The sequence below is a fragment of the Gimesia sp. genome (genome assembly GCF_048262075.1).
Lineage (GTDB): Bacteria > Planctomycetota > Planctomycetia > Planctomycetales > Planctomycetaceae > Gimesia.
This window is the reverse complement of sequence record NZ_JBLXFK010000010.1, coordinates 1-115343: the sequence shown is the minus strand read 5'-3', so window position 1 is coordinate 115343 and position 115343 is coordinate 1. Positions and strand designations below refer to the sequence as shown.

102 protein-coding genes and 1 tRNA gene (1 of these 103 running past the window's edge) are annotated in these 115343 nt (G+C 50.6%); 51 read left to right on the top strand and 52 right to left on the bottom strand.

The annotated features are described in order from the left end of the window. Nucleotides 1-166, bottom strand: partial view of a Gfo/Idh/MocA family oxidoreductase gene (locus ACN0YH_RS19190; protein WP_417381200.1) — the 5' portion only. It extends 1133 nt beyond the left edge of the window; the window shows 166 of its 1299 coding nt (coding positions 1-166); it begins with the start codon at nt 164-166; the stop codon falls past the left edge of the window. Nucleotides 167-743: 577 nt separating this feature from the next. Between ACN0YH_RS19190 and ACN0YH_RS19185 the strand changes: the two genes are divergently transcribed. The 3 genes from ACN0YH_RS19185 to ACN0YH_RS19175 all read left to right on the top strand — a co-directional run bounded on the left by ACN0YH_RS19185 (nt 744) and on the right by ACN0YH_RS19175 (nt 2796). Next, nucleotides 744-1343, top strand: coding sequence for a response regulator (locus ACN0YH_RS19185; RefSeq protein ID WP_417381199.1), 600 nt, complete (start codon nt 744-746; stop codon nt 1341-1343). Nucleotides 1344-1557: 214 nt separating this feature from the next. Then, nucleotides 1558-2253: a PIG-L deacetylase family protein gene (locus ACN0YH_RS19180; RefSeq protein ID WP_417381198.1), complete on the top strand. Its 696-nt coding sequence runs from the start codon at nt 1558-1560 to the stop codon at nt 2251-2253. Nucleotides 2254-2304: 51 nt separating this feature from the next. Further along, nucleotides 2305-2796 (top strand): DinB family protein, encoded by a 492-nt coding sequence (locus ACN0YH_RS19175; protein WP_417381197.1) that lies wholly within the window; start codon nt 2305-2307, stop codon nt 2794-2796. Nucleotides 2797-2807: 11 nt separating this feature from the next. On the opposite strand, the gene ACN0YH_RS19170 is transcribed toward ACN0YH_RS19175, so the two are convergent. Next, a complete protein-coding gene (locus tag ACN0YH_RS19170) occupies nt 2808-3845 on the bottom strand; it encodes a hypothetical protein (protein WP_417381196.1) in 1038 nt (345 codons plus the stop codon). A 177-nt stretch (nt 3846-4022) separates the two neighbouring features. Here ACN0YH_RS19170 and ACN0YH_RS19165 point away from each other — a divergent pair, with 177 nt between their 5' ends. The 9 genes from ACN0YH_RS19165 (at nt 4023) to ACN0YH_RS19125 (ending at nt 12201) form a co-directional block, all read left to right on the top strand. Further along, nucleotides 4023-4403 (top strand): globin, encoded by a 381-nt coding sequence (locus ACN0YH_RS19165; RefSeq protein WP_417381195.1) that lies wholly within the window; start codon nt 4023-4025, stop codon nt 4401-4403. Between the two features lie 28 nt (nt 4404-4431). Beyond that, nucleotides 4432-4848, top strand: a complete 417-nt coding sequence (locus ACN0YH_RS19160; RefSeq protein ID WP_417381194.1) for an HIT family protein — start codon at nt 4432-4434, stop codon at nt 4846-4848. A gap of 45 nt (nt 4849-4893) precedes the next feature. Next, nucleotides 4894-5901 (top strand): Gfo/Idh/MocA family protein, encoded by a 1008-nt coding sequence (locus ACN0YH_RS19155; RefSeq protein ID WP_417381193.1) that lies wholly within the window; start codon nt 4894-4896, stop codon nt 5899-5901. 176 nt (nt 5902-6077) lie between these two features. Further along, complete coding sequence (locus tag ACN0YH_RS19150) at nt 6078-6500, top strand: cupin domain-containing protein (protein ID WP_417381192.1); 423 nt, start codon at nt 6078-6080, stop codon at nt 6498-6500. A gap of 259 nt (nt 6501-6759) precedes the next feature. Further along, entirely contained in the window at nt 6760-7191 is a 432-nt protein-coding gene (locus ACN0YH_RS19145) for a hypothetical protein (protein ID WP_417381191.1), read from the top strand. A gap of 1 nt (nt 7192) precedes the next feature. Then, nucleotides 7193-8536: a glutamine synthetase family protein gene (locus tag ACN0YH_RS19140; protein ID WP_417381190.1), complete on the top strand. Its 1344-nt coding sequence runs from the start codon at nt 7193-7195 to the stop codon at nt 8534-8536. Between the two features lie 179 nt (nt 8537-8715). Further along, nucleotides 8716-9453 (top strand): FadR/GntR family transcriptional regulator, encoded by a 738-nt coding sequence (locus ACN0YH_RS19135; RefSeq protein WP_417381189.1) that lies wholly within the window; start codon nt 8716-8718, stop codon nt 9451-9453. Between the two features lie 73 nt (nt 9454-9526). Then, nucleotides 9527-10939, top strand: coding sequence for a hypothetical protein (locus ACN0YH_RS19130; protein ID WP_417381188.1), 1413 nt, complete (start codon nt 9527-9529; stop codon nt 10937-10939). Nucleotides 10940-11073: 134 nt separating this feature from the next. Then, nucleotides 11074-12201 carry a leucine-rich repeat domain-containing protein gene (locus ACN0YH_RS19125; protein ID WP_417381187.1) on the top strand — a complete coding sequence of 376 codons (1128 nt, stop codon included), beginning with the start codon at nt 11074-11076 and terminating at the stop codon, nt 12199-12201. A 51-nt stretch (nt 12202-12252) separates the two neighbouring features. On the opposite strand, the gene ACN0YH_RS19120 is transcribed toward ACN0YH_RS19125, so the two are convergent. Then, complete coding sequence (locus tag ACN0YH_RS19120) at nt 12253-13560, bottom strand: Gfo/Idh/MocA family protein (RefSeq protein ID WP_417381186.1); 1308 nt, start codon at nt 13558-13560, stop codon at nt 12253-12255. A 326-nt stretch (nt 13561-13886) separates the two neighbouring features. After that, nucleotides 13887-15665: a sulfatase-like hydrolase/transferase gene (locus ACN0YH_RS19115; RefSeq protein WP_417381185.1), complete on the bottom strand. Its 1779-nt coding sequence runs from the start codon at nt 15663-15665 to the stop codon at nt 13887-13889. 22 nt (nt 15666-15687) lie between these two features. On the opposite strand from ACN0YH_RS19115, the gene ACN0YH_RS19110 reads away from it, so the two are divergent. Next, the gene (locus tag ACN0YH_RS19110; RefSeq protein WP_417381184.1) at nt 15688-17520 is read left to right on the top strand and encodes a sulfatase; all 1833 of its coding nucleotides are present in this window, start codon (nt 15688-15690) and stop codon (nt 17518-17520) included. Nucleotides 17521-17528: 8 nt separating this feature from the next. On the opposite strand, the gene ACN0YH_RS19105 is transcribed toward ACN0YH_RS19110, so the two are convergent. The 10 genes from ACN0YH_RS19105 to ACN0YH_RS19060 form a co-directional block, all read right to left on the bottom strand. After that, on the bottom strand, nt 17529-18140 hold the full coding sequence (locus tag ACN0YH_RS19105; protein ID WP_417381183.1) for a TlpA family protein disulfide reductase: 612 nt from the start codon (nt 18138-18140) through the stop codon (nt 17529-17531). Nucleotides 18141-18211: 71 nt separating this feature from the next. Continuing rightward, nucleotides 18212-19891 carry a tetratricopeptide repeat protein gene (locus ACN0YH_RS19100; RefSeq protein ID WP_417381182.1) on the bottom strand — a complete coding sequence of 560 codons (1680 nt, stop codon included), beginning with the start codon at nt 19889-19891 and terminating at the stop codon, nt 18212-18214. Between the two features lie 218 nt (nt 19892-20109). After that, the gene (locus ACN0YH_RS19095) at nt 20110-21069 is read right to left on the bottom strand and encodes a DUF1559 domain-containing protein (RefSeq protein ID WP_417381181.1); all 960 of its coding nucleotides are present in this window, start codon (nt 21067-21069) and stop codon (nt 20110-20112) included. A gap of 492 nt (nt 21070-21561) precedes the next feature. Further along, on the bottom strand, nt 21562-22539 hold the full coding sequence (locus ACN0YH_RS19090; RefSeq protein ID WP_417381180.1) for a DUF1559 domain-containing protein: 978 nt from the start codon (nt 22537-22539) through the stop codon (nt 21562-21564). Nucleotides 22540-22841: 302 nt separating this feature from the next. Beyond that, a complete protein-coding gene (locus ACN0YH_RS19085) occupies nt 22842-23825 on the bottom strand; it encodes a DUF1559 domain-containing protein (protein WP_417381179.1) in 984 nt (327 codons plus the stop codon). A gap of 281 nt (nt 23826-24106) precedes the next feature. Next, the gene (locus ACN0YH_RS19080; RefSeq protein WP_417381178.1) at nt 24107-24523 is read right to left on the bottom strand and encodes a hypothetical protein; all 417 of its coding nucleotides are present in this window, start codon (nt 24521-24523) and stop codon (nt 24107-24109) included. Between the two features lie 379 nt (nt 24524-24902). Then, the gene (locus tag ACN0YH_RS19075; RefSeq protein ID WP_417381177.1) at nt 24903-25127 is read right to left on the bottom strand and encodes a DUF5989 family protein; all 225 of its coding nucleotides are present in this window, start codon (nt 25125-25127) and stop codon (nt 24903-24905) included. Nucleotides 25128-25175: 48 nt separating this feature from the next. After that, a complete protein-coding gene (locus ACN0YH_RS19070; RefSeq protein WP_417381176.1) occupies nt 25176-25592 on the bottom strand; it encodes an SxtJ family membrane protein in 417 nt (138 codons plus the stop codon). 37 nt (nt 25593-25629) lie between these two features. Beyond that, nucleotides 25630-27468, bottom strand: a complete 1839-nt coding sequence (locus ACN0YH_RS19065; protein WP_417381175.1) for a carbamoyltransferase — start codon at nt 27466-27468, stop codon at nt 25630-25632. Nucleotides 27469-27557: 89 nt separating this feature from the next. Beyond that, nucleotides 27558-29318 (bottom strand): CRTAC1 family protein, encoded by a 1761-nt coding sequence (locus tag ACN0YH_RS19060; RefSeq protein ID WP_417381174.1) that lies wholly within the window; start codon nt 29316-29318, stop codon nt 27558-27560. Nucleotides 29319-29622: 304 nt separating this feature from the next. Between ACN0YH_RS19060 and ACN0YH_RS19055 the strand changes: the two genes are divergently transcribed. The 3 genes from ACN0YH_RS19055 to ACN0YH_RS19045 all read left to right on the top strand — a co-directional run bounded on the left by ACN0YH_RS19055 (nt 29623) and on the right by ACN0YH_RS19045 (nt 34074). After that, nucleotides 29623-31851, top strand: coding sequence for a tetratricopeptide repeat protein (locus ACN0YH_RS19055; RefSeq protein WP_417381173.1), 2229 nt, complete (start codon nt 29623-29625; stop codon nt 31849-31851). Between the two features lie 73 nt (nt 31852-31924). Next, nucleotides 31925-33133, top strand: a complete 1209-nt coding sequence (locus ACN0YH_RS19050; RefSeq protein WP_417381172.1) for an SGNH/GDSL hydrolase family protein — start codon at nt 31925-31927, stop codon at nt 33131-33133. Between the two features lie 83 nt (nt 33134-33216). After that, entirely contained in the window at nt 33217-34074 is an 858-nt protein-coding gene (locus ACN0YH_RS19045) for an alpha/beta hydrolase (protein WP_417381171.1), read from the top strand. Between the two features lie 9 nt (nt 34075-34083). On the opposite strand, the gene ACN0YH_RS19040 is transcribed toward ACN0YH_RS19045, so the two are convergent. The 8 genes from ACN0YH_RS19040 to ACN0YH_RS19005 form a co-directional block, all read right to left on the bottom strand. After that, on the bottom strand, nt 34084-36444 hold the full coding sequence (locus tag ACN0YH_RS19040; protein WP_417381170.1) for a heavy metal translocating P-type ATPase: 2361 nt from the start codon (nt 36442-36444) through the stop codon (nt 34084-34086). 27 nt (nt 36445-36471) lie between these two features. After that, on the bottom strand, nt 36472-36744 hold the full coding sequence (locus tag ACN0YH_RS19035; protein WP_417381169.1) for a 2TM domain-containing protein: 273 nt from the start codon (nt 36742-36744) through the stop codon (nt 36472-36474). 271 nt (nt 36745-37015) lie between these two features. Beyond that, entirely contained in the window at nt 37016-39067 is a 2052-nt protein-coding gene (locus tag ACN0YH_RS19030; protein WP_417381168.1) for a thioredoxin-like domain-containing protein, read from the bottom strand. Between the two features lie 199 nt (nt 39068-39266). Continuing rightward, nucleotides 39267-40607, bottom strand: coding sequence for an ABC transporter permease (locus ACN0YH_RS19025; RefSeq protein WP_417381167.1), 1341 nt, complete (start codon nt 40605-40607; stop codon nt 39267-39269). Between the two features lie 57 nt (nt 40608-40664). Further along, nucleotides 40665-41378: an ABC transporter ATP-binding protein gene (locus ACN0YH_RS19020; protein ID WP_417381166.1), complete on the bottom strand. Its 714-nt coding sequence runs from the start codon at nt 41376-41378 to the stop codon at nt 40665-40667. Next, on the bottom strand, nt 41375-42982 hold the full coding sequence (locus ACN0YH_RS19015) for an HlyD family efflux transporter periplasmic adaptor subunit (protein WP_417381303.1): 1608 nt from the start codon (nt 42980-42982) through the stop codon (nt 41375-41377). The genes ACN0YH_RS19020 and ACN0YH_RS19015 overlap by 4 nt, the downstream gene beginning before the upstream one ends. A 259-nt stretch (nt 42983-43241) precedes the next feature. Continuing rightward, a complete protein-coding gene (locus tag ACN0YH_RS19010; RefSeq protein ID WP_417381165.1) occupies nt 43242-46016 on the bottom strand; it encodes a TolC family protein in 2775 nt (924 codons plus the stop codon). A 63-nt stretch (nt 46017-46079) separates the two neighbouring features. Then, a complete protein-coding gene (locus ACN0YH_RS19005; protein ID WP_417381164.1) occupies nt 46080-46652 on the bottom strand; it encodes a MarR family winged helix-turn-helix transcriptional regulator in 573 nt (190 codons plus the stop codon). Nucleotides 46653-46902: 250 nt separating this feature from the next. Between ACN0YH_RS19005 and ACN0YH_RS19000 the strand changes: the two genes are divergently transcribed. Beyond that, nucleotides 46903-48327: a sulfatase gene (locus ACN0YH_RS19000; protein ID WP_417381163.1), complete on the top strand. Its 1425-nt coding sequence runs from the start codon at nt 46903-46905 to the stop codon at nt 48325-48327. Nucleotides 48328-48404: 77 nt separating this feature from the next. Here the strand turns inward: ACN0YH_RS19000 and ACN0YH_RS18995 are convergent, their stop codons facing one another. Both ACN0YH_RS18995 and ACN0YH_RS18990 read right to left on the bottom strand, forming a co-directional pair. Then, nucleotides 48405-48902, bottom strand: a complete 498-nt coding sequence (locus ACN0YH_RS18995; protein WP_417381162.1) for a hypothetical protein — start codon at nt 48900-48902, stop codon at nt 48405-48407. 271 nt (nt 48903-49173) lie between these two features. Beyond that, the gene (locus ACN0YH_RS18990; protein ID WP_417381161.1) at nt 49174-49614 is read right to left on the bottom strand and encodes a hypothetical protein; all 441 of its coding nucleotides are present in this window, start codon (nt 49612-49614) and stop codon (nt 49174-49176) included. Nucleotides 49615-50009: 395 nt separating this feature from the next. Here ACN0YH_RS18990 and ACN0YH_RS18985 point away from each other — a divergent pair, with 395 nt between their 5' ends. Continuing rightward, a complete protein-coding gene (locus tag ACN0YH_RS18985) occupies nt 50010-50756 on the top strand; it encodes a sugar phosphate isomerase/epimerase family protein (protein ID WP_417381160.1) in 747 nt (248 codons plus the stop codon). Between the two features lie 91 nt (nt 50757-50847). Here ACN0YH_RS18985 and ACN0YH_RS18980 read toward each other — a convergent pair whose 3' ends face one another. Both ACN0YH_RS18980 and ACN0YH_RS18975 read right to left on the bottom strand, forming a co-directional pair. Beyond that, nucleotides 50848-52551 carry a S1 RNA-binding domain-containing protein gene (locus ACN0YH_RS18980; RefSeq protein ID WP_417381159.1) on the bottom strand — a complete coding sequence of 568 codons (1704 nt, stop codon included), beginning with the start codon at nt 52549-52551 and terminating at the stop codon, nt 50848-50850. A gap of 181 nt (nt 52552-52732) precedes the next feature. Further along, nucleotides 52733-53647, bottom strand: a complete 915-nt coding sequence (locus ACN0YH_RS18975; protein WP_417381158.1) for a formylglycine-generating enzyme family protein — start codon at nt 53645-53647, stop codon at nt 52733-52735. 181 nt (nt 53648-53828) lie between these two features. Here ACN0YH_RS18975 and ACN0YH_RS18970 point away from each other — a divergent pair, with 181 nt between their 5' ends. The 9 genes from ACN0YH_RS18970 (at nt 53829) to ACN0YH_RS18930 (ending at nt 61508) form a co-directional block, all read left to right on the top strand. Next, nucleotides 53829-54413 (top strand): isochorismatase family protein, encoded by a 585-nt coding sequence (locus ACN0YH_RS18970; protein WP_417381157.1) that lies wholly within the window; start codon nt 53829-53831, stop codon nt 54411-54413. A gap of 58 nt (nt 54414-54471) precedes the next feature. Further along, on the top strand, nt 54472-55671 hold the full coding sequence (locus ACN0YH_RS18965) for a pyridoxal-phosphate-dependent aminotransferase family protein (protein WP_417381156.1): 1200 nt from the start codon (nt 54472-54474) through the stop codon (nt 55669-55671). 256 nt (nt 55672-55927) lie between these two features. After that, nucleotides 55928-56001, top strand: a tRNA-Asp gene (locus tag ACN0YH_RS18960). Nucleotides 56002-56224: 223 nt separating this feature from the next. Then, the gene (locus ACN0YH_RS18955; RefSeq protein WP_417381155.1) at nt 56225-56689 is read left to right on the top strand and encodes a hypothetical protein; all 465 of its coding nucleotides are present in this window, start codon (nt 56225-56227) and stop codon (nt 56687-56689) included. Between the two features lie 326 nt (nt 56690-57015). After that, nucleotides 57016-58053: a hypothetical protein gene (locus ACN0YH_RS18950; protein WP_417381154.1), complete on the top strand. Its 1038-nt coding sequence runs from the start codon at nt 57016-57018 to the stop codon at nt 58051-58053. Nucleotides 58054-58249: 196 nt separating this feature from the next. Then, the gene (locus ACN0YH_RS18945) at nt 58250-58624 is read left to right on the top strand and encodes a hypothetical protein (protein ID WP_417381153.1); all 375 of its coding nucleotides are present in this window, start codon (nt 58250-58252) and stop codon (nt 58622-58624) included. A 97-nt stretch (nt 58625-58721) separates the two neighbouring features. Beyond that, nucleotides 58722-59531, top strand: coding sequence for an oxidoreductase (locus tag ACN0YH_RS18940; RefSeq protein ID WP_417381152.1), 810 nt, complete (start codon nt 58722-58724; stop codon nt 59529-59531). Between the two features lie 93 nt (nt 59532-59624). Further along, nucleotides 59625-60107: a DUF6368 family protein gene (locus tag ACN0YH_RS18935; RefSeq protein WP_417381151.1), complete on the top strand. Its 483-nt coding sequence runs from the start codon at nt 59625-59627 to the stop codon at nt 60105-60107. A 354-nt stretch (nt 60108-60461) separates the two neighbouring features. Next, nucleotides 60462-61508: a hypothetical protein gene (locus ACN0YH_RS18930; protein ID WP_417381150.1), complete on the top strand. Its 1047-nt coding sequence runs from the start codon at nt 60462-60464 to the stop codon at nt 61506-61508. A 163-nt stretch (nt 61509-61671) separates the two neighbouring features. On the opposite strand, the gene ACN0YH_RS18925 is transcribed toward ACN0YH_RS18930, so the two are convergent. The 3 genes from ACN0YH_RS18925 to ACN0YH_RS18915 all read right to left on the bottom strand — a co-directional run bounded on the left by ACN0YH_RS18925 (nt 61672) and on the right by ACN0YH_RS18915 (nt 63957). Beyond that, the gene (locus ACN0YH_RS18925) at nt 61672-62118 is read right to left on the bottom strand and encodes a hypothetical protein (RefSeq protein ID WP_417381149.1); all 447 of its coding nucleotides are present in this window, start codon (nt 62116-62118) and stop codon (nt 61672-61674) included. Nucleotides 62119-62162: 44 nt separating this feature from the next. After that, complete coding sequence (locus tag ACN0YH_RS18920; RefSeq protein ID WP_417381148.1) at nt 62163-63038, bottom strand: hypothetical protein; 876 nt, start codon at nt 63036-63038, stop codon at nt 62163-62165. A 169-nt stretch (nt 63039-63207) separates the two neighbouring features. Then, nucleotides 63208-63957 (bottom strand): LamG domain-containing protein, encoded by a 750-nt coding sequence (locus tag ACN0YH_RS18915; protein ID WP_417381147.1) that lies wholly within the window; start codon nt 63955-63957, stop codon nt 63208-63210. 170 nt (nt 63958-64127) lie between these two features. Between ACN0YH_RS18915 and ACN0YH_RS18910 the strand changes: the two genes are divergently transcribed. Continuing rightward, the gene (locus tag ACN0YH_RS18910; protein ID WP_417381146.1) at nt 64128-64682 is read left to right on the top strand and encodes a hypothetical protein; all 555 of its coding nucleotides are present in this window, start codon (nt 64128-64130) and stop codon (nt 64680-64682) included. On the opposite strand, the gene ACN0YH_RS18905 is transcribed toward ACN0YH_RS18910, so the two are convergent. The 4 genes from ACN0YH_RS18905 to ACN0YH_RS18890 form a co-directional block, all read right to left on the bottom strand. Further along, on the bottom strand, nt 64622-64828 hold the full coding sequence (locus ACN0YH_RS18905; protein WP_417381145.1) for a hypothetical protein: 207 nt from the start codon (nt 64826-64828) through the stop codon (nt 64622-64624). The two genes, ACN0YH_RS18910 and ACN0YH_RS18905, sit on opposite strands and share 61 nt — an antisense overlap. A 50-nt stretch (nt 64829-64878) precedes the next feature. Continuing rightward, on the bottom strand, nt 64879-65181 hold the full coding sequence (locus ACN0YH_RS18900; protein WP_417381144.1) for a hypothetical protein: 303 nt from the start codon (nt 65179-65181) through the stop codon (nt 64879-64881). 24 nt (nt 65182-65205) lie between these two features. Beyond that, nucleotides 65206-66561, bottom strand: coding sequence for an NAD(P)/FAD-dependent oxidoreductase (locus ACN0YH_RS18895; protein ID WP_417381143.1), 1356 nt, complete (start codon nt 66559-66561; stop codon nt 65206-65208). Between the two features lie 65 nt (nt 66562-66626). After that, complete coding sequence (locus ACN0YH_RS18890; protein ID WP_417381302.1) at nt 66627-67859, bottom strand: hypothetical protein; 1233 nt, start codon at nt 67857-67859, stop codon at nt 66627-66629. Between the two features lie 343 nt (nt 67860-68202). Between ACN0YH_RS18890 and ACN0YH_RS18885 the strand changes: the two genes are divergently transcribed. After that, complete coding sequence (locus tag ACN0YH_RS18885) at nt 68203-69663, top strand: sulfatase-like hydrolase/transferase (protein WP_417381142.1); 1461 nt, start codon at nt 68203-68205, stop codon at nt 69661-69663. 9 nt (nt 69664-69672) lie between these two features. Here the strand turns inward: ACN0YH_RS18885 and ACN0YH_RS18880 are convergent, their stop codons facing one another. Continuing rightward, entirely contained in the window at nt 69673-70341 is a 669-nt protein-coding gene (locus tag ACN0YH_RS18880) for an RraA family protein (RefSeq protein ID WP_417381141.1), read from the bottom strand. A gap of 7 nt (nt 70342-70348) precedes the next feature. Continuing rightward, nucleotides 70349-71119, bottom strand: coding sequence for an IclR family transcriptional regulator (locus tag ACN0YH_RS18875; protein WP_417381140.1), 771 nt, complete (start codon nt 71117-71119; stop codon nt 70349-70351). 157 nt (nt 71120-71276) lie between these two features. Here ACN0YH_RS18875 and ACN0YH_RS18870 point away from each other — a divergent pair, with 157 nt between their 5' ends. Together ACN0YH_RS18870 and ACN0YH_RS18865 are read left to right on the top strand one after the other, a co-directional pair. Continuing rightward, entirely contained in the window at nt 71277-72749 is a 1473-nt protein-coding gene (locus ACN0YH_RS18870) for a M81 family metallopeptidase (RefSeq protein ID WP_417381139.1), read from the top strand. 44 nt (nt 72750-72793) lie between these two features. Further along, nucleotides 72794-74011, top strand: a complete 1218-nt coding sequence (locus ACN0YH_RS18865; RefSeq protein WP_417381138.1) for a mandelate racemase/muconate lactonizing enzyme family protein — start codon at nt 72794-72796, stop codon at nt 74009-74011. Between the two features lie 195 nt (nt 74012-74206). Here ACN0YH_RS18865 and ACN0YH_RS18860 read toward each other — a convergent pair whose 3' ends face one another. Beyond that, nucleotides 74207-75904: a formate--tetrahydrofolate ligase gene (locus ACN0YH_RS18860; RefSeq protein ID WP_417381137.1), complete on the bottom strand. Its 1698-nt coding sequence runs from the start codon at nt 75902-75904 to the stop codon at nt 74207-74209. Nucleotides 75905-76123: 219 nt separating this feature from the next. Here ACN0YH_RS18860 and ACN0YH_RS18855 point away from each other — a divergent pair, with 219 nt between their 5' ends. After that, nucleotides 76124-77080 (top strand): mannonate dehydratase, encoded by a 957-nt coding sequence (locus ACN0YH_RS18855; protein WP_417381136.1) that lies wholly within the window; start codon nt 76124-76126, stop codon nt 77078-77080. A gap of 285 nt (nt 77081-77365) precedes the next feature. Continuing rightward, on the top strand, nt 77366-77752 hold the full coding sequence (locus tag ACN0YH_RS18850; protein ID WP_417381135.1) for a hypothetical protein: 387 nt from the start codon (nt 77366-77368) through the stop codon (nt 77750-77752). Between the two features lie 107 nt (nt 77753-77859). On the opposite strand, the gene ACN0YH_RS18845 is transcribed toward ACN0YH_RS18850, so the two are convergent. Both ACN0YH_RS18845 and ACN0YH_RS18840 read right to left on the bottom strand, forming a co-directional pair. Then, nucleotides 77860-79167, bottom strand: coding sequence for a Gfo/Idh/MocA family protein (locus ACN0YH_RS18845; protein WP_417381134.1), 1308 nt, complete (start codon nt 79165-79167; stop codon nt 77860-77862). A gap of 224 nt (nt 79168-79391) precedes the next feature. After that, entirely contained in the window at nt 79392-81116 is a 1725-nt protein-coding gene (locus tag ACN0YH_RS18840; protein ID WP_417381133.1) for a response regulator, read from the bottom strand. A 411-nt stretch (nt 81117-81527) separates the two neighbouring features. Between ACN0YH_RS18840 and ACN0YH_RS18835 the strand changes: the two genes are divergently transcribed. The 4 genes from ACN0YH_RS18835 (at nt 81528) to ACN0YH_RS18820 (ending at nt 86244) form a co-directional block, all read left to right on the top strand. Beyond that, nucleotides 81528-82403 (top strand): diacylglycerol/lipid kinase family protein, encoded by an 876-nt coding sequence (locus ACN0YH_RS18835; RefSeq protein WP_417381132.1) that lies wholly within the window; start codon nt 81528-81530, stop codon nt 82401-82403. Between the two features lie 67 nt (nt 82404-82470). Further along, nucleotides 82471-83331 (top strand): 3-deoxy-8-phosphooctulonate synthase, encoded by an 861-nt coding sequence (kdsA, locus tag ACN0YH_RS18830; protein ID WP_417381131.1) that lies wholly within the window; start codon nt 82471-82473, stop codon nt 83329-83331. A 141-nt stretch (nt 83332-83472) separates the two neighbouring features. Beyond that, complete coding sequence (locus ACN0YH_RS18825; protein ID WP_417381130.1) at nt 83473-85164, top strand: hypothetical protein; 1692 nt, start codon at nt 83473-83475, stop codon at nt 85162-85164. 39 nt (nt 85165-85203) lie between these two features. Then, entirely contained in the window at nt 85204-86244 is a 1041-nt protein-coding gene (locus ACN0YH_RS18820; protein WP_417381129.1) for a bile acid:sodium symporter family protein, read from the top strand. Nucleotides 86245-86254: 10 nt separating this feature from the next. Here ACN0YH_RS18820 and ACN0YH_RS18815 read toward each other — a convergent pair whose 3' ends face one another. Next, nucleotides 86255-86872, bottom strand: coding sequence for a helix-turn-helix domain-containing protein (locus tag ACN0YH_RS18815; RefSeq protein ID WP_417381128.1), 618 nt, complete (start codon nt 86870-86872; stop codon nt 86255-86257). Between the two features lie 135 nt (nt 86873-87007). On the opposite strand from ACN0YH_RS18815, the gene tdh reads away from it, so the two are divergent. After that, nucleotides 87008-88039: an L-threonine 3-dehydrogenase gene (tdh, locus tag ACN0YH_RS18810; RefSeq protein ID WP_417381127.1), complete on the top strand. Its 1032-nt coding sequence runs from the start codon at nt 87008-87010 to the stop codon at nt 88037-88039. A gap of 58 nt (nt 88040-88097) precedes the next feature. Then, nucleotides 88098-89282, top strand: a complete 1185-nt coding sequence (locus ACN0YH_RS18805; RefSeq protein WP_417381126.1) for a glycine C-acetyltransferase — start codon at nt 88098-88100, stop codon at nt 89280-89282. Between the two features lie 5 nt (nt 89283-89287). On the opposite strand, the gene ACN0YH_RS18800 is transcribed toward ACN0YH_RS18805, so the two are convergent. The 5 genes from ACN0YH_RS18800 to ACN0YH_RS18780 form a co-directional block, all read right to left on the bottom strand. Then, nucleotides 89288-90172 (bottom strand): hypothetical protein, encoded by an 885-nt coding sequence (locus tag ACN0YH_RS18800; RefSeq protein ID WP_417381125.1) that lies wholly within the window; start codon nt 90170-90172, stop codon nt 89288-89290. After that, nucleotides 90169-90825, bottom strand: coding sequence for a MotA/TolQ/ExbB proton channel family protein (locus ACN0YH_RS18795; protein WP_417381124.1), 657 nt, complete (start codon nt 90823-90825; stop codon nt 90169-90171). The genes ACN0YH_RS18800 and ACN0YH_RS18795 overlap by 4 nt, the downstream gene beginning before the upstream one ends. Before the next feature lie 246 nt (nt 90826-91071). Then, the gene (locus ACN0YH_RS18790) at nt 91072-92280 is read right to left on the bottom strand and encodes a 2,3-bisphosphoglycerate-independent phosphoglycerate mutase (RefSeq protein ID WP_417381123.1); all 1209 of its coding nucleotides are present in this window, start codon (nt 92278-92280) and stop codon (nt 91072-91074) included. Nucleotides 92281-92408: 128 nt separating this feature from the next. Continuing rightward, the gene (locus ACN0YH_RS18785) at nt 92409-93758 is read right to left on the bottom strand and encodes a glycosyltransferase family 4 protein (RefSeq protein WP_417381122.1); all 1350 of its coding nucleotides are present in this window, start codon (nt 93756-93758) and stop codon (nt 92409-92411) included. 34 nt (nt 93759-93792) lie between these two features. Then, nucleotides 93793-94536, bottom strand: coding sequence for a type 1 glutamine amidotransferase (locus tag ACN0YH_RS18780; protein ID WP_417381121.1), 744 nt, complete (start codon nt 94534-94536; stop codon nt 93793-93795). A gap of 654 nt (nt 94537-95190) precedes the next feature. On the opposite strand from ACN0YH_RS18780, the gene ACN0YH_RS18775 reads away from it, so the two are divergent. Then, nucleotides 95191-95748: a fused DSP-PTPase phosphatase/NAD kinase-like protein gene (locus ACN0YH_RS18775; RefSeq protein ID WP_417381120.1), complete on the top strand. Its 558-nt coding sequence runs from the start codon at nt 95191-95193 to the stop codon at nt 95746-95748. Between the two features lie 38 nt (nt 95749-95786). Here the strand turns inward: ACN0YH_RS18775 and ACN0YH_RS18770 are convergent, their stop codons facing one another. The 5 genes from ACN0YH_RS18770 to ACN0YH_RS18750 all read right to left on the bottom strand — a co-directional run bounded on the left by ACN0YH_RS18770 (nt 95787) and on the right by ACN0YH_RS18750 (nt 100432). Next, nucleotides 95787-96437, bottom strand: a complete 651-nt coding sequence (locus tag ACN0YH_RS18770) for a class I SAM-dependent methyltransferase (protein ID WP_417381119.1) — start codon at nt 96435-96437, stop codon at nt 95787-95789. Between the two features lie 214 nt (nt 96438-96651). Continuing rightward, the gene (locus ACN0YH_RS18765) at nt 96652-96951 is read right to left on the bottom strand and encodes a Rho termination factor N-terminal domain-containing protein (RefSeq protein ID WP_417381118.1); all 300 of its coding nucleotides are present in this window, start codon (nt 96949-96951) and stop codon (nt 96652-96654) included. A gap of 241 nt (nt 96952-97192) precedes the next feature. Further along, nucleotides 97193-98506: an APC family permease gene (locus ACN0YH_RS18760; RefSeq protein ID WP_417381117.1), complete on the bottom strand. Its 1314-nt coding sequence runs from the start codon at nt 98504-98506 to the stop codon at nt 97193-97195. A gap of 27 nt (nt 98507-98533) precedes the next feature. Continuing rightward, a complete protein-coding gene (locus ACN0YH_RS18755; RefSeq protein ID WP_417381116.1) occupies nt 98534-99949 on the bottom strand; it encodes an MBL fold metallo-hydrolase in 1416 nt (471 codons plus the stop codon). A gap of 33 nt (nt 99950-99982) precedes the next feature. Next, a complete protein-coding gene (locus ACN0YH_RS18750) occupies nt 99983-100432 on the bottom strand; it encodes a beta-lactamase hydrolase domain-containing protein (protein WP_417381115.1) in 450 nt (149 codons plus the stop codon). A gap of 337 nt (nt 100433-100769) precedes the next feature. Here ACN0YH_RS18750 and ACN0YH_RS18745 point away from each other — a divergent pair, with 337 nt between their 5' ends. Further along, the gene (locus tag ACN0YH_RS18745) at nt 100770-102011 is read left to right on the top strand and encodes a hypothetical protein (protein ID WP_417381114.1); all 1242 of its coding nucleotides are present in this window, start codon (nt 100770-100772) and stop codon (nt 102009-102011) included. Here ACN0YH_RS18745 and ACN0YH_RS18740 read toward each other — a convergent pair. Both ACN0YH_RS18740 and gntH read right to left on the bottom strand, forming a co-directional pair. After that, nucleotides 102008-103063, bottom strand: coding sequence for a CobW family GTP-binding protein (locus ACN0YH_RS18740; protein ID WP_417381113.1), 1056 nt, complete (start codon nt 103061-103063; stop codon nt 102008-102010). The genes ACN0YH_RS18745 and ACN0YH_RS18740 overlap by 4 nt on opposite strands. A gap of 72 nt (nt 103064-103135) precedes the next feature. Further along, the gene (gntH, locus tag ACN0YH_RS18735; protein ID WP_417381112.1) at nt 103136-104584 is read right to left on the bottom strand and encodes a guanitoxin biosynthesis MBL fold metallo-hydrolase GntH; all 1449 of its coding nucleotides are present in this window, start codon (nt 104582-104584) and stop codon (nt 103136-103138) included. Nucleotides 104585-104648: 64 nt separating this feature from the next. On the opposite strand from gntH, the gene ACN0YH_RS18730 reads away from it, so the two are divergent. From ACN0YH_RS18730 to ACN0YH_RS18705, 6 genes are all read left to right on the top strand, one after another. After that, complete coding sequence (locus ACN0YH_RS18730; protein ID WP_417381111.1) at nt 104649-104822, top strand: DUF995 domain-containing protein; 174 nt, start codon at nt 104649-104651, stop codon at nt 104820-104822. Nucleotides 104823-105062: 240 nt separating this feature from the next. After that, nucleotides 105063-105617, top strand: coding sequence for a DUF3239 domain-containing protein (locus tag ACN0YH_RS18725; protein WP_417381110.1), 555 nt, complete (start codon nt 105063-105065; stop codon nt 105615-105617). Nucleotides 105618-105662: 45 nt separating this feature from the next. Further along, nucleotides 105663-106046, top strand: a complete 384-nt coding sequence (locus tag ACN0YH_RS18720) for a VOC family protein (RefSeq protein ID WP_417381109.1) — start codon at nt 105663-105665, stop codon at nt 106044-106046. 57 nt (nt 106047-106103) lie between these two features. Continuing rightward, entirely contained in the window at nt 106104-106778 is a 675-nt protein-coding gene (locus ACN0YH_RS18715; RefSeq protein ID WP_417381108.1) for a DUF4253 domain-containing protein, read from the top strand. A 114-nt stretch (nt 106779-106892) separates the two neighbouring features. Continuing rightward, nucleotides 106893-107657 (top strand): DUF3050 domain-containing protein, encoded by a 765-nt coding sequence (locus tag ACN0YH_RS18710; RefSeq protein WP_417381107.1) that lies wholly within the window; start codon nt 106893-106895, stop codon nt 107655-107657. Between the two features lie 93 nt (nt 107658-107750). Next, nucleotides 107751-108782: a carbon-nitrogen hydrolase family protein gene (locus ACN0YH_RS18705; RefSeq protein WP_417381106.1), complete on the top strand. Its 1032-nt coding sequence runs from the start codon at nt 107751-107753 to the stop codon at nt 108780-108782. A gap of 22 nt (nt 108783-108804) precedes the next feature. Here ACN0YH_RS18705 and ACN0YH_RS18700 read toward each other — a convergent pair whose 3' ends face one another. Continuing rightward, nucleotides 108805-110433, bottom strand: a complete 1629-nt coding sequence (locus tag ACN0YH_RS18700; RefSeq protein ID WP_417381105.1) for a mechanosensitive ion channel domain-containing protein — start codon at nt 110431-110433, stop codon at nt 108805-108807. 268 nt (nt 110434-110701) lie between these two features. Between ACN0YH_RS18700 and ACN0YH_RS18695 the strand changes: the two genes are divergently transcribed. The 4 genes from ACN0YH_RS18695 (at nt 110702) to ACN0YH_RS18680 (ending at nt 115137) form a co-directional block, all read left to right on the top strand. Continuing rightward, the gene (locus tag ACN0YH_RS18695; RefSeq protein WP_417381104.1) at nt 110702-111439 is read left to right on the top strand and encodes a class I SAM-dependent methyltransferase; all 738 of its coding nucleotides are present in this window, start codon (nt 110702-110704) and stop codon (nt 111437-111439) included. A gap of 114 nt (nt 111440-111553) precedes the next feature. After that, nucleotides 111554-112054 carry a MarR family winged helix-turn-helix transcriptional regulator gene (locus ACN0YH_RS18690; protein WP_417381103.1) on the top strand — a complete coding sequence of 167 codons (501 nt, stop codon included), beginning with the start codon at nt 111554-111556 and terminating at the stop codon, nt 112052-112054. A gap of 57 nt (nt 112055-112111) precedes the next feature. Then, nucleotides 112112-113191, top strand: a complete 1080-nt coding sequence (locus ACN0YH_RS18685) for a sulfite exporter TauE/SafE family protein (RefSeq protein ID WP_417381102.1) — start codon at nt 112112-112114, stop codon at nt 113189-113191. Nucleotides 113192-113346: 155 nt separating this feature from the next. Next, the gene (locus ACN0YH_RS18680) at nt 113347-115137 is read left to right on the top strand and encodes an AAA family ATPase (protein ID WP_417381101.1); all 1791 of its coding nucleotides are present in this window, start codon (nt 113347-113349) and stop codon (nt 115135-115137) included. Nucleotides 115138-115343 lie beyond the last annotated feature (206 nt).

Below are 115343 nucleotides of genomic sequence, written 5' to 3'. Positions count from 1 at the left end.
TTTCCCCAATCGCTTTAATATGTGTGCGACCGCGGCCATTGACTCCCAGAACAGCGACTCTGATTTTACTGTTGACATCTGCTCGCGCTGTTCCAGTCAGTAATGAGGTGGCTGCGACAGCCCCTGCACTGGTCTGGAGAAAGCTGCGTCGTGTGACCTCACTCATAATTCACCCTTTGTCTTTTGAATAATAAAAACGTCAACCCGTAACAGGCTGAACGAAGATAACCCCCTGAATCAATACATTATCGTAAGCAGCACACCCGCCAAAGTCCAGACTTTCAGCAGCAGAACCTGAGTGAACGGAACTGGATTTTTTCTGAAATAGTTTCTCGCTTGAAGTCTTAATGTTGTTTACTTTTGGCAACAACGGCCTGCCAGTAGAGGCAAACTGGATTTTCAGGGTTTTCAAAGCTTTCGGCAGACCCGAATCTGAATGCTCGTTGATTTGCCGAAACATCACGGAATAATCTGTTCAGGAAATGATGGCTTTCATCAGAGTATCCCCATGCGGATCACAATCAAATTCCATCTGCTTCAAATCATTTGTGTGTTATAGTTTTAAAGGATCAACTATGAATGAAAAACAAAACACTTACTGTCTCTTATTTCAAACCCGTGATCGAATCAGCACTGCAGACATAATCCATCTGAAATAAACACATTTCAAAAAGTTTTCCCATTCGCTGGGGAGAGCGTTTTGCTATCACAAATCACAATCACTGCTCAGAAAGAAACCGCCTATGAAAGTACTTGTCGTCGATGAAGTGGGCTATACCTGTTACGTGCATACCAGACTGCTTGAGGAACTGGGGTATGAAGTCATCTGTGCCTCTTCCGGATTTGAAGCACTCTCGATTCTGGAAATGGACAGCGAAATTAAAATCATGTTTTCAGAACTCGTGATGCGCGAACTGGACGGACTGGATCTGTTTCTCAAGGTTCAAAAGCAGGAACGGTATAACGACGATGGACAATTGGATTCTCCCATGTTCTTCCTGCTCACTTCACTTCAACCTGGTAATCAGTCCCACAGCCGTCAACTGGAGCGACTGGAACTAGCCAAGAAACTGGGTATCACAGGTGTCATTTACAAAACACGCGACCGGGAAGAATTGAAACAGGCCTTTGGCCACAATTTGAAAAGCGCTCTGGGTGAACTCTCCGAGTCCGCTCCGCTTGATATCCATACACCTGCTCAACACCTCTGTGAAATCATCACAGACATCATTGAATCAAAAAATCTGGAAGCAGCAGAAGAATTTTTTGATTTGATCAAATCGCAGACAGAATACCTGGAATACTTTATCGAGAGCGCTCAGAAAAAAGTGGAAACCGCTTGACATCTGCATGCTGCAGCAACTTCTCCGCCGAAAGTTCGTCTGTACTCTCTCACATTCCTGATTCACCTCCCTGCCTGCACATCGCTAGTGCTTCAAGCCTATGAAAATAATGGCAACGGAATTGCCAACAGTGTAAGATTGAGCATAGAGACGGGAGTCTCCCTGTTCCCTATGAACTTCCACTGGACCGCACTTTTTCACGAAACCTGAAATCATGGCTGATCAGAAAACACTGCTGGCAATTGGTGCCCACTTTGATGACTGCGTTTATGGTGTGCCCGGCATCATGCTGCAGGCCGTTGCCAAAAATTACCGCGTGGTACAGCTCATTCTGATCGGAGACTACAGGAACTGGCCTCCTACTAAGGGACGCGAAAAAGAATTCCGTCAATCGGTCACACAGATTGCCAGCGAGTATGGCGTCGAAACCCGGTTCCTCGACTTCGCCTCGCATCAGTATGATACGAACGCAGAAACCAAACAGAAAGTTGCCGCCGCCGTTTACGAGATCAAGCCGGACATCGCACTTCAGTTGTGGGAGTATGATCATCACCAAGATCACACGGTCGCATCGCAGCTGAGCAAAATTGCATTAAATCATGGCGGACGCGTATTGAATGAAGATCGTTTCCGGGGACCGCGCACCATTTATCATTACGATAATGGTCCAGGTCACACCATTGGCTTCGAACCGGACACGTTTGTGGATGTCACAGAATACTGGAAGAAATCCATGGAATGGCTGGGGCGCTATATGGCATTACAGAGAAATATCAAATACGATCCTTCTCAGACAAACGGTGCCCTCCAGGGAAAAGAAACACTGGCCCGCTATCGCGGACAGACGTGTCGCGTTAAATACGCCGAAGCACTCTGGGCGCCCCGCAAGCAACCGGTCAACATACTTTAGTAACAGACATCCAGTTTAACTTTTAACTCTTCGAACAGAAAACGCATTTCCATGAGCATCGCTGAACATATCAAGTCCTCTCTCCAACTCCCTACCTTTGTGGTAAACGGGTATCTCGAAGATCTGACGGACGCCGACCTGCTGGTGCGTCCCGCAGAAAAATCCAACCACATCAACTGGCAGCTAGGACATCTGATTCAAAGCGAACAGTTCCATACCTCACAGGTCTGCCCTGACGTGGTACCAGAGCTTCCCGCCGGTTTCAAAGAGCGTTACACAAAAGAGACTGTGTCCAGTGACAATCCTGCCGACTTCCTCAGTAAAGCAGAACTGGTGGAACTGATGCACAAACAACGTGAAGCCACTCTCAACGCACTGTCGAAGTTCAGTGATGAAGAACTGATGCAGCCCGCTCCCGAATCGGTAAGCTACCTTGGCCCCACAGTGGGATGTGTTTTCGCGGGAGAAGCTTCCCACTGGATGATGCACGCCGGTCAATGGGCGGTCATCAGACGCATTATCGGAAAGCAACCGCTGTTTTAATCAGACGTTTCTCAGGGAGACGCCCCCTGCTCTGCCATGGTAAACGGCTCGGGTTGAATCCAGCCTGCATAACTGCGAGGCGAAACAGGCAGTTTCTCCTGTGCTTCCACAGTATTCACCATGACGGCGTAAAGATATCCGTTCATTTCTCCCACCAGCCGCGTATGCAGGATCTGATTTCGGGGATTCTGATGGACCAGTAACCGGATGCGCCCCTCAAAGGCGGTCGCCAGCTTAAAATCACCGGCTCCGGATTCTTGGAATGCGAATGTTTTTTCAAACTCATCCCGCATGCGCTGTGTCGCCCGAAACGTGCCTCCGGTCGGACTGACCACTTTTTTACCACGGAACAGAACATTCCGATCATCGTAGGCCATCACGATCAGATTGCGACCTTTGTCACTCTGCAGCCAGTCGGAAAACTTTTTCCCATGCCCGTCGGCGGTGCTGAAGGAATAGTTCGCATCGAGAAAGACAAAGCGGTCCACCTCAGGCGGGATCGTATCAGAGCCATTCAGAAATCCCCATAAAAAACTTCCCCCGCCACTGTGACAGGCCAGTGTGAGTCGTGGTTCCTTGAGCGGAATCTGTTTAAGAATCGCAGCGATGACATCGCGAATCAACTGAGGATTATCCGGATGGCGGGCTCTCCACCCCGGCCAGCTTAAGCCTTTCGCTTCCAGGCAGACCAGGATCAGATTCTCACGCTCATTCAACGACTGCCACTGACGATGCTGGGCTGCAATGTGCTGGATATCAAAACGCCAGTCTCGACCAGCCTTCTGCTCACACCCCAATGTCTGTTCAATCGTGTTACCGTTCGGCGTGGTAAACAGCACCACCCGATTGAGACACTCCGGTTTTATTTTTTCAGGACGAGGCGCCATGATCATCGCCCGAACATCCGGTCCCGGTTGCAGATACTGATACTGTTCTTCAAACCAGGGGCTTTTTGCAAAGCCCGACCAGAGTGGTTCTGCAGCGAATAGATTTTCACTGCAGACAACAATCACAGATATGATGATGATCTGAAGCAGATAGCGCCGCATATTGAATCCCTCAGAGTAGACCATGTAGAAATACGAAAGGTGACACATCCGTTGAGTAGGAATCTTTCCCATCAGCATCTAAGATACCATACGCAACTAAAAACACAGCCACTCAATTGAGGGCTTTCTAAAACAATCCATCCATTTTCCTTATGAGCACAGGACACTCAGAAACACATGAGCCCGCTTTCGGTAGAAGAACTGTTTGATCACCTGGGAGAAACACAGTTGGAACAACTGGTGGCCGCATTTTATCGTGGTGTCCGCACCGACGAGATACTCAGTCCGATGTATCCTGCTGACGATCTGGATGGTGCAGAATATCGGTTGAAGGAATTTCTGGTGTATCGCCTGGGCGGGCCGCAAAGATACCTGACAGAACGAGGACACCCGGCTTTGCGAATGCGGCACGCCCCGTTCGCCATCAATCAGAGTGCCCGTGACCGCTGGATGGAACTGATGACTGCCGCCATGCAGGAAGTGGAACTGTCAGACGAAATCAGACAGACTCTCGAACCGTTCTTTGATCAGATGGCAACCTTTCTGATCAATCGATAATTTGCCCCTCAAAATAAGAACTGGAACAATGAAACTGGATGAACGACTGCAAGCGGACTGCCACATTGTATGTGAACTGGAACAATCGACTCTGCTACTGTTGAACAACTCACTCGTCGACTGGTTCATTCTGGTTCCGCATTGTGAAGAAATGGAATTGACCAACCTCCCTTTCCAACAACAGACCGCAATCCTCAGCGAAGTGAATCAGGTAGCCCGCTTCATTCAGCAAAACGGTGAGCCAGACAAACTGAATATTGCCACGCTGGGAAACGTCGTCAGTCAGTTGCACATTCATGTGATCGGACGAAAGCATAGTGATCCGTACTGGCCCGCTCCGGTCTGGGGAAAATCACCCAGTGAGCCTTACACTGAAGAACAGGTGCAGCAGATCAAAGATCGATTTACAGCATTTCTCAATTCAGCAAATCACCAGATAAGTTAATTCATACTGCAGATCCAGTCACCCCATTTTTTATAGAGTACAACCATGACCACTCAACCACTGCGAATTGGAATTCTGGGATTGATCCACGATCACGTCTGGGACCATCTGCCTCAACTGCAACATTCAGACAACGCGGAACTGGTTGCCGCGTTTGATACGAATCAGCCACTTCGGGAACGAATCCAGGGTGAATACGGCTGTCCTGCATATTCATCAGAGGATGAACTGTTCGACAATCATGAACTGGATGGCGTCTATATCTTCAGCAGTAATCAGCAGGGAGCAGAACTGGCATTAAAGGCTCTGAATCGCGGCCTGCCGGTCATGATCGAAAAACCGATGGCCGCCAACTTCGCGCAGGCAGAGCAGATGCTGGAAACCGCCCGTGCGCAGGGAGTCTGCCTGATGGTGAACTGGCCTTTTGCCTGGTGGCCTCAGATGCAGCATGCTGTCAATTCCGCCCTGACAGGTGAAATTGGTGATCTCTGGCAGGTCAAGTATCGCGCCGCACACGCAGGACCGAAAGAACTGGGCTGCAGCGATTATTTTTGTGAATGGTTATTCGACCCAGAGCGGAATGGTGGCGGCGCGATGATGGATTACTGCTGTTATGGCTGTGTTCTGGCCAGTTGTCTGATGGGGACTCCCGCATCCATTCTGGCAAGCGGAGGAGCATACCGCCCCGAACCCCTGGGAGTCGAGGACAATGCCATCATCGTCATGAATTATCCGCAAGGCATCGCCACTGCCGAAGGTTCGTGGTCACAGGTCGGCAAATTGACTGCTTACGCCACCGCCATTTATGGCACCCAGGGAACCTATATTGTGGAACCGCAGAAAAAGGGGCGTCTGATGCTGGCGAACGCAGACCAGCCGGAAGGGGCAGAAGTCAAAGTTCAATGCCCGGTTTTGTCATTACAGACAGCGACCGAACACTTCGCTCATTGCGTCAGGACTGGAGAAACTCCCTGGGGTCTGTGTGCACCAGAGACAAGCCTGCAGGCACAACGGATTCTGGAAGCAGGAATGCAACAGCTTAAACAGAGATAACCTCAATTGAGCCCTGTTTTTAGAAACAGGGACTTTTATTGATCCCGCCAGAGTCCTAGAATGGAAGCAGACAATAAGCCTGAATCCGGTTGAGTGCCGCGTTTTCAAAAGCCGTCCAACCTCAACCGCTAAGGTTCCATGGAATACGCACCAGACTCTTACTTAAGGATTTTATCATGTCACCGTCGCATGCAAAAGCAGGAGAAGTACTTACTGTTGCCCCTCTCGGATCTGCTCTGGAATCGACGAAAACAACGACTTTGATCAAGACCGAAGATCTGGAAGTCATTCGCCTGATTATCAAAGCAGGGAAGTCCCTGCCCAGTCATTCTGCACCAGGTGTATTAACAGTCCAATGCCTGGAAGGCCATGTCCGTTTTAAATGCAGGGGAGAAGAACAGGACCTGAAAGCCGGCCAGCTGCTTTATCTGCCCCAGGCAGAAACACACGCTGTCGAATGTATCGAATCAGCAGCGTTACTGTTGACCATTATTCCTTCCCATTCGCGTAAACCGCCACTTAATAGAGTTGACGAAGCCTCTGATGAATCGTTCCCCGCAAGCGATCCTCCCGCCTGGACCGGAGCAAAAGGTTCCTGAAAACAGATTTCAGACCAGTATCAACCAGTAGTTTTCATCAGCGTTTTTCCGGAAGTAGCCAGCGTATCTTCCCAGAACACGCCGGTTTCTTTAAAATTGAGAGAGGCCTGTGATTATCTGGTGTCTGAGACATCGTCTTCACAGGATTCCTGTCACCCGGTTACTGGACGAGGAGTGCGCTATGAGAACCATTCTACTGATCATCATACTAGGGCTAATTTTCACAGGTTCGGAGTACCAGAGCAGGGCGCTCCCACTCTTGTCGTCTCAAGTATCTGAATTGCATGCGGCAAAGCCACCAGCTAAAAAGAATCCAACCCAGGAACAGATTTCGCTGTTCATGCGAACCAAGCTGGACAGTTCAAAAGAGGTTCTGGAAGGTCTGGTTGTGGAAGACTTTGAGTTGATCCAAAAAGGTACGCAGAAAATGATTGAGATGAGTAATGCCACGGAATGGCAACTTGTCGAAGGCCCGGTTTTTGCCCAGCAAAGTGCCGCGTTTCGTAATGCAGCCAAAGATGTCTTAAATTATGCCAAAAAAGAAAATCTTGATGGTGCATCTCTCAGTTATCTGCATTTGACCATGACCTGCATCGCCTGTCATAAACAGATTAAAAAATCCGCCGTCGTCATGAATGAAGCGCTCGTCCCGGAACAGGTTCTGGTAAAACTCAAGTCAGAAAAAAAATAAGATGCAGCGTGAACTTCTGGAAAAGCAGTTACGCGAACAGAAAATCGAGTTGGTGCGTGCCATTTATGTGGGCCCGGATGGGATCACCCGTGGAAAAGCCTTCCGCCCCGGTGACCTGGATGCGATCCTGGAAAGCGGGATTGGTCTGACCCAGGCCCAGATGTCGGTAACCGTGTTCGATCATCTCTCGCCACTAAGTCAATATCAACCAGTGGGGGAAGTCCGCATCCGCCCGGATGTAGAAACCTTTCAGGTACTACCATATCTGCCCGGCCATGCTCAAATGCTGGCGGATGTGGAAACGCTGCAGGGCGTCGCCTGGGAACTCTGCCCGCGCAACCTGCTCAAAGAATTCATCCACAAGCTTTCGGAACAAGGCATTCAGATTCAGGCTGCTTTTGAGAATGAATTTACGCTGCTAGAAAAAACAGAAGCAGGCTGGGAACCAGTCGACCAGTTGAATTGTTTCAGTTCTGCTGCCATGGACCTGGCCAGTCCGTTTATTCTGCCTCTGATTTCTGCGTTGGAACAACAGGGCATCAAAGTGGAAAAATACTACCCAGAAGCGGGTCCTGGCCAGCAGGAAATTCCGGTAGGACATCAAGCCGGGCTACTGGCCGCCGACCAGCAGGTTGTCTTCAAAGAGACCGTTCGTGGTGTCGCGCAGGCGAACGGTTATCGCGTCTCATTTATGCCTAAATTTTCACCCGCCTTTGCCGGCAATGGCTGTCACATACATTTCAGTCTATGGGATGAAAACCAGAATCTGTTCTATGATCCAGCGGGAGAATTCAATCTCTCCAGAACAGCGCGGGAATTTATGGGGGGTATTCTCAAACACCTGCCCGCATTAATGGCGTTTACAGCGCCCACTACTAATTCTTACAGGCGGTTCGTGGAACGCTGCTGGAGTTCAAGCTATGCATGCTGGGGCCCAGACAACCGTGAAGCGACTGTCCGCGCTGCATCTGGATTCCAGGGGCAGGAGGCAGCTACCTTGAATCTGGAATACCGTCCATGCGACCCTGCCTGCAATCCTTACCTGGCGCTTTCTGCTCTGATCTGTGCAGGCCTGGATGGTATCGAGAATCACCTTGATCCCGGTGAGCCCATGCTGACCGACCCGGCGCTTCTGAGCTCAGAAGAACGACATTCACTGAGTTTAAACGCTTACCCGCTCGATCTGGAATCTGCCCTGGCTGCACTGGAGCAAAATCCCGTGCTGCTGTCGGGATTCGGAGAAAGCAGAATCACTGATTATCTGACTATGAAACGGGCAGAAATCAGTATGATCAAATCGCTGGGAGACGACGGCGAACGTCAGGCCTATGAGTTTCGATTTTAAAAGACATAAAAAAAGAACCTCTATTCCTGCTCTCTCAGGGAACTGCTTCATTTTTCCCGATCAGGCAATCTGATGATTTTACTTCACATCAATATTCGTTTATCATTTAATTCAGCCTGATCAATGCCTCAAGTAAAGCCCTCGAGCCTAACCAATACGTTTACCGAACGCAGGTAACTATGCCAGAACTTTCTACCATAGCCACAAATGCCGTGGTTTCGACATCCTCTCCCCAGAGTTCTAAAATCGCCGAACAGATCTGCAATCGAATTCAGAAGGAAAAACTTACTCCAGGATCATTTCTGGGAACGGTCGAAAGCCTGACAGATCAATATAGTGTATCACGGTCAGTCATCAGGGAGGCAGTCGGAACACTGCGTGGATTGGGAATTGTCACGGGACGCCCCAAAGTAGGGATATCGGTGGCCCAGGGAGATATTGGTTCCATCCTGCAGAAAGTTCTGATCCCCCAGGTGTCGCAACAGAAAGGCTGGATGGAAATTGCCCGTTTTCGCGTTGTGATTGAAATCGGATCGATGCCACTGGTTGTGGAAAACATTCAACCACATCAACTGGAACATCTGCAAAAACTTGTTTCTGAACAGTCAGAACTATTGGAGGATCAGAAACTGAATCCAGAATTTCTACTGCAGGAATTTGCTAAGAAAGATATGCTGTTTCACGAAATCCTCCTGACTGTTGCCGATCAAAACCTGATCTCACAGTTCCATCAGGTCGTGGTAAAATATTTTCAACAGGGAATTCAACATTTCCCTCCCCCGACCAATCTGTTTGTGGAAGATCACCAGCAAATTGTTGATGCCATCAAAGCCCGCGATCCCATTCTTGCAGTCGAACGGATGACCCGACACCTGCAACCGGTTCTGACAATGATCAGTTCCCTGAGAGAGTACTAAGGAAGGTCTTCCCCAGAAACTGCCCGGCATCAGAAACCAGAATACCGACTTCCACAGAAGCAAGGTCTATTCCATGAAACCAATCCTGCCTGTTCTGATTCTGTTCTGTATGTTGTCTATGCAATGCCTGGCAGAGGAAACCATTCTGGATATCGGTTCACGACGTGAACTCTTTGTCGATCGTTTCCTGGTTGCTGAACTTGATCATGCTGAACTGAAGTTGCATCCACCGCAACTCATGCCTGCTGTGACTCCGCCGCGACCTCACGGTCATTACGCGACTGTCCTTAAGTCAGACAGGGGATATCAGTTTTACTACCGCGGAGATACCAAACCGGGTAATCACTGGAAAAAAGGCTGGGAGCAGTATCACGATGGAGAAGTAACCCTGTACGCAGAAAGTCCTGATGCGATCCACTGGACAATGCCTCATCTCGGCATTTATCCGGATCATCCTACTTTTCCTGCAGGTAATGTCGTACTGATGAATGAGTTTCTGGTCAATCATAATTTCACTCCCTTTATCGATACCCGACCTGGTGTCCCTGACTCTGAAAAATACAAAGCGCTGGGAGGACTGGCCTATCAGCCCAATCAACACCTGGAAGTTAAACAGCGCCGTGGACCGGGGGGACTCAAAGCCTTTATCTCTCCTGATGGAATCCACTGGAAACCGCTCCAGCAAGAACCAGTCATTCCTGAAGAGTGGGGAAAATACTTCGACTCTCAAAACTATGCGTTCTGGTCTGAAAGCGAGCAGGCCTACGTCTGTTATTTTCGTCGCTTTATCAAAGGCTATCGAGGCATCGCCCGCACGACCTCTCAAGACTTCATTCACTGGACACCGCTTGTCGAAATGCAGGCGAATTTACCGAACGAACATCTTTATACCGCCTGCACCCAACCCTATTTCCGCGCCCCGCATATTTACTTTGCACTGCCTACCCGCTTCATGGCGAAACGGGGTGCTGCCACCGATATTCTGTTTATGAGTGCCCGTGGCAGTGCGCAGTTTGACCGGGAATTTACTCAGTCCTATATCCGTCCTGGAATCGGTCAGGATGGCTGGGCTAACCGGGCCAATTATGCCGCGATCGGCATTCACCAGACCGGCCCTGCTGAGATGTCTTTCTTTCTCACTGGAGGTCGCCGTTATGTGACCCGACTGGACGGAATCGTTTCTGTCAATACCCCTCTCGCTGGAGGAACACTGCTCACGAAACCATTGATGTTTGCTGGTGACGAGTTGGAGATCAACTATTCCAGCAGCGCTGCTGGTCAGATTCTGGTCGAACTGCAAGACTCAGCAGGAAATCCAATACCCGGATTTTCACTGGCAGATTGCGAGCCGATTTATGGTGATCACATCGCCCGCATCGTGAAATGGAAACAGGGTTCAGATGTTTCCAGCTTATCAGGTACACCAGTCCGGCTTCGCTTTGATATGCAGGACGCTGACCTGTATGCATTGAAATTCAACCGTTGAAAATAATGTCTTAAACCGTATCAATTCGGCAAAAAGCAGAATTGCAGCCCCACATTCGGTTTTGAGCAATATCCTGAATCGGTATGCTTTAGACGTGACAGGAATTTTCGCTTTTACGTATTAAGGATACTGCTATGAAACCGTTTCGGGACATGTCCCTTTTCGTTTTATCACTACTTATATTTTCAGGTTGCGCGGACAAGCCAGCCCCAAACAAACCGGCAGCCAGCCAGGCTGAAAAAACAGAAAAACCAACGGAAGCCCCTAAAGCAACGGTACCTGAAAGTGAAGTGAAACTGGCGGAATCCCTGAAAGCGCTGGGAGCGAAACTGAAACAGGACAAAGCCGGTTATGTAATTGAGGTCGATTTTCGTGGTACAGAAATCAATGATGCAGCCCTGAAAGAGATTGCTGGTCTCTCGCATCTCCGTTCCCTGCTGTTAAACGAAACTCCTATCACTGATGCGGCACTGGAACCAGTGGGAAAAGTCACAACACTGGAAAACCTGGATCTGCGAAACTGCTCATTAAATAACAAAGCCATCTCTTATCTCACGGGGCTTTCAAAACTCAAAGCGTTACGCTTGTCCGGTAACTCTGATATTGATGATGACGCCATGGCGGATATCAATCAGTTAACCAACCTCAAAGCGTTGATGCTTGATTTCCTCTGGGTCAGCGGTGATGGTCTCGCCCAGATGAAAGACCTGAAAAAGCTCGAAGAACTCTATCTGGCTAAAACACTGGTTGACGATGATGGGTTGGCAACACTCCCTCAGTTCCCCAAACTGAAGAAAACACGCCTCTCACAAAATCAGATCTCGAATGATGGGTTGGCGGTTTTAGCAAAGATTCCACAACTCGAAGAGCTGGACCTGAGTGAAAACAGCCTGCTTTCGGATGCTGGCATGAAACACCTGTCCGGACTGGGAGAACTGAAAAAGCTGAATCTCTGGCGGGTCGGCCTGACGGATGCCGGTGTCGAACCCCTGCAGGGTCTGACCAGCCTGGAATGGCTCAACCTGGATAATACCCGCCTGACCAATTCCGGTCTCAAATACCTCAAAGATATGCAGAAACTGGAATTCCTGCACCTCGGCTCGACAGCAGTCTCCGATGAAGGATTGAAAGACCTGGAAGGGCTCAACAGTCTCAAAGATCTGAAACTGACGAGAACGGCGGTCACCGAAAAAGGAGTTGCCGAACTGAAAAAGAAACTGCCGAATACGGAAATTCAGCTGAAGTACATTGAAGGCCAGTAGCCCGGCTCACTCACGATTGAGGAGCCGGACAGTACTGGATGGCATTCAATATTAAACCACTTCCCAGCCGGCACGGTACTCTTTCGTGATGTACTGGTCGGCTTCGGGGCAGTTGGTGGCTTTCAGGCTGGCAGCATCCCAATCCAGTGCTTTCTTGGCACGGTAGGAAACATTACCCAGCAGAACCGATTCGGTCAGAGCGCCAGAATAGTCAAAGTTGCAGGTCGTGGGTGAACCATCTTTGCAGGCTTTGATCCATTCGGCGTGATGACCGATCGAATTCGGAATGGTCTGTTCGGGGGGCATGAAATCAGCAAATTTTTCCTTGGGAAATAATTTGTAGCTGCCGTAGTTGGCAAACATACTGCCTTCCGATCCCACAAACATCACCCCGCTGCCGGGAACCCGTTCGCCGGCGACTTTTTTCGGAATCATGTTTCCGTCGTACCAGGTCAGGTTGACCGGAACCAGATCGCCCCGCTTGGGGAATTTGTAGCGAACCGTCAGTCCATGAGGACAGGCTTCCGGATGAACTTCCGGACCTTCTGCTTCACAATGGGTGGGATGACGCAGCTTCAATGCCCAGAAAGGCAGGTCCATGTAATGACAGGCCATGTCGCCCAGGGTTCCCTGGCCGAACTGCCACCAGCGACGCCATTGCGCGGGATGATAGCGTCCTGCAGCGTAAGGACGCTCAGGCGCGGGTCCCAGCCACAGATCCCAGTTCAGATTTTTGGGAGGGGCCTGAGTTTCCGTCGGCAGATCTCCGCCTCCCCAGCCTTTACCAACCCAGACGTGAACTTCACCGATGTCTCCCAGGACACCGGAATTCACGATTTCTACAACACGACGATAATTGTCGCCAGCGTGAATCTGTGTTCCCAGTTGAGTGGCGACGCCCTGCTTCTTGGCTTCTTCTGCAATGATGCGTGCTTCCTGAACCGTATGCGTCAGAGGTTTTTCACAATAAACGTGCAGCCCTTTGCGAATGGCACGAATCGTGGCGGGAGCATGATGATGATCGGTCGTACCAATCACAACCGCATCAATTTTTCCTTCTTCGCTTTCCAGCATCTCCCGATAGTCGGCATACAGACGCGCATTGGGAAAACTGGCAGACGCACGATCGAGATAATTACTGTCCACGTCAACCAGTGCGACAATATTCTCGCCTTTCACGCCATCCACATCTGCGGCTGCCCGGTTAGCGGTTCCGATACAGGCGATGTTCAACTTACCGTTGGCAGACTTTGAAGCAGCGGGAGCAACTCCCGTCCAGACACCGGCGGAGATCGCAGCGGCACCGGCAGTAGTGGTCTTCAGAAATTCGCGACGGCTGAAATTTGAATTCTTTTGCATTAATCAATCCCATTAAAGAGGCCAGCCAACTGATTTTAACTGGCAGTTGCGAGTATTGATTGACTGTCAATAGTCAATTCATCATGGTTCGGTGAGCAGCTGCAGTGTACTTTCTACGTAACAGCATTGGATTTGCTGGAGGTTTCTCAAGTGATACCGGCAGAAAACGGCTACAGAGCCCATCTCTTAATTTAATATTCCTTATTTATGGTAATTTGAATCACAGCCTGTGACCATTCCAGATTGAGCCTGTTTTTCACATTCTTTCAGAAAGAACCGTTTAAGATTATACGATCCCTGATCTCAAACCCCTTTCATTTCAAGGTTTAAGGAGCAGATGACTTCTGAGTGATATAGACCATTTTCGGTCCGCGCTCGATTTTGCCTTCCCTTATTTTGATATCAATCGTCTGTTCGCCTGCGTGTAAGGTCACATTCTGAAAAACATGTTCGCTTTTGCCGGCTGGCACCTCTGCATGAAACAGATCGTGCCCGACCTGCACCGTCATTTCGGCTGTGGCCTGATCCCGCTCTTTGCCAAACAGCACTTTGATATCATAAGACCCTGTCTGTTCAATAGTGACCAGCCACTGACCACGTGCATCACTGGTCCACCCCTTGCCTTTGGGACCGGCATAACGCCAGTCCTGCCGGGTAAGAACAGTCGTCTCCTCTTTCGGATTCCCGATATGAATTCGAGGCGGAGCGTAATTATCAGGACGTGTCGAACTTACATCTTGAAACCAGTTGTTGTATTGCTCTGTCAGGTTTGACGCCAGTTTTGTTTTTGCTCCTGCCAGATTCTGACGTTCTGCCGGATCGTTCTGCAGATGAAACAGCTTGCCCGGTTCATCCGGTTTGGAAAACGTCATTTTGTAATCTTGTGTGACCACCGCAGCGTTCGTGCGGGGCTGAGGTTCATCTCCCCGATGCCACTGCAGAAACAGAGACCGTTCGGGCCACTGCTCGGCATTATTTTTAAGGAGGGGTAACACATTGACGCCGTCCAGTTTCAACCCTGCTGGTTTTTCAACACCGGTTGCTGCCAGAATGGTGGGAAACAGATCGTAATGGGCGGCGATCGTTGGATTCACCGTGCCCGCCTTCAGTTGAGCTGGCCAGTGCGCTACCAGGACAGAACGGATTCCCCCTTCATTAACGCTCCCCTTCATCCCGCGATGTTCGCCTACATAACGGGGACCGTTCGGTCCATTGTCGTTAAGAAACAGGACCAGTGTATTATCCAACGCGTCAATCTTTTTAAGATGCTGAAACAGCTTGCCGATATTCTGGTCGATATTTTCGATCATGGAAAAGACACGCGACGTTTTATCAAACTGTTTTTTATTTTTGCGTTTCGGGTTCATATCAAAGCCGTAGGCGTCTGTCAGATCCATCGCCTGATATTTTTTGCGGAGATCTTCCGGCACATCATCAAACGGACCATGCGGTGCATTGGTCGCGATATACATGAATGTCGGCTTGTCCTGCGATTCGTTCTGCTCGAGGAATTTCAGCGCGTGATCGAAATAGATATCCGTGCAATACCCCTGCATCTGTTTCTTTTCACCATTATGGAATAATACCGGATCGGTATATTTTCCTGCTCCTTCAGGCGGATCGCTGGGCTGACCGATGCCTCCTCCCCGGTGCACGAGAACTTCCTGAAAGCCCTGATCCTGCGGCCTGAGTGGATACGAATCTCCCAGGTGCCATTTCCCAAAGATTCCCGTGCGGTAACCAGCAGGTGCCAGCGCTTCGGCGATGGTGACTTCAGTCGGTTCCAACATGGCGCGACCGATGTAAGTATCGATGGCCCGGGTGCGATAGTTGTAACGTCCCGTCATCAGGTTGGCCCGGGTCGGCGTACAGACCGGACTGACATAAAATCGACTGAGTCGCGCCCCCCTCGCAGCCATCGCATCCAGGTTTGGCGTATTCAGATGTTTGTTACCCTTGAAACCATAGTCCCAGCCCCCCTGGTCATCGGTCATGATCAGAATCACATTGGTATGTTTGTCCGCGTGAACTTTCGTTGTCAGCAGAGAGACAGACAGTACGATCAGCAAAGCATAGACAATTCGACAGTTTTTCAAGTAAGGCATGGTAACGGATCCGGAGGCAAGGATGGAACGGACGTATGAAGGTCTTCTGGAGTGGAACGGTCAATCCCACACCGCCAGAAATATCAACCTGGATATCAACCTGGATATCAACCTGGATATCAACCTGGATATCAACCTGGATATCAACCTGGATATCAGCCTGGATATCAGCCTGGATTTTTACCCAAGAATTTCAATCAGTGAAACAGCATGGTATAATCTCAAGTCTATGCATTTCATCGAGGCTCTGCAAACAGATTCTCTGCTGCCTCTCAAAAAAGTAGTTTACCTTTCTCTTTTCGAAAGACGGGAACCCATGCAAGCGAAGCGCTTCTGCTGCCTGATTCTGTGTCTGACCACAATCTTGAGCACTGCTACTGCTCTGGCTGACGAAAGACGTCCCAATATCCTCTATATCATGTCCGATGACCATGCCGCCCATGCCATCGGTGCTTATCAGAGCAGGCTGGCGGTCCTCAACCCGACACCGACACTGGATCGACTTGCCAGTGAAGGCGTACTGCTGAAAAACGTATTCTGTACGAATTCGATCTGCACTCCCAGTCGGGCCACTCTGATGACCGGGCAATACTCGCACGTCAATGGCGTGACCACACTGAATGGTGCGATTGGACCGGAACAGCAGCACCTGGCGAAACTCATCAAATCAGCCGGTTATGAAACCGCGATGATCGGCAAGTGGCATCTGAAAAAAGAACCGGCGGCGTTCGACTTCTACACGGTACTGCCGGGACAGGGTAGTTATTTTAATCCCATCTTTCGTGTCCGTGGCCCTCTGCCCTGGCCGAAAAATGAGTTCCGCGCTGGCGGATACGATTCGAAACACTCTTCCGATGTGATTACAGACATCTCTTTGAAATGGCTGAAGAACCGCAAACAGAAAGACAAACCGTTCTTCCTGATGCATCACTTCAAAGCACCGCATGACAATTTTGAAAATGCGGAACGCTACGACTGGCTGTACCAGGATGTTGTCATTCCCGAACCAGACTCACTCTGGCAGCGCGGTCAACATGGCCCGTTACATCAGGCACTTTATGGCACCTCAGTCGGACCTCGCAATCAACGGCGCAATATGGGGCATCATATGTTTGTCGACGAGCATCTCCCCCCCGAGAAATATACACGGGAAGCGTATCAGCGTTATCTGAAGAAGTTTCTCAGATGTGTGCGCGGCTTAGATGATAACATTCAACGACTGGTGGAACATTTGAAACAGACCGGCGAGCTGGATAACACGATCATTATTTATACCGCAGACCAGGGTTTCATGCTGGGGGAACACGACTATATCGACAAACGCTGGATGTATGAAGAATCATTACGAATGCCGTTCATCGCTCGCTATCCCAAGTGGATTAAAGCGAATTCGAAAAACGAGAACATCATCAACAACGTTGATTTCGCACCGACGTTACTGGAAATGGCAGGTATTGAGAAACCTGAATTTATGCAGGGACGCTCATTCCTCCCCATCCTGAAGGGAGAGGACGCTCCCGCGGACTGGCCTGAGGCTACCTATTATCGCTACTGGATGCACATGACTCATCATGATAACCCGGCTCATTATGGGATCCGCACGAAAGACTATAAGCTGATTTTCTTTTACGGCCTGCCTCTGGATGCCCCTGGTGCGTTAAAAACTCCGACAACACCACACTGGGAACTTTATGACCTACGCAAAGACCCACACGAAATGAAAAACGTGTTTGCAGACCCTGCTTATAAAGAGGTGCTCGGTAAATTGAAAGTTCAGTTAAAGCAGCTAAAAGAACAGACGGGGGATACCGACGAACGCTATCCTGAACTGAAAGCACTCCAGGATGCTTCCTGATACAACATCTATTTGCTGTCGTTCTCTGTCGGCTCCGTTTCAGGAATCAATTTTTTTAATGCGGCAGAAATCGTTCGTTCGTCGCAGAGTCGATCTGGATTGACATTCCCCAGCGTGACAGCCAGTTCTCCTTCACGATTATAAATTTGACAGAAGGGAAGTGTCCCCCCCTCGATGCCAAATTTCTCAACACGTTTTGTATCTGGCGCAGTGGTACAGATATAGTTCTCAAAAGGGGCACGCTGTTCGGTAAGGTATTCATTCACCATCTTGCGATTACTCTCATTATCTTCATCCAGGTTGATTGCCAGAATCACCAGACCTTTGTCAGCATACTCCTGATGCCATTCACTTAAGTGATGAAACGAATCCAGGCAGATCGGGCACCAGGTCGCCCAGTAATCCACAATCACCACTTTCCCGTGATGTTTCTCAATTTCTGTCGGCAGGGTTTCGGGGGTAATTTCCTTCAGCTGAATTTCGACCGGAGGCAATGACTGAATCACAGCCTCACGCGCGGTCAACGGTTGCGTTTCCGTCTCTTGCTCTTGTGGCTCACCTGAACTGCAGGCAGACAGTAGACAGAACAATGTTGAGCAGAGTATCACATTTCGATTCATCAGAGTTATCATTGTGCCCCATCCAGATCAGTAAAAATCAGTCAGTGAGTTACTTTGAATAGATAAAATAATTATTCCAGTTGAAAACGCTGCATGACGTTATGAATTTCCCGTCGTTTCTGTTTCGTAGTGGAATCCAGCTTGAGAGCCGCATTTAAATAACGGGCGGCATGCGCGGGTTGATTCTGTTGCAGATAAATATCCGCCAGCGCAAGATAGGAAGGCAGATGCTCGCGGGAAAGTTCAATCGCTCGCTCGTAAGACTGAATTGCCCGCTCTGCATCCCGTTTACCCCACCAGGCGTTTCCCAGGTTATGATATACTCCCACCTGGAGATGCTGTAACTTTCCATCCAGCAGATCCAGTGACTGCTGATACAGTTGAATCGCCGGATCATATTGCTGCATTGTCACCAGTGCATTGGCCTGGTTAATCAGTGCTCCCGTAAATTCAGGATCAATTGCCAGGGCCCGTTCGTAACAGGCGATCGCTTCCGAAAACTGTCCATGGCCGGCATATACCAGCCCCAGGTGCACATGAGCGGTCGGCGACCTGGAATTCGTATTGACCCACTGCCGGAAAAAGGTCTCTTCCTTCTCAAAATAGATACCGCGAATACCACTGATACATGCCAGACACACGCCTATCATCAGACCAACGATCACACACAGTTTCTTCACCAGAAAATGATCCCAGTACTGGCTGACGATTGCGGCTGACAGAGCCAGTGGCGCCAGCATCGCCAGGAATACGTAACGTTCTGAAAAAGCGCATTCCTGTTCCAGAATATTGGATGTCGGCAGAATCAGCAGCATAAACCAGATGCCCCAGAAACAGGCAGTCTGCCCCAGCTCATCTGATTTTCTTCGAACAAAATAGACGAGCATTCCCGTCAATAGAATGGCAATGATGATGCGGAGTAGATCGAACCAGACATCAAAGGGTGGCTCATACACCAGTTCTACAAATGGAACAAAACTGGTCTGCAGCGAATACAGTAATGAGTAAAATGGTCCCAGTGGCTGCTCTGCCAACATGAGTTTCACTTCCGTACCGCTGAAGAGTAACCAGCGTAACAGCAGATAACCCACTATGAGTAACAGAAAGGGGGCATAACGCCGAAGCCAGTCTACTTTCTGTTTCTGATCAGGGAGGCCCGTGAGCTTCAACCGGTCAGCGATCACAAATAACACAGGCAGCACAATTGCCTGCTCTTTGGCAAGCAATGCGAGACCACAGGTCACCACGGCCCACCAGTAATGTTTCCGCGTCCCTTTCAGGAAACACCAGGTCGAGAGCAGAATCAATGTGGCAGGCAGTAATGATTCACGACCCGACGCGACAGGATAGACGCAGGAAGCAGCAGCAGGATGCAAACCAAACAGAGCTACAGTAAACAGAGCAGGAACCGGCTGAATCTTAAACACGGGCAAGCGTATTAACAACCAGGCGATGCCGACGGTAACGCCTGCCAGCAGCGCATTGAACAGATGAAACCAGCGGGGATCATCGCCGTGCAATGTTTTCTGAAACACGATCGATGCCCGGGTTAGAGGCCGATAGTAAGGCAGTGTTGGAAAACTGGGTTCCGTGAACATCAATACAAGGTCGTCGAATGACTCCAGTGGCTGCTGTGCCAGTACCTGTTCGGAATCGTCATACAGAAATGAGTTGGAATAAAAGGAGCCGTACAAAGCGGAGATAAATAAAACGACTGCAAGTAAAATCAGAGTTTCCGCTTTACGAGTCATAACAGCCTGTTTGGATAAGAAGTCTTCTGAGTTGTCTCCTGAACCAGTATTTTCGATACAGGACCTTGAACAGATAAGATACCTGATCCAAGTGTATGGATACAACTAAAAATGAAGACCGCCCGCTCCCCTGTCAGAAAAACGGAAACGGGCGGTCTCGCTTGAGTCTGAATCTGTCAGCACTGGCCTTTCAAAGTCAGACCACTGGTTGTTCAGAATTACTGATTGATACTGACAACATTCCCATCACTGAAGGTGTGCAGGTTCTGCCAGGTAAGACCATCAATGCTGTCACCAACAAAGTGCACCGACCCGTCTACCATCAATACATGGACCCCACCGATGTGCCAGCTACGGGCAATTCCCGAATTGGAACCACCCGAACTGGTTCCATTACAACCATTGGGAGTCGATAGTGAAAGAATCGTATAGGCAGTCCCACCAAGTGCAGGTTGTGCCCAACCATACTTGGCCTGATTTCCTGCCCCCGTAAAACCACATCCGGCTATTTTAGTGCGGTTCTGTGCGAATTCAGAAAATGAGATCGTATTGGACGTCCCATCTGTGATCAAACGCAGCTTCATCGCGGGATGGGTCAGTGCAGTACCCGCTTCATTTAACAGACCGTTTCGTTCCGCAAACACACCTGATGTTCCATGCTGACCACAGAATCCGGAAGGATGCGTTGAGCCGGCACCCGGATAATTGTGGGTCGCCAAACCATTATTACTGACAGATGAGTCACTGGTACGATTGTCACTCGGACAGATGTAAACAGGAATCTGGGTGGCTCCTGCAGGTAAGTTAACGGCATCATCATAACGTAAACTCATGTTGATCTGATTATAAACATTCGCCTGATCAATATAAGGCAGCAGCATGGTATGCAGCGTATGAAAACTGTGGGGAACCCCTGTCGTATTATGTGCGGCAGAAGTATAAGTACCGCAGCAACAGCCTCTCCCGTTCGGTGAAATTGTGGATCGGGGAAAGACTCCCATCGTCGTATCGGTATAATTTGCGAGCGCCAGACCAATTTGTTTCAGGTTATTTTTGCAGGTGCTGCGGCGGGCCGCCTCCCTGGCCTGTTGCACCGCTGGTAAGAGCAGCGCAATTAAGATGGCTATGATGGCAATCACAACCAGCAGTTCAATTAACGTAAATGCCTTGCGTTTCATCAAAGGGTCTCTCCTTCTTGAAAATAAATAAGTTTTAATTAGTAATTAATGACGAAACAATTTATGACACCTTGGCAGAAAATGCTGTCTTACAAGTCATTGAGCGGCGAATGAAACTGACTTGATAGAGATATACTGTGGGAGGGCTTTTTTCTTCTGTTGTTGTGGCAAAAATTAATGGTTTCGTGGTCGAGTCAGTTTGACAGTAAATAAACGATACAGCTTATCTGTCTAAAAGGGTCTAACCTCTAAGCGGGAAACAGTCCTCCATTTTACATGTATTAGTAATACCTGTGAGCAACTGACCTGATTACCTGAAACTTATCATTCGCAGAAATAAGTTACTGCCCTGACTGGAAATGGCATATCAAGCTTGCCCCAGCCGAGACAGAAAAAACGGTCAGAGACGGTGGCTGCCATCTCTGACCTGCATTTTTCACTTCGAAAAGATCACTTCAACAATAAACACCATAACTTCAGACAGGTTTCGTATTATTTGTTAATACTGACAACCTGATTGTCGCTGAAATTATTCAACCAGTACCAGGTGTTGGCGTCAATACTATCTGACACAAAATGCACAGAACCATCGACCATTAACACGTGAACACCGCCTGCATGCCAGCTACGGGCAATCCCTGAATTGGAACCATTCGTACTCGTTCCATTACACCCGTTGGGAGTCGAACCCGACCGAATCGTATAGGCAGTGCCTCCTACCGCGGGTCGTGCCCACCCATACTTGCCCTGACTTGTTGTACTGGTAAAACCACAGCCGGCAGTCTTAGTCTTGTTCTGCGCAAACTCCGAAAAGCAGATTGTATTCGAGGTTCCGTCAGTAATCAGCCGCAGCTTCATTGTTGGATGTGTGAGCCTTGTTCCCGCTTCATTCAGCTGACCATTTCGTTCAGCAAATACTCCAGAGGTGCCGTGCAAGCCACAAAAACCATAGGGATGTGTCGACCCCGCTCCCGGATAGTTGTGGGTCGCCATGCTAATCGAATCACCGGCCCCATTCGTTACCACATTAGAATCAGAAGTCCGATTATCACTCGGACAGATGTAAACAGGAATCTGAGTTTTCACAGCCTCTGCATTGGACGTGTCATCATATCGCAGGCTCATATTCATTTTGTTATAAACATTCGCCTGATCGATATATGGAAGCAGCATCGTATGCATTGTATGAAAACTATGCGGAATGCCCGTCGTGTTATGAGCCGACGCACTATAACTGCCGCAACAGCATCCACGACCGTTGGCTGATATAACGGAACGCGGAAATACCCCCATCGTTGTATCGATATAATTTGCCAGCGCCAGGCCAATCTGCTTCAGGTTATTTTTACAACTACTACGACGGGCGGCTTCACGCGCCTGTTGAACTGCCGGCAGAAGTAATGCAATCAAAATGGCTATGATGGCAATCACCACCAGAAGCTCGATTAACGTAAATGCCTTGCGTTTCATGAAATAATTTCTCCTTCAACCGCTCAATTAGTAAGTTTTAAAGAAAATATCTAGAGCACCTCACAGTTTACAATAGGGTCTCTCGTACTATGATACCCGGTCCCAATGCCCCTGGAGACGCGACAGAAAAACGGGACACAGTCTAGTCGTCAGAAAACAGGTCTCTATCGTTGTTGAGTAAATCCTTCTACGGAATAGAAGCGATTCGAGATAGTACAGGGAGACTAATAAAGAACCTGAAGACAGAACATTTCCATCTTCAGGCTCATCAATTCATTCAGTAAAGAATTATTGAGGTCAAATTATTTATTGATACTGACAACCTGATTATCACTGATTGCTCCCAGGTATCTCCAGGTAAAGCCATCAATACTGTCTGAGACAAAATGGACAGAGCCATCGACCATCAGCACATGCACACCACCTGCATGCCAGCTGCGAGCGATCCCAATATTTGAGCCGCCTGTACTGGTTCCATTACAACCATTCGGTGTTGAAACTTCGCGAATGGTAAATGAGGTTCCACCGACAGCGGGGCGTGCCCAGCCATATTTGGCCTGACTGGTTCCACCGATATTACAATCGATCTTGGTCTTGTTTTGAGCGAACTCAGAGAAAGCGATGGTATTGGAGGTTCCATCTGTGATCAGTCGCAACTTCATCACCGGGTGCACCAATGCTGTTCCCGCTTCGTTCAACTGCCCGGCCCGTTCTGCAAAGACCCCCGTTCCGGATCCCGTCGTACCGTGTAAACCGCACAGCCCGTAAGGATGATTGGATCCCGTCCCTGGATAACTGTGAGTTGCCATTGAGATCGAATCCCCGGCCCCATTTGTCACAACGTTCGAATCAGAAGTTCGATTATCACTGGGACAGATATAGACAGGGATTTGCGTTTTCACTGCGGGGCCATTGACAGTATCATCATACCGCAAGCTCATATTGATCTGGTTATAAACGTTTGCCTGATCAATATAAGGTAACAACATCGTGTGAACTGTGTGAAAACTGTGAGGAATTCCTGTTGAGTTGAATGCGGTCGAGCCATAGCTTCCACAACAACAGCCACGTCCATTCGGTGAGATGGTTGCCCTGGGAAATACTCCCATCGTGGTGTCGATGTAATTAGCCAGCGCCAGACCAATCTGCTTCAGATTGTTTTTACATGTACTGCGACGTGCTGCTTCGCGTGCCTGTTGCACCGCGGGCAAGAGTAATGCAATTAGAATGGCGATGATGGCAATCACCACCAGAAGCTCGATTAACGTAAATGCCTTGCGTTTCATGAATAAACTCCTTTACGAAAACAAAATAAATAAAAACGCATCATCAGCGGCAACGATTTGGAACACAAAATCGCTTCGCAACAGAGATAAGATTGATGATCAACTTCTCAAGCGGTAGAACCCCGCCGGAGAAAATGCCTTCATCTACATACTGTGTTAAACTCAATCACTGCTCTGTCGATTCAGACCAGTATTGTGCTTTTTATTATTTTTATTCAGCACAGAGCCCTGAGTTCGTGCTTTGAATCAGGGACACTCCGGCTTTTTTGAAAGGAATTTACTTATTTCGAAGTTAACTCAAAATCAAACGTTTTATTGGCTTCCGTAACATCTGCGGTTAATTCACTGTTAACGCCATATTTTTTATAAGGGCCCGTTTCAAAGGCGGCTGCCCCTCCCTCTTCTTCAGCTTTTTCATCTTTTTTCTCATTGACCATCACTGCGTATTTCGCCGCGTAGACATTTTCGAGACTGTACTTTCCGGCTGCATCAGTGTTTGCTACATATTGCCGAAATTCTGCAGGGGCACCCGCATCAAGTCTCTTAAAGATGACTTCCACACCATCAGAGGGTTTGCCATCCAGGGTGATGGTTCCAGTAACCGTAACAGCGGTTCCAAGATCTGCCGTGGGGTCTTTGCTACAAGCGGAAAGAGTAATAAGAGAAAACAACAGGACTGAATACAGAGCTGGTCGCACTTGGTGTCTCCTGAATCTTAAGAAGTAGTAAATTCGAATGAATTATTCACAAGAGAAGCTTAACTGTGTTTTGATGTGCTTCTTTTAGGCTACCAATAAACACTCATAAAGGAAAGATTTTTTTATAATAGATATAAAGAAAATGTTATTTTTAAAATTTCATAACAATCGATTTCCGCCTGTACAGTAAGCAGGAACTCGCTGTTCGAAAACAGGTGTGTCCGTTTATCAGCTTTTAGACTGTGTCCAGTTTTACCGTAGCGTCTACAGGGCTGTTTGGCCCGAGTATATTAGATTGAGAGACGCGATAGCCAAACACGACACAGTTGAAGAATCATTGATGACCAGGATTGCCGAACTGCCAGAGCAATACGCCTGATTAAATCGGATAGATAAACGGGGCGATCGCGCTACCACTGATGAGTATCAGCAAGCCAATCAACAGCAGCGCGATAATGATCGGCGCTAACCACCATTTCTTGTTATGCTTCAAAAAATCCCAGAACTCGGCCAGGATTCCGGGTGCCTTCGATTCAGATTGCGACAGGAAATCAGACGTCTGTGCTTCAGATGCATTCGATTGCGAATCGGACTGTTCTGACATTTTCTTACCTCTGATATTATTCTTCCGTAACCTGAAATCTCAACCACATCAAAACTGACGAAAATAATCCTGCTCCTGCCTGACGCGGCGTTCTGTCTTCCAGTAGGAAGTCGCCCGCGAATCAAAGCGTCTGCCAACCAGATCATGTCCCAGCAATCGTAAGATGAGTCCGATCGGCGTGATCAGCAGGTAATATACCACAGCAATCAACAGACAGGAAACAATCCAGCGAATGGGATACAGCAGGATCATCCACCCCAGATAAAGGGGCTTGATCATCGCTGGTGCAATCAATCCCACCAGTACGATCAGCGCGCCAATCGCCGAGAGCGTAACCGCCAGTGGAACCGAAGCCGACGCGCGAAAGCTGACAAATGCGATCAGTGCCAACAGACAGCCCAACGCCACTGAGAAAATTCGCAACTCGCGTGGTGAAGGTTTCCAGTTGATTTCTGCTAATGCCATCTTCAGGGTACTACTTTCTTATCCCATGTTCGAACGTTTAATCCAGAGCGTATTGATCCAGATGCAGGTCATCTTCAAAGGCGCGTGCATCAGGCTGTTCTGACTTAAGAATCACAAACTGCTCCAGCACAAGTACGTCCATATTCGTTGCCATAAAACACCGATACGCGTCTTCCGGACTGCAGACAATTGGTTCGCCACGCACATTAAAACTGGTATTAATCATGACCGGTGAATCGGTCAACTTTTCAAAAGCGGTGATCAATTTGAAATACCGTCCATGACGACTGGCATCGACAGTCTGCAAACGGGAAGAAAAATCGACGTGTGTAATCGCCGGCACACTCGAACGAATCAACTGCAGCTGCTGCAGGCCTGTGAGCTGTTCGCTGTCTGCGGGCAGCGTATTTCGTTGATGAAGTTGCACGTCAGCCACTTGCAGCATGTAAGGGCTGTCTATACCGGGAGGAAAATCAAAATAGTCAGCGACCCTGCTTTGTAAAACTGAAGGAGCAAAAGGGCGAAATGATTCTCGAAACTTGATCTTCCGATTCATGATCGACTGCATCGTTGTACTGCGCGCATCGCCGAGAATGCTTCTCCCTCCCAATGCTCGCGGCCCATATTCCATTCGTCCCTGCATCCAACCGACCACTTTTTCATCCGCGATAAAACCGGCAACCTCGTTACACAATTCCTCTTCATCAGGGCGGTAGTGGTACACGACTCCCCTGGTATCCAGAAATTCTCGAATCTGCGTCTCAGAAAAACGGGGGCCCAGAAAACTTCCCTGCTGCTGGTCTTCGGCTTGAATCGGTCGGGGCTTCTTGAGTAACTGATTCCAGATAAACAACGCCACACCCAATGCGCCCCCTGCGTCTCCCGCTGCGGGCTGAATCCAGATTTCTTCAAAGGGACCTTCCCGCAGGATCTTACCATTGGCGACGCAGTTTAAAGCAACGCCTCCTGCCATACAGAGCCGCGACAGCCCGGTCTGTGCATGCACGTGCTGCACCATTTTCATCAGAATCTCTTCGGTCACCACCTGGATGGAAGCAGCCAGATCCATATCACGCTGTGTAAGTTGCGATTCAGGCTGGCGGGGTTCGCCCCCCATCAACTGATGAAATTTCTTCGAGGTCATGGTCTGACCATGACAATAATCGAAATAGGATAAATCGAGACGAATTGATCCATCGGGCTTGATATCCACCAGATTTTCGCGAATCAGATTGGCATAACGGGGCTCCCCATAAGGAGCCAGCCCCATCAGTTTATATTCGCCTGAGTTCACCTTGAACCCGCAATAATAGGTAAAAGCCGAATACAACAACCCGACTGAGTGAGGAAAGTAGAGTTCACTCTGAATTTCGATCTGATTTCCTCGCCCGATCCCATAACTGGCGGTCGCCCATTCTCCGACGCCATCCACGGTCAGAAAAGCCGCCTCTTCGAAGGGAGAGGGAAAGAAGGCGCTGGCCGCGTGTGACTCATGATGTTCAACGAACACGATCCGCTTCTTGTACTGCTGATTTAATCCATCATGGATCACGCGGGGAAGATGCAGCTTGGTTTTAAGCCAGCTGGGAATGGTATTCAGAAACGCTTTGAACCCCCACGGCGCGAAAGCCAGTGTTGTTTCCAACAGGCGTTCAAATTTTAAAAATGGTTTTTCATAGAAACCCACCAGGTCGATCTGGTCGGGGGTCAGGCCTGCTTCTTCCAGACAGTACGCGATTGCCTGTTCCGGAAAGGCCGCGTCATGTTTGATTCGGGTAAACCGCTCTTCCTGGGCAGCAGCGATAATCTCACCATCTACAATGATGGCAGCTGCTGAATCATGATAGAATGCGGAGATCCCCAGAATCGCGGTCATGCAGTACTCAGTCCGAATATTGAAAAGTCAAAGAGGGTTGAACCGTCAACACCTTAGTACCACAAACAAAAGTGGATCTGCAAGAGCGGTTACTGCCCTGTCCCCTGAATCAGCGTCAGTTCCCCCTGGTTTGGCAAATCGTTCCACTCTTCGCGACTTCCATCAGGCCAGGTGAGAACCAGGCTTTGAATTGAAGCCGCATTGCCTGTGGGTACGATTACACGAGGGTCGCTGGACGCCTGATAGCTGCCACCCGCCGGGATCACCAGAATCTGCTCCACATCGTCGGTCACGACTTTCAGAGTGCAGCCCAAAGGTGTCCGCGGGCCCTTCACGCCGATGAATCGTAGTCGCACACTCTTGCCTTGCATTGAACTCTCATTCTGCAGGAGGGCCGCCGGTTTGATTTCATGCGTCGCCAGCAAGTCGGCATCACCATCGTTATCGATATCCCCGACGGCAGTTGCCCGCCCCAGGAACTTGGATTGAAAATACGGCCCCGACTGTAATGAAACATCCTGAAACCGTTTTCCCTGCTGATTATAAAACAGCTGTTGAGTCATTTCGTATTCATGCTCGGTTCCCAGTGTGCTCAAATCCCAGATATGCCCGTTCGCGATGAACAGATCTGGCCACTGGTCCAGATTGAAATCGGCAAAAATGGTTCCGAATGCCAGCATGGGTCGTGATGTCGTATCCAGTCCCAGACGAGAATTGGTTGTCAGATAACCGCCGACCTCCAGCTGTTCATAAAAATCGTTGGCTGCATTTTCAAAATTGGTGACGAACAGATCCAGCAGACCGTTGCGATTGAAGTCGGCACAGGCAATCCCCATGGACGACTGCGGTTCCCCCTGATCGCCGACCGCGACCCCCAATACCAGTGCCTGTTCCTCGAATTTCAGGTTTCCCTGATTGATAAACAGAAAATTATCCGTTGTGTCATTCGCCACGAAAATATCGAGCAGGCCATCCCGATTCAAATCTACAATCTGTACTGCCAGCCCCTTACCACCGATGGGTTGAATGATACCTGCCGACTCTGAGCGATCAACAAACTGACCATTCCCCCGATTCTCAAACAGCAGATCCTGCTGCGCAATTCTGCCAATTGGTCCGCAGGAAATCTTCACCCGCTGAGAGCCGATGGTCGTATAGCAGGGTGGATCATCGCGGGAATACTCGACATAGTTGACCACATAGAGATCCAGGTCACCATCCCCGTCCAAATCACCAAAGGCGGCACTCGCGCCCCAGTGTTCATCTCCGGTCAGTGTTGTCTCCGTGATATCGGAAAAGGTGCCATCTCCGTTATTTTCCCAGAAATAGTTTTTGCCATACGTGCATAAATAAAGGTCAACAAACCCGTCATTGTTATAATCCCCGCAGGCAACACCCATGCCGAAGTCGGAGCGTTCTACACCAGCTGCCGCAGCGACGTTTTCAAATAGCAATGTTTGAGGAAGTGAACCCCGGGAACGATACAAGCGATGCACTTCGCCTGCGTCCTCAGCCGGGCGATCAAAATGGGAGCCATTGGAAAGAAACACGTCCAGACACTGGTCGCCATCATAATCAAATAACGCGACCCCACCCCCGTTCTGCTCCACCATGTAATGCTGCGGACTGGGATTTCCATAATAGGTAAATCCGAGACCACTCTGGTGAGCGATGTCCACAAACTGAAACGGGGATGACTTCGCAGTAGTTTTCGGAGACGACCTGTCAAGTTTGATGTCGGGTGCTACCTGACTGACAGTCGTTTGTTCTGGTTCTGGTTTAGTCTGATCACAACCGCTGCCAAGTGAAACATAGAACAGGAACAGGATAACGGGAAGTCGGTGATACATCTTGAACGGAATCAATTTCACTTCACCCCTGAAACAGTAAGAAATTTGAATTCGACTGCCTGCCGGTTCATTATTTGTAAGCGTCCACTCAGATTCAATCGAATTATCTGATTCTTCCGCGAGAGCAACGATGAAGAATACGGGACAGGCTTCTCTCACCCCGAATCAGGATTGATTTGCTTTCCCTCAATAAACATTGTTAAATAGGATCATACAACGGTTGCAGTACCGAAGCGAGTCAATCCTCGGCGGAATTCCCATAACAGATTCCCCGGACAGGTTTGACATATTAAGATCACCATCGATGAATGACACAGCTCCAATTGAATCAGATGAAGCCTCACTGTCATCCGACGAAAAAGTTAACCAACAATCATTGTTTAAGGTTTCGTTACTCTATCTGATTGTGCTTCTCCTGGTGTTCTCCCGCTGCCTGGCGTATCCACTGCTGGACTGGGACGATGAGATGCATCTCACGCAGAACCCCAATCTGAATCCCGTATCATTCAGCAGCCTGGGAACCATCTGGACCGAGCCTTACGAAGGACTGTATATCCCCCTCAGTTACACTTTTTTTGCGGGTGAAACGGCGATCACCCGACTGCTGGGGGGACAGAATAAGGACGCGCTCTCACCATACCTGTTTCACACAGGCAGCCTGTGCCTGCACCTCATCAATTCGCTGCTGATCTACCGGATTCTGTTACTGCTGGTCAAGGAGGAACGGGCAGCCTGCCTGGGAGGCCTGTTGTTTCTGCTGCATCCACTGCAAGTAGAATCAGTGGTCTGGATCAGCGAAACGCGAGGACTGCTCAGTAACTGTTTTTCGATTGCCGCGATCTATTATTCGCTCAAATTCGCATCTATCACTCCTGCTCACGAGCAACCCGTTTCTTCCGCCCCGCCCCAGCCCGCTCTTGTCTCACGTGGCCCTCTGATTGCCGCCAGCCTCTGTTTTCTGCTCTCCCTGCTGGCCAAACCCAGTTCTGTAACGACCCCTTTGATCATTGGGATTCTTGTGATCGGCTTTTTCCCCGCACAGTTAAAGTCGCTTCGCTCCTGGATCGCTGGCTGGCTGATTCTGGCTGTCGCCTTCATTCTGCTGAATCGTGGAGAACAGGCGGAACTGCTGTTTGAAAGTCCCCTGTGGGCTCGCCCGTTGATCGCCGGTGATTCACTGACCTTCTATTTATGGAAACTGGTCGTCCCTTACCCACTGGCGATGCAGTACGATAAAAGTATCCGGCTGATTCTGGAGACCGAAACAATTTACTGGTTCTGGATCATTCCCGGCGTACTCTTACTGACCTCCTGTTTTGTCAAGCAACGGCGGATCTGGTTGACGATCGCCGGAATCTTCATCGCCGGGTTGCTGCCTGTACTGGGACTGATTCCCTTCGCCTATCAGTTTGTATCCAATGTCGCAGACCGCTATGTCTATCTTTCCCTGCTGGCCCCTGCGCTGGCGTTAGCCTGGCTGATGCGTGGCGTTTCCAGTCCTGCACCGCGGATCGTGGTCATGGTACTTCTGATGGTCTGTGCCAGCTTGAGTTTTTTCCAGACAGCCAACTGGGCCAGCAATCAAAGCCTGTATCAGCATTGCCTGGCAGTCAACCCACGTGCTTTTATCGCGTTGAGCAACCTGGGGCATCTTGCCTTTCAGTCAGGGAAATATGACACCGCCCTGCATTACTTTGAAAAATCACTGGCCGTGATCCCCGATGATGCAGGCACCCATCAGAATCTAGGCGCTACGCTGATGAAACTCGGCAAGGAAACAGAGGCGATCAAACACCACCAAAGTGTGCTGAAAATCGATCCACGGCATCCGGGAGCTCACCTGGCATTGGGTGTCTATTCTGAATCACAGGGTGAGCTCAAAGACGCTTTCGATCATTATCTGCAGACCTTGCAGGCGGATCCCCAAAACGGTGCTGCGCTGCAGGGACTGGGAAATCTCGCGCGCAAACAGCAAAACTTTAAGGACGCATTGAAGTACTATCAAAGAGCATTACGCTTTCAACCTGATGACGTTTCCCTGAATCAAAATCTGGGCATGCTTTACCTGGAACTGGGGGATGAGCAGAAAGCACAGCAACAGTTTGAACGTGCGCGGAAACTGGGTGGATTTAATCCGGCGAGCGAATTTAACCTGGGCCTGATCGCTGCAAAAAATCAAAACTTGCCTCAGGCGATTCAGCATTATGAAACGGCTCTGAACAATCTCGACCCACAGGCTGCTGCTGATCTTTATCAAAAGGTACGTCAGGAACTGGCGCTGACCTGCAACCTGCTGGGAACCATTCTGCAACAACAGGGACAACACTCGCAGGCAATAACCCGGTTTGAAACCGCAATCAAATATGCAGATGACTTTGCCCCTGCTTACTATAACCTGGCAGAATCGTTACAGCAGCTGCAACAGACCACCGCAGCGCTCTCCGCGCTCAAAACCGCATTGAAATTGGTGCCTGCCGGATCTGAACCCGCCCGGGATATCCAAAAACGAATTGATTTGTACCAAAAACAATAGAAACGACGTGCTCACAAAACCTATAATCAGAAACTCACACTACTGAAACCTTTTCAGACAGATCGAAACCCCTTTGAATCAGACTACAGAGATTCCATCCAGTCAGAACACAACCGAACGCAGCAGGAACAAAACCATTCTGTTTCGACTCGCCGCCCTGGGCGTGGGACTGCTGCTCAGTCTGGTTGTCGTAGAAACACTCGTACGTGTATTTCACGTCGAGCCCCCACGATTGATTTCCAAACGACAGCTCGCTGATCTGACAAAGCAGGACCAGATTACCTACTATCAATGCTATCCTGACAATCCTCACGAAGAATTCTCGGCCGTCCCAGATACCTCGCATGGGAAATGGGAACTCCTGACTTATACGCTCAATCCGAAACCCCTGCCACTCGACCGCCTCACAGAGACACCCTGGTGTGTGAAATACACGCATTCATCCAAAGGGATTCGGGACCGCGAATATTCAAACGAGGCGCCAGATGATGTAATGCGCATTGCCTGTATAGGAGACTCTTTCGTCTTCGGCGAAGGGGTTCCCATTGAAAAAACCATCTCCCGCCAACTGGAATTTCAACTGGGGAAAAAATATGAGGTCATCAATGGCGGTCAAGTGGGTGCAAACACCATGGATGAGCTGCAGATACTGGCAGCCATCACACGGGAAGCGGACTGCCATCGGGCAATTTTTGTCTTTATTCCGAATGACATCCCGTTGCATCCGCGACTCGCGGAACGTCAGAAGTACATCAACGATCTCGTTCAGATCCGGGATCAGTACCTCGATGATTACAAAAAGAACAGCTGGCATGGAGGCTACTTAAAATCTGTTGGACTGTTGACCGCTCCTTTCGAAATGGAGAAAATTAAACGGGAAACCGTGCAATGGTATCTCGACTCGTACGACCCTGAGTTCAACAGGGAAAACCTGCGTGTTTTCAAAGAAACAATTCAAACAATTCCTAAAATCCCAGGCTGCCGCTCCGTATTTGTAATCTATCCACTGATGGAAGGGTTTGAATCGGAGTACCCGCTGAAACCCATTCATACCCAGGTCGCAGCGATCGCAGAAGAGGCTGGACTGCCCGTGCTGGACCTGACCAGTGCTTTTGCAGGACAGAACACCTCAGACCTTTGGGTGCACGCCACAGACCATCACCCCAACGGGAAAGCCAATGCGATTGCGAGTGACGCAATCATTGACTGGTTGAAAAAAGATGTCCCCTGGTTTCTCAAACCAGACCCACCACAAGAGACAAAACCTGACACAGAGTTTTAATCGCTGACAGGTTAACTTCTCGTCAGGAAAGTACATCACACGTAAAACGTTTCATTTTAATATTGATATTACAAGGTAGAGCGATGCGACAGCGAACAATTGGATTCACCCTGGTTTTACTGATGTTGTTTCCCGCGATGTTACAGGTCTCCCAGGCAGAGGAAACCGACGCCGGTTACAAAACGCTGAACGAGATCCCGTATTACACGGCAGAACAGTCACAACAGAACGAATACATGCAGGAACGCTGCAAGCTGGACCTGTATTATCCAACAAACATCAAGGATTTCCCTACAGTCGTCTGGTTTCATGGTGGCGGCTTGAAGGGGGGCAGGAAATCCATTCCCAAAGAACTACAGGACCAGGGAATTGCGATTGTGGCTGTCAACTACCGTCTGTTTCCCAAAGCCAAAAAACCGGCCTACCTCGAAGACGCTGCTGCTGCCGTGGCCTGGACGTTTCAGCATATCAAAGAATATGGCGGCAACCCCGATCTGATTTTTGTCGCCGGACATTCCGCAGGCGGTTACCTGACCAGTATGCTGGGACTGGATAAACGCTGGCTGGCAGCGCATGACATCGACGCGAATCAGATCGCCGGCCTGATTCCCTACAGTGGCCACTGCATCACGCACATGACCGTTCGCGAAGAAATGGGAATCGAACGCGATCAACCCATCATTGATGACATGGCTCCCCTGTTTCACGCCCGCAAAGATGCCCCGCCGATCCTGCTGATCACCGGAGACCGGGAACTGGAGTTTCCTACGCGCTACGAAGAAAACGCCTACATGCACAGCTTGTTAAAAGTGGTCAAACATCCGCAGGCTCAACTGTTTGAACTGGATGGTTTTACCCACGGCACCATGGTTAAACCAGGTCATTTCCTGCTACTGAAAGAAGTCAGCCGTATCGTCAAAGCGAAAAAACAGGCTGACTGACATTAGCTATCAGGATTGTGATCGCAGTCGGAGTGCATTGCCAATTACGGAGATTGAGCTGAAACTCATGGCTGCTGCAGCGATCATCGGACTTAACAAAGCATGCATGCCCAGGAAGGGGACCAGAATCCCTGCCGCGATCGGTATGCCCAGGGCATTATAACCGAAAGCAAACAGTAAATTCTGATGGATGTTCTTCATTACCAGTCGACTGAGGTCAATGGCATCGACGACGCCACGGAGATCCCCTTTGACCAGTGTGACTTCGGCACTTTCAATGGCGACATCCGTTCCTGTTCCCATAGCGATGCCCACATCGGCTTCCGCCAGGGCCGGGGCGTCGTTAATGCCATCTCCTGCCATTGCGACTTTGTGACCTGCATTGCGCAAGGCCTTGATTTTTTCATATTTGTCCTGTGGCTTCACTCCTGCTTCTACTTCATCAATGTTGAGTGATTTCGCGACCGCGCGGGCCGTCTTTTCATTATCGCCCGTCATCATCAGAATCGAGAGTCCCAGTTCATGCAGCTTCTGTATTGCCTGAGCAGTGGTTTCCTTGATCGGATCTGAAACAGAAAGAAAGCCGGCAAACTCATTTGCCACTGCGATAAAAATAACGCCCTGCCCCTGTTCGCGGAGCTGGTCTGCCTGCGAACTCAGTTCCTCTTTGATGTTGATCGACTGATCCCGTAAAAAGGAAGCGCTGCCAATCAGGACCAGCTTTCCCTCGACAGTGCCTGTGACCCCTGCTCCTGTGACTGAGTCAAACTCACTCACGTCCTTCAGTTTCAACTCACGTTCTTTTGCAGCAACCACAACGGCCTGTGACAGGGGGTGTTCGCTGTGCTGCTCAACGGAAGCTGCGATCTGCAGCAGATCTGCTTCGCTGTAGTCTGCAGCAGGCACACATTCTGTCAGTCGTGGTCGACCTTCGGTGAGTGTGCCCGTTTTATCAACAACCAGCGTATCTACTTTCTGCAGGGTCTCGAGCACTTCTGCGTTTTTGATCAGAATGCCCTGCTTTGCACCACGACCAACGCCGACCATGATCGACATGGGAGTCGCCAACCCAAGCGCACAGGGACAGGCGATAATCAACACAGCCACCGCATTGATCAGGGCATAGGCGAAGCGGGGTTCCGGTCCCAGCCAGCTCCAGAGCAGAAAGGTAATCACGGAAACCGCCAGGACTGCAGGTACAAAACGTGAGGCAATGGTATCCACCACCCGTTGAATCGGTGCCCGACTGCGCTGTGCACTGGAGACCATCTGAATGATCTGTGACAGCAGGGTTTCTCCCCCTACTTTTTCCGCTTTCATCAGGAACGAGCCGGTCTGATTTACAGTTCCTCCAATGACGTCGTCCCCCTGCTCTTTCGTGACAGGTACTGCTTCGCCAGTAATCATCGATTCATCGATCAGACTTTTTCCGTCCTGAACGACTCCATCGACGGGCACTTTTTCTCCAGGGCGCACACGCAATAGATTGCCTGCCTGTACTTCTTCCAGCGGGATCTCCTGTTCTTCGCCCTCGACGACCAGATGGGCAGTCGGCGGGGCAAGAGACAGCAGTTCCTGAATGGCGCTGTTGGTCCGTTTGCGGGCTCTTAGTTCCAGCATCTGTCCCAGCAAAACCAGAACAGTGATTACCACCGTCGCTTCAAAATACAGCTCGACTGCTCCCTCATGTTGAAAGGAAGCGGGAAAAATACCGGGGGCCAATAGTGCGATCACACTATAAACATAGGCAGTGCCGGTACCAATTCCAATCAGCGTGAACATGTTCAGATTCATGCTGATGATCGAACGATAGGCGCGTTCAAACAGAGGCCAGCCTGCCCAGAACATCACCGGTGTCGCGAGTATGAACTGAATCCATCCGGATACTTTGGGCGAGAACCAGTTCTGAACCGGAAACCCGGTCATGGGCAACATCGCCAGCAGGAATACCGGCAACCCCAGTATCAGCCCACCCCAGAAGCGACGGGCCATCCGCTCATATTCAGCTGCTTCCTCAGGTGATTCCTCTTTCTGAGGCATCAACGGTTCCAGATCCATACCACAGATAGGACAGCTGCCTGGCCCTACCTGTTCAATCTCCGGATGCATGGGACAGGAATAGATCGTACCGGCGGGTACATCTTTGGATTTCTGTTTGTGAGACTGGTGCTCCGCATGCTGGTCGTGCCCCTGATGCTGATCATGGTGACAGCAACTGGGCTTTTCTGCCGGTTTCGGTTCTGCATGCTGCGCCACGAATTTATCGCGGCACCCCTGACTGCAGAAATACCAGGTTTGACCATCAACGGTTTCATGCAATGCAGTGGACTCGTCGACTTCCATATGACAGATTGGATCAGTTGCAGTCATGAAGTGCTTTTCTATTGATGTTTTAATCTACTGATTGAGTTTTGACTGTTCCTTCTCAATCATTTTTTCTTTTAAGCTGGCCGTTCGGGCAGGTCCGAAGACTTTAAAGGCATGAAAGACCACACCAATTCCCCAGCCCAAAAGAGGCCAGATAAACCAGTATTTGTCTGGAGACCGCGTCAGGTTTAACGCAATCAGGCCAGCATTGACAACAACATAAATACCACAATGAATCATAAAGCCCATTTTCTTCTCGACCCGCTCTTTTGCCAGATCGTAATTTTTTTCATTCTGTGCCATTATGGTTCCTCCTGTCTCAAATTTTATACCGCAGTTCGTCTTAAAAGAACAGTACGATTTCGAGCTGTCTTCCAGAGTAACAATTTGCAATTGCCATGCCAGTCTGCTTTTACAGACAAACTTTGACTGGATGTTGCTTAAAACACGGCTTTCCAGGTAAAACAGGTTAGATGGCAGTTTTTGTCGTGGATGCCGTTATTAAAAAACGGTTGCTGTCCTGTCAGAATGAGAGGTCAGCAACCGTTAATTTGTCAAATCTTGCCTGTTGTGATTACTCTTTTGAAAGATCCAGAGTCAGAGAAACAGTGTCCGTTTTGGAAGTCTGGTCAGCCTGCAGAGGAAGATTCCACTGGGCAGAATGCTGTTTACACAGACCGCCAACCCCATCGCGACAGTAGCCAAACCGCAGATTCAAAACATATGTGCCAGTCAGTTGCTTTAAGGCCGGCAGTTGCAAAACCAGTTGATTTCCTTCAACGGTCCCTTTTCCCCGGGCCAGGATGACTTTAGGGTTCTCAGCCGATTTGAAGATAAACTTCACCGGCGCCAACGGGGAAAGTTTATATTCCGCGGGCAGTTGGGGAGTGACTTCGATTTTTAACGCAGCACCGGGAGCGACTTTCTGGGGGGCCACACTTAATGCCTTGTCTGCAGCAGCCGCAAAGCTGTTATCGACGGTTTTCGGCAAGCGGGGAGGTGTTAAACCAGCGATTTTGAATTCACTGACTTTGTTATCGTCCAGGTTCACGACACAGATCCGCTGATTGTTAGTATCAGCCACATACAGTCGATTCCCCACCTTCGCCAGGCCCGATGGTTCAGAAAACTCAACCGGATTCAGACTGTTTCCCTCTTTGCCAGTTCCCAGAAACGTTTTGACTTCATTCGTCTTCAGGTCAATGGTTTTCAGTTTATGATTGTAGGTATCGGCAATAAACAGACGTCCGTTATCATACAAAACTCCCAGCGGATGCTGCAGACGTGCCTCTTCACCAATGCCGTCGATGTCACCAAATTCGAACAGGGACCTTCCCCGTTCGAGATCGGAAGTGCCTGCGATTGTGGAAACCGTTTTGTGCTTCGTATCCACCTTGCGAACAGCAGAGCCTTCACTGTCGACGACATAGAAAATTTCGCCATCAACGGCGATGCCTGACGTCTGCGCAAATGCGGATGTTTCCAGGGGACCGTTGGTAATGTCTTCCCGGCCGGAGCCGGCATAAACGCCGATCTCTTCGGAACCGAGTTTGTGGGACCAGATCTGATGCGGGCCCGCCATGCAGATATAGAGCACATCATCAATCGCCGCCAGCGCCCAGGGACTGTTCAGAGCAGCCTCTCTCAGCTTCCCACCTGCAGAACGAAAACGCGCCTGTTCTCCAGTACCTGCCAGTGTACTGACCTGTTTCTTATCGAGATCGACTGTGCGGATCAGATGATTTTCCGTATCAGCCACATACAACGTGTTCCCGACCAGAGCCATTCCCTGCGGATGATCAAAGGATGCTGTTTTAAAGTCGCCATCCTGGCTGCCGATCTGACCGGAGCCAATGACGTCAATCAGTTTGCCATCCAACGAAGTAATCACGATCCGGTTATGGTTACTGTCAGAAATAAACAATCGCTGCTGGGCGGCATCAGCGAGCAGTTTGCCAGGGAACTTGAGGGGCGTCTGTTTTAATTTGGTCGACTCCAGTTCGAAATGCACGGGAGTTTCATCGAGTGTCCCCTTGGCACGATGATAGGCGATGACTTTTTCCAGAATTTTATCAAGCACTTCCCGATTGCCTTCGCCTGACAGATGACCGCAGTAATTTCCTTCCGGGTCGATCAAGACCATTGATGGCCAGGCACGTACACCAAACTTACGCCAGACCGTCATATTGGCATCATTGATGACGGGGTGTTTGATTTCATAGCGCTGTATGGCGCGACGGATATTATCGGTCTCTTTTTCATTATCAAATTTGGCAGAATGACATCCAATCACCACCAATTCGTTGGGATACTTCTTCTCGAGGTAAGCCAGATCGGGTAAGACGTGCATGCAGTTGATACAGCAATAGGTCCAGAAATCGATGAGGACAACTTTTCCCCGCAGATCTTTCAGTGTGATTTCTCCGGACGTATTCAACCACTCGACACCACCATCAATACTCGGTGCCAGGGGACGATCCGGAAAGGGATTTTTGATTTCAGTATCGGCTGGGTCAGCGGGCGTTTTTTCATCAGCAAAAGCAGACGAGAAACTGCCGGCGAACAGCAGGGTAAAAAGTGCAACAGTGCAGGGGACTTGATTCAGAAAAGCTGACTTTCCTGGCATGCCTGATTCTCCGTTTTCTGGTTGGCAACATGAGGTAGGTTCAAAATAGGATGCGGGTGCTGCGGAATGAGCACACCTCTATTGTAAGAGGCAGGTGGTGGAGTGGAACAGCTCAACCTGAATTTTTCACAGACGATTTCAGATTCATTGATAACCCAAAATGAAACAATCAGCGTAACACCAGACCGCTACTTGAAGTTTACTCGTGCCGCAGTGCTTCAATCGGATCGAGGCGTGCTGCCGAAATTGCCGGGTATATCCCGGAGATAATTCCTATGGTTACAGAAATACCAAAGGCAACAGGCAGGCTCCAGAAGGCAATTTGGGGATGGAGGTCAAAAAACATGCGGCCGACTTCCGAACCCGCGGAATTTCCTTCCATGACAAAGTTCTGTACGAACCACTGAATCCCCAGAAAGGTAACAGGGGTCAGAAGTCCAAAAACGACTCCAATCAGCCCCCCTGATCCGGCCAGTACAATCGTTTCGGTAAGGAACTGTTCGATGATATCAATTTGACGCGCCCCCAGCGCACGTCGCACACCAATTTCACGTGTCCGTTCGGTGACGGTCGCCAGCATGATGTTCATAATTCCGATGCCTCCCACCACCAGACTGATGGCGGCAATGGAACCCAAAACAACGTTAAAGATCATCCGGATCTGTTCCGCCTGTTTCAACAGTTCCAAAGGCACGACCACTGCGTAGTCTTTGGTACGTGGGTGTGACTGTTCCAGCGTCTCGCGAATTGCCTGTGCTGTTGGCAGTACAGAATCTTTATCATTTACGCGCAGTGTGATCTGATTGAGTTCAATATGTTCGGCTGTCATACTACCAGCCTGATTTTTGATATCCAGATCCCCTTCACGGGCCTGTAAGGTTTTGATGGGAATATAAACGTCTTTGTTATAATCCTGGCCGGAAAGACTGCCTCCAATGGCTGCGGACGCCGTCCTGTCTTTCGTGACGCCGACCACTGTGTAAAACATGGGACCAATCCGAATCGACTTTCCGAGAGGGTCCTCAAATTTAAACAGACTGTTGGCCACTTCGTTGGCAATCACGGTCACGTTCAACAGCTTCTCTTGATCGCTGCCTGTCAGGAATCGTCCCTGGGACAGTTGCAGATGATTCATCTCCTGATAGTCGGCGGTGCAACCCACGACGCGGGCATTCATGGCTTCTTTAAGATAACGAATTTCCCGATCCACTTCGCGAATGGGGGCGGCGCTGGTAATCGTGGGAAGAGTTTCCGTCAAGATTTTATAGTCAGAACGCAGCAGGCCGTATTGCAGAACGCGGCTGCGTGTTGAAGACTGCGTGACCTCATGGGGCGGTTTGACACTGCGGACAATCACATTCGTGGCCCCCAGTTCGAGAACCTGCTTCTGTGCCTGGGCGCTGGCACCTTCACCAATCGCCAGCATCGCGATCACCGAGAACACACCAAACACAATCCCGAGCATCGTTAATCCGGACCTGAGCTTATGCAGCATTAAGCTTTTTAAAGCGAGCCGAACAATACGAATAATACGGGACATGCCAGAGGCCTGAGTGTAAGACAGAATGAAAAAGTAAAGGGGTGACTATGTGTCGCGTTAAGAGACAGGGAGGGCCTGTTGCAGGATGGTTTCACTTTCAATCAGACCATCTTTCATCATGATCTGGCGCTTGGTCTGTTTGGCAATCCCCGGTTCATGGGTCACCATAATAATGGTGCGTCCCTCTGCATTCAGATTATGCAGGATATCCATAATTTCCGCTTCGGTGGCGGAATCCAGGTTTCCGGTTGGTTCATCTGCCAGAATAACCTGAGGGTCATTGACCAACGCACGGGCAATGGACACACGCTGCTGCTGCCCCCCGGACAACTGAAAGGGGCGGTGATCCATGCGATCGCCCAGCCCCACCATGCGTGCCAGTTCCATACACCATTCCCGCTCGACGCGTCCAATCGCCGGGTAACCAGACCGGTAGAGCAGGGGGACTTCAATATTTTCGAGTACCGTATATTGTGAAATCAGATTAAACGACTGAAAGATAAATCCGATCATGTCGTTCCGCATCTCTGAGAGTTCATCATCATTCAGCGTAGAGACATCGCGGCCGCCAAGGATGTACTGACCGCTGGTCGGACGGTCCAGCGCCCCCAACAGGTTCAACATGGTACTTTTACCACTCCCGGACGAGCCCATAATGGCCACAAAGTCCCCTTCAGGGAAGTCCGTAGACACGCCCCGCAGTGCTTTGACCACAACCGATCCCAGGTCATAGAACTTGGTGAGATCGACAATTTGAGCAGCAAGCTTCATGGTCGGTTTTCTCCGCCGGGCCTCGAGCCGCCTGATGTACCACCGGGACCACCAGCACCGCCGCCGGGGACTCGGAGTTTACTGAGCTCTCCTGCATCCAGAAAACCGTCCTTGTTGGCATCCAGTTCATCGAAACGTTCCTGCATTCGTTCCGGGGTTTCATCCTTGGAAAGTTTTCCATCGGAGTCCTTATCCAGGCGCTGTAGCATACCAGCGGCATTTCCACCGGCAGGTTTTTTCTTGGCTGCCGATTGACCACCAGATTTTTTACCGCCTGTATTTCCAACTGCAGGACCTCCCGACTTTGCATCAGCACTGGCGGGGCCCTTTTTGTCAGCCTGTTTTTTCTTTTCCATGGCCAGCTGTTCTTCCAGATCGATCAGCTCGTCGGCAAAGTGGGTCCGTGGATTCAAAATCACTTCTTCCCCGGCTTCGATGCCAGACAGGATTTCGATCATGGTATCACTGGCCTGACCAATTTTGACTTCTCTGCGTTCAGAGGTTCCATCTGGCATTAAAATAAACATATAGCGTTGTTCGCCAATTGTAATCACAGACTGTACCGGCACCTGCAGAATATCTGGGCGCTGATCAACGCGAATTTCAATTTCTGCAGTTAAACCAGGCTTGAGTTTGGTGATGTCACCATTGTCAGGAAGAATTCTGATCGTGGCTTTGTACTCTTTTAAGTCAGGTCGCATCCAGTTGGAAGAAATCGGCACTGAGGAAACCTGATCGACGGTACCGCGATAGAGTTGCTCGGGAAAGGCGTCGACGCGGATATCAACAGGCAAGCCTTGACTGATCATACTGATTTTCGATTCGTGAATGCGGGCATCCACTTTCATTTGTGAAAAGTCAGGGAGTTGAATAATCGACTGACGTTCGCGGACTTCTGTCCCTTCTTCAATCACATCCTCACCACTACTGCGTCGACCGCTGTCCTGGTTTGCGTAAACGACCTGACCGTTTTGTGGTGCAATCAGCTTACAGGCGAGTATCTGCTCACGAATGCGTTCCAGTTCGCTCTTTTCCACTTCGTAAGTCAACTGGCTGGCTTTGAGGCGGGCATCATACTGGGCCAGCGTGGCAACGCCCTGGCGCTTTACGCGTTCCAGGTTTCGTATTTTCTCGTCTACATCTGCTTCGAGTTCTTTGCTCTTACGGGTCTGAACGTAATCTTTTTCTACCTTAAGATCTTCTTTGGCAATCTCCAGATCAATCTCGGCTTTGACGACAGTAATACGGTCGGCTTCGACATCATTCTGGTTTTTATACCCTTTTTTGGCGATGCGTTTTGAGAACTCGAAAGTCTCTTCAGCACGTTGCAGATCCTCACGCGCTTTGGTGATCGCGCCTTCTTTCACGTTGATATCCCGCTGTGATTCCCCTCTGAGAAATTTCTCCAGATCGAGTTTCGCCAGCACTAACGCCAGTTCTGCAGCGGAGGTATCACTTTCATTCTGTGTCTTTTGAATCGCGACATTTTCCTCGGCCTGCTTCAGTTCGGCTTCCGTCTGCGTCACCTGAATCTGCTGCTGTTTTTCTTTGTCGACCAATAGTGAAGAATCGAGTTCACAAACGACATCCCCTTTCTCTACCATTGTTCCTTCCGGAACAATGCTGAGGATGGTCGTGAAGCCTTTCACTTTGCTGGACAGGGTCACATTATTCAGACTGTCAAGCTGACCTCGTTCGGTAACCGATACCCGGAACGGGCCTCTGGTTGCCTTGTCTGTGATGTAAGAAGTATTCTTCTTCACCCCAGACGAAAACACAGAAAAGAGCGGGGTGCGCAAAGCAGGTATGGTCAGGACTGAAGTCACGACGACAACCAGTGCGATGATCAGCACTGTTGATTTTTTAAGGCGCCTGCGCTGGCTCTTCTTCTGTTTCGGTGAGTGCGTTGAGTTCTGCTGCAGGTCGGAAGACGACTGGTTGGATGTCTTCTCCTGCAGTGACTCTTGTTTCTGTTGTTCCTGGGGTGGATTGGCGGTGCTCATTGGTAGGCCTGATTCTTCCCGCGCGGTGTTGATAGAAATCGTCTTTCCAAATACCATTTTCATCTATCTCCATGATACCCATATCTCGATAGATGTTAAGTCGGTTTTGTTCATAATTTACCCAGTTGCTGATTAAACCGTTTTGTGCCTCTAATACCGAAGATAACGCATTTAACAGTGTTAACCCCGGGGTTCGTCCAGCCTGGGCAGGTCCCGAGGTGGCCTCGACTGCACTGTCGTACTGCAGTGCCGCCAGACGAATCTGAACCCGTGATGTTTCGAAATTCTGACGGAGGACATTCAGCTGGCGCCAGCTCTGTCGAATATCGAATTTGACATTGTCTTGTGCTTCCATGAAAGTACGACGCTGTCTCTGGTAGTCAATTTGAGATTCGCGATAAGCATTACGCTCCTGTACTAATGACAACGGAGCCGTAAATTCGATACCTGCCCGCAATCCAGCCTGACTACCGCGGAAGTCGAGAGGCTTATTTTTGCCGAGAGGCGTACTTACGTCTCCATCTACTACGACATTTAACACCGCTTCGAGAGAATTAGACCGCACTTCCATCAATCTTCTGGCATCCATGACGTATCCGCGCTCATTCATCAGGTCGAGGCGATTCTCCAGACCAATGCGTACGGCTTCAGAAATACCCATCGTAAATGGTTCCAGTGTAATGAGTTCGACCCGCAAACCAATTTCGATCACCTGCATTCCCTGGGAAGTTCTGAGCATATCTTCCCGCAGATTGGCCATTTCCAGAATAATTCGTTTTTTCTGGTCATTGGAGAGCGTTTCCTCGCTGAGAAAGCCTTTTAACCCTTCCAGACGGCTTTCGATTTCCTGAACCTCTTTGCGAATACCAGAATACAATCGTATATCATTTGCAGTACTTTGACGTACCCGGTCGCGATCCTCAGCCGATACGAGACGGCGTTTGCGTAACGCCAGAATCTCCTCAGAGACCCCTTCCTCGGTTTCACCCAGCAGCAGATCCACATTTTTAATGTCCTGCTCCAATGTCAGTTGAGCATCCGTTTTGAGCCGACCGAGTAATACCTGAAGACCTTCAACAACCTTGAGCAAGTCATCAGTCGTGGGCGGGACAAGATTGGGATCTTCCCAGTCTTCAACATAAACTTTTGCCCAGACTTCGACATAGTCATAGATTTCCTGTTCAATTTCCGGCAGCAGGGGATCGATCAACTGAAATGGTTTCAGTAGAGATTCATCAATGCTCATTGGCATATCAGGAGGCAGACCGAGAAAGAGCTTAAAATCCCCCAGGGAATCCTGAAAGGCGCGCTCAAGAGAACGCAGACGGTTGATTGACTGGGCCAGCCTGGTTTCCAGCTGTGCCACATCCAGAGTGACGACTTCGGTACGAATCCGCTGCACGAGTTCACTCGCGGTGGCCTGATAAGCGTCTTCATCACTGAGCGCGAGCAGACGTTTTTCCTGGTCCGCAGTCATCTCCCCTTTCCAGGAGAGCATCCGTGCCTCTTCATCGAATTCCATTTTCTCTGCAAGCTCAGGCGGAATGATCCAGTTCTCAGGCAGTTTCTCGAGGCGTTCCGACTGCACTTTTGGTTTTTGTGAAGACAACGCTCTGAGCATTTCCACCTGGCGTTCGAGCCGTTTGATGTTGTCTCGTTCGTTGTAAACCACCTGCAGCTGTTGTAACAGCTGCAGAAAGCCGTTTCCGCCTGCTACGTTCTGTGTAAAAAATGTTTTACGAAAGCGGGCCAGAATTCGTGTCTGATACAAGACATTACGTTCATCCTGAGTCAGGTTATTCAAGACGACTTTTCGTCCTGCTCCAAACAACAGAGGTTGCACGAGTGAATAGGAAAGCACACTGACAGAGTTCGTCTGATTCGAGCCGGAAAATAACCAGAGCGTATTGTTGGCCAGTTCCACCGCCCATTGGGCACCACTGGGCAGAACCTGATTGACGCCCATCCGGCTGCCCAGATCCAGTTCCTGAGTTCCGTTCGCCAGACGTCGACGATTCAGTTCGGCCTGGGGATTCTGTCCGCCGACTCCGAGATAACGAACATCGAACTGAAAACGTCCGAAAGTCAAATCCAGAGCAGCCAGAAACAGATTCTCAATTTGAAACTGATACTCCCGACTGTTGATGTTGGCAATATCAATGGTTTCTCGCAGGGTCACATCTTCGAGCGCGGGTAATTCCACACCCGGCATTGAATTACCGGAAGCTGCAATTTCGGCACTCAATTCAGGGCTGATTCCATACTGCACTAACCAGTCCGGGTTTTCGATACTGAGAGCACGGCCAAATTTATGCCAGCTCTTATAACCTTTTTTACACTGTAACCAGTGCATGTAAACATTTGCCGCCGGATCGTCGGGAGGCAGAGGCTCATGATTCGGATCATAGGGATCGTAGAAGCGACTGCGTGGATCCGGTTCTACATCATAGCGAGGAACTTCCCATGCCGGGTCGTTGGCTTTCTCAGCCAGAATATCATAACTGTCCGAGTTGGCCTGATCAGCCCAGAAAGTAGGAGAGCAACCCGTTGACAACACAACCAGACAGGCCATCATCACGACAGAGAGGGCTGACTTGTAAGTGTCATAACAGGAAAACAGACTTGTGCGTCTCATGAATGAGCATCCGTTACAGTATTATTAGAAGCCTGGTAGTATCTAAGAAAATAAAATGAAACACTAAGCCGCAGGAGATCCCTGAAGTGGGAACGGCCCTATTGTATCGGGAAATGTTTTGACGGTTTCCCGTTGAGAACGCTGAATATGTGCAGACTTTAATAATGACTGCAACATGGCATTCAACTGTCTTCTCTGATCAGCAGAGATTGTTGCCAGCAGTCGCTGCGAAACGATGCCATGAAAGGTCTTCACCCGTTCCAGCAATTGAGCGCCCTGCTCAGTCACTTCGAGCACGCGTTTCCGCCGATCCTTTTGAGACTGACGGCGAATCACCAGCTGGTCACCTTCCATGCGTTCGATCAACGTGCAGATATTTGACTCGGACTGCCCCAGCTTTCGCGCCAGTTCAGATTGTGAACAGCCGGTCTCAGTGACCGAATCGATCACTTTCAATGCGGAATAGCGGACTTCATTGATTTCCAGCTGTGAGAAACTTTGATTCAATGCCACCCGGATCAAATGTGCGGTGCGGATCAAAAGATCGATCTGCTCGACGCTCTCATGATGCTGTAGAGAACGCCAGTCAGCAGAACCAGACATTGATTCGAATTTTGTATTACTTTCCTGTTCCATATATTTCAGCCTTAAACTGATTCTTCCAACCCGTTTCAATTTGAACACTCTGTATGTTGGGCAGCACAAAAGCCCTTATTCATATTTCGGACATGAAGTATTAGTATCTGAAGGAGTTATCGGTATAACCCGCAAAGTTTTACATAAGTAAAATCCGATTTCAGGTTGCACTTGCTCAGCAAAGTAGGAACAATCGACAGGATGCTTTGAGACAGGTTTAATCGAAACCCCATCCGGGAGAACGCTTTACATGAAACGATCAGCACTCACGCTTCATCTGGCACATAGATACGTATTCGCCCTGTTTTCTCTATTCTTACTATTGGCCTTAGACACCGATATCTACGCAGCAACCAAGCCAAATGTCATCGTGATCTACGCCGACGATCTGGGATATGGGGATCTGGCCTGCTTCGGACACCCCACCATAAAGACACCTGCCCTGGATCAGATGGCAGCTGAAGGGATGAAATTTACCCAGTTCTACTCAGCGGCTCCTGTGTGTACCCCCAGTCGCGCCGCGTTGTTAACGGGTCGCTATCCGATTCGTTCAGGGATGTGCAGCGACAAACGGCGAGTCCTGTTTCCCAATTCCGGCGGGGGAATTCCTGGAAGCGAAGTCACACTCGCAGAAGCCTTGAAAGCTGCCGGGTATAAAACGGCTTGCGTTGGTAAGTGGCATCTGGGCCATTTGCCTCAGTTTCTCCCTACCAACAACGGCTTTGACAGCTACTTTGGAATTCCGTATTCCAACGATATGGATCGATCCGCAAACCACAAGCTGGGGCGCAAAATCTTCCTTAAACCGGAAGTCAAATTCTGGAATATTCCCCTGATGCGCGATACAGAAGTCGTCGAACAACCAGCCGACCAGACTACGATCACAAAACGCTATACAGAAGAGGCAATTAAGCTGATTCAGGAGAACAAGAAACAGCCGTTCTTCATCTACCTCGCCCACAGCATGCCCCATGTGCCTCTCTTTCGCTCCCAGGAATTTCAGGATAAAAGCCGGCGGGGATTGTATGGAGACGTGATTGAAGAAATCGACTGGAGTGTAGGTCAGGTTCTGAAAGAACTCAAAACACAAAACCTGGATCAGAATACCATTGTCTGGTTTTGCAGTGATAATGGCCCCTGGCTGATCTTTAACGAGCAGGGAGGATCAGCGGGGTTGTTACGGGACGGGAAAGGCAGTACCTGGGAAGGGGGGATGCGTGAACCAACGCTCGCCTGGTGGCCCGGCCACATTCCTTCCGGTTCCGTGTCACAGGAACTGGGAAGTACAATGGATATTTATACCACATCCATCAATCTGGCGGGGGGAACCGTCCCGACTGACCGAATGGTCGATGGAGTGGATCTTACCCCCGTGTTACTGGAAGGGGGAAACAGCCCTCGCGAAGAAATGATCTACTATCGAGGGACCAAACTGATGGCGTTAAGAAAGGGTCCCTGGAAAGCACACTTCATCACAAAACCTGCTTATGGGCGCGAACCATTCCAGGACCATGATCCACCCGTTTTATACCATCTGGAGCATGATCCTTCCGAAAAGTATGACGTGTCTAAAGCTCATCCCGACGTTATCAAAGCGCTGAAAGCGGCTGCCGCAAAACATCAGAAAACCGTAAAACCGGTTCCATCACAGTTGGAAATCCCGCTACAGGAATAATCTGCCACTACCTGGATTGAGCCTTACATGCGCAGAGCAATTATTAAATCTCTTGCGTCTTCGCTAACGGGCTCCTCTTACCAGTAACAGACATAGCGGGGCCCCTCCGGCTCTTCCCTGATGCGAAAATGAACTGCTTTTTCTTTTTGTTGCTGATCGAAACGGTCCCACTCCGCACGGAACCGGGGCAGTTGCGCTTGATCAAATTCAGGCCGTGGTTCCGGCAGTCGAAAATAAGCATCTTGAATCAACGCCAATGCGACCAGCAGGGGATGCTCATCATTGTCGGGCTGGCCAAGCAGTAGCTCAAGCGACTGGGCTGCATGCAGACAGTCTTTAAAACGTGTTTCACGCAAACACTCTGAAGCCATACGTTCGACAAATTTCAGCAGGTTATCGATGCCACGCTGATTCAAGAGAAAGTCTTTTCGGCTTTCAAACTGCAGTGCGATTTCAATCTGCTTCTGTAGCTCTTCATCGGTTTCACAGGGAAGCGACATACGGCCGTATCCGTCGGGTGCAATTGACTCAATGGCTTTAATGGTTTGTGCCAGATCGGGTGGGTTATGATTCATAATTATTTAACTGCAAATGAAGGATTAGACTGTGTCCAGTTTTACTGTAGCGTCTCCAGGGCTATTTGAACCGAGTATAATAATTTGAGAGACGCTATGGTAAAATGTGATGCGTTCTGGAAATCTTCTGGAATACGGGAACTCGGTTCGCTTTGCAGAGATTATATATAAAAACCGGAAAACGATTCATCCCTCATTTGAAAATAAAAAAAGCTGACTGAGTCGAAACTCAATCAGCTCTTTAATTCTTGTTGTACAACAGTCTGATTTCTTATTTCAGGAAGAAATCATCTGGTCCTTTGTGCGTGTAGTAAGGATACTGCACAATCCCCAGGGGCTGATTTTGCTGCGGATAAACGGTTGCAGGGGGGATATATTTGTATGTCTGATAGTTCCTTGGACGTTTATTTTGATGATAGGTATTTTTGTGACCGGTTTTCCAGCCACCTGCTCCTGGTGGGCAATAAGCACCACCGTTTCCGGGTGGACAGTAAGCACCACCCCGATAGTGGTGACCCATCTGCTGTATGGGGGCCTGTTGACCAGCATACTGCTTGTGCATAGCCTGCTGGTATTTAACCATTTTTGCCTGCTGCTGCATCAGGAACTCTCCGTCGGCCGACTGACCCCGAATGACCTGGCTATTCGAGCATCCCACACACAATGGTAGAATCAGACAAGCGGCCATTTTACATAACAAGTGAGGCTTCATTGGCTTCCTTTCCCCCGGTTTTTCTGAATTTGAGCGTGTTTCCGTTCGCGCTCGACATTGGGTATGAGTGATACCTGCTGAGAATTCTGTGGACACTGAACTGGTCTAAGATCGTAAATGGTCTACAAAATACTTAATTCTTTTATCGACCATTCCGAGTCAAACAATAGTTAAAATCACCAAGAATCGGAAAACCGGTGTAATATTCAAAACTGATCGACCTTGCAGAATCGTTAAAACCGGGATAGATTATCGTAGTTTCCTACTCTATAAGACTGTATACATAAAATAGATAAAGTGGGTTGTTTTAAAGTTTGAGATTTTTTCAGGCAAGACATCGTCTGTGACGAAGTGCTCATATAGCTTTGTCTTTAGCCAACAAGGGAGTGTTCGGCGTGTTTGTAGCTGCATCATCACGTTGCTTTTCTGATGAAACATTTGAAGTCAGTTGTGAGCGTCTCACCGATCTGGAGTTCGACAAAATCGAAATCTGGATGAGTGAAGAAAGTAATCATCTGAAACCATCTGAAGTCGTCTCGTCACCGGAAGATTTTTATTCACGTTTTCGGGAAGCCACCCGGTTGACCCCGATCGCGTTCTGCCTGGAGAACGACATCACACCAGATGCGTTCAAATCCTTATGCAAGGCAGCCAAGATGTTGCGGATCGCACAGATCACCATCCCGGCTTCCCCAATGGGTACACCGTTTAATACGGAAATTGACCGGCTCAAAGCATTACTGGAAATTGCCAGTCGCGATGGTATTCGACTTTCCATCAAAACCAAAACAGGTCAACTGACCGAAGACCCGCGTACCGCGACAGAACTCTGTCAGTCTGTGAAAGGCTTAGGCCTGACACTGGATCCGAGTTACTACACCTGTGGCCCTTACAGTACTACGTCATACGACATGGTATTTCCGTATGTCTGTCACATTCATCTGCGCGATTCAACCGCCGACCAGATTCAGGTTCCGGTCGGCCTGGGAGAGATCGATTACAGTCGCCTGATCAGCATGTTGGAACGTCAGGAATTTCACCAGTTTCTCTCAGTTGAAATTCTTCCAGAGCTGATGAAAGATATTGACAGGGCGCTGGAACTACGAAAACTGAGAATGCTGTTGGAATCCGTTGTGATCTGAGAATTGAGTACCCGTTTACAATACAGAAACAGCCAGAGCCTTCTGCGATTTAAAAGGCTCTGGCTGTATTATGTAATGCGGAAGAGATTCCTTATTTGAAATCGTTGGGATTACCAAATAGACCGCCACCTCCACCACCGGCTGATTCATCTGCGTTCCCACCCAGAAGTGGTCCTTTGCGTTTGCGCTCGTAAGTGGGTTGTTCTTCTACCACTTCCTCTGGCTTATCGACCAAAGCTTTAATCGACAGACTGATCCGCTTTCGACTGGGATCGACTTCCAGAACTTTTGCTGAAGTCTCCTGCCCGGTTGTCAGTACTTCCGTTACCCGTTTCACACGACGATGATCCAGTTCGCTGATATGAATCAAGCCCTCCAGACCTGGCTCCAGCTCGATGAAAGCGCCAAAGTCTGTGGTACGGGTCACCTTGCCGGAGATCGTTGACCCGGTCACATAACGATCCTCGGCCAGTTGCCAGGGGTCCTGCTGCAGTTGCTTCATTCCCAGGCTGATGCGGTTTTTTTCTTTGTCGATCTTGAGAATTTTTACATTGATCTGCTGTTGTTCGCTCAAAGCGTCTTTAGGATGCTTGATCCGGTTCCAGCTGATCTCGCCAATGTGCAGGAAACCATCAATGCCTCCCAGATCCACGAAAGCACCGTAATCCTTGATATTCTTCACGGTCCCGGTATGTTCCTGACCGATGGCCAGTTTTTCCCATAGCTCTTTCTGAATTTCTTCGCGTTCTGATTCAAGATACTTACGACGACTCACAACCAGATTACGTTTCTTGGGATTCACTTCCGTGATCTGAACCGTCAGCTTCTGACCTACGAACGGTTCCAGATCGCCCACAAAATACAGGTCGACCTGGCTGGCGGGTAGAAAACCTCGCAGGCTTCCCACGTTGACTTCCAGCCCCCCTTTGTTTGATTTATTGACGACACATTCAACTACCTGACCGGCAGAGACCGCATCCCAGTCACCAGCAGGCTTGTGGTGACCACGTGGCAGCGAGAGCAGGATCAGTCCTTCTGCTTCTTTAATGCTGGTTACTTTGACGCCTACTTCCTGTCCGATCACAGGTGTTTTATCGCCAAACTGACGCAGGGGCACCATTCCTGGTACTCCCATTGCTTTTGCACCAAGATCAATAAAGACATCATCGTTGTTGATTGATTCCACAATCCCTTTTAAACGATCTCCTTCACCAATGCCTTCTTCTGCGGTTCCCGATTTTGCAGCAGGAGCGGCAGGTGTTTCAGTGTCCTCTGACTTTGCTTCGGCAGCGACTTCTTCATCACTCAGCGATTTGGCGAGTTCCTGGGCTCCCTGACCGGATAAAGCGGCTGCAAGTTCCGCTTCCAGATCACCGTCCAGATCATCCACTGCCGGAGGAATATCGACCGGCTCGGCTGCTTCTGCAATCTGCATCATGGCCGCTTCCTGAAGCTGTTCCTCTGAAGGTTCTACGGCTGATCCTGCATCACCTTCTTTGGGAGCAGGAGCGGAACTGGAACCTTTTGCAGGAATTGCTTTGAACTGATCCGGATCCACCTTAGGCTTCAACTGGACTTTGCGTTCCGCTGTGTCCGTATCCTGTGGTTTCACAGCCTCTGGTTCCGCAGGTGTTTCGGTTTGAGGAGTTTCAGCGGGAGCTGAAGAGGTTGCCTCATTCACGCCGGCATCGGACTCCTGGGGAGCGGCTGGCTGGTCCTGATCGGCTGGTGATTTCGCTTCCAAAGCTTCTTCACTCGTATTGACTTCTTCAGTAGATGGTCGTTCTGAACTCATGGGAGATGAACTTTCTCGCCTAATTACTTACTTCAAGATACAGGAATGTTTCACAGGCTCGTCAGGCCAGCCGCAGACAGACATCCACCCGACTGCAGTTACTTCTTCAATTCAGGCTCAAAAACCTGCCGGACTAATTAAAAGAGTATCACCGCTGCAGCATACCTGCAATTCGCAGGGCCTAGTTTTCCGATTTTTTCACTTTTGCTTTCACACATCGTAACCCCAGTGCAGGACTGACTGAAGTTGCTGCCTCTCGCTTTCGACAGGCAGATCGCAGGCGGTCGTATCGGTCCGTCCAGGCGCCGCCACGCACTACGACAGGCTTATCAACGGTTACAGAGCCCCAGACACTGCCATCTCCGGGCGCATTTTCATAGTTGTCATGCCAGGGGTCAGCGACGAATTCCCACAAGTAACCGTGCATATCATACAAACCCCAGGGATTCGGCTTCAGGGCCCCCACGGGAGGGTCATTTCCTGCTGCATTTCCTGTATGCCATGCATATTCGTCCAGAATTCGAGCCAGTTTCCCCTCATCTCCCTGCTTCTGAGGTTGATCACCAAAACTGTATTCCGTGTTGGTCCCCGCCCGGCAGCAGTACTCCCACTCCGCTTCACTGGGCAGTCGAACCTCTTCATCGGCAGCAATCAGCTTTGCTTCCCTTAAATCTTTAGTCAGTTTGACACAGAAATCCCTGGCTGTTTTCCAGTCGAACATTTCTGCTGAATTGCGGGGGCCTCCCCAGCGGCTGGGATTGTTTCCCATCACAGCCTGATACAGATTCTGAGGCACTTCGTATTTACTCATCCAGAAATCATCAGACAGTGTAACTTTATGAACAGGTCTTTCTGAAGGTTCCCCTTTTGTGGAACCCATTTGAAATGACCGGGGAAACTTCCCTTTTCCAGGTGTGATCGGCACCAGCTCTTTGACAAACACTTTTAACAGCTCTGTTTTCGCACTGGGGTCTGCTGGGGATGAGTTCGGTTTTTCTGCAGCAGACAGTGTTGTCAGTCCGGTTAGCATGAAATACATAAGAGTGATCACGACAAACTGTTGCCGGGCCGATGTAACATTTTGGGGATGGTTCATATGCTTCACTACTGGTTCGGATTTTGTTAGGGTACAGCTGCAAACGCATTTTACCAACGCCGTAGTGAATTCGAAAGCTGAGAGAGTGCCTAAAGCAGAACACGGCATGAACTCAGCAGGTTGAGAATTGCTGTTTTGTTCCTGTTTCACGTTCAGGTTCTTATTGGAGTCAGGTCTATTCATGTCAGAGTCTTCCCACTTAATTCCACGCAGCATTGATCTCCTGTCGCACCAGGAATGCCAGCTGGTCGTGGTTGACGTTCAGGAAAAACTGCTGCCGGTGATTCCGGATAGAGAGAAGCTGACTCAGCGTATCCGTCAACTGCTTCAGGCAGCCGCACTGTTTGAAATCCCGTTGCATTGCTCCGAACAATATCCCAAAGGACTGGGGGCAACCGTTCCTGAGTTAGCAGAATTACTGCCGGCTTCCAAAGAAAAACTGCGATTCAGTGCCGCCGAATGCTTAGGTTGGGAAACCGCCGTGAATACCATCGACAGCCGCACCCGGATTGTACTGACGGGAATTGAAGCGCATATTTGCGTGCAGCAGACGGCGCTGGATTTGTTAGCCGCCGGTTATCGCGTTATCATTCCAGTAGATGCGATTGCCAGTCGAAATCAACTGGACTGGGAGATTGCGATCAAACGCATGGAAAATTCCGGTGCCTGCATCACAACCACCGAATCAATTCTGTTTGAATGGTGTGAGGTTGCTGGTACTGCGGAATTTAAACAGATCAGCCGACTGGTAACCGAAAAACCATAGACATCAATTACAGAAATTAATCTATTTTGAGTCCTTCAAATCGTAAAGAGCCACTCTCATGACCATCGAACATCATCTGCATCCCCCGATTGCTCCGCCCCGTCGTACTCTGATGGGCCCTGGTCCCAGTGATGTTGCCGCCAGTGTGCTGGCTGCACTGGGCGCACCGACTGTAGGACACCTCGATCCCTATTTTCTGAAGGTGATGGATGAAGTTCAGGATATGCTGCGAACCATTTTCCACACAACGAACGAACTCACACTCGCAGTGAGTGGCACAGGAAGTGCCGGAATGGAAGCCTGTGTGGTTAACCTGCTGGAACCGGGTGACAAGTTTGTTGTCTGTACGAACGGCGTATTTGGCGCCCGCATGGCAGATGTTGCTGGTCGAATTGGGGCCGAAGTCGTGCAGATTCATCGCCCGTTCGGGGAAGTCTTCTCTGTAGAAGAAGTAATTGATGTCCTGCAGAAAGAGAAACCCAAAGTTCTGGGCATTGTGCATGCGGAAACTTCGACCGGTGCTGCCCAGTCTCTGAAAGAAATTTCCAAAGCCGTTCACGAAGCCGACGCTTTGCTGCTCGTCGATTGTGTGACGTCGCTGGGCGGAATGCCCGTCAAGATTGATGAATGGGATATCGACGCTGCCTACAGTGGCACCCAGAAATGCCTGAGCTGTCCTCCCGGGCTCTCTCCCGTGACTTTCAGTCCCCGCGCGGTCGCCACTATGGACGCGAGAAAGACGAAGGTTTCCAGCTGGTATCTGGATATGTCGATGGTCCGTTCCTACTGGGGTGATTCACGCGCCTATCATCATACTGCACCGATTAACATGAATTTTGGCCTGCATCAGGCACTTCGCCTGGTCCTCGAGGAGGGCATGGAAAACCGCTATTCGCGTCATTATGCTAACCATTGTGCCCTGAAAGCCGGTCTGAATGCGATCGGAATTGAATTTGCGGTCGCCGAAGACCATCAACTTCCCATGTTGAACGCAGTCAATATCCCGGATGGCGTGGATGACGCTGCCATTCGCGGCCAGTTGCTGAAACGGTTCGGCATTGAAATCGGCGGTGGTCTGGGACCTTTGAAAGGTAAAACCTGGCGAATTGGCCTGATGGGTGAAAGCAGCCAGAGCAGCCATGTACTGCTGTTTCTGGCAGCCCTGGAACAATGCCTGCTGCACGCTGGTTATCAACTTTCCCCCGGGGCCGGCGTAGCTGCTGCAAATGATTTTTACCGCACAACTATCACAGACTGACCTCGAGTCGGGGAGAACTTTTGTTTTCTGTGGGAAACCGAGACTGATTTTATAATGAGTCCGGCTAGGAATTCCGATTCCTAAGATACGACTCTCATATGACTTGCTGTCTATGGAAAGTCGCGGTATATTGAATTCAGAACAAGACGAGATTCGTCTGTGTCTGCGTGAGAATTTTTCGAACATTCTCATGAATTTTGTGTCGAATGAGTGGCAATCACGAAAATGATCGCCTATCATTTCCGACCACCTGTAAGGGGCCGTAGCTCAATTGGTTAGAGTACCGGACTGTCGATCCGGGGGTTGCGGGTTCAAGTCCCGTCGGCCTCGCTTACTACGCTCGTTGTCATCATTGACAGCGAGCGTTTTTTTGTGCGCAGTGGGTATTTAATTTCCCAAATCAAATATCAGATTATTATCAGGCAAAATGATTATTTTGAAATCGTAAGCGATCATCAGAAAACTCTGCCTTAAAGTGTCTCAATCAAAGTCCAGCAAAGAGTCAGGAAATCCGAACAGCAACATACAGACCTTAGATCAGGAGGGCATCGTAATGATCGATCCAGCATTTGAATTAGGTGAAAACCAGGAGTTGATCGGACAATATTCGTGGCGACTGAAAGAGGGTGAACTGCGATATCGTGGCAGCAAGAAATACGCGGGCCTAATTAACAGACGCATTCCCGTCTCCCAGATACAGCTGGACTCTTTCTTTGCTGCACTGAATCTGCTTGATGTCTGGATCTGGCGAGATGATTACAATCCTATCGATGTAGGCATGCAGATTCTGGATGGAGGTCAGTGGTGGTTTCGAGCCAGTCTCAATGATCGAGAATGCCAGAGCGGAGGGTGGAATGCATTCCCCTCGTATTCAGATCCCATAACCACTTCTCTGACCGCCCAGCGTTTTGCATTACTGCGAGCTTGTCTGTATGACAGCTTTGACATTGATGTCTACATCCGGCAGGCCCAGATTCACGAGCGGCAGACAAACGTCAAAGAGAATGATCAGGTCTGACAACAGCCTCTTCTCTACCATTGTTTGTCCTCCAGCGAATACTGAGTCCAACAAAGCCACAGAGAGTAATGTTCACAACAGGAAAGTCCAGGAACTCATTATATCTTAACATAGCATCTCTCGTACTATGACTGCAGTCCCATACACCCCCGAAGCGCTACGGTAAAACCAGACACTGTCTCACATCCTGAGGAAAAAACCTTTTGACATTTCTGTTATCATGTAAAATCAAATCGTAGTTTTCAGGAGGATGGGTGATGGGACGCAGGAGAAGAGCGCAGATAATTCATGACTTGTATGAATGCTTTTACATAAAGGAAAATATCATGAGACTGATCTTTTCATGGGAGAGAGTGGTTCATTTCGGCCCTTGGTGCTGGTTCTCATTTGCTCTTCTGATATTAATGTCTTTTGATTCCCCGACGTTAGCAAACAGCAATGACCGACTACAGGCGATTCTCGTAAACCTGCGGGAGAACGAAGGATTTTATGACAATGTAGAAGTTCATTGGCGTGAAACCTACCGAAAGAAGTATTATCCGGAAGTGCAGAAAGCTGACATTCCACAGGCATCTGATATTAAAGGTCGCTGGGTTGTTCAGAATGGGATGTTTTATCTTAATTACGAGGGGAAACGCACAGGGCCTCCTGCCGATCCAAAGCAAACAGGAATTCATGAAAAAACAGGATACGACGGAGAACTCACCCGCCTTCTCCAACTGCGGCACAACTATGTCGGAAATATTATTAAAGGTCCGGCTTACAACTACCGCGGATTCTATCCGCACACGATCCCTCTCCGGTGGGCTCGTACCGCTGTGCCGTTATCCACATTTTTAAGTGGTCGTGAAGCAATTCTTGCGCATCCGCGTGGAACTAAGGGAGATGTTGCTTCGAACCTGTTTCCGACAGCATCTTACGGGGGAGAAGAAACGTTAAATGGTTTGCGATGCCACAAGATCACTCTTGATCATGTCAGAAATAAAGGAACATCTACAGAAAGAACGACAGGCAGACGAGCCTATTGGCTTGCTGCTGACAGAAACTATCTTCCAATAAAGACTGAAAGCTATAACTATTTTTACTCGAAAGACGTTCCTATTGAGGAAGCTGTGCTCGAAAATCTGCAAGAGATTCAGCCAGGGAGATGGTTTCCTTTTACCAGTTCCATCACTGTGATGGACGGGATCACGCTTCGTAAAGAAAACAGGCCCGTTGTCTCATGGAAGAGAGAATACACTGTCACTGATGTCTTGTTGAATCCTGAGTATGATGTGAAATTCTTCCAAGATGTTGAGTTTCCGGATGGCGCTCCAGTCTATGAAATTGAAGCAGGCAAGATCGTACGCAGTTACGTGAAATGAAATTCGCCATCGGACACTCATAGTGTTGTTGTATCATTAAGAAATTCACGTGAAGATACCTTAATCATGATACAAAAACTGTAACATTCGTTGCGAATTGATTTCCAGGAAGCTTTCATAGCTCACCAGTTCTGCACGGTGATCTATGAAATATCCGAATGAGTCATGAAAGACTCTTCTATGCGGAGAAATTCACATGGCTGACTTTCGTCTTGAAAAACTGTACGTCATTTTGGATGAGCCGATCCCCGGTATCAACCATTTTCAGGCCGTCGATCCAGAAGAATTTGCCTGGCATGGCACATTCGACTTAGCCCAGCAACTGGGCATCACACCACTCGACGATTTCACATATGCTCCCTTTGAAGAAGAAGTTTGGCATCCAGCCGGCGCAGGGCTCAAGACGATCCGTGCACTTCTCAAAGAATTCCGACGTCAGGCAGCCACTTCAGAAGAAGTCCAGCAAAGACTGCGACCGACTCTTGCAATGTTCGAGAAGCTGGAAGAGTTATTCGACCAGGCAGACGCGCATGATCGCGAGTTCTATCTGTCTGCGCGAGACCTCGATTGACAGCATATCGGTGTCTGATACGATTCGAAGCTGATTCGTCCGCTGCAGTCGGATCATCAATCAATCGAACCAGTTATATGAACGGAGTCAGAACACCATGCAAACGGTATTAATCACGGGAGCGTCCGCTGGATTCGGGAAACTGGTTGCGGAAAAACTGCTGGCGAAAGGGTTTACCGTCTATGCCGCGGCCCGACGGGTCGAAAAAATGCGCGACCTGGAATCCCTGGGCGCGCATATCATGCATATGGATGTGACGGATACCGAATCGGTCAAAGCAGGTGTTGCAAAGGTGATTGAAGAACAGCAGCGGATTGATGTGCTGTTCAATAACGCGGGCTACGGTTCGTATGGCACGATTGAAGATGTGCCCCTGGAAGAAATTCAGCGTCAATACGATGTGAACGTGTTTGGCATGGGCCGACTCGTGCAGGCCGTGCTGCCGCAGATGAGGAAACAGGGTTCCGGGCGAATTATCAATACCGCGTCGGTCGTCGGCCATGTCTCGACCGCCGTACTGGGCTGGTATGCCTCGACGAAACACGCGGTTGAAGCGTTCTCCGATGCGCTGCGGATGGAAGTCAAATCGCTGGGCATTGAAGTGGTCGTAATCGAACCAGGGGCCGTCAAAACCGAATTTGACGAAGTCGCGTTTGCTACACTGGACAGCCTGGACCATGCGGAGGAGTACAAACCGCTGGTCGCCGCCTTCCGTAAGTTCACCGGCGACCTCTACTCCAAAAGCCCGGGACCGGAAAGCACCGCCAATGCGGTTGTCAAAGCGATCGAAGCGAAGAAGCCCAAAACCCGGTACGCAACCACCCTGGATGCCAAACTGCTCCCCCGGGTCAAACGACTCTTCAGCGATAAACTGTTCGATAAGATCGTCCTGAGTCAGATGAAGTAATCCTTTTTTTTAGACGAACCTGTCGGCCTTGTTCCTGTGTCTTGCTCCCCGACACTGAAATGAATCTCCATCAGCATACAGGAGGAGAAAACGATGGCAGGCCCCTCTGCAGGCATTATTCTGCCTGAGCTTCTGACGCAAGTGAAAAAAAACGACATCCTGATGTACCTCGAAAGCATTTCGTCTCAAGTTCGGGGGAAATACGATTTCTGGATAGAAGATCGCCCGTTCCTTTATACAGAAGGGCCAGAATCTGACGAAGCACTCCAAATCTCCATCGAGGAAGAGGTTCCAGAAGTGATTGGTTGGATCCCTCAGGATTCGATTGGTTTCGCAGCCATGTGCAATTCGGCACAGGATCATCATATTCTGGGAGAGCTCTGTCTGTATTTTGCCCGCGAACTTTCGGGACTCATCGATTTTGGCTGGACGCTGGGAAATCTGACTGACTACCGCGGAATGCTATATGAGATTCACTACAACAAGCACAATGGTTTGAACATGTTCTACCATATGGGAGATGCTGAATTTATGAAATACTGGCTCCAGCACCCCTGGTTTCACATGATCAAGTAGAAACTCTGATTCGATCAGATAAAGAACGAAAACCCTCTCTGTTGCGTCAGCCCCCAAAAATATTCCTCGTCGTACATCTTCGGTTTATTATTAAATAACCTGCGAAGGGCAATCTTTCATCTTCTCTGGCAGGTTCTCTGGCAGGTTCTCTGGCAGGTTTAAGAGCGAGTTGCTCGTTGATCATCCAGTGGTGTGATCGACAATCAGCAGATTCGCTTTCTTTTCCAGACAACCTGTCGCACTTTAGTTGTTTTTTGAGGTATTTTTTAAGTTGGCATAGTCTTTGCAATTTCCTTCCTCTGTGGCCAGGAACAAAACCACTTTTTACTAAACAACAAAATGGAAGGAAATGAAATGTTACGCCGAAACATAAAAGTATTAGCAGCTGCAGCCGTTCTGGGAATCAGTCCTGCTCTGCTCTCCGCGCAGTCTCCCCTGGAAGGAGCAGGCGCACAACTGGAATCACAGTCCAAGGCCGCCGGTCAGCTTAATAACCCCGCTCCTAAAGTGCCGGGTAAAAACACCAGAATTGATGCCAACTCACAGTTGGATTCAAAGTCTGAATTGAATAATAATCAGCTGGATACCAAGTCAAAACTGGATGCGAAATCACAGTTGGAATCGGATTCACCGCTGAAGTCCATGAATGAGTCGGACGCTGGTGTGGATGCCAAAGCGAAAAGAAATACCCGTGGCTTGCCGACTCCCCCACAGACGCCTGATGCTGCCGATGGTGCGATTCAAAGCACGCCAGGTAATGTCGAAATGCAGGGAAGAGTGCGAGGCGGAGCAGCCCTTGATGTGAATCAACCACAGCGCCGTCAGACCAATCGCCCACAGACTTTTGACAACCAGACCAATGTCGAAATTGATGATTTCGTGCGACAGGGAACCGCGCATCTGGATATCGATGATGCAACCCGTGCCCGTTATCGTCACCACAACGGTCACTGGTGGTACAAGACTGAGCAGGGTGCCTGGTTGATCCATAATAACGGTCAGTGGGAATCATTTGATCCCGTTACGTACCGTTCACCCGGTCAGCCAATGGACCAGGAATACTATCAGGACGATGATAACTACCAGTCCAGTAACGATTACGATAACGGAAGTTATTACCAGGGTGGTACATACTATGATCCCGGGTATAACAATAGCTATGGTCGTAATTACTACCGTGGAAATGGTTACCGTAATAACTACTATAATGGACGTGGTTATGGACGAGGTTACTACAACAACCGGGGTAATGGTTTTAACGGTCGCTATGGTAGTGGATACCGTGGTTTGAATCGTGATCAGCGTCAAGGTGCTGCCATTGGAGCTGGCATCGGAGGTGCCATCGGTGGTAATCGTGGTGCAGCGATCGGAGCTGGAATTGGTGCTGGCGTTGCCGACTAATAATCCAGCGAACTAATTTGATTGAGAAATAAGGAACTATTTCCTGACCGCAATACTGGACGATGGAGTGAAGTATTGCTCTCGAAGCAGGCCAGCAGATGCCCCTCTGCTGGCCTGCTTTTTTTTGCGCACTGCGATAAATCATTCAAAGACTGCCAACGTTTTATTTTTTATCCCTGAAATATTCATCCACGTGGATAGTAAAATAATAACCGGTCAGTGGCGTTGGTTTGCCTGTACGAGGGTCGCTTGTTGTTTTCAGTTGCAACTGGGCGCGCTCGGCCAGTTCTTTTGTCAGGTGAGCCCGAACCTGAGTTTTTCCGTCAACCATTCTGGTTGCCAGCGAGACCAACAGATCGGGTCGACCTGTTTTTCCCTCAGCCGGAATGTAGAGCGAAATGGAATTAATGGGTTTCAGCTTCCCGGCATCGACAATATCCAGTACCACGGTCACGCGACCGGTACCATGATCGTTAACGGACAACTCATATTTGAGCCCGAGTTCTTCCTTCGACTGCCCGATTCCAAACTCAATCGCCCGGGCATGCTGTCCCGTCAATAATAGTCCCAGAAAACAAAAGAGCATCGTGATCTGTTTGCGGTTCGGCATTGTTTCTCCTCCCGTTATAACATGACTGGTTTCAATAAAGAAATTTACCTTTCCCGCGTCTTCAGAAACTGGCTGATCTGCTTGAGCGTTTCCTGATGCTCTTTGTCCGCCTTCGATTTGTCTGGTGCTGTCTCAATGATTTTGATCGTCTCTGTGAGACGTTTTTTCAACGCTTCATCATCGGTATCAAGCCTGGACTTCAGATCTGGCAGCAGGGGGGTCGCTTTTTTTCCAAACACAGCCAGCGCCCCGGCGGCATTCAGTCGAACCCAGATTTCGTTGTCATCCAGCAGTTTCGCAATGGCATTCATATTACTGGAACTATAGGGATTGAGTCGCGCCAACTGGCCCGCATCCCAGCCACGCACGGTGATATCGGTACTGGTCAGCCCCCCGGAAAACCGATTTTCCATATCCGTTAACTCCAGCAGAGTCACACCAGCAGGAATTTTGAGCTGGTCCAGCGGAATTGTCTGGTCGATATAGATGCTGAGCATCGGGTACGGGTTCCAGATTTTTTCTCCCTGGTCCTTCTTTGCCATGGCCCGGGCAATGCCGCCCACCAGATGCAGGTCCCAGTGGAAGGGAATCGTTTTTATCTGTCGAAATGACTTTGTGGAAGCGGGGCCAGGTCGCAGGACGACCTCATGCTGCTGCTGATTCGTGGCGGCAAATTTCTGCAGGACATCGTTCAGCGCATCAATCTCGCCGCGGTAATAAGCGTACTCGTTTCCATTCACCCAGACATGATAGACGCGGCTCTCATGATTGATGACCGGCACAATGCCCGGCCAGTCCTTGTAATTCAACGCGTTTAACGGTTGATTACCAAACGTTTCTTCCCCCATAGCCCGGACGAGGGAAGGCATACAGCTTACCACCAACAGGACAGACAATGAAACCAGAAAGACGCGTCGCATGGCAGGACCTCCTGAAATGAGGAAATAAGTATCTTTGCCTGAAGAGACGTTAGCCAGGAGGGCTTAGTTGCAAAGATTCAGACCAGAAACCGGATTTTCAGGTTTTTATCTCAGCGCGGGTTGAATGACGTTCCACTCGATTGACAAGAACCTGAGATATTCCGTCGAATCATGGCTCAGGTATGATCTGTTTCACCCAGGCCGCATTTTTAATCTTGCCGTCGTATTGATTGCCGGACTCATCGTGGGCGACATTGCCTGTGCCTTCGTCGAAGTGATAGAGTACCAGGGTGTCCTTGTCCGGCTTGAAGCGATGGGCTGGTTCAAAGTCTTCTGAATAACGGGCAACTTTGGAAATGCGAACTTCGTCGATAGCTCCCTTAAAAAACTGATGAGGCAGACCTGTGCCGTTCGGATCTGCACCAATCATAAAATCATGGGGAGAGGCCACATGCTTTAAGGTCGTTTCATTAACGGACTCCTGCTTTTTCCCATTGACGAACAGCAACACATTTTTGCCATCATAAACGGCGGCCAGGTGAACCGGTTTATCATGCTCCGCCTCTGCATCAGATACGACCGAGGCATAACCGGCGTTTGACTTGCGACCTTCATTGAAGTGCACCATCCAGTGACCGTCCGAATAATGGATGCCCACGCCCGCCAACTGCAGATTTGCCACCACAGACGCACGAATGTAATTGTCATCCCGTGCCTCGGGTTTAGCCCAGGCTTCCAGCGTTATCGGATGATCGCCGTCAAACCGCAACTTTGGAATAATCACCTGGCCTTTGCCTTGAAACTCCAGACTGGATTTGCCTGCCTCTGCTTTGGAGTTGTCTTCCCCCTGAACAGGCAACAGAGTAAAGTGAACGGGCAGAAAGATCAAAAGCATTAGAAACAAGGGGCGAACGGACATTTTCCAGTTCCCTTCTGGTGAAACGACAAGACAGAACATACTGAACAACCATCGTAGCCTGTTTTAAATCGGTCCTGCCAGACTAAAATCATTTTTTGGTGTAAATAATTGACATTATACCTGTCGAACACGTACCAGCTGCAACCTATGCCTTCTCCGAATAAAAAACAATGAGTCACAGACCAGTACAGCCAAGCGGGCCTTATCATGATTTCTGGATATTTGCAGAATGCGCTCGCGCGTACTCAGATTATGATGATTTACTGAGTCGCAAAGATGCGCCCGTGCGTGTTCCCGATGATCTGCTTCGTTATTTTAACGACTGTTTCAACTGGATTCCCACACTAAACCCCGCAGTCTCCAATCAGAAGCAAACCGGCCTCGGTTTTAATTATTATGGCCCGACCATCGTCAACAAACAGGGAGCGGAAAACTGGGAACGGATTCTATTTCATCTCAAAGAGCTTTATCAAGGTGCCCCCGATCTCATCCATCTGACCGGTCCCTGGACCACTGATCCTCCAACCCATTCTTCAACTGCCGGCTACTATGAAGTGCTCGAAATCAAAAAAAACATGGCTGATCTCTGTGCTGACGACACTTCACGAATTTGCCCGACAGGCTTCCACTGGCTCTCATTTTGTGCTGCACGTTGGAATTTAATTCAATGGCGATACATGGCATTGGCGAGTAAACCAAAGACCACGGCAGAAGCCAGCAGATAAACACTGCCTCCCACAGCTTCCGCATTAAAAAATGCCATCACAGATCCGATGATCCCGATAAAACCTGTCAGAACTCCGCCAAAATAGACCAGTCCTGCTTCTGCAGAACCTCGTTGTTTTTCTGCTTTGTGTTCTTCAGTATCCATGAAATTCTTCCTCATGCTGAAATCAAACTGGTAACGATTCTTCTCTATTTTTATTCTTCGGCTACAACCGGCTGATTTGCTTCATCTGTTCCGCCGGAGCCTCCCATCCAGAAAGCAGTCCCGAAGCAGAGCCCCACCAGCAGGACGGAAATGGGAATTGAATATACTCTCAACAGGTTCGCGACGGATACTCGCTGCAACAGATCACCAGGCAGTTCCATGCCCATATCCTGTTCGCCATCCCAGCCCCGATCCAGGGCGGCCTGGCGAAATTCGCCTTCCGTTTTCCAGATGAAACCGAACATCGCCAGAATTAAAAACCCTGCCAGGACAGCTGCAAGCAAATATTTCATCCCACACGGCTCCGTTAACAAATTTCAGGATTCCCCCGATTCGTGCTGCTCCTTTTTGTCGGCTTTGATCTCGGGAGGTTGATGATCAGAATACAATTGCTTGATGTGGACTTTAGGGTCGCCGGTAATCAGTCGCGAGCGGCGGGTTTTCCAGATGTAGTTCCAGCACCAGTCAAGCATGACTTTGAAACGATTGCGAAATCCGACCAGGAACATGACGTGGAGAATGTTCCAGGAGATCCAGCCCAGAATTCCGCCATAATGGATTTTGCCGATCGCGGCGATGGCATTACCGCGCCCGATCATCGCCATCGAACCTTTGTCATAATAACTGAACTGCGGCCGCTCTTTCGGGGCATTTCCGTTGATTTCCTGTTTGATAATGTCCGCGACAAAACGACCGGTCTGAATGGCGCCCTGCGCCAGGCCGGGCACCGGTTTACCGGTTTTCGCATCGGTCGCATGCGCGGCATCTCCGACCACAAATACTTCGGGATGACCGGGAATCGACAGATCCGGCCCCACAACGATGCGGCTGCCTCGATCGACTTCGGTATCCAGTGTTTTCGCCAGATCCTGTCCCTGCACGCCCGCGGCCCAGAACACATTCTCCGCCTGAATGGTTTCCTCGCCGATTTTCACGCCATCTTCTGTCACATCGGTCACATGCACGTTCAAATGGATTTCGACTCCCATTTTCTCCAGCACTTTCTGGGCGAGCGCACTGAGATCTTCGGGCATGGGGCCTACCAGCCGCGAACCGCCATCGACAAGAATCACGCGGGCCATATCACAATGTATATTTCGAAATTCGCGGGGCAGGGTTTCAGACGCCACTTCTTTGATCGCGCCTGCCAGTTCGACCCCCGTCGGTCCGCCTCCGACCACGACGAATGTCAAAATTTTGCGACGGGCTTCTTCATCCGCTTCCCACTCTGCTTCTTCAAAGGCGAGGAATAAACGCCTGCGAATTTCCAGCGCATCATCAATCGACTTCAACCCCGGTGCGTGCACACGATATTCATCATGTCCGAAATACGACTGCCGGGCACCGGTGGCGATGACCAGGTAATCGTAATCGAGTTCGCCGCCATCAAAGCAGACCAGTTTCTTATCAAAGTCAATCGCGGTGACTTCCCCTAGCGCGACGTGCACGTTTTTCTGCTTCCAGAGGATCTTACGAATCGGAGCCGCGATATTCGCCGGGTCCAGTTCGCCCGTCGCCACCTGGTACAGTAAGGGCTGAAACAGGTGATAATTCCGCTTGTCAATCAGATCGATTTCAACGGCTTCATTTTTGAATGCTTGGGCAACATTGATGCCGCCAAAACCTCCTCCGATGACGACAATCCGTGGCAACTTCGAAGAAGTCTGATTCATAGTGATCTCAATTCCTGGTATGAGTAGAACAGCGCAGAATTCCGGGGGGACGTCAACGACGTCTGTCAGTCGAAAACATGCCCGTGATCATAACGTTCGTCGATGCCTGCGGCTTCGGTCAGAGCGGCGACGTTGGACTTGGTGAAGAATCCCTCGTATTTGTGACAGCGTTCCACGTACTCGGTAATCAGAATCGAATACTGGGAGTGCTTGGAGAAAATCTGCTTCAGGTTGGGTTCATCCAGGCATTCCCCGACGACATGCGCCAGGAACGGGATGCCTTTGTCTTTGAGGGTCTGCACGACGTAGTCCACGTTTTTTTCACCGCCCCGATGATCGCCGTCGAGCACTTCATAGGCAATATGATGCAGCCGGCGTCCGTAATTGCGGACGAAGTCTTCGGTTGGCATGGGCAGATTTTCGAAGGAGTTCACGAAGGAAGGGGTGTTGTTGGCGGTGAAGACTTTGGCGGGTGATTTTTTATCGTTATCGACGTAGCCGTTCCGCGTCACATTCGTGGAGGAGTTCATCTCCGAAATGTTGTAGGCACCCCAGAAGTAATGGTTGGACATGGTCAGAAACTCGAGGATGGCATCTTCCCGTTCGCCGGCCAGAATCCGGGTGGCCAGATGGTCGACACCCAGCACCAGTTTATTCAGCTTGTGAGCTTCGCCAAACGCAAGCACCTGATTCAGCGACTCCATGACTTCGGGTGCCAGTTCGAAAGGTTTTCCCAGTTGGAGCACATCGTAATCGTCGATATCTTCCTGGGTGTAGCCGACCCGGTTACAGGTAAAATCGGAAGGGAAAGTGAAGACAAAATGCGCATCGGTAAAGAACGGATTTTTCGTTTCGTGGTGATAATTGAAGCGGACACTGTGCGACTCAAGTGTGCTCCGCGTCTCGTTGACATCTTTCGTACTGAAGATTTCACCGATGTAACGGGCGTTGGGCTTTTTGCTGGAGAGCGGGTAGAGCCGATTGAACATGGTGATTTCGTCGGCATAGTCTTTTTCCAGCGGTTCCAGGATGAACATCCGCGGATAATCGGGATGCGAGGTGAGGATATACACATTGTGCGTATTATTTCTGAAAGCCGCCGAAAAACGATAAGGGCCCATCAGGTAGAGTTCATGCAGGTAAGGCAGAACTTCGCCCGTCTCCACCTGCAGCACGATGCCGCGCATGGTTCCCAGCAGGTCTTCGATGCCGCTGGATTTACGACGCTCAAAAATCTTCATCCGGTAGTCTTCAAAAAACTCGGAATTCTTTTTGTCTCCGCCAGGCTGATAGGTCATGGGATCGATGCTCACGGAATACTTTCCTTTTCTGAAACCTGAATTGCGTAGTTGTCTGCTGAATTGAACGGAAGAAAAGAACTATGGTGAGATGACTTAGCCCAGGATCCCTTCCATAGCTGGTGCTATGTTACCCTGTGGAATTCGATTTGTAATCGCTGTTTTTCCAACTTTTCCGGTCCGTACTGAATTATTGGATTCTTCACACGGGCTGAGTTCCGCCAAGCGGCTGCTAAAGCAGAAACCAAAAACGCAATTCCGGAATGACAGGTGTCTTCTCAGCCAGTATGCTGGACTTAATGTAGCAGTTCCAGCGTTTAAGGTGTAGGGGGATTTGAGAAGCATGCCACGTTTGACTGAATTGAGGTTTTGCGGGTTGACCATCTACCTGCTCTTTCTATTCTGCCTTCTCACCTGCTGTCAGACCGGAGTGTCGGAAGCGGCCCGTCAGCCGAATATCGTAATGATCATTTCAGACGATCAGACATTTCGGGATTTCGGTTTTATGGGCAATCAAGAGATTCAGACGCCCCACATTGATCGGCTGGCACAGCAATCGGCCCGTTATGTGAATGGTTATCTGCCGACCAGTGTCTGCAGCCCCTCGCTGGCCACTCTGCTGACCGGCCTGTATCCACATCAAAGCGGAATTCACTACAATCATCCGCCACCAGGTAACAGTGCCTTCAATAAAATGACCTCCCGCAGGGAATACGAGTCGACCCGCAGCCAGGCGTTTCAACTGATCCAAAACGTCGCTACACTGCCCCGCATTCTGGCGGCGAACGGTTATCGCTGTCTGCAGACGGGCAAGTTCTGGGAAGGTCATTATCGCAACGCCGGTTTTACTGAAGGCATGACTATTTTCGAACCGGTGCCCGGTCAGTCGTTCGGCGGGAATCGCAAACTGGCAAACGGCACACTGGCTGCGCACGGTAATGGGGACTGGGGATTGAAGATCGGCAGGGAAACGATGCAGCCGATTTATGACTTCGTTAAAGACTGTGAACAGAAATCAACGCCGTGGCTGGTCTGGTATGCTCCCTACCTGCCACATCAACCTCACGATTCACCCCGAAAATATTTCGACCTGTATCGCAACAATCCACGTGTCGCGAAAAATGAAATCGCGTATTACGCCAGCTGTTCGCAGTTCGATGAGACCGTGGGAGAACTGGTTCAGTTTGTGGAACAGGAAGCCGACTCCGAAAACACGCTATTCCTGTTTGTCATTGACAATGGCTGGACGCCGGGCGAAAAACCGATGAAGCCACGCGAGAACTTTCATCATACGAAAGCGAGTAAACGTTCCCCCTTTGAGGACGGTTTGCGTTCACCCATCCTGATCCGCTGGGACGGGCACACCAAACCAGCCACGCATACGGCGCTGGTCAGCAGTATTGATATCGTGCCGACACTGCTGCATGCAGCCGGTCAGGAAAAACCGGCGGCGAAGCTGCCCGGCGTCAACCTGCTGCCTTCGGCGCAAGGGGAAGCAGGATTGCCAGAAGATCGCGCCGTCTATGGAGAAGTCTTTCCGGGAGATGCGACGGCATTGAAACAGCCGGAACGGGAAGTCGCACACCGCTGGATTCGCAAAGGCAACCTGAAACTGATCACTTCACATAACCCGAATGCGCAGGGGAAAACGTGGAACAATTACACCAGCGGCGATGTGCTGTTCGATCTGGAAGACGATCCGGGAGAGACGAAGAACCTGATCAACGACTCCGATTCTGCTGAGTCACTGGCAGAACTGCGACGGTTACTGGATGCCTGGTGGAACCCTGCAAAAGCCGATTAACGGCAGACGTTATAAAATCCCATATTTCGCGAACGCTTCCGTCGCGGACATGCCGTTCTTGATGCTGTCGCGGAATGTATTTTCTTCGTGCACTTTTTTCCAGGCGGACTGAATCACTTCGGCTTCGACGGCCTGTGGTACGACGGCGATGCCATCCACGTCGGCAAACACCAGATCGCCGGGAGCAAAGTAAACGCCACCAATCTCCACGGGCACATCGACGTCGATAATCCGTTGACGGTCCTTGCTGTCATAGGGAGACGTGCCCACGGCCCAGACGGGAAACTGCATGGCTCGCATCTGCCGAACATCGCGAACGGCACCATCAATGATGGCACCCGTACAGCCGCGATGTTTGACGGCGGTGGAAAGCAGTTCGCCCCAGATACCGGACCGCATCGAACCGCTGGCAGCGGCAATGAAGACTTCATCGGCGTTGATTGAGTCCACCGCTTTCAGTTCCAGTTCGTACGGGCTGGGATCGACGTGGTACATGTCCGCCCAGAGACTGGTTTTGCAGCGTCCGACAACGACCGACTCCACCGTCATCGGCAGCAGTTCTTTACGCGGCGACTGGTTCGTATATCCCAGCGAATCAAGGGCGTCGCAGATGATGGCTGAGTGCAGATGCTGCCGCATCATGTCGAGCGTGATGGTTTCCGGTTGTGTCTGATTCATGGTTGTCTCATGTCTGGGGTTGAAGTTGTAAAGAAATCTGCCGGGCCGTCCGCACCACGGCTTTGATAAATCGCTGCAGCGCCTTTGCATCGGCACGCGCGGTGGGCACACTCAGACTGATAGCGGCAACGATCTGCGGACCATCGAACAAGGGTGCTCCGATGCAGGTGACGCCGACATCATTCTGATCCTGCTCGACAGAATATCCATCGGCCTGGGTTTGTTGATGGATTTTACGAAGCTGTTTGATATCGATAATGGTTTCCGTGGTGCGAGCAACCAGTCGAGTTCGCGCGATTAGCGCATCCCACGCTGCGTCTGTCAGTTGCGAAGTGATCGCCCGACCCAGAGAGGTCGAATAAAAGGGATCGCTGCTACTGGGCTCGACAATCCGTCTTAAAGGATGGGTGCTCTCCAGCACGCTCAGATAGCGGACATGAGTGCCCCGCAAGACACCGAGATTGACGGTTTCGCCCGTCAGTTCATGCAGCTCCCTCAACAGGGGAGCAGCCTGTTCCGTTAAGCGATCTTCCAGCGAACCGGAAGCCAGCCGACGGAGTTTCGGCGTAATCTGATACACGCCTTTTTCGAGGCGACTCACATATCCCAGCTCAACCAGTTCCTGCAGAATTCGATGTATGGTCGGTTTGGGCAGTCCGAGTTCGTGCACCATTTCCAGCAATGTCAGCGGACCGTCGGCAGTTGCCAGCACCTCAAGTACCAGAAATGCCTTGCCCAGTGATGTGACTTCCTTGGTAACCAGCATTGTGATTGACATTCAGAAATACAGAAAACGGAGAAGTTACTGGCTGCTTGCAACCAGAGCCACGTTCCAATATACTGAATACATCGTTCCATTTTAAGATATAACTGACTGTTTTCTTATGGAATTCTGGTAGTCTCAAGTTTTGCCCGGTTTATTGAGGAGTCCGCTTATGCGTGTCGGAATCATTGCGTTGCAACACGAGTCCAATACGTTCATTCAGTCGGCGACGGAACTGTCGGATTTTGAATATGATGTGCTGGCGACCAGGGACACTATCTATCCCATTTTTAAAGATTCGGCACATGAGATCGGTGGATTTTTCGCCAGTCTTTCAGAAACGGACATCGAAGCGGTACCGATTTTTGTCGCCCGTGCGCTACCTGGTGGCACAATTTCCCAGCCGACCGTGGAAGCATTGCTGCAACAGATGCTGGAAGAGTTGAAAAACGCGGGTCCCCTGGATGGTCTGCTGGTCGCGCCCCATGGTGCAGGAGTCAGTGAAGGGGCGCGTGACCTGGATGGGTACTGGCTAACGCAGGTCCGCGACGTAGTCGGCCCGGATCTGCCCATTGTCTGTACGCTGGATGCGCATGCGAATGTGTCGCAGTCAATGATTGATGCCTGTAATGCGACAATCGTGTACCGTTCCAATCCCCACATAGACCAACGCGACCGCGGCATTGAAGCAGCCCGGTTAATGCAGCGCATACTGAAAGGGGAAGTCAATCCGACTCAGGCAGCCTGCTTCGTACCCCTCGCGATTAATATTGAGCGCCAGCATACCTCATCAGAGCCGTGTGCTTCACTCTATCAGCAGGCAGATGAAATGCTGAAGACGCCAGGCGTATTGAGCAACAGCATCATTCTGGGGTTTCCCTATGCCGACGTGCACGAAATGGGTTCAGGTTTTATTGTCGTGACTGATAACGATCAAGAACTGGCACAACAGCTGGCAGATCAGCTGGGCAACACGTTGATCCAGCGTCGTGATGAATTCCAGGCACACCTGGTGGGAATCGACGATGCGTTGGATCAAGCAGAACAGTTGGCGGGACCAGTCTGCTTTCTGGACATGGGAGATAATATCGGTGGCGGGTCTCCCGCGGATGGCACGACGATTTTACATGCGATCAAACAGCGCGGCGGGCCCACCAGTTTCGCCTGTCTCTACGATCCCGAGGCGGCACAACAGGCAATCGCTGCGGGGCCAGGAGCCTCTCTGACACAACTGGCAATGGGAGGCAAGACCGATGATCTACATGGTGCGCCCCTGATCGCCGACGTGACTGTGGTCAGTGTTCATGACGGATATTTTAAAGAACCGGAAGTCAGACACGGGGGTAAAACCGAATTTCAGATGGGACCCACTGCAGTCGTGAAAACCGGTTTTGGCCTGACGATCATGCTCAACAGTCATCGCACGCCCCCGTTCAGCCTGGGACAGTTGACTTCGTGTGGCATTGATCCTGCCGAGTACCAGATCCTGATTGCCAAGGGAGTGCAGGCTCCGCTGGCCGCTTACAGTCCAGTCTGTCCGAATCTGATTCGCGTGAATACGCCGGGCGTCACGTCAGCCGACATGGAACAGTTTCAATATCAGTACCGACGCCAACCACTGTTTCCCTTTGAATCGATCGATTAAACTGAATTCGACACTGAGTCTACCCCTACTTTGAAAGAGATCGTATGCAGATTACGAAAATAGAAACTTCGATTGCGGAATCGATCATGCCCGGTCTGCTGCTCGTACGCATTCATACCAGTGAAGGGCTCGTCGGCTGCGGTGAAACCTATTATGCGCCGCATGCGGTAGCCGCGATGATTCACGACTGGATGTCGCATTACCTGATGGGCAAGAATCCCCTGGATATCGAAGCACACTGGCGATTTCTTTACGAACGCGCGACAAACTTTGGTTCGCGGGGAACCGAATTGCGTGCGATCTCTGCGATCGATCTCGCGTTATGGGATATTTTCGGGCAGGCGACTTCGCAGCCGGTCTGGCAGCTGCTGGGTGGCTGTGTCCAGGAATCGATTCGTACATACAACAGTTGCGGCGGTCCTTCTTATGGGGGCGCCAATGCGGAAAAAACGACTCATACCTGGCCCGGATATGGATCCGTAGGAAACCAGGGGCCTTTGAATGATTACTGGTCTGCCGTGAATGAACCGGTCGAACTGGCCCGCTCGCTGATTTCGGAAGGTTACCAGGCGCTCAAAGTCTGGACACTGGATTTCGCCGCGCATAAAACCAACGGTCCCCTGCAGATCACACAAAAAGATATTACGCGGGCACTGGAACCATTCCAGAAAATCCGGGAGTCACTGGGGAGTAATATCGAACTGATCATCGACGGACACGGGTTCTTTCAACTTGCACCGGCGATTCGGATCGCCAAACGTCTGCAGGAGTATGATATTCTCTGGGCCGAAGACCTGCTGCGGGTCGACTGTGTCGATACGCTGAGTGACTTTCGCGATAAGGCGGGAATCCCGGTCGCTGTAAGCGAAATGTTTAACGGCCCTGATGACTATCGCCTGGCGTTGGAGAAACGGGCCGCCGACTTTGTCATGATTGACCCCACCTGGGTGGGGGGTATTTCACAGACGCGTAATATCACCCGTCTGGCGCAGTTTTATAATGTCCCCGTCGTGATGCATGATTGTACGGGACCCTTAACGCTGTTATCCGGCGTGCACGTTGCCGCCAGCTCGAACAATGTGGCCTGGCAGGAAAGCCTGCGGGCGCATCTGCGGATACTATATCCCAAGTTGATTGACACCCCGATTGAAGTCGAACAGGGACGCATTGTCATTCCGAAAACTCCGGGCCTGGGAGTTGCCTGGCTGCCCGAATTGTTTACGTCGGGGACAAACCAGTACCGCGCGACTACGCTGACTTAGCTGTTCCCAACCAGCGATTCTTAATTCGAACGGACCATAGCTATGACATACAACCGCGGCTAACGCCGTGCGGCTAATTTTTTAGACAATTTGCCAATCAGAATGACTGGTTAGCCGAAGATCATCAGTCCCGGTTTCTCCTATTTGCAAGGATGTATTCTAACCAAGAAACGCGACCTGGCAATTTCTGTTGCCTTAATGCAGGCCGATGATATTACCGGAGTCGTCGATATCAATTTGCAAAGCAGCCGGGTCTGAGGGGAGACCTGGCATCGTGCGGATTTCGCCACTCAACGCGTAGAGAAACCCGGCGCCCGCCGAGAGACGCAAGTCACGGACTGGGAAGGTGAAGCCGGTCGGCCGTCCCAATAGATGCGGATCGTGGGAGAGTGAGTACTGCGTTTTGGCGATGCAGACGGGCAGGTCTCCATAGCCTAACTGTTCGTATTCCTGCATGCGTCGACGGGCCTGCGGTTCGAATTCAACCGAGGCTGCGCCGTAGATGCGGGTTGCGATCGTTTCGATTTTTTCGGCGATCGGCATTTCCTGGGGATAGAGGTACTGAAACTGACTGGGTTGTGCGGCTGCCTCGACGACCGCTTCCGCCAGTGCCAGGGAACCATCGCCTCCTTCCTGAAAGGCACGTGTAATCACAGCAGCAAAAGCGCCCTGCTCGAGTGCGATTTTCTGAATTTCTTCCAGTTCGCGTTCAGAATCATCGGGAAAAGCATTGATGGCAACGACCGTCGGCAGATGATACTGGCGAATGATATCAAGGTGCGCTCGCAGGTTGACGGCCCCCGCGCGGAGGGCGTCCAGATTCTCTTCCAGCAGCGCGGGGGGTAGTGGCTTCCCCGGATGAACATCAAACTGGCCGCTCTGAAGCTTCAATGCCCGGGCCGTGCAGACCAGCACTTCCGCATCGGGTTGGAGTCCACTGGTGCGGCACTTGATATCGAAAAACTTTTCGGCCCCGCAATCCGCTCCGAAGCCGCTTTCCGTCACCACGTAATCAGCCAGTCGCATGGCAATCTGGTCGGCGATGATCGAACTGTTGCCATGCGCAATATTGCCAAAGGGCCCGGTATGCACCAGGAAGGGAGTCGCTTCACAACTCTGTACCAGATTGGGGCGCAGGGCATCCATGAGCAGAGCCGCCATTGCACCGGCGCACCCCAACTCCTCGACCGTGACCGGTTGACGATCGAGCGTCATGCCAACCACAATGCGCCCCAGTCGCCGACGCAGATCGAGGGGATCAATGGCCAATGCGAGAATCGCCATGACTTCCGAAGCGGCGGTCAGATCGAAGCCGGTCTCGCGGAGGGGGGCCTGGGGCGGGTGATCCAGTCCACTGATGATGTGGGCCAGTCCTTTGTCGCAGAGGTCCAGGGCCCGTTTCCAGGTAATGGTCTTCGGATTGATTTCTGGAGTTTTCCGCCGGGCAATATGATTATCAATAATGCTGGCCAGCAGATTGGTGGCAGAGGTAACTGCGTGCATGTCGCCGGTGAAATGCAGATTGATATCGGACTGGGGCTCCAGTGTGCAGTTCCCCCCACCGGCCCCGCCTCCCTTAATGCCAAACACCGGCGCCAGCGAAGGTTCGCGGAGTGTGCCGATCGTCGTGTGGCCCTGCTGAGAGAGGGCCATCGCCAGGCCGATCGCAGTGACGGTTTTGCCTTCGCCCAGGGGAGTCGGATTGACAGCCGTTACGCCGATGTATTTCGCCAGGGAACGGTCTTTGAATTTGTCTGCAAGCCCATGCACAAGCTTGGCCTTAAGGCGGCCGTAGGGTTCGTAGTCGCCCGGCCCCAGTCCCAGTACTTTCGCGAGGGAATCGATGTCTCTCAGCAGCGGCCCGTCGGGGCAGGAAGGAGTAGTGCGATGCATCTGCTAGCGCCTGTCAGAATGAAAATGTTGTGTTCTCAGTGAAGGGAAAGCAAAATTCTAACTCAGTTCCCGTGTCAGAGAAAAGGCAGAAGCTGTGAATTCTACAGGTCAGTCATTGTGAATTCATTGAGAAACAATGAAAATGCAGCAAGTGACTGCCGGAAAAGAGAGGTACTTTTCTGGTGAACTTCATTTGAGTTGAGAACAGGAACAGGTCGCATGCAACTGACATCGGTGGTTACCCCTTTTACTAATGAGAACTTGACACTACTGGCGCAAATCGGTGTCACACATGTGACGATTCGTTATCCGGGACCTGACCTGGAAAAGTTACAGGCTTTCAATAAACAGGTCACTAACTGTGGTCTGCAGATTGCGGCAATTGAAGGATATCTGCCCATTGAAAACATCAAGCTGGGCAATGAGCGGTTTGATGAAGAGATCGCGGAAATGAAAATGCTGCTGCAAAACATGCAGCAGGCAGGCATACCGTTTGTCTGTTACAACTTCATGGCGGGAACAGACTGGGTCCGTACACAACTGGATGCACCGGAGCGAGGCGGGGCCCTGGTGACCGGCTTTGATGTGGAACAGGCCGAGCAAGCGGTTTCGCTGTCTCAGACAACGCAGCAGCAACAGACCGAACCTATTACAAAAGAGGCGTTATGGGAGAACCTGGAACGCTTTCTGACAGAATTGCTGCCGGTCGCCGAAGCCTGTGATGTGACGTTGGCCATGCATCCCGATGATCCACCTCTGGAAACGTTTATGGGGAAATCCCGCATCATGAATTCTGTGGAGAGTTTTGAACGACTGATGGCGCTCTCTTCGAGCCCGGCCAATGGGATCTGTTTCTGCCAGGGAACGTTTGCGGAAATGGGCGTTGATATTCCCTCAACGATTGAGCGATTGGGACCTCATATCCGTTATGTCCATTTCCGGGATATCCGGGGAATGCGCGAACGTTTTGTCGAAACGTTTCATGATAATGGCCCGACCGACATGTTTGCCGCCGTCCAAGCGTATCAGAAGATTGGTTTCACAGGACCGATTCGCCCCGACCATGTGCCGCAACTGGTGGGAGAAGAAGCGGGAGAGCCCGGATATACGATGTTGGGACGCCTGCATGCGTTCGGTTACCTGCAGGGACTGATTGAGGGGGCTCAGAAATCCTGAGGACTGCTTTGACACTCGAATCGAGCCAATTTATCGGAAAACCATAACCCATAACAGTTTATTGATTTGTCTGAGATTGAAAAAACATGAACTGGCTGGTAGCTGTGCGCGGAATTCCCTGTATAATCGTTATAGCAGGCACAACTTACCCAGTTGATGAAGTCTGACAGGGAAGTCGAGATCGCAGGCAGGAGGCACCTCTTTGGGGAAGCGCCTGAGCAGAATGAACTGAGCCCGGCTCATCAGTGACTAAACTCGATTTTCCACTCTTTAGGAGTCAGACCCATGCGTATTCGAATGCTGTTCACCGTGGCGGCTGTTGTCGCCTGTTTCACTTTGATGTCTTCCGTATCTGAAGCAGGCGGACGCATCACTTACTACAGCTCACCATTTCCGTATGTAGGCCCCGCTCCTGTTTACTCGGTTCCGGCTCCGGTTAATACCGCCTACTATGTACCGGCAATGAACGCTTATTATACTCCTGCCCTGGTGCCGGCACCGGTCATGACTCCGGTTTATTATCAGCCCGCTCCCATTGTCGTGCAGCCTGTAACCACCTATTATGCCCCCACGCCTGCTTACTCTTATTACGCTCCAGGCAAAGTCGTCTATAAGAGCCGCGGTCCCCGGTTTTTAGCTCCCAACTACAAAACGGTTGTGAAGTATAAATAAGCTGACGTAATCTGATATCAAAAAATAGAAAGAGCCTGCTGAATTGGTTTCAGCAGGCTCTTTTTTTGTTGTGACGAAGCAAAGTCCGTCTGTCAGATTCACACCAACTACAGTGTCCAGCCTTCGCGGTATTCGCGTTTGATGTACTGGGCGGCTTCGGGGACGTTGGTGACTTTAAGATTGTCGGCATCCCATTCCAGTTTCTTCTGACCGACGCGGTAGGAAACATTGCCCAGCAGCACAGTCTCGGTCAGTGGGCCGGCGTAATTGAAGTTACTGCCGGTGGGTGTGCCGTTGCGGATGGCATCCAGCCATTCGATGTGATGGCTCTTGGGACGGGTCAGATACGGTTCTACCGGTTTGGCTTCTTTGCCGGCTTCCATGAAGACCTTGTTCGAGCCATAGTCGGCGAGCAGGCGTCCGTCATCTCCTTCGAACAGAACGGCACTGTTTTTCTCGTACATTTCAGCGCCTTTGGGTTTCCAGCCGCCATGATACCAGGTCATGTGAACCGGAGGCAGATCTTCGCGGGCCTCGTATTCGTAATCGACCTTCATCAGGCTGGGGCATTCATTCACGCCGCCATGTGCTTTCTCGCCTACGGCGACGACCGTCTTGGGATATTTGAGTTTCAATGCCCAGAACGGGAGATCCATATAGTGGCAGCCGAAGTCACCCAGCTGGCCGTTTCCAAAGTCCCACCAGTAGCGCCAGTTGAAATGGAAGTGGGATTCATTGTAAGGACGGAACGGAGCCGGCCCGATCCATTGATCGTAATTGACGTAAGCGGGTGGATTATTTTCCCTGGAGCGTTCGCCTTCAATACGAACGCCGCCTCCCACCCAGACATGCACGCGGCGGACAGGTCCGATCACACCGGACTGAACCATTTCCACCACCTTGCGGTAGTTGTCGGTCGCGTGAATCTGGTTGCCCATCTGAGTGGCAACACCGGCTTTCGCGGCCAGGTCGGTCAGGACACGAGCTTCATAGACAGAGTGAGTCAGTGGTTTTTCACAGTAAACAGGCAGACCTTTTCGCAGCGCTGCTGCCGCCGCCGGGGCATGCATGTGATCGGGAGTACTGACCAGGACGCCATCCAGGTCGTTGCGATCGAGAACTTTGCGGTAGTCATCGTACTTGTCGGCTTTGGGGAATTCTTTGGAGGCAATCTCCAGACGCTTCGCATCGATATCGCAGAGGGCGACAAAGTTTTCTGATTTTGTACCGCTGATATTCGCATAAGCCCGGGCGGCCACGCCGATCGAAGCCAGATTGAGTTTTTCGTTTGGACTTTTACTTTGGGAAGCGGCTTCCAGTGGCATCAGAGGCAGCGCGCCAGTGAAGGCAGGCACAGCCGTCCCCGCAATCAAGGCTTTCTTGAGAAACTCGCGGCGGTCGACAGAATTTGACATGAAAAGTCTCCTTGTGAGGAAGTGATCTGCGATGTGACTGGAATGAATATGCCCGGTGGCGATCCGTGTAATAAATCGTCATCTCAAGTGAGGACGGCCTCAATAAATTAACTTTTTTTAATATATCGCAGGGCCGAAGGGAAATCGAGCCTGTATTTCGAAAACGGAAAAATCAGCGAGTGGGAAATGGAGTGGCCCGTTGAGATCAGCGTGAGGAAGGAACTTCAGTTGGAGGTGTCTGAAGTGATATCTTCCGAAATGCTGACCGCTTTTTCAACGCCGGTAATGAGCTGATCGAGGCGGAACGGCTTGTAGAGGACGCATTTCAGACCGAGCTGTCGGGCTTTGACGATCGAGTGCGTGGGATCGTACCCGAAACCTGTCATCAGAATCACAGGCAGGTGCTCATGGATCTCCCGGATCTGGGCGAAGCATTCGTACCCGTTCATATCGGGTAGCCGGATATCGGCGATGACAACATCATAATGAAAGCTGCGGACCATCAGGAATGCTTCTTCTCCATCGTGAGCGGTTTCTACCTCACAGCCCAGTCGGCCCAGCAGTTCATGTGCTGCCCGTCTGACAGTGGCATCACTGTCGACGACCAGAATCCGCTTGTTGACCAGTTTGGGATTCACCTGTCTCATCGTGGGCACTTTATGATGATGAGGTGTCTGGGGAGCCATTTCATCTCCCACCTGTTGAATCAGTTGCTTAATGTGGCGAGTATCTTTAAGGATACGCTGCAATCGCTCGCACACACTCGGCTCGTGACCGATATACCGCTCCAGAATCCAGGCCGTATCATTGAGGATCTCATCCACTGGATCAACGACCCCACGCATAATTAATTCAGTACTGGCAGAGGCTGTCGTCAGTTTTTCGACAACGAGCAGATCCAGTGTATTCAAGGCAATCGCAACTTCGCGGCTGAACAGTTCGAGGAAGTGCAGATCATTTTCGTCAAAGGCACCCGCGTGCGGGCTTTCCACATTAAACGTTCCGAGAACTTCATCGTGCAGATTCAGGGGAACCGTCAGGGAACTGCGGGCATTGGGAGCCCCTGTCATATACAGGGGGTCGTGCGCCGTATCTTCGCAGAGATAACTTTTTCCCGTCGCGGCGACAAAGCCGGTCACGCCGTTCGCTTCGGGATCTGCATAGAGTGTGCGGTTGGTCGCCACCTGCTCCATGCCTACGGCAAGTAGAACATCGAGTCGATTGGAGGCTTTATCCAGCAGACGAATTTCCACGGTTTCAAATTCAAGCAGATCCTGAGTGTAATGCAGAATTTTAGCTTTCAGAAGTTCAATGCGGTCTTCTGTTGTCATCTCGAAGATTTCTTCGGGAGAAAGATCGCCGAGCTCAAGTCCTGCCTGATAGATGGCATTGAGTTTCTGCCGCTGTAATACTTCTTCCGAAATATCACGAACGCTGGCCACCAGATAAGCGGGCTCCTCTTGACTGTCGGGAGCCATCAGGACCGGCATGACTTCGACATCAAAATAGCTTTTATCTCCGACCCGCAGTCCGCTCTTGGCAATCTTGCGTGTGGAGAAAGCTGAGTGAAACGGGCTGAAGTCAGGGCCTAGAATTTCGGGGGCGCCAAAGGCATCGTAGAAGGAATGACCGACCAGCGAGTTTTCATGACCGCAGAGTTGGCCCAGCCGGTGATTCGACCAGATAATGCGCAGCTCGGAATCCAGGACCACCACAGCATGAGGCAGAAATTCCAGCAGGCTACCCGACTGAATTAAAGCCAGGGGTAATGTCCCTGAAGTGGCTGGTACGACCAGGGCAGAGATATTTCCCTGATCAAATTCAGCGATACCTTCCGCCAGATTCTCCGAGGTTACGACCACATAGTCTTCATTGGAGAACTGTTCTCGCAACTCAGAAGTCTGGTCATCCGTGGGCCCACAGAAGAGAATTTTTTGCGGATTGGTCACTACGAAAACAGCCTTTGTCCACTAAGACATTTGATGCTTCACTTAATGTTGTATCACAAACGGAGACACCTGCTTTTCCGGCCTACCTGATTTGTAGGAACAACCGGATAAAAAACAAGATACCTCAGTCTTGTATTACGTAGATTCAGGCCGGATTGATAGAATACCTGACCTGGTTTTTATGCTTTTCACCAAAATCTTGAACAACATAAACAGTATAACGATATCGTACCTATGAAATCGGCTTTCTGTCAGCCAAAATTAAGATCCAACGAAAGGAATCTGCGAATTTCTTCAAATTCTGCTTGAATCCAGATATTTTTTCTCAAGTTTTTCCGCCTGTTTTAATGACTGATCCCCTTTTCAGCGAACCGTTTCGCAAACCTGCCGCCGCATAGAGAATGACAGCAAATGAGTTTACCCTGGGTCGCCATTCAGAGAAATCCAATCTCCGGAACAGGAAACCGTGCTTCGCTGATCATGGATCTGATCCAACATCTGAAGCAGAAAGGCATTCGGCCACGTCTGTTTTCCAACAGAGAGCGTATGCAGGAAAGGCTGCGAGACCAGTCTACGGAAACCCCGCCACTGTGCGTTGTTGCTGCCGGTGGAGATGGAACCGTCCAGGACCTGATCAATCGGTACCCCGATCAGCGAATCGCGATTCTCCCGCTGGGAACCGAAAACCTGATGGCCCGGCATCTGGGAATTCCAAAGTCAGGCGTCTTCGTCGCGGAAATGATCAAGCAGGGTGCGACACGTGAAGTCGACCTGTGTCAGATGCAGCAGAAACGTTTTATCCTGATGGCAAGCGTGGGCTTTGACGCGGCAGTAGTAGCAGATCTGACCGAATTCCGGAAAGGAAATATTTCCCACCTGAGTTATCTGAAGCCAGTCTGGCGTACCCTTCGTTCCTATCCGTATGAACCGCTGTTAATCTCCACAGATCAGAACACCGCAGAGATCACCGCCTACCATGCCATCGTTGTGAACATTCCCGCCTATGGACTGAATCTGAACTTTTCTCCTTCGGCAAGCGATGAAGATGGACTGCTCGACCTGATTGTATTCAAGGGAAAAGGGCTGTTCCGCACCCTGAGATACCTGTACCAGATCGTACGAGGCTCACATTTGAATTCTCCTGATGTACAACGGATTCAGACAAATCGTATTCAGATTCGCTCTGCGAAACCGGTTCCCGTTCAAACCGACGGGGATGCTTCAGGTCAGACACCGCTGGAAATTACGGTTCTCCCGCGGGCAGGCCGATTTATCGTCCCTTGCTGAACCAGGAGAATTCCACCATAATTCCCGAAGGATCATTTTAAGTAATACTGTTGGAAAGGATTCACAGGTGTCACAAAACCCAGTTTCGATTGGTCAGGTTCCATGCGGGAAAAATCATCCACTGGTATTTATTGCCGGGCCGTGCGTTATTGAAAGTGAAGAACTGGTACTGACCACTGCCAGACGACTTGCTGAAATTGCCTCGAAAGAAAACCTGTCGCTGATCTTCAAATGCAGTTTTGATAAAGCCAATCGCACAAGTGTCGACAGCTTTCGTGGTCCTGGTCTCGAACGTGGCCTGGAGATTCTGGCGAAAGTGAAACAGGAAACCGGCCTGGAAGTCACGACCGACATCCATGAGCCCAACCAGGCGGCTTCCGCAGCAGAGGTCTGTCGGATTTTACAGATTCCCGCGTTTCTGGCACGTCAGACTGATTTACTGGAAGCGGCTTCCAAAGCTGCGTTAAAATATGATGGCGTGGTGAATATCAAAAAACCACAATTTGTAGCTCCCGAAGACTGTATTCATGCAGTGAAGAAATGCGAAGCCTTCGGGCTGGAGCGACTTCTGCTGACAGAACGGGGAACAACATTCGGTTATGGTCGGCTGGTAAACGATATGCGCTGCATTCCCATCATGAAGCAGATGGGGCCTCCTGTGATCTTTGATGCCACCCATAGCGTACAGACACCCGGGGGCAAATCAACGGGAGGACAGCGGGAAATGATTCCCTTTCTGGCCCGGGCTGCGGTAGCCTGTGGCTGTGATGGCATCTTTGCAGAAACACACCCCGATCCTTCCCAGGCGTTGAGTGATGGGCCGAATATGCTCCCGCTGGATGATTTCACCAGTTTTGCACTGCAGATGCAGAAATTCCGGGATCTGTTCAATGAAATCGGTGGGGCATCAGACATTCCATCTGCTTGAAAATTGGTTATAGTATCTGGTACAGCGTATTCTCCTCTGATATTCATTGAATTTCCTTCCAGAGGTTTAACCGATCTTTGACCGACACAGCCCCGTCTTCTGTAAGATGGAACTGTACAGTATCACGAAGCCAAAACTGATATGACATTCTCGAATCTGATACAATGCATCTCTGCTTCCCGCCGGGGTTTGATGACTGGTGTTTGCTGCTTTGCTCTGTTGTCCACTGTTCCAGGTTGTAAAAACCAGACACCACCTGCACCATCTGCCAATAAAGTCAAATCCCAGGAAACAGCCAGCAAATCGAGTTCAACCAGTCAGAGTGATTCTGACTGTAACACCTACATCGATAACGCGATGAGCATGCTGGAGCCGGAACGACTGGAAATCAGCTCATCGCTGGAACGTGCTGTGGCGCTGTTGAATCAGTGGACACTCAATTGCGCAAATTTTGATACCGACCCACCGACCTTGACAGATTCGCAGAAGCCATTTTTCAAAAAATACCTGGGCGAAGCCCAGCTGGCGAAAATGGATCTGACACGATTTACGGAAAGTGATGCAAAATTCATCCGTGATTCACAACTTTTCAATGGTATGGTCAATGCGGCGATTGCGGGCAAATCGAATGATGTCGAACGCGTGACGGCCGCTTTCTATTACTGCATGAGCAATGTGGCTCTCATTACCAACAAACAAAATGTGCTCCCGTTGTCCCCTTATGAAATCTGTATTCTGGGTACCGGTTCTGCAGAACAACGAGCCTGGATTTATATCGATATGCTCAGGCAACTGCGAATGGACGCTGTCCTGTTAAAGCCTGCTGAAGAGGCTCCCTATAAATTACTCGTGGGCGTGCTGCTGAATGAAAACATTTACCTGTTTGATCCCGTGCTGAGCCTGCCGATTCCAGCGAAAGAGCAACCTTCCGATGCGGTCCTGATTCCGAACCCGGCAACATTGGCTGATGTCTTAAAGTCTCCCGCAATTTTGAAAGACTTTTATGGTGAAGAAGCGGCGAATCGTTTTTCAGCCGAAGAACTGAAAACGCCCCAGGTCCTCATTATGGGACGCAGCTGTGAATGGTCGACCCGAATGCGGCGTCTGGAAGATTCGCTGTCGCGTAAGCAGACTTTCGTGCTGTTTCGCAACCTGGAAGAATTAAAAGGTGATCCCGGCTTCATCGCGCATCTTCAGACGATCGGAAAAGGGATCCTGAAAGACGCGGATATCAAAGTTTCGGAATATCCTGATAAAGAAATCAATGCCAGTGAATCCGTTACTGGTGATCTGGCGAAACAAATCGCTTCGATCCGATTACCATTTAACGCTCCGGTGCCTTACGATGTAAAATTGAGAAAAGAGACAAAGGACGGCTTTGTCGTCCCCTGGGGGGCTCCCTCCAAGAAATTGCTGAAAACGAGAACCGCACAATTGCTGGGAGAACAGAAGTCAGCGATCGAGAGTTTTGTCACCACGCGACTGGAAGCTGGTTTCCCTTCCGACCTGATTGTCCCTCAAAAAACCCGACTCATGCATTTGATGGCGGCCCATGAGGCCACTTATTTCCTGGCATTAGGTCAATACCTGCAGGGAGAAAATGCTGCTGCCGGTGAGTCATTTAATGATTATCTTCGACTCTACCCCGGCGTCAATCCCGAGCGCACTATCGCAGCAGTTTACCAGATGGCATTCAGCGATGCAAAATCGGACAAGCTCTCCAGTGCGATTGTAGCTGTCGGTGAAAATAAGCCTCCCGAAGCACTCAAACCGGCATTTCCCTACCTGGAAAAACGGTGGCGTGCGCTCCGCGAAAATGCTTCAAAAAAATAAACGCACTCAATTGGCACTCCTCCAACTGAAATCTGAGTCATGCTTGCCTTCCTCCGTCGTCGCTGGTTTTTAGTCTGTATTACTTTTGTAATAACGATCGGCGTCTACGCAGGGCATGAAGGATCTCAGGAAACACTTTCGCAGGTGAAACAGTTCATCCGCCCTTCCTGGTTGACGGCGATTGTCCTGTTTCTGATGTCACTGAGCCTGAACTCCGAACACTTACTGACATCGATCAAAAAACCGGGTCCCCTGATCCTGTCACTGGCGACGAATATCGTTCTACTGCCGCTGATAGCCTGGGCAATACTACCACTTCAATTGTCGGCTGATTTTGGTATCGGCCTGATTATCATGGCCTGTGTGCCGTGCACGTTGTGTGGCGCATCGGTCTGGACCCGTCGCGGAGGCGGGAATGACGGGGTCTCCCTGATGGTCACCATGATCACCAACGGTGCCTGCTTTCTCACGGTCCCGTTCTGGATTCTGCTGATTACGTCGCGCGAAGTGGAATTTGATCGGGTCGCCATGATTACCAAACTGTTCTATGCGGCGATGCTGCCTGTCGTCTTTGGACAGATCCTCAGGATGAACCAGCGGATCAAAGCGTTTGCCGACCGGATCACTTCCCGACTGGGAACCGTGGCGCTGGTCTTTGTGCTGTTTATGGTGCTGCTGGCAGCAGTGCAGACTGGATATGGTATCCAGACATCGGAAGTGGGTATCTCACTGGCAGCGGTTGCCGTCGTGTGGATCAGTTGCATTGTGGTGCATGTCAGCGGATTCGCTGTCAATCTGCTTTTGGGGAAAAGCTTTGGTTTTGCTCCCCGCGACCGGATTGCCAGCGCTATTGCCGGCAGTCAGAAGACGCTGCCGATTGCCGTTTTCGTCGCCACCGATGCCTCGATGTTTGGTAACGCCGGTATTCCGTCCGCCGTCTTTCCACTACTGATGTTTCACACATCCCAGTTTTTCATTGATACGATTCTGGCTGATCGACATCGCGAGAAATACTTCGAAGTCGAACTGTCACAACCCGAGGCAGAATCAGAACCGAGCCTGACCGCCTGCGAACAGTAGACCGTTTTCATCAGTTCTGGTAAATGACCACCAGAAACAGAACTGCTTCGCCGCGACCAACGTTGATGATCGCATGAGGTACATCGACGCGATAGCTGGCAGAATCACCAGGTCCCAGCAGGGTGGTATCTTCTCCCGAATCAACCTGGACTTTGCCTTTCTCGACCGTCAGGAATTCACGGGTGCCCCGAAAGTGGGGGGCACTCTGCAGCTTACCACTGGCATGGAGTTGGACTTCGTAAAACTCAACATCCTTTTCCAGGTGCAGGGGAGAAAGCGTACGAATGCGGCATTCAGAATCAGAACGATAATGAAATGTCCGATCTTCCGCACGGATGACTTCAATGGAAGAGGTAGAAACCGGCGCTTCCACCAGTTCTCCTAATGCGATGCCGAACGCTTGAGAGATCCGCACGGTTACCGCCAGCGTCGGATTCGCCTCGCCTCGCTCAATCTGACTGAGCATCGAACGACTTACGCCACACGCAGCAGAGAGAGAATCGAGAGACCAGCCACGCTCTTTGCGCAGTTCCCGTACGCGCTGCGATAGCTGCCCACTGATTTCATCGGGGGACAATTCAGAACCTGCTGTAGTCGTAGACTGTTTTCTGGCGGAGTTTGCCGACATGATCTCGTTATCCATTATATTGGACATTCACTCTTGCAAGATGGATATTCCTTTTCTATTATAATGGATATTGAGTCGATATAAAGGATTCTCGCCCTTTAATTTTTCCAATTATCCCGTGTGATGGGTTTCATTATGAAAGCATTGGTTAAAAAGGAGTCAAAGCCGGGGCTTTGGCTGGAAGACGTACCTGTTCCCACAATCGGCATTAACGATGTGCTGATCAAAGTCGACCGCACAGGCATCTGCGGCACGGACGTGCATATTTATAAATGGGACGACTGGGCCCAGAAGACGATTCCCGTCCCGATGGTGGTGGGACATGAATTTGTCGGCGAAATTGTGGAGGTCGGTTCAAATGTCGTCGACTACACGCCGGGGGAAATCGTGAGTGGGGAAGGGCACGTGGTCTGTGGACGCTGTCGCAACTGTTTTGCGGGGAGACGGCATCTGTGTGCTCATACTCGAGGCGTGGGAGTGAATCGTCCCGGTGCCTTTGCGGAATACATTTCTCTGCCAATGACCAACATCTGGCATCACGATGAATCGATTGACCGGGATGTCGCTTCCATTTTTGATCCGTTCGGGAATGCTGTGCACACAGCCCTCTCATTTGATGTTCTGGGCGAGGATGTACTCATTACCGGAGCCGGCCCGATTGGTGTGATGGCAGCTGCTGTCGTGAAACATGCGGGTGCCCGGCATGTGGTGGTCACTGATGTGAATCCGTACCGACTCGACCTGGCACGCAAGATGGGCGCCACTCTGGCTCTCGATGTGCGTGAGAACTCCATCGCCGATGCACAGCAGCAGTTGGGTATGACGGAGGGCTTTGATGTCGGACTGGAAATGTCGGGCAATCCGCAGGCCTTTCGGGATATGCTGACGAACATGTGTCATGGCGGTAAGATTGCCATGCTGGGAATTCCGGAAAAAGAAATCGCCATCGACTGGAACCTGGTCGTCTTCAACATGCTGACGCTGAAAGGGATCTACGGTCGCGAAATGTACGAAACCTGGTATAAGATGACCGTCATGCTGCAGAGCGGACTGGATATCAGCCCGATCATCACGCACCGCTTTCATGCCAGTGAATTTGAAGCGGGATTTGAAGTCATGATGTCAGGTCAATCGGGGAAAGTCATTCTTGACTGGAACAATATTTAACATCCTCCAACAAACTAATTGACATACAAATTCACCAGATTGGAACAGGACTTGACTCATGTATGGATCAATCAAACAGGAACTGGAACAGATACTCTCGACGATCCGCGAGGAAGGGCTTTATAAGTCGGAGCGGATCATCACGACGCCCCAGGATGCACATATCCGTGTCTCAGAAGGAGAGCCGGTGCTTAATATGTGTGCCAATAACTATCTGGGACTGGCAGAACACCCGGATGTGATTGCCGCCGCCCACGCTGGCCTGGACGAGTGGGGTTACGGTCTGTCTTCAGTCCGTTTCATCTGTGGTACGCAGTCGATTCACAAACAACTGGAACAGAAGCTGAGCCAGTTCCTGGAGACAGAAGATACGATTCTCTACACATCCTGTTTCGATGCCAACGGCGGCCTGTTCGAAACACTCTTAACCGCGGAAGATGCAATAATCTCGGATGAGCTGAATCATGCCAGCATTATCGATGGCGTGCGACTTTGTAAAGCGCAGCGGTTTCGCTACAAAAATAACAACATGCAGGACCTGGAAGAACAGTTGAAAGCTGCATCTTCTGCCCGCTATCGAATGATTGCCACGGACGGGGTATTCTCGATGGACGGTTACATTGCCAATCTGCCGGCGATCTGTGATCTCGCCGATAAATATGATGCCCTGGTGATGGTGGACGATTCCCACTCCGTCGGTTTTATGGGACAGCATGGGAAAGGGACCCATGAATTCCATGGTGTGATGGACCGGGTTGACATCATCACAGGCACGCTGGGCAAAGCACTCGGCGGTGCGAGTGGCGGCTATACCAGCGGGCGTAAAGAGATCATCGAACTATTGAGACAGCGTTCGCGGCCTTACCTGTTTTCAAACTCCGTGGCGCCGGCGATTGTAACCGCTTCCATCGCGGCGATTGACATGCTGACCGCTTCGACAGAATTACGCGATAAACTGGAAGCCAATACAAAACACTTCCGTGCCGGGATCTCACAAGTCGGTTTTGAAGTCTTGCCCGGAGAACACCCCATTGTACCGATCATGCTGGGTGATGCGGCACTGGCAGGTCGCGTTGCTGATGCGTTATTGCAGAAAGGCATCTATGTGATCGGGTTCTCGTTCCCGGTCGTTCCCAAGGGGAAAGCACGCATTCGGACGCAGATCTCAGCCGCCCATTCGATTGAAGACCTGGATTTTGCCATTGAGAAATTCAAAGAAGTCAAAGCGGACTTGGGGATTTAATTCCGTCAGTTCGGTTCTGCTTTGGCGGCAGGCCTCTCAGGAGTGAAGCCCATCACCGCGTATTCATAGCGGGTGCGACCACTGCTGTCAGTTCGCATCCGTTCGGCGACCAGGGGCAGACCTTGAGTAGCTGCAAAACGCAGAGAGGCGCGGGCATCACCGTAGGAGAAGAGGATAATCACCAGGCTTTTGGGCTGGGGCACCGTTTTATAGACGGCATAAAAGCGGTCGACAAATGCCTGCGGGGAGTCGGCCCGGAATTCTGTAGACTGATCACCAACTTTCAGACGAAAAATGCCATTCTCTGTCAAATAGAGTTCCCAGATATCGCTGCGTTTGGTCAATTCATCGTACGTCAGGAAATGTTTGACGACGTCGATGGCTTTGCCTCCCGCCAGTTCCTGCAGTTGTTTTTTGATGCGCTCGATTTCCGCTTTCGTCTGTTCGGAATCCGGATCCGGTTTGGCATTTAACAGCGGATCCAGCAGTGCATCGGGAAGCTGAAACAGTTGCTGTACCATTTCGCCGACGAGGTCACGCTGCTCCCGTGTCTGCTCCAGTTGTTCGCTGAGTTCGCGGCTCTGCTTCTCTGCCAACTGTTGACTGACACGCGCCTGGTCCTGCATTTTAAGAGCGTTCTGCTCCGCCTGCATCGCATCAAGTACAACCTGCTGTTTTGATCGCTTCAGTTCAGCGAGTTCTTTCTGTACGGTTTGCTGTTCTTCCCTGAGCGTTTTCGCAGTCTGCTCGGCTTGCATGACCTGCTGTTCAGAACGCTGCTCAATCCGTGCCGTCGTTTCCTGTGTATCCATGAACTGCGCAAAGATCACGATCAACAACAGGTCGAGCAGGGGAGTCAACTGAAATGTCAGACGCTGGCGGCTGATCATGCTGGTGTCTCGCCTCCCCTGGCCAGAACGAGTTCCCGCTTGGCGCGGACGATGGTATCACGCACATGCTGGCGATTTTCGACCAGGCCCAGAAAAGACATCTCCAGCACACTGTTGATAAACATCAGCAGGATCGCGGCGGCCAGGCCGGCAAACGTCGACCAGATCGCATCACCGAAATGACTGACTATCGAACTGATGGCGTTGGTCGTCTCGGTGCCCGCGTTAGCCTGCAGCGCCGCTCCCATCGCAAGAATGGTTCCCAGCACGCCTGCCAGGGGATAGGCTTCAATCATAGTGCGGCAGATGTTGTAGCAGGTCTCGAAAAAATGTGAATCCAGGTAGCGGCGTTTTTCATCCAGAATGTGTACGCGTTCGGAAAGCGCAATGCGGTCGGCAGGATTGGCCTGGGGATCAAGTGTTTCATTCACGTCAGCCAGAAACGCTTCGATCTGATCGGAGAGGTGGCCCGTGGAATCGAGCAGGCTGCGGTGTTTGAGTCCGCGTGTGAAATCATCCAGTGAAGAAGCGATGCCCCGCAGGTCGCGGCGGGACCAGATCCAGAGCACAAAGAAAAAAAACAGGTGAGCGCCACAAGCCAATGTGATGACCATTGTGGAGAGCCCGGAGAGCTGGCTTAAATACTGCGACATCAATTCCACCCGTTATAGTAAGTGTTTCTGCTTTCCACTGTTTCAGGGAATGTATCTGCTTCCGCATGATTGAAACGGCTTCATTTATAGAATCGATCATCAATGCCTCTGCACCTTGAAGATTCCTGAAGATATTGTCTCGCACTGCTGCAGTTCTTCCAGTCACAACGAATATAACGAAAAAGGATGCAGGCCTCACGCGGAAGACTGCATCCCTTATCAGGTTAACGCTGATTCATTTTCAAATCAGGCCCCATATTTTTCCAGTCGACCGGCGTGCGCCATGGCCAGCCACATCAGATATTTGGCTTCAAACTGGCCCAGTCCGCCCTGAATACACTCTGATTCGCCGAAGCTCTGGCAGCCATCAAAGCGGGCATTTTCCGCAGACAGCAGCACAGGTACGGGATGCCAGCTGTGTGACTTCATTTTGGCAGGCGTACTGTGGTCGCCAGTCACGATCAAAACGTCCGGGTTAAGCGCCGTGATGCGGGGAATGCAGGTATCGACATCTTCCGTCCGGGCGACTTTCGCATCGAAGTTACCATCTTCACCTGTGGAATCGGTGTACTTGTAATGCACGAAGAAGAAATCATAGTCATCCCAGATTTTTTCCAGGCAGTCCATCTGTGATTCCAGTGTCTGACCGGCGTCTTTGACGTCCATGCTGACCAGTCGGGCCAGTCCCCGGTACATGGGATAAACGGCAACCGCTGCAGCACGCGTGCCATACACTTCTTCGAACGTCGGGATTTCTGGCATTTTGGCAATGCCCCGCATGGTGAGCAGGTTGGCAGGACGATCGTCTTTGAGAATTTCGCCCGCCTGCTTGAGAAATTCTTTGCAGAGTTCGGCAGTCTTTTGAGAGGCTTCATTCTCGCCGACCGGTTCCAGCGGGGGTACACCCGTTTTCTGAGGATCGGTGTCGTTGATATCTCCGCCCAGTCCTTTGGCTCGCAGGACGATGACCAGGCGATATTCTTTGACGTGCCGCACAAACACTTCCACGCCGGGAATTTCGATTTTGTCGAGTTTTTTGCAGAGCTCGGCACCAATGTCGCTACCGATCCGGCCTGCACGACGGTCGGTGATCTTGCCGTCATCATCGAGCGTACAGAAGTTGCCACGAATGGCGACGTCATCGGGACCGAGTTCAAAGTCGATGCCCAGAGCTTCGAGTACGCCCCGACCGATGTTGAATTCGAGAGGGTCATAACCGAACAGTCCCAGGTGACCGGGTCCACTGCCAGGTGTAATGCCGGGAATCACAGGGATACTGCGTCCCAGTGTTCCTTTTTTCGCAAGGGCATCCAGGTTGGGTGTGTTCGCCGTTTCCAGTTCGGTTTTTCCGCCCGGCTCCAGTGGCAAGCCACCCAATCCGTCTGAAACGAGGAGCACAATTTTGGAATCATTCTTCTTTTGCAGTTTTTTCATTAATGCGTGCAGGTCTGCCATCGAAATCTCAATACCTTTTGATTGAACATTTATAAATTCAGTGGTCCACAAATGGGAACCAATTCTGTCAGCGGGAAGCTATACAATACAGAAAACGACGCCACTTGTTAAGCAGCATACTGTGACAATCAGGGATCGGGCGTCAATTGGGGTGTGTTCTCCCTCAAACCGGCGGCATCGACCCATTTCTGAAAGAAGCTCAGGCTTTCGGTCGCCATCAGATCCGCATTATAGAACTGACGAACACGTTCATAGCCCTGGCGGGCCAACTGGAGGCGATATTCCTGATCCTGGTAAAGTCGTTCCCAGGCATCCGCGAGCGCCTGCGGATCACCGGGGGGGACCAGCAGACCGCCGGCGGTCTGTTCGATCAGTTCCGGGAAGGCACCATGGGCAGGCTGCACGACAGGCACTCCGTTGGCCAGAGCTTCCAGTACAAACAGTCCCTTGGGCTCGTGATAGTCGGTCGGAACAGAGAGCACAGACAGGCTTTTATAGAACGCGATCTTTTCTTCACGGGTAGCGGGACTGCCCCAGTATTGATAAGACTCATTGAGAGCGCTGAGATTTTTGGTCGTTTCGTGAAAATACGCTTCACTTTCCTTGCCCAGGAACCCGCCGATACACAGGCGACTGTCGGGGTGGGCTTTGTGAAAGATCTCAAACGCCTCAACGACATTGTGGAGCCCCTTCTCTTTACAGATCCGGGCAAAGAAGCCGATGGTAAAAGGTTCGTCCGTGCGCTCATCCGGTGTTCCATCGTGTCCTTCCAGATTGATTCCCAGCAGCACTTTATGGATGTGGTCGACAGGCAGATCCAGATATTCGGACATGAATTCACGGTAGTAGTCACTGTGGACCAGCACGCCATCCACCTGCTGCACGTTGTTACGAATCAGTTCCAGCGAACGACTGCGATAAGGTTCGCCCAATTCTTCCAGAAAGACATCGTCCCCCTGCAGAATGCAGAACAGGGGGCCCTGGTAATGTTCCTTGATTTTTTTGATGGTACCTGACAGTAATGCATTACTGAGACAGATCACATCGGGCTTAAGCTGTGATCCCAGGAACTGCGCCAGCTCTTCGATCTCCTGACCTTCGGCTCCCTGATCCCCTTCCAGTAGCGTGACAGTCAGCGCTCCCAGTTCTTGGGCATCATTGCTGACCCCAAATTTTGTGGCCAGATTGATGATCCAGGGCGTGTTGAGCCAATGCTTCATGAAACGTGGCAGCTTACGCCAGAGTCTGGACCGGTAATTCAGATAGACGTTGATGCCCCCCAGGAAGACGGGCGAGCCTGTCATATTCTCTTCATCGACGCGGATGGGAGTATAGGTGGGCACGAGTGTGGCTTCCGCGCCCTGCAGCATCATGGCCCGGGTCCAGGTGTTGTCGTGCATACAGGCGCCACAGAACATCCCGGCGCCTCCCGAGGTGATGATGGCCACGTGTAATTTTTGATGTGATGGTTCTGACATAAACTCTCTGCCTGGCGGTGAGCGTAAGATCGCTTCAGGTTTGATCCAGATGGAGTGGTGCAATCTGTTGCACAAATCGTTTTAACAGAGCGGCGGCTTCAGGTGTATCATGAATAGAATGGCGAAACTCATCCAGCGACAGACCGGCGATTTTTTTGACATACTCGGGATACGTATTCAATCGCCCGAGAAACGACTGACAGGTGAGTTCCGGATGAAACTGCGTGCAGTAAATGGGACGATCCACAAAACGGTAGGCCTGATTTTGCACACGATCCGTCGATGCCAGCAGTTCGGCTCCCGGAGGCAGTTCAATCACTGTATCTTCATGTCCCATCAGCCCTTGCAGCACGGGACCTGACGGGCCAAACACCGGGTCTGCTGCGCCGGCTGCCGTCAGTCTGACATGGTGGACGCCGATTTCTGCTTTATCCAGATCGTGAATCACCTGACCTCCCAGTGCCCGAGCCATGGCCTGGAACCCCCAGCAGGATGCAAAGGTCGGCTTGCGGGAATCGTGAACCAGTCGCAGGCTGTCCAGAGCGGTTTCCAGCCAGTCCCCTTCACCGGCGGCAGAGTAATGTCCACTGCCCCCAATGAGGACAACATCAGTTTCGATGAGATCCCGGTCCTGCAGCGGCCCCCCCAGCAGATCGAATACCGCGACCTGACTGGTGTCTGTCTCCAGGACGTCCGCAAAACAGACAACCTCCTGCTTTAACATGGGATCATCAGGGTTGCGCACCTGTAACAGTAAATAACGAAGTGGTTCTAACATCAAAGTCCGTTCAATTACGATTCAACGATTCCAGAGCGCGTCACATTTAATGATAACGTCTCTCAATCTAATATACTCGGGCCACATAGACCTGGAGACGCTACAGTCAAACTGGACACAGTCTAAAATCTGGTGCCTGTAACGTGAGTGGCAGCAGAAATTCAAATTCACAATGATATTGCAGGGTGATACCCATGTGGTCCAGCCTGAAATTACAAACTTCCAGTAAGTTCAGAAACCAGGCACGGTATGGATCACAGTTAATTTATATTACATTTTTTAATACTGAATTGGTATCCAGGCAGTAGGAATTCATCGGGTGTGACAGTCTGTCAGAGCCATACCGATGCGGTTGTGCAGACAACCCGGAAAAAAACAGAAATTTTCCCGAAGATTTCATTTAGTATTTATATTTGACTTGACAATTTTGATCGATCAAAAGATAGTAGATTCATCAACAAAACTTGTTTTTATCTCATGCGTTATCTCCTGAGAGGATTATCTGTTTCCTTTTTTTAACCTCTTCAATGCATGATTATTCACGCCAGTCAACTCGTCTTGACTGGCGTTTTTTTTGTATCTGCTTCGTATATGAAGGGTATAATAACCGGTAACGGGTCTCGACCAATACTTCTTTTCTGGAAGGAACAAGTCATGCCAGACTTACCGTTAGTCAAATCGCTTCTGTTAATCGTCTTGCTACTGACCACGCTTCCCGTGGCAGCAGAGCCTGAGGCTGATTCGAAACCCCAGGAACTGAAACCGATTTCCCTGGGTCAGATCACCCCACTGCATCGCCGCAAGCTGATCTATCTGGCCGGCCAGCCAACCAAAGAAGATTTTCCGCTACTCCAGAAGGATGGCGTCAAAACGGTCGTCAATTTGCGTACAACAAAGGAACTCAACTGGGACGAAGCGGGTTACGTGCGCATGCTCGAACTCGATTATGTGGCGATCCCGTTTCTGACTCCCGAGACATTAACGCCGACTGTCTTCGATCAGTGTCGTGGCATCCTGAATGATCAGGCCCGACACCCGCTGATTCTACATTCAGCGTCCGCCAACAGAGTTGGTGCCATCTGGCTCGTGCATCGCGTACTGGACGACGACATCGAATATGATGCAGCCTTAAAAGAAGCGCAACAGGTGGGCCTGAAAACACCCGGCTATATCGATCAGGCAAAAGCGTATATCGCGGCGCAGAGGAAATAGTTGTAAGTTGGAAACCCAACGCAACGGAATTCAGCTGCTCACGCTTCCAGTGTCAGGGAAGACATTTTTTTCTGTTCACCTGATTCAGCTGTTTTTTCCCAGAGGTAGAGATCCAGGGGAGGCAGGTTCCATAAGACAAGATCGCGACTCTGGGGGGCGCCGAAACAGTCTTCAGCGAGTTCGCAGACATTGTTGCGGAACTGGTAAGTGACAAACACGCCGCCAGGAGCCAGTACCTGGTGTATCGTTTGGATTAACTGGCGACCTTCTTCGGGAGACATCACCGAAAAGGGAACACCGGAGACAATGACATCGGGCTTCGCGAAATTCTGCTGTTGAAGAATTGATTTGAGTGAGAGTGCAGAGTTTTCCACTACGGTCAAGCGGGGATCTGCCAGTTCCTGCAGATGTGCCACAAATTCCGACACAACTTCTACACAGAGAAGTTGAGAGTCTGCCGGCATCGCCTCCAGCAGGGCTCTTGTGGTTTCCCCTGTCCCCGGGCCGAGTTCCACCACGCAGCGGGCGGTCTGCAGGCAGGCCAGGGAACTCAGTTTTCGCTGCAGGAAGCTTGAACTTGGTACAAACGAGGCGACCTGCAACGGGTTCTCAAAGAACCCCCGGAGAAAACAGGGGATCACAGACGAACGCGAAGCCGTCTCCTGTGCTGAAAGTTGAGTACTGCTCATTACTGTATCCTGATTTAGACTGTGTCCAGTTTTACTTAGCGTCTCCAGGGCTATTTGAACCGAGTACAATAGTTTGAGAGACGCTATGGTTAAATGTGATGCGCTCTAGCGGCATTATTATGAAAGATTGAAACAGGAACGTACATACTATTTAAGCTGTGCTCCACTTTCAGTCACGGAAATCGTTTTTCTGCATCAATGATTCCAGCTACTGCTATCGTTTGTCACGCAGTGCTTTGATCAATTCGGTTTTCTTCATTTTACTGCGTCCCTTGATGTTATTTTCGGAAGCGAGATTTTGCAGCTCATCGACCGTGCGGTCTTCCAGACGGGTATGAGGATTCCCGGTCCCTTGCGTGGTTTTGTTGGGAGTTTTTCCGGCCTGTCGTCTCTGCTTATTGACGGTCCGGGCGGCAATCTCTTCGGCTTTATCTTCCGGCTTGCCTCGATCAAGTTCGCTGCGCCTGATATGTTGATACTGCTTTTCATCTTTGTCAGTCCATGATGTTGGCATAACCATTTCTCCTGTCCAGACAGTTCGCAAAATTGAACCTCTTCTTATAACTATTATATCAAATTCGCATATATTGTGCCAAAGCGGAGTCTTATCTATTAGAAAGAGGGGAGATTCTTGAGAGCATTACCTGACCCAGTAAAACCAGATCATTTATATCCGTTGCAGTCACCAAGAATTGAACCGACAGAGGGTGTTACTGCTGTTTGATTTTCAACCATCCTGGCGGACGAGGAACCAGTTATTCCTGCTTTTGATTTCTGAGGAAGAGCCACTCACCGAGGAAAATCAGTATCAGTCCCGGTACCGCAATCATAATTACCAGGGGGTCAGACTGTGCTTTCACCATGATAAAAGCAATCAGCACGATGACATCAAGTAGCATGGCAGTAATCAGGATTGTTGCGTTGGCACTGACTTCTTTGCGGAGATATCGAAAGACGCCCCAGTGTATGGCAATATCCATAATGATATAAAAAATGGCTCCCAGTGAAGCGATGCGGCTCAAATCAAAGAGGATGGTAAAAATCATCGCCAGAACCACGGTATATACCAGTGTATGTTTCTGAATGTCTCCCGGCATCCCGAAATGAGAATGAGGCACCAGCTTCATTTCTGTAAGCATGGCGAGCATACGCGACACTGCAAACACGCTGGCGATCACTCCCGATACGGTCGCCACAATGGCAAAGACGACAGTAAACCAGAGTCCATACTCTCCAAACGCAGGTTGAGCAGCACGTGCCAGCGAATAATCTCTGGCTTTGACGATCTCATCGATCGAAAGTGTTCCCCTGATTGCCAGAGTCACCAGCATATATAAGCCGAGGCAGAGACAAATCGAAATGGTAATGGCGCGACCTACATTTTTGTGAGGATCTTTTATCTCACTACCACTGTTGGTGATCGTGGTGAATCCCTTGAATGCCAGAATGGCAAGTGCAACACCACCCAGAAAGCCACCAGGCCCCGCCTGAGAAGCCGTGGACGAGCTGTTTTCGAAGGAGAACCCGGCAGCCCATAATCCGCCTATAGCGAAGATGACAATACCTGCAATTTTGATAAATGCGGTAATATAAGAAATGGATTCAATGTACTGGTTGCTGAGAATATTAATCAGAAAAGCAATGACCAGTAATCCGACTCCCAGCGCTACGATCAGCCAGTCACTGTTTTCCGCATTGAAGAGCTGCAGGGTGTAAGTTCCAAAAGTGCGGGCCACCAGACTCTCATTGATAATCATGGAGAAATACATCAACAGGGCGCAGGCTCCCGTCATGGTAGATTTACCATAAGCCTGTTTGAGAAACATGGCGATGCCGCCAGCCGAGGGATAGGCGTGTGCCAGCTTCACATAGGAGTACGCACTGAAACCTGCGATGATTCCCGCAGCCAGGAAGGCCAATGGAAACCAGGACTGTGCCAGTTCAGCCACCTGACCTGTGAGCGCAAAGATACCGGCGCCAATCATCACGCCGATCCCCATCGCGACAGCGCCGATTAAAGTGAGACTGTTTTTCTGGTAATCCGTTGAAGACTCGCTCGCATGTTCCATTCTACTATGTGTTCTTTACTGACAGTTTCAATTCGAGTTCGTCGTGACTGGTAATTCCGCTGCCTGCCAGGCCGACATGCCTCCCATGACATTGGTGACATCTTCTATGCCTTCCCGTCTCAAAAAAGACGAAGCAATCGAGGCACGGTATCCCGAACCACAGATGACAACCACTGGTTCTTTCGGCTCCAGTTCCCCTACTCTCTCCTGCAAAGTACCGCCATGAATATGCAGGGCTCCCTCGATATGTCCTTGCTTCCATTCCTGCTCGGTCCGGACATCCAGGATGGTGAACTGATCCTGTTGCTGAATCTTCTCCTGCAGTTGATGAACGGATATCGTTTTCAGCATTTCCAAGGGATAGCCGGCGGTTTCCCAGGAATTAATGCCGCCTTCCAGATATCCCTGCAGATCATCAAACCCGACCCGCAACAGATGCCAGACGACCTCTTTCACCTGCACCTCGTCATCCACGATAAGCAGGATGGGACGATCATAGGGTAAGACCCAACCTGCCCAGACCGGAAGGTTGGAGCCAAACGGGATATTGATGGATTCTGGGATATGCGCCGCTGCAAATGCTTCTTTGGAACGCACATCCAGAATCAGACAGCCTTCACAGACGCGTTGATGAACCTGATCTGCCTGCCAGCGATCCAGCCCCGGTAATTCCGGGCCGATGATGGCAGGTCCTTCTTTATTCACCTGTTTCATCCGTTTAAAATAGGGAGGCGAGAGCGGCATGTCTTCGAGTAACTGGTCGATCCAGTTCTCCACAGAAGTTTGCTCAAAGGCGTTGCTAAAATGCCGCTCGTATCCCAGGGTCGAAGATCGGCGGGAACCGATGGCTTTTCCACATAAGGAACCTGCACCATGAGCGGGGTAGATTTCCGTATAATCGGGTAACCCTTCCAGGTGATTGAAGAGACTGTCATAAAGCTGGCGGGCCAGTTTCTGTTTTTCCTCTTCCCCCAGAAGATCCGGACGCCCGACATCGCCCACAAACAGAAAATCGCCGGTGAACATGCACCAGGGTGACGTTTTACTGCGCGATTGATCAAATAACAGCACTGCCAGATGTTCGGGAGTATGTCCGGGAACATGCCGGAATTCCAGTTTCAGATCCCCCATTTGAATCGAATCAGATTCTTTCACCTGCCGATCCGCAAAAGACTGATTCCAGTCTGCACCACCATAAGACGAACAATAGATCAGAGGCTGATCATCCAGTCGCGCCTTTAACTCGCGCGAACCGCAGACAAAGTCAGCATGAATATGCGTCTCGATGATATGCCTGATGTGCAGATCATGTTCTCTGGCATATTCAATGAAAACATCTACATCGCGCGTGGGATCAATGACGACGGCTTCCCCAGATTTTTCATCACCAATCAGATAAGAAGCGATAGCCAACCCTGGTACAAAGCGTTCATAAAATATCATGACAGATAAACTTTCTGTTACTGCGGATTCAATTCAGTCAGAGTGAGTATCGACGTATTTTTTTACGAACTCGATCAACTCCTGCTTGTCGCATTCGAAGCCCATCTCTTCGGCCTTCTGCAAGGTCTGCTCACCACTCATCCCCTGTTTGACAGCCAGATCCATCATCACCATCGCGCCCGCCCGTTTTCCACTTTTACAATGGGCAAAGATGGGTTTGGGAAGAACGTCATACTGGTCCCGAAACTGATCGACCAGGGATTCATCCAGGGAATTCATTGAGACGGGGATATGCAGATACTCCATATCTGCACCTTTCACGATTTGTTCTTCAGACTGGGGTGTAATCGGTTGGTCTTTTTCGTTTGGCGCGCGGAAATTCACGATCGACTTAAAACCGTCTTTTCCGATTTCGTAAATTTCTTCCTGATTAGGCTGGGGCCCGACGGTCACTTCTTCATTAATTTTCATCGTACCTTGCATTTTGTGTCTCCCTGATAAAGATTGAAAAGTTCGTACATCGATAGTTCCAGTTGAAATGCAAAATGCATGCCAGCGTCTCAAGACATGACAAATCTTTTTAATCACAGGGGAAAAGAAATAAGGGGAACGAACCGGACTTGAGATCAGCTTAAGAAATGACTGCTGAACTACCAGAATGGTCGTCAGGCTACCGGCCCAAGTATTTTTTGCAAAGTTTTGTGTGATACTTGGGGTTTCATTACGCCTTACCTGATGTGTGGTCATTCTCGGTCGGCTATCTGCAGACTATAATATGACTTAGGAAACTGGCATTTTGTTTTTTTGAGGGAGTTCTCTGATGCGGCACACCTTACTTATTGCAGTTATTTCCGGATCGTTCCTGCTGTCCTCGCAACTGGCCAGTGCAGCACCATTGGCGGAGGAGTACCTGCAGACAGGCCAGTTGAGCGAGGGTGCGACTGCGCTGCAGGCCCATTTAAAGAACTCCCCCCAAGATGACGAGGCGCGGTTCGGGCTGGGTGTTGTGCAGTTCTTTCAGTCGTTTGAACATCTAGGGGGAACGCTATATGAGTATGGCTTACGCACGGAAGACGCCTTTCGCGGTCTGCCTGCACCGATTCGTAAAATGCTGGCTCAGAAGCCCAACCCGAAAACCATCTCGTATGCCGACATGCGTCAGATGCTGCAAACATGGGTCGATGATCTGAAAGCTGCTGAGAAAACACTGTCCGCCATCAAAGACTCAAACGTCCAACTGCCCCTGCATGTGGGATTGATTAAAGTTGACCTGACCGGCACGGGTAAACCCGTTGATGCAACATTTCTGCTGGGACAAATCGATACTCCTGTGGAACAAGAGAAGGTGGCAGCTTTCATTATCGACTTTGATCGAGGCGATGCAGACTGGCTGGCGGGTTACTGTAATTTTCTGAGTGCCTGGGGAGAAGTTCTGCTGGCGATTGACGGTCAGGAAATATTCAACTGCACGGCTCATCTGTTTTTTGAAAAAGTCGATACACCCTATCCGTTTCTGCTCGAGGGGCCACGAAACTTCGACTCCCTGAGGCGTTTCAACCGGCCGCTCATCTCCGACATTCTCGCATTTATTCATCTCTGGCGATTTGAACTCAAAGAACCGGAACGGATGAAAACAGCGCTGGCGCATCTGGAAGACATGCAGCGACATGCGAAATCGATGTGGAAATATTACCTGGCAGAAACCGACAACGAAAACGAATGGATTCCCAATCCACAGCAGACCGGCGTACTGGAAATTAAAGTCACACAGGAAATGGTAGATACCTGGCTGGTGGTTTTGGATGAAGCGGGAGAAGTTCTGCAGGGGAAGAAGCTGATTCCGTTCTGGCGCGGCAAACCGGGTACACAGGGGGTGAACCTGCGACGTGTCTTTACCGAACCTCGCAAAATTGACCCATTCCTCTGGGCCCAGGGAACAGCGGCGGCCCCTTACCTGGAAAATGGAACGATCACAGATTTCGCGAACCCGGAAATGTGGGGACGCATTAACCGGACCTTTGGCAGAAACAACTTCTTTACGCTGGCGTTCTGGTTCAATTAAGCTGTGCGATCTGAAGTTGCAGCTTCCAGGCAATCTTCAAACAGTTGAGTCAATTCCCCGCTGTCAAAACCAGATCCGATGGCGACGATACGGGTACGCGGCGGTCGCGTGCCCCAGTCGTCGAGCGCCGTCAGTTCCGTACGCCGACCGACGGCCTGCAGCGCATGTCGCTTCTCCGGGGCATCGCTACAGTACATGATTCCTTTACAGCGATAGATGGAAGCCGGCAGTTTACGGCGGACCATCTCCTGCAGATCTTCAATGGAAAAAGGTTGATCGGTTTCAAAGCTCCAGGTTTCAAACAGCTGACTGGCGGCGTCGTGTTTCTGCGGAGAGGTTTCGCTCATCGATTTCTGCTTCTGTGACTCCAGATGCGCGGGATCGAACCTCCCGACCGCCAGCAGTACTTCCAGCGGGACTTCGCAGCGTTCCGCATTCACAATGCGAATTCGCTGCAGATGCTGGCCGATCCATTCGTTGATGACTTCCAGATGGGTGGGGCCCACCAGATCGATTTTATTTAGAATCACCATATCCGCGAAGCCGATCTGCCGCAGCTTAAGCGCGGTCAGTTCTTCATTATCAGCGTGCGTGAAGATGGCTTCCGCATCGACGACACAGGTAATGCTGTCCAATCGTAACAGTTTTTCATAGCGGGCATTCAGAAACGTCATTACGACGCCTTCCGGGTCGGCAACGCCGCTGGCTTCCAGAATGACGTAATCAATCAAATCCTCGCGCGTCAGCAGCTGTTCCAGCGAATTAACCAGGTCATCGCGAATTTCACAACAGATACAGCCGTTCGTCAGGTTGATCGTATTCTCTTCAACCCCTTCCACCAGTTCTGCGTCAATGTTGATCGCACCAAAATCATTGACCAGCACGCCCACCCGCAGACCATGATCGCCGTTGAGAATGCGATTCAGAAGTGTCGTCTTGCCTGCTCCCAGGAAACCGGTCAACAGAGTCACCGGTACGGGGTCGCGGCCTTCAATTTCAATCGAATCGAGCCGCGGTGCCGGCGCGAGGATCGGGCGTTCTTCATCTGTCATGTCGCTACTCTCTAAAAAAGACAGGCACGTCAAAGTAAATCAATGACGTGCCTGTAATACGTTTTCGATGCGTTACTTGTCCTCGTCGACTTTGATGCCACGCGATTCAAGCATTTCGCGCGGATTGAGTTTGATACCGGGCCATTTCTGAACCGGTTTACGATAGGCATCGGGCGGATAATAGAGTTTGGGATCAATTTCCAAATCTCGCAGAAACTGTTCCTGCTGTTTTTCTCGAGGCAGTCGCGGCGTAGGCAGTGTAATTTCCGCAGGCAGCTTTTCGCCCGGCTTGAGCAGCCAGCGCGGATCCATCGAGGCAGGGGCAGCGCCATCGGGTAGCAACGCTTCGCGCGACCAGATCGCATCTTTGGTCACATTGATGACCTGCACATCGGGTCCGCCAAACATGAACAGCCCATCCCAGTTGGAACGGACTTCCGCCGTCGATTCGGCTTCGAGTGCGGGGCCCGCATATTCGTAATGACAGATGGCGGCCATGCGAGGCTGCGTCTGCTTAAACAGATAGCCGGCGGCGTAATACATGGTATGGAAAATGTCGATCGTGTATTCCCAGAGTTCCGCAGGTGCGCCCAGCTTCATGGAGGACAGGCTGGGCACATCAATCGTGCCTTCGGAGACGAAGACATCAACTCCTTTTCCATATTTGGCAGACAGTTCATCCGGGCGACCGTCACCGGTCCAGACAAAGGAGAGCCCCGCGTCTTCCCAGTCGAGTCGATAGGCGGACGCACCATCCTTCACATGCGAGCGCGGCCAATGACGTACCTTAACGCCGTCTTTGTCGTAGCAGATGCCGTTCTCTTCCTTCCAGTCGAACTCGGTGACTTCGATTTCCATGCCATCGCCGATGGGACAGGCGTTGAAGTTTTCTTCATGCCAGCGGTTCATTTCGCGCATATGTTTGATCATATGCTTCATGCCCAGTTCGGGAGTTCGCCCCGAAGGACCATACACCCGCAGCGGCGTGTATCCGCCGGAAAAGGCGCGGAAGGGATACATGTAAGGCAGGTCAGCAAAGTGATCGGAGTGCAGATGGCTGATGAAGATATCATTGATCAGCGGCGCGGGAACCTGCATGGCAATGGCATTCGAGATACTGCCGTTCCCCAGATCGAAAAAGAACCGACGTGGCTGCGATTCACCATTTCCCAGCTCGACCAGAATGGAAGTCCCGGACTGCAGACGTGTGGGAGGCCAGGGAGTACTTCCCAGAAACGAGATCCGCATTTCATTTTTCGGCAGGATTTCCGTGCCCGGCATAAACACGTTGCGATTTTTGATCGCCGGCCAGGGCTTGTAATAGTCGGGCAGACTGATCCCCCCGCCGGGACGCGCCCCGTAGGGGTTTTTCATTTCACAGTCGCTGTCTGCGGCAGAGGCCATTCCGGGAACTGAAGCAGCCAGTCCCGCTCCGACGGCGGCAGCACTCCCTTTGAGAAAATTACGTCTCCCCTGATCGTTTCCTGTGGGCTTGCTCTGGTTGTTATCGTCTTGAGTCAAGGTTCTCTCCTCAGTCGGTTTGTTAGTTCGATCGCTGTTTGTGATTACGTCTGGAACACCCCTGATGATGGGCCATTTTTGTTGTCTATTGAAATGGAACTCAATAAACGCAGGTGCGGATGACACCAGATGCGAAACGCATGCGGTGAGGGGAGGTTCGATTTATGTGAAAGAACACGTAACAATTGTATCGGCTCCCTGGATGCCACGCCAAGAGTTTCTTTGCGATTTTGAGTGATCACAGAGAGTTGAGATTCCATCAAGACTCAGGGGCTCTCGTTCTCATAACTGATATTAGTGGAAGCCAGTCATTCCCTTTCACACAGATCAATTTGAAAACCTCAATCTTGGTTTGAAGTCCGTTTAGAACATAAGTATATTTATCTGTGTAATAAACAAGGGCTCGCTGTTTGAGACAAACCTCAATCAACGCGGCACTCTACTAAATATCTGATACAACGAAGATTTGAACTGCAAGATGATCAAAATCGACTTTCGAGTACTACTGAAATGTTATCCTGCAGAAGTTCTGTTTTATGCGGTAGGAGTGATCGTGGGCATCGCTTTACTGACCGTCTACCCTGCCTTTGGGGGGATTGTAGTGGGCATCTCGCTGGTAGCTGGATTGATGAACGTCTATACGTGGAAGGGGCACTTCGCCGCTGGTGCGCTGATGCCGGCTGTTGTGGTGAATCCTGACAAGAATCTGATAGCCGTCCTGGCAGATATGAATGCCCAGGGAGGAAGACCTTACCTGATGCTGAAAATCGCCAAGCGTCCCATTAAAAGCGCGACAGGTGCACCGTTCAAAAAAGGTTCAAAACTGGCGACAGTCACCACATTTCACAATACAAACCTCGTCGACAAAAAACGCTGGACCGATATCAACCCGATTGTTGTGAATTGTGCAACTGGCAATCGTAAAACAATTAAACGTGCCATTAATGCAATTGATGAAGAAGAGTGGGACGACTTGATGCGGGCTGTTAAAAGAATGAAACAACCGATGAAACCGGGGATCTATCCTGCCTGATCTGAATTACAAGATCGCGGCAATTAACTTGAAAGGGGACGAGGAATGCGTGCTCAACCAATGATTGTTGTGAATGATGTGGAAGCCAGCAGTGCCTGGTATCAGCGATTACTGAATGTCAAGAGCGGGCATGGCGGCAGCGAATATGAACAGTTGATGAATCATGAGGATACGCTGATTCTGCAGTTGCATCTGTGGGAAACAGACGAGCATCCGTTTCTGGGTGACCCTGAGGCGCTCAAAGGGAACGGGGCATTGCTCTGGTTTGAGATCGATGATTTTGAAGATGCCGTCCGGCGGGCCGAAGATCTGGGAGTGGAAATTCTCGACGGACCGCTGGTCAATCCCAATGCCCAACATCGGGAGATCTGGATTCGCGATCCGGATGGTTATACGATTGTGCTGGCGACGAAATATGGGGACCTGTGAACTCACACTAATCATTTTTCAGGTTTCCCTTTCTGATTCAGCAGGATTGCATGCAGTATGACATTCACATCGATTCAAGTCCACGGAACCGAGGCTGTCGAACGGTTAAATGAGTTGAGAGATCAGTTTGCGAAAACAGGAAAATACCCGTTTCTGATTGGGCCACACCAGGATCTGGAGACGATGATCAAATCTGCCGAATTCAACCGGCAGTCACCCGAGGAAATCCTACTCGCCTCTCAGAAGATCGATCTCGAAGAATGGGTGGCGGAACGCAGAGCGGAAGTGGAAGAGTGTGGATATTCTCCCTATGAGGACCTGGGGGAATGGCCTGGAGAAATTCATGACAAAGGTTCCTTCATTTTACACAAAAACGCTGTGGCTGGAAACTTTCTCCCCGAAGTCTTTATCGGACTGGCACAGGTTGAAACGTCCTGGCAGCTTCCAGCCGTTTTAAAATTTGGTGGCTGGAATGATTGCCCTGAAGCGGAGGTTCAATGTGCCTTCCATCGCAAGTGGCAAGCCGAGTTTGGAGCGGAAATCTGTAGTGTTGGGGGTGATGTTATCGAATGCACAGTTAATCGTCCTCCTCAAGATCAACAATCAGCCATGCAACTGGCCTGGGAACAGTACTGGTATTGTGCAGATATTGTGGATCAGGGTTGCGAAACGATCAGTAATCTGGGTGCCACACTTCTCAAATCTCCCTACTGGTTCTTCTGGTGGGATTAAGAGAAATCCCTGCGAAAGCCCTACCAGAACAGCGGGTGAGAACTATAATCTCGGAAGTTTGTTACAAGATCCATGTACTGAAGTGCTTGATATTACCGGGGAACAGGGCTGTCCATGACACAACAAATCACGTCTGAAATTATTGATACTTTCACCAGCCAGCTGGAAGAGCACCCGATCTACGAAGCGATAGCCACGCTGGAAGATCTGCAGCGATTCATGGAACACCATGTGTATTCTGTCTGGGATTTTATGTCGCTGGTCAAATACCTGCAGGGCGTAATCGCCCCGACGGGTGCCCCCTGGCTGCCGCGCGGTGATGCCAGCGTACGACGGTTTATCAATGAGATTGTGCTCGAAGAAGAATGTGACGAAACAGCTGACGGCGAATTCTCCAGTCACTTCGAACTGTACCAGACCGCCATGACTGAAGTGGGCGCCAGTACGGGGATACTTAAGGAGTTCATCAAGACCGTCGATCAGCAGGGGATCGATGCGGCTCTCCAGTACCCCGGTATGCCGGAACCATCGCGTCAGTTCACAACTAAAACGTTTGAATTTATTGCGGACGGGGCACCACATAAAATTGCCGCCGCGTTCGCACTGGGCCGCGAACACATTATTCCCACAATGTTCCGTTCGATTCTGAAACAGACCGGCGTCACCGAACAGCAGGCCCCCGTATTTCACTTCTATCTGAATCGACATGTGGAGCTGGATGGCGACTTCCACGCACCGCTCTCACTGCGACTGCTTAACGGTCTGTGTGACAATGACCCTGTGAAAATTCAGGAAGCAATTACCGCAGCGCAGGCCGCCGTGGAAGCACGACTGCGTTTGTGGGATGGCGTGCTGGAAAGTATTCAGGCGAAGGTGTGAGCTACTTATAATACAGGAATCATCAGACAACATCATTTTGCTGCTGTTCTCCATTTGATCAGCTAACGGACTCCTTTCTTGCGGAACTGCACCATGACTTATCCTGCATTCAAAGCGGCTCTCGCTCACGTCGCTCCTGTATTTCTGAATAAAGACGCGACGGTCGAAAAAGCCTGTTCGCTGATCCGTGAAGCCGCCCGCAACGGGGCGCAGATTATTGTGTTTCCCGAGACCTATATCCCCGCCTTCCCGGTGTGGTGCGCATTGCAGGCACCGATTCATAATCACGATCTGTTCTGCGAGCTGGCGGCGAACTCGATCAAAGTGGATGGTCCCGAACTGGCGCAGATCGCAGAGACCGCCCGCGAATGTGAGATGTTTGTCTCCATGGGCTTCAATGAAGGGACCACCGTCAGCGATGGCTGCATCTGGAATGCCAACGCGCTGATCGGCGATGATGGCAGTATTCTGTGTCATCACAGGAAGATCGTGCCGACCTTCTATGAAAAACTGGTCTGGTCTCCCGGCGATGGCGCGGGCCTGGAAGTCTGTGCGACGCGGTTGGGACGACTGGGTATGCTGATCTGCGGTGAGAATACGAATCCGCTGGCCCGGTTTACACTGCTGGCGCAGGGGGAGCAGGTCCACATGTCAACGTACCCGCCGGTCTGGCCTTCACACGATCCCGCGGTTCATGAAAACTACGATCTGAAAAATGCGATTCTGATTCGAGCCGGGGCGCATTCATTCGAAGGCAAACTCTTCAACCTGGTCGCCGCCGGTTACCTGGATCAGGCTGCCTATGATCTGCTGAAGGAGCGAGATCCCGATTCAGCCCGCATCCTGGATGGCAGTCCCCGCGGCATCTCGGTCGCGATCGGCCCGAATGGCACACCCGTCAGCGAGATCATGCAGGCGGACGAAGGCCTCCTCTATGCCGACATCGACCTCTCACGCTGCGTCGAACCCAAACAGCTCCACGATCTGGCAGGTGGTTACAATCGCTTTGATATTTTCCAGTTGACCGTCGATCGTACTGCCCAGCGGCCTATCCGGTTTCAAACGGAGCACAGGCCGCAGGACGATGAAACGTCTGAGGGTGATACCTTGACGTTTCAGTCCTGATTCGCGTCCCTACAAACTGGCATTATTTTTGTACCAGCGTGGCTTGTTTCCCGTTGAGTGTTTCTGCTGAATAGACGTGGATGTCCTGCTGCGGAAATGGTATCGAAATACCAGCTTGATCAAAGCGAAGTTTGACTTCGCGGGTGACTGAGGTTTTGACGTTCCACCAGTTCTCCGTTTTGGCCCAGGGGCGACAGACAATATCCACAGAGGAATCTGCCAGAGCATGTGTCACCACGACCGCTGCGGGATCTTTCAGAACCAGTTCGTTCTCTTCGAGCACGTCTTTGATAATCTGTTCGGCCTGTTCGAAATCGTCGTTGTACCCGATGCAGAATTCCAGGTCGACGCGTCTGACTTTGTTGGCCGTGATATTGGTAATCACATTATTCCAGATGGAATTATTGGGAACATGAATCGTCTGATTATCAAATGTACGAAACGTGGTGGAAACCAGGTTCATCTGCTTGACGGTTCCCGTAATCCCGCCGGCCGTCACGACATTCCCCACATCAAAGGGGCGGTTGATCAGAATCATCAAGCCGCTGGCAAAGTTGCTTAGCGTGCCCTGTAATGCCAGACCGACGACCAGCCCGGTAGCACCAATGGCCGCCAGAATGGGTGTGACATCAACTTCCAGTGCAGTGAGTGCGATGGCAAATCCGATGAGAAAGATGATATTCTTAATCGTACTACTGATCAGGTTTTCGGCGAGTTGTGTCAGCTTGACCTTACGTTCCAGGACCCAGCGAATTACCGCGGAACCAATCCGGGCCACAAACCAGGTAATGAGTAGAATGGCCAGAAATTTACCGACATTCCAGGTCATCCGCTGACCGCCTTCCTTGGAGATGATCCAGCCTTTGACCCCCGACCAGGTGGCACTGGCATCAGAGGTATCCAGTTCGATCCCCGAAACAGCGGTGATATACTTGCGGTAGGATTCTACATCGCCTCCTTTCAGCGCTAGTGAAGTCAGGACGATTTCCAACCGGTCACTCAATCCCGTCCTTTCATCCTGCAACTTCGTCAGGTTGACCAGAAACTGCTCCTTCATTACTTCTGCGGTATGGGTGGGCGTTAACTCTTCCTCCGGAGCGGGCGTCTTGTCAGTATTAACTGATTCCGAACTGCTGGCGACCGGTTCCTCATCAGCCGTTGCCTTTTCTGCATCGGTCTGCTCCGGTTTAGAGGCATCCACGGCCACATCCACACCCAGGTTTTCCTGCGCTTTCTTGATCAGATCTTCTTCTGTTTCCTTCGCCATCTTGTCAGCGGTCTTCTGAACGGATTCTGCTTTCTTCAGTGATTCGAGGGCCTGCTGATCATCGTCGGTACTGATCGCTTCGTTGGTTTTTTTAACCCCCAGTCGGGCAGCGGCGATCTGACGTGCCTTGTTGCGCAATAATTTAAACCAGGCATCAGCTTCGACCTGCAGTTCCTGCTTTGTGAGAGGCCTGACCATGATTTTCAACTGGTCGAGTGGAATCGTGGGGTCAATCGTTGTGAACGGTTTCAGGTCTGGTGCGGGTTGAGTCGGCTGTACCTCTTTTTTTGATTCTTCCGACTTTTTGGTTTCCTGAGCCATGACTGGCATAGCGGGGACTAAACAGAACACAACAACTATCAATAACAGCTTTTCAAATCGCACTGTAACACTCCGAAATCACATTAGTATTTTTTTATATTGGCGCACCCACAGGTCGGGTATTTTTATCCTAGCATATAACTGACACCCAGCCCCAATTTTCTCCCAAGGAGCTGTCTCTTCCGGAAGATACGAGCCGCTGACAGAGTGGATTCAAGAAATCTTCTCAGTTCCCGTAGGTAACCTTCTCAGACTTGCGTTATATTTTCGTAAGCCAAGGAGGCATTTCACCGAACTTCACATCAAATTCATACCCCAAGGTAATCCATTGATGACGACGAATTACGATCCCATTGCTGAGCAGTACAAACGGTCAAAACAGCAGCCCTGGCGCACGTTTATTGAATGTTTTACGCTGCTGGAGCTGGCCGGTAATCCGCAGGGTCTGTCCGTGCTGGATGTCGCATGCGGCGAAGGCTTTTATACGCGCATGCTCCGCGAACGTGGTGCAGCACGAGTCATGGGCATCGATTTATCGCAGGGCATGATCGAACTCGCACAGCAACAGGAAGCGCAGAACCAGCAGGGAATTGAGTTTATTGTTGGTGATGCACGGGAACTGCCTGTCGCGGAACAGTTTGACCTGGCCGTTGCCGCCTATCTGCTGAATTATGCCCGCACACGTGAGGAACTGCAGTCAATGTGTAACGGCATCGCGAAGGCTTTGAAGCCGGGCGGACGCTTTGTCACCGTCAACAGCAGTCCGATGTTCCACTTCCCCGGCAGTCCTTCGTTTCGTCACTTCGGCTTTGAAACGTCTGCCAGCACAGACTGGCAGGAAGGCACGCCGATCACCTGGACGTTCCACCTGGAGGACGGTCCGTTTGACATCGAAAACTATCACCTGACCGCCGACACCCACGTAGCCGCCTTTCGCGCAGCCGGCTTTAACGAGGTCCGCTGGCATTCCCCGCAACTTTCACCTGACGGACTGTCAGACAACACGCCGGAATACTGGTCCCCCCTGTTAACTGATTCTCCCATCACATTCATTGAGTGCGTGAAATAACTTCCGCCCGGAATCAGAGCCCCCGATCTCCACACCAGAATATTTTTCGAGCATTTATTCGTCCCGACAATAGTTGTCTTGACAATTATCGTCGGGACATTCATAATTTCCGACATGACAGCATCAGTGCCCCAACCCAATATTGAACAGGTTCACTTTGACTCGCCGGAACAGGAAGTCTATCTGCAGTTATGGCGAACGTACGACTGCCTGAAGGCCCTCGAAGAAGCGCTGTTCGTGCAATACGACCTGTCGGCACAGCAGTACAATGTATTGCGTCTGCTGCAGACCGTCGCTCCGGGCACGATGCAGACGATGGAACTGGGACGGCGGCTGATTTCTCGTGCTCCCGATACCACGCGGATGCTGGATCGACTGGAAAAGCGATCTTTCATCCAGCGCAGTCGGCTCCCCGAGAACCGGCGGGTCGTGGAAATTGCGATCACAAAACAGGGGCAGGCTCTGCTGGTAAAAATGGCCAACGCGGTTGTGAAGATGCATCAGAGTCAACTGGGCCATCTGACCATGTCACAACAGAAGCAGCTCGTCAAACTCCTGAAACGTGCCCGGGAACCGCATGAAGATGCGAGTTGTGACTGGCTGGAATCAGAATGATCGACCGGGCAGCGCTGCCACTTCGATCTGAGAGTATGAACTGACAGAGAGACAGAGATGGCAAATCAGTCGTGGCGTAATTCGATGCGAAAACTTTGGCCCTTTGGTCTCTGGCTACTGGCATTCTATACGGTCTGGCTGACGATCCTCATCACCACTGACGGCTGGCAGTCACTGCAGCATCACTGGCCGATTGCACTGGCGATGGCGTTGGGTTCGTATATCGCCGGTTCCACTCCCATGGGTGGGGGAACCGTTGGTTTCCCCGTACTCGTATTACTGTTTGACATGCCTGGTTCCCTGGGACGCAACTTCGGACTGGCCGTGCAGTCGATCGGCATGGTCTCAGCTGCGATCTATATTTTCTCTGCAAGACGTCCCCTCGACTGGGGACTGTTGCGGCCCGCGCTCATCGGTGCGTTCATTGGTACGCCCCTGGGAGCCGTCTGCGTTGCGCCGTTTGTACCGGACCTGTGGGTCAAGCTGACATTTGCCGTCGTCTGGTGCAGCTTCGGCATCATGCATCTGCTGAAAATGCGCGAGCTGGTGTCAGCGACAGGAGTCAGTGATCGCTGGCGGAACTTGGACCGGCTGCTGGGCCTGGCAGTCGGTCTGTCCGGCGGCATCGTCGCTTCCATTACCGGCGTGGGGATCGACATGATGGTGTATGCAACACTGGTGCTGCTGTATCGCGCCGATCTGAAAATTGCGATTCCGACGTCAGTGGTCATTATGGCGTTTGCATCGGTCGTGGGAATTACGACGAATGCGATTCTGTCGCAAATCAATCCCGGCCTGTATTACATGGATCCGGAAGTCTATGCCAACTGGCTGGCAGCCGCCCCGATTGTCGCGCTGGGCGCACCCTTTGGAGCGCTGGTGGTGAATCTGATTCCCCGTACGCCGACTCTACTGCTGGTTTCGCTGTTGTGCATCGGCCAGTTCTTCTGGACGATTGCGCATGAAGGGGTCTCCGGATTGGTCCTGCTCTGTGCCGTCGCGGGTGTACTGGCTGTCAACGGAGTCTTTCACCTGCTCTACCACTGGGGACGCAACGAAGATGCCTTCCCGGCTCTGCAGTCAAGTGCGGCAGAAACGCCGGCCGTTCAACTCGCCAGTGAAGAAAACGCTGGCTGAGATTCAATTCTCAGTCTTTTTTTGCGAAACAGAAAACCTCGCAATTCACTCTGAGATGACGCTTCTTGCTTGGCTCATGTAATCTTGTCGAGTAGTATGAACGGCAACAGTTCAAAAATACTCTCCCTGTTGACAGTCCGAAGAGAACCGAGTTCATGAGCAATGCGAAGAAGCTGGAATCGATGCTCGAATTCCTGTGCAATGATGTTTACGAGGTCCTTTCAGTCAATCTCGATAAGGTACTGGAATATACAGGCCCAAATAAACTGGCAGAACGTATGACCGGACTGTTGCAATTAGCGATTCAGGACCAGGGTGCACTCCTCAAACCAATAATTAATGCTTCCGCAATCAACAGTGTTCTCACAATTTTACACAACGGCATTCTGACCGATACGGAAGTTGCGGACTCAGAACTGCAGATCTCTGCGGAACTGATGAAGTATTCCCTGCATCGTTTCAGTTTCATGGAAGATTACAAACCGTATCTGTATGGCTGTAATGCAGAAGAATTTCGGGAACTGCTGATCCAGTGGGAAGCAGACAACAGCTGGCTCGGGGGTGCGATTTATGACGGTGCCGTGATTGAACCCTTTCGATTCCTGGTCATGATTGCCTGTGATATCAAAAAAACTCCGGCTTTATTTCAGTCTTACAGTAAAATCCTGTTGCTGACGGCGAAAATCATCCTGAATGCCAACGGAATTCAAAAGGAAGATCAGACATATTTTGCTCAGTTGAGTAAGGGCCTGGCTGAAATTGAGGCAGCGATCTGTCAAGACCTGGAAACATCTGCTGAGAATCAGAGAATAACCCAGGCACCTGGTTCCAATGCCCCGGACAAGACCACCAGTCAGATCACTCCCGAAGAATCCTTAAAACAGGGACTGCAGGAACTCAACGCGTTGATCGGTCTGGACGTCGTCAAAGCGGAGGTCACACGTATGGCCAATTTTCTGAATATCCGCCAGCAGAGACAGGAAATGGGGATGCCCGTTGCTTCGCAGACGCTGCACTTCGTCTTCACGGGAAATCCGGGGACCGGAAAAACGACGGTCGCCCGGATCATCGCCAAGATCCTGTATGGCTATCAGATTTTAAAGACCCCCAATTTTATCGAAGCCGACCGGGCGACAATGGTTGGCGGCTTTATCGGTCAGACGGCGATCAAAACCAACGAAGTCATCGCGAAAGCCACCGATGGCGTGCTGTTCATCGACGAAGCCTACACGCTGGCAAAATCGGGTGGCCAGGATTACGGACAGGAAGCCATCGACACGATCCTCAAGAAAATGGAAGACCTGCGGGAGCGCCTGGTCGTCATCGTCGCCGGCTATCCAGTCGAGATGGCGGAGTTCATCGAATCCAACCCGGGGCTGGAAAGCCGCTTCAGCCGCTATATTGTGTTCGAAGATTATCACGTATCAGATCTGTGTCTGATTTTTGAACTGATGTGCAACGCCAATGCGTACCAGTTGACGCCCGCCGCCCGCGGCAACCTGGCGATCCTGCTCAACCGGGTCTTCACCGACCGCGATCAGAATTTCGGGAATGCCCGCCTGGTCCGCAATGCCTACGAACGCACGCTGGGCAATCATGCCGACCGCCTGGCGATGAGCAGTGAACCGATCACCCGCGAAGCGCTATCGACCATCGAAGCGGTCGACCTCCCGTTTCGCATTATCACAGGAATGACCGGTCCCATCGATTTGAGTGATTCCCGCTGGCGGGTACACTGCCCGCAGTGTGAGAATGCAACGAACGCCAGTCTCCCCTTGCTGGGACAGATCGTCAAATGCAATGCCTGCGGCACTCGCTTCCGCTGCCCATGGTGGAACCTGGACCGCAGCTCAGTCCCCGGCTTAAGCGGCTTTGAACTCTACGAACGCCCAGGCGATCTGGAGGGGTACGATATTCAAACTGAGGAAGCGACTGTAAAAACTTAAGAGAGGTCGAACCATGTTGCCTGTATTGAAACGTCTATGGTTGTGCAGTCTGGCTTTGAAGCGGGCTTTCTGAAAGCTGAATATCAGATTGTGCAGTTAATTACCGACAGGAAAACAACCGGGGCTAACGCCTAATGGCACTTACTTTAGATCAGTGTGTTTCAATTTCTCTGGGGGCTTTTTTCTTTTTTCGAAATGGTCTCTCT

Excerpts from the sequence above, each read along its gene's own strand:
- ACN0YH_RS19185 (WP_417381199.1), top strand. The coding sequence starts at position 744 with ATGAAAGTACTTGTCGTCGATGAAGTGGGCTATACCTGTTACGTGCAT.
- ACN0YH_RS19180 (WP_417381198.1), top strand. The coding sequence starts at position 1,558 with ATGGCTGATCAGAAAACACTGCTGGCAATTGGTGCCCACTTTGATGAC.
- ACN0YH_RS19175 (WP_417381197.1), top strand. The coding sequence starts at position 2,305 with ATGAGCATCGCTGAACATATCAAGTCCTCTCTCCAACTCCCTACCTTT.
- ACN0YH_RS19170 (WP_417381196.1), bottom strand. The coding sequence starts at position 3,845 with ATGCGGCGCTATCTGCTTCAGATCATCATCATATCTGTGATTGTTGTC.
- ACN0YH_RS19165 (WP_417381195.1), top strand. The coding sequence starts at position 4,023 with ATGAGCCCGCTTTCGGTAGAAGAACTGTTTGATCACCTGGGAGAAACA.
- ACN0YH_RS19160 (WP_417381194.1), top strand. The coding sequence starts at position 4,432 with ATGAAACTGGATGAACGACTGCAAGCGGACTGCCACATTGTATGTGAA.
- ACN0YH_RS19155 (WP_417381193.1), top strand. The coding sequence starts at position 4,894 with ATGACCACTCAACCACTGCGAATTGGAATTCTGGGATTGATCCACGAT.
- ACN0YH_RS19150 (WP_417381192.1), top strand. The coding sequence starts at position 6,078 with ATGTCACCGTCGCATGCAAAAGCAGGAGAAGTACTTACTGTTGCCCCT.
- ACN0YH_RS19140 (WP_417381190.1), top strand. The coding sequence starts at position 7,193 with ATGCAGCGTGAACTTCTGGAAAAGCAGTTACGCGAACAGAAAATCGAG.
- ACN0YH_RS19135 (WP_417381189.1), top strand. The coding sequence starts at position 8,716 with ATGCCAGAACTTTCTACCATAGCCACAAATGCCGTGGTTTCGACATCC.
- ACN0YH_RS19130 (WP_417381188.1), top strand. The coding sequence starts at position 9,527 with ATGAAACCAATCCTGCCTGTTCTGATTCTGTTCTGTATGTTGTCTATG.
- ACN0YH_RS19125 (WP_417381187.1), top strand. The coding sequence starts at position 11,074 with ATGAAACCGTTTCGGGACATGTCCCTTTTCGTTTTATCACTACTTATA.
- ACN0YH_RS19120 (WP_417381186.1), bottom strand. The coding sequence starts at position 13,560 with ATGCAAAAGAATTCAAATTTCAGCCGTCGCGAATTTCTGAAGACCACT.
- ACN0YH_RS19115 (WP_417381185.1), bottom strand. The coding sequence starts at position 15,665 with ATGCCTTACTTGAAAAACTGTCGAATTGTCTATGCTTTGCTGATCGTA.
- ACN0YH_RS19110 (WP_417381184.1), top strand. The coding sequence starts at position 15,688 with ATGGAACGGACGTATGAAGGTCTTCTGGAGTGGAACGGTCAATCCCAC.
- ACN0YH_RS19105 (WP_417381183.1), bottom strand. The coding sequence starts at position 18,140 with ATGAATCGAAATGTGATACTCTGCTCAACATTGTTCTGTCTACTGTCT.
- ACN0YH_RS19100 (WP_417381182.1), bottom strand. The coding sequence starts at position 19,891 with ATGACTCGTAAAGCGGAAACTCTGATTTTACTTGCAGTCGTTTTATTT.
- ACN0YH_RS19095 (WP_417381181.1), bottom strand. The coding sequence starts at position 21,069 with ATGAAACGCAAGGCATTTACGTTAATTGAACTGCTGGTTGTGATTGCC.
- ACN0YH_RS19090 (WP_417381180.1), bottom strand. The coding sequence starts at position 22,539 with ATGAAACGCAAGGCATTTACGTTAATCGAGCTTCTGGTGGTGATTGCC.
- ACN0YH_RS19085 (WP_417381179.1), bottom strand. The coding sequence starts at position 23,825 with ATGAAACGCAAGGCATTTACGTTAATCGAGCTTCTGGTGGTGATTGCC.
- ACN0YH_RS19075 (WP_417381177.1), bottom strand. The coding sequence starts at position 25,127 with ATGTCAGAACAGTCCGATTCGCAATCGAATGCATCTGAAGCACAGACG.
- ACN0YH_RS19070 (WP_417381176.1), bottom strand. The coding sequence starts at position 25,592 with ATGGCATTAGCAGAAATCAACTGGAAACCTTCACCACGCGAGTTGCGA.
- ACN0YH_RS19065 (WP_417381175.1), bottom strand. The coding sequence starts at position 27,468 with ATGACCGCGATTCTGGGGATCTCCGCATTCTATCATGATTCAGCAGCT.
- ACN0YH_RS19060 (WP_417381174.1), bottom strand. The coding sequence starts at position 29,318 with ATGTATCACCGACTTCCCGTTATCCTGTTCCTGTTCTATGTTTCACTT.
- ACN0YH_RS19055 (WP_417381173.1), top strand. The coding sequence starts at position 29,623 with ATGAATGACACAGCTCCAATTGAATCAGATGAAGCCTCACTGTCATCC.
- ACN0YH_RS19045 (WP_417381171.1), top strand. The coding sequence starts at position 33,217 with ATGCGACAGCGAACAATTGGATTCACCCTGGTTTTACTGATGTTGTTT.
- ACN0YH_RS19040 (WP_417381170.1), bottom strand. The coding sequence starts at position 36,444 with ATGACTGCAACTGATCCAATCTGTCATATGGAAGTCGACGAGTCCACT.
- ACN0YH_RS19035 (WP_417381169.1), bottom strand. The coding sequence starts at position 36,744 with ATGGCACAGAATGAAAAAAATTACGATCTGGCAAAAGAGCGGGTCGAG.
- ACN0YH_RS19030 (WP_417381168.1), bottom strand. The coding sequence starts at position 39,067 with ATGCCAGGAAAGTCAGCTTTTCTGAATCAAGTCCCCTGCACTGTTGCA.
- ACN0YH_RS19025 (WP_417381167.1), bottom strand. The coding sequence starts at position 40,607 with ATGTCCCGTATTATTCGTATTGTTCGGCTCGCTTTAAAAAGCTTAATG.
- ACN0YH_RS19020 (WP_417381166.1), bottom strand. The coding sequence starts at position 41,378 with ATGAAGCTTGCTGCTCAAATTGTCGATCTCACCAAGTTCTATGACCTG.
- ACN0YH_RS19015 (WP_417381303.1), bottom strand. The coding sequence starts at position 42,982 with ATGGTAGAGAAAGGGGATGTCGTTTGTGAACTCGATTCTTCACTATTG.
- ACN0YH_RS19010 (WP_417381165.1), bottom strand. The coding sequence starts at position 46,016 with ATGAGACGCACAAGTCTGTTTTCCTGTTATGACACTTACAAGTCAGCC.
- ACN0YH_RS19005 (WP_417381164.1), bottom strand. The coding sequence starts at position 46,652 with ATGGAACAGGAAAGTAATACAAAATTCGAATCAATGTCTGGTTCTGCT.
- ACN0YH_RS19000 (WP_417381163.1), top strand. The coding sequence starts at position 46,903 with ATGAAACGATCAGCACTCACGCTTCATCTGGCACATAGATACGTATTC.
- ACN0YH_RS18995 (WP_417381162.1), bottom strand. The coding sequence starts at position 48,902 with ATGAATCATAACCCACCCGATCTGGCACAAACCATTAAAGCCATTGAG.
- ACN0YH_RS18990 (WP_417381161.1), bottom strand. The coding sequence starts at position 49,614 with ATGAAGCCTCACTTGTTATGTAAAATGGCCGCTTGTCTGATTCTACCA.
- ACN0YH_RS18980 (WP_417381159.1), bottom strand. The coding sequence starts at position 52,551 with ATGAGTTCAGAACGACCATCTACTGAAGAAGTCAATACGAGTGAAGAA.
- ACN0YH_RS18975 (WP_417381158.1), bottom strand. The coding sequence starts at position 53,647 with ATGAACCATCCCCAAAATGTTACATCGGCCCGGCAACAGTTTGTCGTG.
- ACN0YH_RS18970 (WP_417381157.1), top strand. The coding sequence starts at position 53,829 with ATGTCAGAGTCTTCCCACTTAATTCCACGCAGCATTGATCTCCTGTCG.
- ACN0YH_RS18965 (WP_417381156.1), top strand. The coding sequence starts at position 54,472 with ATGACCATCGAACATCATCTGCATCCCCCGATTGCTCCGCCCCGTCGT.
- ACN0YH_RS18955 (WP_417381155.1), top strand. The coding sequence starts at position 56,225 with ATGATCGATCCAGCATTTGAATTAGGTGAAAACCAGGAGTTGATCGGA.
- ACN0YH_RS18950 (WP_417381154.1), top strand. The coding sequence starts at position 57,016 with ATGAGACTGATCTTTTCATGGGAGAGAGTGGTTCATTTCGGCCCTTGG.
- ACN0YH_RS18945 (WP_417381153.1), top strand. The coding sequence starts at position 58,250 with ATGGCTGACTTTCGTCTTGAAAAACTGTACGTCATTTTGGATGAGCCG.
- ACN0YH_RS18940 (WP_417381152.1), top strand. The coding sequence starts at position 58,722 with ATGCAAACGGTATTAATCACGGGAGCGTCCGCTGGATTCGGGAAACTG.
- ACN0YH_RS18935 (WP_417381151.1), top strand. The coding sequence starts at position 59,625 with ATGGCAGGCCCCTCTGCAGGCATTATTCTGCCTGAGCTTCTGACGCAA.
- ACN0YH_RS18930 (WP_417381150.1), top strand. The coding sequence starts at position 60,462 with ATGTTACGCCGAAACATAAAAGTATTAGCAGCTGCAGCCGTTCTGGGA.
- ACN0YH_RS18925 (WP_417381149.1), bottom strand. The coding sequence starts at position 62,118 with ATGCCGAACCGCAAACAGATCACGATGCTCTTTTGTTTTCTGGGACTA.
- ACN0YH_RS18920 (WP_417381148.1), bottom strand. The coding sequence starts at position 63,038 with ATGCGACGCGTCTTTCTGGTTTCATTGTCTGTCCTGTTGGTGGTAAGC.
- ACN0YH_RS18915 (WP_417381147.1), bottom strand. The coding sequence starts at position 63,957 with ATGTCCGTTCGCCCCTTGTTTCTAATGCTTTTGATCTTTCTGCCCGTT.
- ACN0YH_RS18910 (WP_417381146.1), top strand. The coding sequence starts at position 64,128 with ATGAGTCACAGACCAGTACAGCCAAGCGGGCCTTATCATGATTTCTGG.
- ACN0YH_RS18905 (WP_417381145.1), bottom strand. The coding sequence starts at position 64,828 with ATGGATACTGAAGAACACAAAGCAGAAAAACAACGAGGTTCTGCAGAA.
- ACN0YH_RS18900 (WP_417381144.1), bottom strand. The coding sequence starts at position 65,181 with ATGAAATATTTGCTTGCAGCTGTCCTGGCAGGGTTTTTAATTCTGGCG.
- ACN0YH_RS18895 (WP_417381143.1), bottom strand. The coding sequence starts at position 66,561 with ATGAATCAGACTTCTTCGAAGTTGCCACGGATTGTCGTCATCGGAGGA.
- ACN0YH_RS18890 (WP_417381302.1), bottom strand. The coding sequence starts at position 67,859 with ATGACCTATCAGCCTGGCGGAGACAAAAAGAATTCCGAGTTTTTTGAA.
- ACN0YH_RS18885 (WP_417381142.1), top strand. The coding sequence starts at position 68,203 with ATGCCACGTTTGACTGAATTGAGGTTTTGCGGGTTGACCATCTACCTG.
- ACN0YH_RS18880 (WP_417381141.1), bottom strand. The coding sequence starts at position 70,341 with ATGAATCAGACACAACCGGAAACCATCACGCTCGACATGATGCGGCAG.
- ACN0YH_RS18875 (WP_417381140.1), bottom strand. The coding sequence starts at position 71,119 with ATGTCAATCACAATGCTGGTTACCAAGGAAGTCACATCACTGGGCAAG.
- ACN0YH_RS18870 (WP_417381139.1), top strand. The coding sequence starts at position 71,277 with ATGCGTGTCGGAATCATTGCGTTGCAACACGAGTCCAATACGTTCATT.
- ACN0YH_RS18865 (WP_417381138.1), top strand. The coding sequence starts at position 72,794 with ATGCAGATTACGAAAATAGAAACTTCGATTGCGGAATCGATCATGCCC.
- ACN0YH_RS18860 (WP_417381137.1), bottom strand. The coding sequence starts at position 75,904 with ATGCATCGCACTACTCCTTCCTGCCCCGACGGGCCGCTGCTGAGAGAC.
- ACN0YH_RS18855 (WP_417381136.1), top strand. The coding sequence starts at position 76,124 with ATGCAACTGACATCGGTGGTTACCCCTTTTACTAATGAGAACTTGACA.
- ACN0YH_RS18850 (WP_417381135.1), top strand. The coding sequence starts at position 77,366 with ATGCGTATTCGAATGCTGTTCACCGTGGCGGCTGTTGTCGCCTGTTTC.
- ACN0YH_RS18845 (WP_417381134.1), bottom strand. The coding sequence starts at position 79,167 with ATGTCAAATTCTGTCGACCGCCGCGAGTTTCTCAAGAAAGCCTTGATT.
- ACN0YH_RS18835 (WP_417381132.1), top strand. The coding sequence starts at position 81,528 with ATGAGTTTACCCTGGGTCGCCATTCAGAGAAATCCAATCTCCGGAACA.
- ACN0YH_RS18825 (WP_417381130.1), top strand. The coding sequence starts at position 83,473 with ATGACATTCTCGAATCTGATACAATGCATCTCTGCTTCCCGCCGGGGT.
- ACN0YH_RS18820 (WP_417381129.1), top strand. The coding sequence starts at position 85,204 with ATGCTTGCCTTCCTCCGTCGTCGCTGGTTTTTAGTCTGTATTACTTTT.
- ACN0YH_RS18815 (WP_417381128.1), bottom strand. The coding sequence starts at position 86,872 with ATGTCGGCAAACTCCGCCAGAAAACAGTCTACGACTACAGCAGGTTCT.
- tdh (WP_417381127.1), top strand. The coding sequence starts at position 87,008 with ATGAAAGCATTGGTTAAAAAGGAGTCAAAGCCGGGGCTTTGGCTGGAA.
- ACN0YH_RS18805 (WP_417381126.1), top strand. The coding sequence starts at position 88,098 with ATGTATGGATCAATCAAACAGGAACTGGAACAGATACTCTCGACGATC.
- ACN0YH_RS18800 (WP_417381125.1), bottom strand. The coding sequence starts at position 90,172 with ATGATCAGCCGCCAGCGTCTGACATTTCAGTTGACTCCCCTGCTCGAC.
- ACN0YH_RS18795 (WP_417381124.1), bottom strand. The coding sequence starts at position 90,825 with ATGTCGCAGTATTTAAGCCAGCTCTCCGGGCTCTCCACAATGGTCATC.
- ACN0YH_RS18790 (WP_417381123.1), bottom strand. The coding sequence starts at position 92,280 with ATGGCAGACCTGCACGCATTAATGAAAAAACTGCAAAAGAAGAATGAT.
- ACN0YH_RS18785 (WP_417381122.1), bottom strand. The coding sequence starts at position 93,758 with ATGTCAGAACCATCACATCAAAAATTACACGTGGCCATCATCACCTCG.
- ACN0YH_RS18780 (WP_417381121.1), bottom strand. The coding sequence starts at position 94,536 with ATGTTAGAACCACTTCGTTATTTACTGTTACAGGTGCGCAACCCTGAT.
- ACN0YH_RS18775 (WP_417381120.1), top strand. The coding sequence starts at position 95,191 with ATGCCAGACTTACCGTTAGTCAAATCGCTTCTGTTAATCGTCTTGCTA.
- ACN0YH_RS18770 (WP_417381119.1), bottom strand. The coding sequence starts at position 96,437 with ATGAGCAGTACTCAACTTTCAGCACAGGAGACGGCTTCGCGTTCGTCT.
- ACN0YH_RS18765 (WP_417381118.1), bottom strand. The coding sequence starts at position 96,951 with ATGCCAACATCATGGACTGACAAAGATGAAAAGCAGTATCAACATATC.
- ACN0YH_RS18760 (WP_417381117.1), bottom strand. The coding sequence starts at position 98,506 with ATGGAACATGCGAGCGAGTCTTCAACGGATTACCAGAAAAACAGTCTC.
- ACN0YH_RS18755 (WP_417381116.1), bottom strand. The coding sequence starts at position 99,949 with ATGATATTTTATGAACGCTTTGTACCAGGGTTGGCTATCGCTTCTTAT.
- ACN0YH_RS18750 (WP_417381115.1), bottom strand. The coding sequence starts at position 100,432 with ATGCAAGGTACGATGAAAATTAATGAAGAAGTGACCGTCGGGCCCCAG.
- ACN0YH_RS18745 (WP_417381114.1), top strand. The coding sequence starts at position 100,770 with ATGCGGCACACCTTACTTATTGCAGTTATTTCCGGATCGTTCCTGCTG.
- ACN0YH_RS18740 (WP_417381113.1), bottom strand. The coding sequence starts at position 103,063 with ATGACAGATGAAGAACGCCCGATCCTCGCGCCGGCACCGCGGCTCGAT.
- ACN0YH_RS18730 (WP_417381111.1), top strand. The coding sequence starts at position 104,649 with ATGATGGGCCATTTTTGTTGTCTATTGAAATGGAACTCAATAAACGCA.
- ACN0YH_RS18725 (WP_417381110.1), top strand. The coding sequence starts at position 105,063 with ATGATCAAAATCGACTTTCGAGTACTACTGAAATGTTATCCTGCAGAA.
- ACN0YH_RS18720 (WP_417381109.1), top strand. The coding sequence starts at position 105,663 with ATGCGTGCTCAACCAATGATTGTTGTGAATGATGTGGAAGCCAGCAGT.
- ACN0YH_RS18715 (WP_417381108.1), top strand. The coding sequence starts at position 106,104 with ATGACATTCACATCGATTCAAGTCCACGGAACCGAGGCTGTCGAACGG.
- ACN0YH_RS18710 (WP_417381107.1), top strand. The coding sequence starts at position 106,893 with ATGACACAACAAATCACGTCTGAAATTATTGATACTTTCACCAGCCAG.
- ACN0YH_RS18705 (WP_417381106.1), top strand. The coding sequence starts at position 107,751 with ATGACTTATCCTGCATTCAAAGCGGCTCTCGCTCACGTCGCTCCTGTA.
- ACN0YH_RS18695 (WP_417381104.1), top strand. The coding sequence starts at position 110,702 with ATGACGACGAATTACGATCCCATTGCTGAGCAGTACAAACGGTCAAAA.
- ACN0YH_RS18690 (WP_417381103.1), top strand. The coding sequence starts at position 111,554 with ATGACAGCATCAGTGCCCCAACCCAATATTGAACAGGTTCACTTTGAC.
- ACN0YH_RS18685 (WP_417381102.1), top strand. The coding sequence starts at position 112,112 with ATGGCAAATCAGTCGTGGCGTAATTCGATGCGAAAACTTTGGCCCTTT.
- ACN0YH_RS18680 (WP_417381101.1), top strand. The coding sequence starts at position 113,347 with ATGAGCAATGCGAAGAAGCTGGAATCGATGCTCGAATTCCTGTGCAAT.